Origin of the sequence: Streptomyces albus subsp. albus (assembly GCF_000719865.1) — a bacterium.
Taxonomy (GTDB): domain Bacteria; phylum Actinomycetota; class Actinomycetes; order Streptomycetales; family Streptomycetaceae; genus Streptomyces; species Streptomyces albus_E.
Window position 1 is genome coordinate 1 of the sequence record NZ_JOID01000013.1, and the last position, 113,701, is coordinate 113,701.

Consider the following 113,701-nt stretch of genomic DNA (forward strand, 5'->3'; position numbering starts at 1 on the left):
GCGTGCGATCGCAAGGCGGAGGAGGAGAGCGCAGCGTGCTGCGCCGACGATCGACAACGCGGCGAGCGTGCGTGCCAGACGCCGCGGAGCAGGCGGGATGTGCCAGACAGGGCCTAACGGCGGCGGACGAACCGAGCCCGCTCTCCGGGCTCCAGGCGCTCGGTCGCGTGGCGGACGGTGACCCGCGGCAGCTCGGGGGCGTGCCGGTCGAGGAAGCCGGCCATCACCCGCTCGTCGCGACGGCCGATCTCCCGGAGCATCCACCCCAGCGCCTTGTGAATGAGAGGCTCCGGATCCCGGCGGAGTGCCAGCACCAGCGAGAAGGTCGGCTCGTAACGGCCGGCGCGGATCAGCGCCAGCGTGGCCAGCACGGCGATCCGCCGCTCCCACAGGGAAGGTGACCCGGCCAGCCGGTCCAGGACCTCCAGCGACTCCTCCAGCAGCCACGGCCCCAGTACGACTGGTGCGGATCCGTCCACCAGATCCCAGTTGTCCACGCGGTCGGTGCGCGCCAGATAGAAGTCCACCAGCGTCTTGCGCTCCACGCCACGGGCGGTGCGCATCTGCTCCGCCAGCACCAGCAGCCCCGCGAACCGCTCGTCGTGGACCCGGCTGCGCAGCAGCGCGTCCACCTCGTCCAGCGTCAACTCGCGGTACACCCGGGCGAGTCCGCGCAGGACCGGGACCCGCACGCCGAGCAGCTCATCGTCGTCCGCGGGGCTGAGCACCCGCTCGTGCTGGGCACGCACCCGCGGATCGGCGAGATCCCGGAGCTCGGACCTCAACCGGTCGAGTGAGGACGTCGTCATGCACCCGGACGCTAGCGCAGCGCCCAGCGCCCCCGCCCGGCTCCCCTGCCGGGGGCGCGCCCGTCACGTACCCGCCGCGCGACCGTGAACGGGCGAGGACCGCTCGGACGAGCACACCCCGGGGAACGGCGCGGTGTCCGGCGGCGTCACCGCAGCACGTCGTGGGTGACCCAGGCGCTCCCTATGGTCTTCCAGCAGCGGGCCGTGAGTTCCGCCGTCTGCGCGGGCCCTATCTCGACGGGGCGCGTGTCCACGTCCAGGTCCCACCACTGCTCGCACTCCACGTGCAGCCGCACCCGGTCGACCACGGGGTACGGGTTGTGGCAGTACACCGTGGCCTGCGAGCCCTCGACCTCCGTACGGCACCCCGCCCGGTACGCGCGCTGCCGCTTGCCCTCCCCCGCGTCACCGGCCGGCCGGAGGAGCGCCGCGGACAGCCGCTCACGGCCGTCCGCGCCCGCCGGCCCCTTCCCGGCGGCGAGCGCCGCGGCGGCGGCCGCGGGAGAGACCAGAACGACCGCCGCGATCAGGACGGTCGCCAGCGGATGACGGCACGGAGCACACATTCCGGACCTCCTCGGCCGCGCCGGGGCGGCCGGGCCGGCCGTGACCGGACGCCCTTGCCGCACCTCCGTACGCCGCGCCCGGGGGCGCGTGCTCCCAGCGTGCGCGCCCTCGGTGGCCCGCCGCCCGGCCTGGTACTCCGAACGCATGACGCCGTCGCGCCCGGCCGTCGCCCCGGACCCGCACGCGCCCGGCCCGCGTCGGCCCGCACCCAAAGGACCGCGCCCCCGCCCGCCCGGGACCCGCGCCCGTCCGCCTGATCCGCTCCCGCTCGCCCGCGCCCGCCCGTGACGCATGACGCCCCGCCCCCCGCTTGTGGCGGGGTCCGGGGCGTCGGCGCGTGTGGTGGGCGCCGGATGCGGGGCGGCGAGCGCCGGGGACGGCGGCGCTCAGGCGCCCATCATGTGCACACCGCCGTCGACGTGCACGATCTCTCCCGTTGTCTTCGGGAAGAAGTCGGACAGCAGTCCGACGACCCCCCGGCCCGCGGGCTCCGGGTCGGCCAGGTCCCAGCCGATGGGCGCGCGGTGGTTCCAGACGTCCGCCAGCTCCTCGAAGCCGGGGATGGACTTGGCGGCCATGGACTTGATGGGCCCGGCCGAGATGAGGTTGCAGCGCACGTTCTTCGCGCCGAGGTCGCGGGCGAGGTAGCGGCTGGTCGACTCCAGGGCGGCCTTGGCGACACCCATCCAGTCGTACTTCGGCCAGGCGATCTGCGCGTCGAAGGTGAGGCCGACGACCGAGCCGCCGCGCGGCATCAGCGGGAGGCAGGCCATGGTCAGCGACTTCAGCGAGTACGCGGAGACGTGCACGGCCGTGCCGACGTCCTCCCAGTCCGCCTCCAGGAAGTTGAACGCGCCCTGGGGGCCGAAGGCGATCGAGTGCACGACGCCGTCGAGGGCGGCGTCCTCGCCGAGGTGTTCGCGGATCTTCTCCGCGAGCCCGTCGAGCTGCTCCTGGTTGGTCACGTCCAGTTCGATGACGGGCGCGGGCTTGGGAAGCCGCTTGGCGATCCGCTCGACGAGCGAGAGCCGGCCGAAGCCGGTCAGGATCACCTCGGCGCCCTCGTTCTGGGCGATCTTGGCGGCCTGGAAGGCGATCGAGGACTCGGTGAGGACACCCGTGACCAGGATGCGCTTGCCTGCGAGGATTCCACTCATGACGTTCAGTGACCCATGCCCAATCCGCCGTCGACGGGGATGACGGCTCCGGTGATGTATGCGGCCTCGTCCGAGGCGAGGAAGCGGACCGAGGCGGCGATCTCCTCGGGCCGGGCGTAACGCCCGAGCGGCACCTGCTTCACGATGCCCTGCCGCTGCTCGTCGCTGAGCACGCGGGTCATGTCGGTGTCGACGAACCCGGGCGCGACGACATTGCAGGTGATGTTGCGGGAGCCCAGTTCCCGGGCGATCGAGCGGGCGAATCCGACGAGTCCGGCCTTGGAGGCGGCGTAGTTGGCCTGCCCCGCGGAGCCCATCAGGCCGACCACCGAGGAGATCAGCACGATCCGGCCCTTGCGGGCCCGGAGCATGCCGCGGTTGGCGCGCTTCACGACGCGGAAGGTGCCGGTGAGGTTGGTCTCCACGACGGTGCCGAAGTCCTCCTCGGACATCCGCATCAGCAACTGGTCGCGCGTGACACCGGCGTTGGCGACGAGCACCTCCACCGGGCCGTGCCGTTCCTCGATCTCCTTGTACGCCTGCTCCACCTGCTCGGGGTCGGTGATGTCGCACTTCACCGCCAGGCAGCCCAGCTCGGCGAGTTCGGCCGGCGGCTCGCCCGACCGGTAGGTGTACGCGACGCTGTCCCCCGCGTCGGCGAAGGCACGGGCGATGGCGAGGCCGATGCCCCGGTTTCCTCCGGTGACAAGAACCGAGCGGCTCAACGGATCACCCTTTCGATAGCGGACTGGGTCTCCCCGAAACTATCGGCCCCGGCCGCGCGGAGGGGGTCCCGCCCCCGACAGGGGGTTCCGCCGCTCTCTGTTGGATCCCTACAGAACCCCGCGCCCGGGCCGCCTCTCCCCGGCCGGCCGGCCACCCGGGTCCGGGGCGCCCGCCGGGGCGTCCGGTCTGGACAGACGTCCGAAGGGCCCGGCCGGACCGCGCCCCGCACCCGGTCCGGCGCCGCCCGGCCTGTGATCCGCGTCATACAAGCGGGACGCCGGTGCGGGCCCCGTAATCCCCGCGCCTCGCACTCCACGCGCCACCGCGCCGCACACGGCGGCGGACGGACGCGGGCATGCCGCCTCTTGCCTGTTCTCCGGGGCGCACCATAAGTTACCCATTGGTAGTTTCCGTGACCGGGGTCGGAGGGTCCCGGACCCGGCGGTGGCGCGCGCCGATGACGTCACCCCTTCCCCGCTCGACCTCGCCCAGCCCAGCCCCAGCCCCAGCCCCAGCCCCAGCCCGAGGAGTCCCCATGCCCACGCTCGACCGCCAGGACGATGTCTTCATCCTCGACATCGGGGACACCGAGAACCGCTTCCACCCCGACTGGATCGCCTCCGTCAACGCCGCGCTGGACGAGGTCGAGAAGGCGGATGGCGCGCGCGCCCTGGTCACCGCCGCGACGGGCAAGTTCTTCTCCAACGGCCTCGATCTCGACTGGCTGTTCGCGCATCCCGAGCAGCACCAGGACTACGTCGTCTCCGTCCACGAACTCCTGGCGCGGATGCTGTCCCTGCCGGTGATCACCGTGGCCGCGCTCCAGGGCCACACCTTCGCCGCCGGCGCGATGCTCTCCCTGGCCCACGACTTCCGCGTGATGCGGGCCGACCGCGGCTTCTGGTGCCTGCCCGAGGCCGACATCAACATCCCGTTCACCCCGGGCATGTCCGCGCTGATCCAGGCCCGGCTGACCCCGCAGACCGCGCACGAGTCCATGACCACCGCCCGCCGCTACGGGGGCCGGGACGCCCTCGCCGCCGGCATCGTCGACCGCGCGGTGGACGAGGACGCGGTGCGAGCGACCGCGCTGGAGATCGCCGGAGCCCTGACGGCGAAGGCCGGCCCCACCCTCGACACCATCAAGTCCCGCATGTACGCGCCCGCCCTGGAGGCCCTGCGCGACAAGGAGAACCCGCTCGGCTGACCCTCCGCCCCGCCCTGCGGCGGACTGCCGCCGGGCGGGGCGCGTGTCCCGGTGAAGAGCCCTCCCGTTCCGCCGCGCTCGCCCCGCGGCCTTGAGCCCTCACCCGGCGGCAGCCGCGACGGACACGATTCGTGCGGCGGCCGGGTTGATCGATAAGGTGCCGGGTCACGACCGCACCCCGTTCGATCCGCGGGCCGGTCAGGGCTCTGCCGCGGCCGATGACACCTCCACGGCCGCCGTGCCGGTCTCTGCCTGCCCGTTCCGGGACCCGGGGGGCGATCCTCACGGCGGGGCACCGGGCTCCGGCCGACGGGTCAGGAGGAACAAGTGGCACAGATCATCGCCGAGGTCTCACGGACGTTCAACGAGTTCCTGCTGCTGCCCAACCGGACCCGGACCGACTGCTCGGCCGCGACGGTCGACCTGCGAACCCCCCTGGTCCGGCACGTCGCGGGCGAGGCGCCGGCAATCGAGCTGCGGTCCCCCTTCACCTCCGCGATCATGCAGGCCGTCAGCACACCCGAACTCGCGATCGCGCTCGCCCGCAACGGCGGCCTCAGCTTCCTGCACCACAACCAGCCGATCGAGGACCAGGCCGCGGCGGTCCGGCAGGTGAAGAACTTCAAGGCCGGGTTCGTCACCAGCGACACCAACGTCCGCCCCGACGACAGCCTGGGCCTCCTGACCGAGGTCATGCGCCGCACCGGTCACAGCACCGCCGCGGTCACCCACGACGGGACCGCGACCGGCCGCCTGCTCGGTCTGGTGACCTCCCGCGACTTCCACCCCCAGCGCCACGGCCTGGACGGGCCGGTCAGCAGCCGGATGACCACCATCGCCGACCTGGCCCACGCCGGCCCCGAGATCACGCTGTCCGAGGCCAACGCGCGGCTGTGGGACGAACGACTGGACTGCCTCCCCGTACTGGACGCCGGGGGCCACCTGCAGCACCTGGTGTTCCGTTCCGACTACGCGGACAACAAGCGCTTCCCGAACCAGCTCGTGGACGCCGACAAGCGCCTGCGCGTGGGCGCGGGCATCAACACCCACGACTACCGGGAGCGCGTCCCGGCCCTGCTGGAGGCGGGCGCGGACGCGCTGTGCTTCGACTCGTCCGACGGCTACAGCGACTGGCAGGCGCAGGCGCTGTCCTGGGTGAAGAAGCACTATCCGGAGATCCCGGCCGGCGGCGGCAACGTCGTCGACGGTGAGGCGTTCACCTTCCTCGCCGAGGCGGGAGCGGACTTCGTCAAGGTCGGGGTGGGCGGCGGCTCCATCTGCATCACCCGGGACCAGAAGGGCATCGGCCGCGGCCAGGCCAGCGCCGTGCTGGACGTCGCGGCCGCGCGGGACGCCTTCCGCGAACGCACCGGCGCGTACGTGCCGGTCTGCTCCGACGGCGGGCTGGTGCACGACTACCACGTGGCCCTGGCGCTCGCGATGGGCGCCGACTTCGTCATGATGGGCCGTTACTTCGCGCGCTTCGACCAGGCGGCCGGCGCGAAGCTGCCGACCCGTGACGGCTTCGTCAAGGAGTACTGGGGCGAGGGCTCCAACCGGGCGCGCAACTGGCAGCGTTACGGCCAGGGCGGCGGCCGGGGGCTGGTCTTCGAGGAAGGCGTGGACGGCTACGTCCCCTACGCGGGCGACCTCGACGAAGGGCTCGCCCTGACCGTCGCCAAGCTGAAGACCACGATGGTCTCCTGCGGCTCCGCCACCCTCCCGGAGTTCCGGTCCACGGCCCGGCTGACCCTCGTCTCGGACCAGAGCTTCCAGGAGAGCCACGCCAACGTCACCCTGCGGGAGACCCCGGGGACGGTGTCCTGACCGGCTCGCGGCGGGCGCGCAGGGCGCGGACCTTGTGGCGGTTGCCGCAGCGCTCCATGGAGCACCAGCGGCGGCGGCCGGAACGGGACAGGTCCACGAAGACGAGCGGGCAGTCACCGGCACCGCACTCGCGGACGCGGCCGGCGTCGGGGCCGGTCAGCAGGTCGACCGCGTCCCGGGCTATGGACGAGAGGGCCTGGGCGCCGGTGACCGGCGGGGCCCAGGCACGCGCCCCGTCCGGGGCGATGCGCGGGACGAGGGCCGGGTGCGCCGCCGCCCGGTTCACCTCGTCCGTATCTCCGGAGGGCAGTGGACCGCCCGCGATGACGGCGCGGGCCAGGCGCCACAGGGCGTCGCGGAGCCGACGGCCCGCGGCCGCGTCATCGGGACCGGTCCGGACCTCGCCGGGGTCGACGCCGAGACGGGAGACGGCCAGCCAGTCGGCCAGGTCCCTGGGACCGTGCAGCGCCTCGAAGCGGGAGAGCGGGCCCGGTCCGCCGGTGGTGAGGAATTCCAGGCAGAGGGCACCCGGGTCGAAGCGGAAACGGGCGCCGTCCCGCGCCTGAAGAACCAAACCGGTTGCCGCCTCGCTCATGTAACCAGTATATGTGGTTACGGCGAGACGGCCGGAGCCGGAGACAGCCGGAACGGAGCCCCGCCGGACCCGGGAGGACCGCATGGCCGTGCACTGGAAACTCGTCGTCGACTGCGCCGACCCCCTGCGCCTCGCCCGCTTCTGGGCCGAGGCCCTCGGCTACGAGCAGGAGGACAACAGCGCGCTCATCGAGCGGCTGATCGCCTCGGGCACGGGCATCGTCGGCGACGACGACTGGACCGTGGTCGACGGCCGCAAGGCATGGCGGACCCTCGCCGCCGTGCGCCACCCCGAGGACCCGGTGGACGAGAACACCGGCGCCGGGCTCGGCCGCCGCGTGCTCTTCCAGGCCGTCCCGGAGCCGAAGACGGTCAAGAACCGGCTCCACATCGATCTGCACTTCGCCCCGGGGCAGCGCGACGCGGAGGTGGCACGGCTGGAAGGACTGGGCGCCACCGTGCGGCACACCGTGGACGAGCCCTCGGGCAGCTGGGTCGTCATGGCCGACCCCGAGGGCAACGAGTTCTGCGTCAACTGAGGCGGCCGGTGTCCGGCTCGTACCCCCTCACCCTCAACGCGCGCACGCCCCAAACGGTTTGGGACACGGCGCGGCCGACCGGAAAGACAGCCATGGTGACTCTCGGAACCGTCGTGATGGGTGTGTCCGATGTCGAGCGCGCGGTGCGCTTCTGGGGCGAGGCGCTGGGGTACGTGCTGCGGGAGCCCGTCGAGGACGGGTGGGCCGTGCTGATCCCGGCCGGCCGCCCCGGCCCCGGCCTGGCGCTGACCGTCAGCGAGACTCCCGCGCGGGACCACCCGCGGACCCATCTCGACCTGTACGCCGCCGACGCGGCCGAGCAGGCCGCCGAGGTGGACCGGCTGCTGTCGCTCGGCGCCCAGCGGGTGGACTGGGACCGCTATCCCGAGGACCCGGACTTCATCGTGCTCGCCGACCCGGAGGGCAACCGCTTCTGCGTGATCGACACCAGCCACGGCTGAGGGCCGGCATCCCCTCGCCTCCGTGGCACCGGACGTGGCCGGCCCCGGGTCACCGGGCGCCGGCCCGCCCGCCGGCCGACCGGTCGCGGACCGCGACGACGACCAGGACGGCGGTCCCGGCCAGAACCGGGAGCAGCGCGGCCGGGAGAAGCAGCGGCGGCACGTCCGTCCGTTCCTCCGTGCGCCACATGACCGCGCCGGTCGCGGCGGTGGTGAGGCCGATGCAGAAGCCGAGGAACAGCGTGGCCTTGGCGACCCGGAGGGCGGAGGCGCGGCTGCCCGGCCGGTTCAGCAGGCGCACCCACGCGGATTCCGGCCCGGTGGCGGCTTCGTCGCGCGGCCTCATGCGGAGGGTGGCCACCGCCGTGCCCGCCATCAGCGCCATGACGCCGGCCTGGACGAAGACGGGGATGAAGGCGGTGGCGACGGATTTCTCCGCCCACCGGTCCACCCCGCCCGGCCCGAAGTGCTGCGGCAGCCGCTCGGGCAGCCCGGGGTAGGCGGCGATGCCCCAGACGGTCAGCCCGAGGAGCACGGCGAGGCCGGGAAGCAGCCACAACCGCGGGAAGGGCGGCCGGGGTTCGTCACTCATGCGGGGTTCCTTCCTGGTGACGGCCGTGAGGGCGGTCGCGGTGGCCGCGGTGGGTCCGGCGTCGACGGGGCAGCGTGTCCGGTGCGGGCCCCGTATGCGGTGCGGGGCTGTGCGCGTGGTCGTGCGGGGAAGGCGTGGGCGCCCTCAGCGGGCGGTGCCGTCCGCTCCTGCGGGGCCCGGGCGGTGCGGCCCGGTTCCGGCCAGGCCCTCGTGGACCAGGGAGAGCGTGCGTGCCAGCACCGCATCGGCCGGGGCGCCGCGGTCGACGGCCGTCAGGGCGCCGTGCAGCAGTCCGCCGAGGAGGTCGGCGGTGAGGCCGGGGTCGGGAACGCCCAGGTCCCGTACGGCGTCCCGGAGCGGGGCGGCCTGTTCGTGGTGGAGTTCCATCAGCCGTTCCCGGCAGGCGGGGTGCAGTTCCGAGGCCATCAGGGCGGCGGCGGGCCGGTGGGCGCCGTCCGCACCGAGCCGGACCATGGTGGCGATGTACGCGTCGATACGGGCCGCCGGGCCGTCCGCCGCCGCGAGGGCATCGGCCAGGGCCGCGTTGGCGCGCGGGAACGCCTCTTCGATGATGGTGGCCAGCAGGGCGGCGGCCGAGTCGAAGTACTGGTAGACGCTGGAACGGGCCAGCCCCGCCCGGGCGCCGACCGCCGCCGGGGTGACGGCGGTGGCGCCCTCCGCGACCAGGATGTCCACGGCCGCCTCGATCAGCGCCTCCCGCTGGCGGGCGCGGTGCTCGGCGACGGTGGCGGCGCTGATCTTCGGCATTCCGGGGTCTCCAGAGCCGGGCGCGGGCGGCACCGGCGGATCGGTGGGTCGGTTCAGGCGGTCGTCAGGCGGCCGTCCAGCATCTCGTACACACGGTCGGCGGCGTCCAGTATCGCCGAGTCGTGGGTGACCATGACCGTGGCCGTCCCCCGCTCGTGCGTCTGTTCGGCGAGCAGCCGTACGGCCTCGGTGGAGCGGACCCGGTCCAGCGCCGAGGTGGGCTCGTCCACCAGCAGGACCGCCGGGGAGGTCATCAGCGCCCGGGCGAGTCCGGCGCGTTGGCGCTCCCCGCCGGAGAGCTGGTGCGGCCGGGCGCCGGCCCGGAGGGTCAGGCCGACCGCCTTGATCAGCTCGTCGGCGCGGGCCCGCGCCGCCGCGTCGAGTCGGCCGTCGATGTGCAGTGGCAGCAGGAGCTGTTCGCGGACGGTCAGCGAGGCCAGCAGGTTGGCCTGCTGGAAGACGAAGCCGATGTGGCGGCGGCGGGCGGCGGTGCGCTCCTTGTCGCTCAGCGCGGTGAGTTCCGTGCCGGCGACCTCCACGGTGCCGGAGGCGGGCCGCTGGAGTCCCCCGGCGACGGCGAGCAGGCTGGACTTCCCGGAGCCGGAGGGGCCGACGACGGCGACGAACTCCCCCGGCTCGACGGTCAGCGAGACGCCGTCCAGGGCGGTGACCGCGGTGTCCCCGTCGCCGAGCGCGAGGGTGACGCCGGAGAGGCACAGGCCTGGCGTCCCGTCGTGCTCCCGGCGCTCCGGGGAGACGGCGGGGCCGGTGGCGTCGGCGGCGGTGGTGGCGTTGGCGGCGGGGCCGGTGGCGGAGGTGGTCATCGGTTGGCTCCCAGCGCGGTGAGGGGGTCGACGGCGGTGATGCGGCGGATGGCGACGACGGCGCCGAGGGTGCCGAGGCCGATGAGCAGCCCGGCGGCGGTGGCGACGGCCGGGGCGGAGAGGGTGAAGGGCGCCTTGCCGGTCATGGCGCTGCCGAGGGCCAGCCCGACGGCCGTACCGGCGGCGGTGGCGCCGAGCAGCACGGCGACGACCTGGGCGAGGGCGTCCCGCAGGATGTAGCCGGTGGAGGCGCCGAGGGCCTTGAGCAGGGCGATCTCGGCCTTGCGCTGGACGGTCCAGACGGTGAAGAAGGCGCCGACGACCAGGGCGGAGATGGCGTAGAGGAAGCCCTTGATGAGGGCCATGGTGCTGGACTCGGCGAGGTAGCCGGGCGAGGCGCCGTACGCCTGCTCCATGGTGTCGGCACGGGTGCCGGTGGCCCGCTCGACGGCGGCGGTGTCCGCGCCGGGCTCCAGTGTGAGGGCGACGGCGGTGGCCTGCTCGCGGGCGGAGACGGGGAGTTCGCCGGGGAGCCCGTAGTGCACGTGGCGCCAGGTGTCGAGGCTCGCGTAGACGACGCCGATGTGGCCGTAGGAGACCTTCTCGTCGACGGTGCCGGTGACGGTCAGCTCGATCCCGCTCTTGTCGACGGTGAGGACGTCGCCGACGCGGACGCCCTCGTCGGCGATCTCCTCGCTGATGACGATGGTGTTGCCGCCGTCCGCGAGCCCCTTGCCGGTGGCGGGTGCGGGGGCGAGCGCGGAGTCCGGCTCCATGCCGAAGACGGCGAGGTTGACGGAGGCGCCCTTGGCGGCGCCCTCGGTGACCTCGGCGTTGGCGAGGGCGTTGCCGAACGGCTCGGCGCGCTCGACGCCGGGCGCCTCCGCCCAGGCCCGCCAGTCCTCCTGCTCCACGGTGGAGCGCGAGAACTGCTCGCTGGTGGCCTTGGCGTCGAACGCCATGTGGGTGGTGGGCAGGGCGCGCAGGCCGGAGATGCCCGCGTCGGCCAGCCCGGAGGCGAGGCCGGAGAGCAGGACGCCGAGGACGGCGATGAGCGCGACCACGGCGCCCATCAGGGCGAAGCGGCCGCGGGCGAACCGCAGGTCGCGGAGGGCGAGGAACACGGAGGACTCCCGGTGGGGGACGCGGATGACGCGGCGGCCGCCGCCCGGCCCGCCCCGACGGACCCGGAGCCCCGCCGCCCCTCGCCCCGTTGCCGCTGGGCACGCGGACGCGGACGGAGACACGGGCACACCGGACACACCGGGCTCACCGGGCACGGACTTTGCCGAACTTTGACGACATGCCTGTCGGCATCATAGGCGCTCTTCCCGACACGACTGTCGGCACCCCCGCCGCACGGAGCCGCCGCAGGGCGGTGCACGAAACCCGGGCGAGGCCCAAGGGCACGGGGAGGCCCGGTCGACAGAGCCGTACCGCACCACCGCGCCCACGGCACACCGGGCGTCAGCCGGGTAATGGAGAAGCCCCACGCCTCCTCACCGTGATTCACTGCTGCCGGACGGTGACCCACGGCAGTGCGCCATGACACGAGACGAAGGGAAGACGCCCGTGCCCCATGAGGTCGATGAGTCGTTCTTGGCGCTGCCGTTGCGCGCGCTCGCCGATGCCGCGCTGGCGCGGGCCCGCGCGCTGGGTGCCACGCACGCGGACTTCCGGCTGGAGCGGGTGCGCAGCGCCGCGTGGCGGCTGCGGGACGCCCGGCCGGCCGGATCGTCCGACACCACGGACCTGGGCTACGCGGTCCGGGTCGTGCACGGCGGGGCCTGGGGCTTCGCCTCCGGGGTCGACCTGACGATGGACGCGGCGGCCCGGGTCGCGAGCCAGGCCGTGGAGATGGCCAAGCTGTCGGCCCGGGTGATCGCGGCCGCCGGTTCGGACGAGCGGGTGGAGCTGGCCATGGAGCCGGTGTACGCCGACCGCACCTGGGTGTCGTCCTACGAGACCGACCCCTTCACCGTGCCGGACGCCGAGAAGACCGGGCTGCTCGCCGAGTGGAGCTCCCGGCTGCTGGCCGCCGCCTCCGTCGCCCACGCGGACGCCTCGCTCCTCACCGTCCACGAGAACAAGTTCTACGCGGACACCGCGGGCACCACGACCACCCAGCAGCGCGTCCGGCTGCACCCGGAGCTGACCGCCGTCGCCGTGGACCCGGAGAGCGGCGCGTTCGAGTCGATGCGGACCGTCGCGCCGCCCGTCGGGCGCGGCTGGGAGTACCTCACCGGCGCGGGCGGCTGGGACTGGGACGCCGAGCTGGCCGAGATCCCGGAGCTGCTGGCCGAGAAGATGCGCGCGCCGAGCGTCGAGGCCGGCCGCTACGACCTGGTGGTGGATCCCACCAATCTCTGGCTCACCATCCATGAGTCGATCGGACATGCCACCGAGCTGGACCGCGCCCTCGGCTACGAGGCCGCGTACGCCGGCACCTCCTTCGCCACCTTCGACCAGCTCGGCAGGCTGGCTTACGGCTCGGAGCTGATGAACGTCACCGGCGACCGCACCGCCGAGCACGGCCTGGCGACCGTCGGCTACGACGACGAGGGCGTGGCGGCCCAGTCCTGGAACCTGGTGAAGGACGGCACGCTCGTCGGCTACCAGCTCGACCGCCGTATCGCGAAGCTCAGTGGTTTCGAACGCTCCAACGGCTGCGCCTACGCGGACTCCCCCGCCCATGTGCCCGTCCAGCGGATGGCCAATGTGTCGCTGCGGCCCGCGCCGGACGGCCCGTCGACCGAGGAGCTGATCTCGGGGGTGGAGCGCGGGATCTACGTCGTCGGGGACCGCTCCTGGTCCATCGACATGCAGCGCTACAACTTCCAGTTCACGGGGCAGCGCTTCTTCCGGATCGAGAACGGGCGGCTCGCCGGCCAGCTCCGCGATGTCGCGTACCAGGCGACGACCACCGACTTCTGGGGCTCGATGAAGGCCGTCGGCGGCCCGGAGACGTATCTCCTCTGCGGCGCGTTCAACTGCGGCAAGGCCCAGCCGGGGCAGGTCGCGGCCGTCTCGCACGGCTGCCCCTCGGCCCTCTTCGAGGGCGTCAACATTCTCAACACGACGCAGGAGGCCGGTCGATGAGCACGGGGAATCCGGCGAGCAACAAGCCGCACGAGATCGTCGAGCGCGCGCTGGAGCTGTCCCGCGCCGACGGCTGCGTCGTCATCGCCGACGAGCACTCGGGCGCCAATCTGCGCTGGGCGGGCAACGCCCTGACGACCAACGGCGTCACCCGGGGCCGCACCCTCACCGTCATCGCCACCGTCGGCGGGGCGGAGGGCACCGCCTCCGGCGTGGTCTCGCGCTCCGCCGTCACCGCGGACGACCTGGAGCCGCTGGTACGGGCCGCGGAGGCCGCGGCGCGGGAGGCCGGCCCGGCCGAGGACGCCCAGCCGCTGGTCGAAGGGGTGCCGGAGGCGCCGGAGTTCACCGAGCCACCGGCCGAGACGTCCTCCGGGGTCTTCGCGGCCTTCGCCCCGGCGCTCGGGGAGTCCTTCGCGCGGGCCCGCGCCGGCGGCCGGGAGCTGTACGGGTTCGCCGCCCACAACCTCACCTCCAGCTACCTGGGCACCTCCACCGGTCTCCGCCTCCGCCACGACCAGCCGACCGGCACGCTCGAACTCAACGCCAAGTCCCCGGACCGCACCCGCTCCGCCTGGGCGGGCCGCCCCACCCGCGACTTCCGCGACGTCGACCCGCTCGCCCTGGACGAGGAGCTGGCGCGCCGGCTGGCCTGGGCGGAGCGCCGCACGGAGCTGCCCCCCGGCCGTTACGAGACGCTGCTGCCGCCCACCGCCGTGGCCGATCTGCTGATCTACCAGCAGTGGTCCTCCGCGGCCCGGGACGCGGCCGAGGGCCGCACCGTGTTCTCCAGGCCCGGCGGCGGCACCCGCGTCGGCGAGAAGCTGTCGGAGCTGCCGCTCACCCTGCGCAGCGACCCGCGCGAACCCGGCCTGGAATCGGCCCCGTTCGTGCTGACGCACTCCTCCGGCGACGACGCCTCCGTCTTCGACAACGGCCTGCCGCTGGAGCCCACCGAGTGGCTGCGCAACGGCGAGCTGAACCGGCTGATCACCACCCGGCACAGCGCGGGCCTGACGGGTCTGCCGCTCGCCCCGGGCATGGACAACCTCATCCTGGACGCGGGCGGCAGCCGCTCGCTGGACGAGATGGTGGCGGCCTCCGGGCACGACGGGCCTTGCCTGCTGCTGACCTGCCTCTGGTACATCCGCGAGGTGGACCCGGCGACGCTGCTGCTCACCGGGCTGACCCGGGACGGCGTCTATCTCGTCGAGAAGGGCGAGGTGACCGCCGAGGTGAACAACTTCCGCTTCAACGAGTCGCCCGTCTCGCTGCTGGGCCGGGCGACCGAGGCGGGGATCACCGAGCGCACCCTGCCCCGGGAGTGGGGCGACTGGTTCACCCGTGCCGCCATGCCGGCGCTGCGCGTCCCGGACTTCCACATGAGCTCGGTCAGCCAGGGGGTGTGACAGCGGGCCCCTCTAGACTGACCCCCGACCTCTTCTCCCCTTCGATCCGCGGGAACGACACGATGACACGCCTCGGCGACTCCGTCACGCGCACCAGCGAACTGCTGGCGCAGGACCTCTCCTCCGACCAGGCCGTGGAGCGGCTGCTCACGGAGACGAAGGCCAGGCGCTATCTCGACCTGTCGGACCTCTCGGCGAAAGAGCAGGCGGAGCTGATCACCGCCCGCTCGGTCGAGGTGCTGCCGGGGGTGGAGCAGCTCGCCGCGCGGATCGAGGAGCGCCGCGCGGAGGGCCGGGGCCTCCACATCAAGCTGGGCATCGACCCGACGGCGGCCGATGTGCATCTGGGGCACGCCGTGCCGGTGATCGTCCTCAGCCGCTTCCAGCGGATGGGCCACGACGTCACCCTGCTCATCGGGGACTTCACCGCCAAGATCGGCGACCCCTCGGGCCGTACGGCGGAGCGCCCGCCGCTCACGGACGAGGAGATCGCCGCCAACCTCGCCGGGTACCGGCAGCAGGTGCGGCCGTTCTTCGACTTCGAGAAGGTCCGCTTCCGGCAGAACAGCGAGTGGCTGTCCCCGTACACCTTCCCGGAGCTGCTGGGGCTGCTCTCCCAGGTGCCGGTCTCCCAGCTGCTCCAGCGGGAGGACTTCCGCAACCGGCTGGCCGCCGGCTCCGGCCTCACCATGTCGGAGCTGCTCTACCCGATCGCGCAGGGCCTGGACTCCGTCGCGCTGGACTGCGATGTGGAGGTGGGCGGTTCGGACCAGCTGCTGAATCTGCAGATGGGCCGGAAGCTGATGGAGCTGCGCGGGCAGCGGCCGCAGCTCGTGCTGACGATGCCGCTGATCGAGGGCACGGACGGCACGGGCGCCAAGATGTCCAAGTCCAAGGGCAACTACGTGGGGCTGACCGCCGCGGCCGACGACGTCTTCGGCAAGATCATGTCGGTGCCGGACCGGCTGATGGAGCCGTACCTCAAGGCGTGGACGGAGTGGACGGACGAGGAGATCGAGCTCGCCCTCGGCCGGGTCGCGGACCGTTCGCTGCACCCGATGGACCTCAAGAAGGTGCTGGCGGGCGAAGTGGTCGCGGCGCTCCACGGGGTGGAGGCGGCGATGGCGGCGCGGGCCGGCTTCACCGCGCAGTTCTCGCGGCGGAGCTTCTCGGACGTCGGGGAGCTGCCGGGGGTGGACGTGGCCGAGCACGGCACCGAGACCGTGGCGGTGGTCCTGACGAAGGTGCTGGAGTTCACCCCCAGCGTCTCGGCCGCGCGGCGGATCGCCAAGCAGAACGGGCTGCGGCTGGTCGTGGAGACCGAGAACGGCCAGAAGGCCGTCGTCCTCTCCGAGGCCGCGGCCGCCCGCCCGCTGGGCGAGGTGCTGGCCGAGGCGCTGTCCGAGGCGGGGGCCATCGGCGCCGCGGAGATCTACCTCAAGGCGGGGCGGAAGCTCGCCCGGGTGACGGACGCGTGAACCCGCCTGGGTGACCGGCGCCCGGCGTGGGATCCGGAGAGACGCCGGCACGGTGTGAGTCCGGAGAAGTGACGGGCACGGCCCGAGTCCGGCGGCGGCCCGGTGCGCGAAGCGTGCACCGGGCCGTCGTCGGCTCTCTCCTCATGCCTCAGGCCCTTTCGCGGTAGTGCCTCCCGCGCATCTTGGCCCAGAGCGGGGCCACCAGGGCGACGACCACGATGGCGCCGGCCAGTTGGAAGGCGTGCCTCCACCAGTCGATGCCGCTGGTCGTCTCCACTCCGACCGCCCGGGCCAGGGCGTTGCCGCCCAGCGCGCCGAGCATGCCGCAGATGGCGGTGAGCCAAAGGGGGATGTTCTGCCTCCCGGGAAGAATGCCCCGGGCGAGCACGCCCAGGACCAGGCCCAGGACAATCGCCCACAACCAGCCCATGGTCTCCTCCTCGTACGACGGGATGAACCCATACCCCGCCAGTCTCCGCCCGGTTTCCCTACGCCGCATGTCGGACGGAGCGCTACGCCGTCCGGCGCAGTGCCGCACGGCGGGAGGAGCCGGCACCCGGTGGGTGATCCCGGGCCGTTCCGGCGTACCGTGGACAGAACGCCGGTCTCGGGGTGCCCGGCACGGACTCAGGTGGTGGAACGCGATGCGGAAGAAGAACGAGGCGCAGGTCTTCCGGATCACCGGTGCCCGCCAGGGGCTGGCCGAGGATGTGCGGGGGCGGCAGCGGCGCTATGTGATCTCGATGTCGGTGCGCACGGTCTCGGTGGTGCTCGCCGCGGTCCTGTGGAATGTGGAACGGCATGTCGCGGTGGTCGCGCTCGTGCTGGGCGTGCTGCTGCCGTACATCGCCGTGGTGATCGCCAACGGGGGCCGGGAGAACGCCGTTTCCTTGCCGTCCGCGTATCTGACGGAGCCGGTCCGGCCGGTGCTGGAGGGCAGGCCCGTGGGCGGCGGGGCGGAATCCGCGCCGGAATCCGGGCCGGGGCCGGCCGGTGCCCCGGAGGACCGGGGGCCGGGCGGGGCGGGCTGAGCGGGGCGGGCTGAGCGGGACCGCTCCGCCGCGGCCGGTGAAACGGTCCGCCAAGCTCAAGAAATGCTCAGATCAATCATGCGGTTCCAGTGCACCGGCGTGTGTCCGCCGTGCCATACTGCGTACGCGCTCCGCATCCCCCGTCGGGGCGACGGACCGACGCCGGGCGGCTCCCCCCGTGGCTGCCCGGCGTCGTCATGTCCGAACCGGCCGCTCCGCTTCCGTTCCGTGGGTCACGCTCGCGTTCCGCGGATCGCCGCTCGCGTTCCGCGGCCACCCCGCCCGGCGGCTTCCCGCACCCCCGCGCCTAGTCTTGGCCTGTGAACGCTCCCCAGGACCCCCCGCTCCTCCCGCGCGCCGAGCGCTCCGGCGACGGCCCTCCCCCGTGCTCCGCCAAGGGCTGCCGGGCCCCGGCCGTCTGGGTGCTGGCCTGGAACAACCCGAAGCTGCACACGCCGGAGCGGCGCAAGACCTGGCTGGCCTGCGAGGAGCACCGCGAGCATCTGTCGTCGTTCCTCGGGGTCCGCGGCTTCCTCAAGGACGTGGTGCCGTTCGCCGACTGGGAGAGCGCCCCGGCGGACGGGGAAACGGCAGGGGCCGGGGACGGCGGGGACGGCGGAGGCCGTGCGGGCAGGGGGGAAAACGGCCCCTCAGCCGCCGATCGCTGACATCGGGCGCTGCGGCTGGAGGAACGACGGATCGTCCAGGCCGGAACCGGCCTTCTTGCCCCACATCGCCGTGCGCCAGAGCCGGGCGATCTCCTCGTCCGGGGCCCCGGAGCGCAGGGCGCCGCGCAGATCGGACTCCTCCCGCGCGAACAGGCAGGTGCGCACCTGGCCGTCGGCGGTGAGCCGGGTGCGGTCGCAGGCCCGGCAGAAGGGGCGGGTCACGGAGGCGATGACGCCGACGCGGGCCGGGCCGCCGTCCACCAGCCAGCGTTCGGCGGGCGCGGAGCCGCGCTCGCCCTCGTCCTCGGCGGTGAGGTCGAAGCGGGTGCGGAGGCTCGCCAGGATCTCTCCGGCGGTGATCATGCCGTCCCGGGTCCAGCCGTGCTGGGCGTCGAGCGGCATCTGCTCGATGAAGCGCAGTTCGTAGCCCTGTTCGACGGCCCAGGCGAGCAGGTCGGGTGCCTCGCCGTCGTTGAGGCCCGGCATCAGGACGGCGTTGACCTTGACGGGGTCGAGGCCGGCGGCGCGGGCGGCCTCCAGGCCGCGCAGGACGTCCCGGTGGCGGTCGCGGCGGGTCATGGTGCGGAAGACCTCGGGGCGCAGGGTGTCGAGGGAGACGTTGACCCGGTCGAGGCCGGCCTCGCGCAGGGCGCCGGCGGTGCGTTCCAGCCCGATGCCGTTGGTCGTGAGGGACATCCGGGGGCGGGGCTCCAGGGCGGCGCAGCGCTCGACGATCCCGGCCAGCCCGGGGCGGAGCAGCGGCTCGCCGCCGGTGAAGCGGACCTCTTCGATCCCGAGCGCGGTGACGCCGATGCCGACCAGCCGGACGATCTCGTCGTCCGTGAGCAGCTCCGGCTTGGCGAGCCACTGGAGGCCCTCTTCGGGCATGCAGTAGGTGCAGCGGAGATTGCACCGGTCGGTGAGGGAGACGCGCAGGTCGGTGGCGACCCGTCCGAAGGTGTCGATGAGCATGAAGGCGGCCCCTCCCACGGAATCCTGCGGACGCGGAGGCCGGGCCGAGGCTCCGGGCTCCGTTCCGTGCAGGGTACGCGACTCCGGTGACAAACGAGCTGTCCACCGGTACCGCGCACCCCGCCACCGTGGTGGGGCCGCCCTCACCCTCGCGGGTGCGGTGCTATGCGATCACAGAGCGATCAGTGGGCGTGCGTACCGGTGAGGGAACGCACCTCCAGCTCCGCGTACTTGTCGATGTTCGGCTGCTCCTTGGAGACCAGGGTGCCGATCCAGCCGAGCAGGAAGCCCAGCGGGATGGAGACCAGGCCCGGGTTCGCCAGCGGGAACCAGTGGAAGTCGACGTCGGGGAACATCGCGCTGGGCGCACCGGACACGACCGGCGAGAAGAGCACCAGCAGCACCGAGGACGCCAGACCACCGTAGATCGACCACAGCGCGCCCTGGGTGGTGAAGCGCTTCCAGAAGAGGCTGTAGAGGATGGTCGGGAGGTTGGCCGAGGCGGCGACCGCGAAGGCGAGCGCGACCAGGAAGGCCACGTTCAGGTCACGGGCGAACACACCGAGGAAGATGGCCGCGCCACCGATACCGATGGTCGACAGACGGGCCGCGCGGACCTCCTCCTTCTCGGAGGCGTTGCCCTTGCGGATGACGTTGACGTACAGGTCGTGCGCGAAGGACGACGAGGACGCCAGGGTCAGGCCGGCGACCACCGCGAGGATGGTGGCGAAGGCGACCGCGGAGATGACGGCCAGCAGGATGGCGCCGCCCGCGGAGCCCGCGCCGCCACCGACCTCCTGCGCGAGGAGAGGTGCCGCCGTGTTGCCCGCCGCGTTCGACTCTATGATCGTTTCCTGCTTGAGCAGCGCCGCGGCACCGAAGCCCAGGGCGATGGTCATCAGGTAGAAGCCGCCGATGATGCCGATGGCCCAGTTGACGGACTTCCGCGCGACCTTGGCGGTCGGCACCGTGTAGAAGCGGATCAGGATGTGCGGCAGACCGGCGGTGCCGAGCACGAGGGCGAGACCGAGCGAGATGAAGTCGATCTTCGTCATCGAGCTGACGCCGTACTTGAGGCCGGGCTCCAGGAAGGCCGCGCCCTTGCCGCTGTTCTCCGCCGCCGCGCCGAGCAGCGAGGAGATGTTCCAGTTGAACTTGAACATGACCAGCGCCGTGATCAGGAGCGTACCCGCGATCAGCAGGACGGCCTTGATCATCTGGACCCAGGTGGTGCCCTTCATGCCGCCGATGGCGACATAGAGGATCATCATGATGCCGACCAGGATCACGATCGAGATCTTGCCGGCCTCGGAGGTGATGCCGAGGAGCAGCGCCACCAGGGCGCCCGCGCCGGCCATCTGGGCGAGCAGGTAGAAGATCGAGACCACGATGGTGGAGACACCGGCGGCGGTGCGCACCGGGCGCTGCCGCATCCGGAAGGCCAGCACGTCACCCATGGTGAACCGGCCGGAGTTGCGGAGCGGCTCGGCGACGAGCAGCAGCGCGATCAGCCAGGCGACGAGGAAGCCGATGGAGTAGAGGAAGCCGTCGTATCCGAAGAGGGCGATGGCGCCCGCGATGCCCAGGAAGGACGCCGCCGACATGTAGTCGCCGGAGATCGCCAGACCGTTCTGGAAACCGGTGAAGGAGCGGCCGCCGGCGTAGAAGTCGGTGGCGTCCTTCGTCTGCCGGCCGGCCCAGATGGTGATGCCCAGGGTGGCGAGGACGAAGGCCACGAAGAGGCTGATGATCAGGACGCGGTGCTCACCGGCGTCACCGGCGGCCAGCACCGTGGCCGTGTCGAGGGAGAGAGTTCTCATGCCTGACCCTCCAGACGGGCCTTGATCGCGTCGGCCTTCGGGTCAAGCTTCGACTCGGCGTGGCGGGAGTACCACCAGGCGATGAGGAAGGTGCTCACGAACTGCGCCACGCCGAGGACGAAGGCGACGTTGATGTTCCCGACGAGCTTGGTGCCCATGAAGCCGCCCGCGTAAATGGACAGCAGGACGTACAGCAGATACCAGGTGACGAAGGCAATGGTCAGCGGGAACGCGAAGGAGCGGTGTGCGTGGCGCAGGTCGGCGAACTCTGCGCTCTCCTGTGCTTCCCGGTACGCCACGGCGCCGAGCGCCGCTCTCTGCGTGTAGTCGTTCCCCTGGGGCGGGGGCGATGCGGTGTCCACGGGCTCTCCAGTGGGTGTAGCTGAGACGGAACGTTGGCACTGAGTGACAGATCACTTCGGCGCCGGACTCGGCATGTTAGGCGCGTTCTCAGCCATTCGAACAGAGGGTTGTCATTTCAATTTCGCATGATCTGCCGACGGGCGCTCCGACCAGCGGTGGATCACCTCATCGTTACCCGGCGAACACGCTGATCAGGGCCGTTTGCCCCTCTTGCGGCCGACGGCCGTACGGCGGCGCGGGGCCGCTTCGCCCTCCGGTTCCGGTCATTCTTCTGGCACGCGGGGTCACCAGCGCGAACGCGTCCGGCGGCTTCCGGGCGGGCTCGGCGGGGTGAAACCGAACACCGAGGGTTACCGCGCGTATACGGTGGTGAGGGGCGCGGGGCGGCGCCCGGCCGCGGTCCGGGGCCGGGGGCCCGGCGGCGGACCGGACGGGCAGCTCGCGTGGTCCGTGCGGCCCCATCGGCAGCGAAAGCCCCGACTTTCCGCCGGATTCAATTGATCAGATCGGTTGTTCGGCGCTAGCTTCCGCTGTCATGCACCCGTCCACGCGCGACCCGCGTGCGGACGGACTCACGGATGATGTGGAGAACCCATGGTTCATCTCCGCTCCAGACGCTCGCGCGCTCTGGCCCTGCCCCTCGGGCTCGCGCTGGCGGCGTCTGTCGGAATCCTGCCCGGTGCCGCCTCGGCCTCGCCGCACCAGGCGCCGCCGGAGACGGCGGCCGCGGAGGGCCCGCTGCTCTCGTACGTGGTGAACACCGCCCCCGGCCGGCGCGCGGTCGCCCGGGTGGAGCGGGCCGTCACCCGGGCCGGCGGCACGGTCGTCACCAGCCACGACCGGATCGGTGTGATCGTCGCCCACGCGGCGGACCCGGAGTTCGGCGCGGCCCTGCGCGCCGTCGACGGCGTCCACTCGGCCGGTGCCACCCGCACCGCGCCGCTGAAGTCCGCCGCCACGACCGAGGTCGGCCGGCCCGAGAAGGTCGGCGAGCCCGCGGCCGCGCTGCGCCGCGCGGCCGCCGCCGAGGGCGAGGAACCGCTGGAGTCCCTGCAGTGGGACCTCCCCGCCATCAAGGCGGACCGCGCGGCCGAGGTCAACCCGGGCAGCCGCGAGGTGACCGTCGCGGTCATCGACACCGGTGTGGACGACACCCACCCGGATCTGGCGCCCAACTTCTCCCGCGGCCAGTCGGCGAACTGCGTCGGGGGCGTCCCGGACACCCGCCCCGGCGCCTGGCGCCCGTACACCGCCGACGACTACCACGGCACGCACGTCGCCGGCTCCATCGCCGCCGCCCGCAACGGTGTTGGCGTCGCCGGGGTGGCGCCGAACGTGCGGGTCTCCTCGATCAAGGTGAGCGAGCCCGACACCAGCCTGTTCTTCGCCGAGGCGGTGGTCTGCGCGTTCGTCTTCGCCGCCGACCGCGGGGTCGAGGTCACCAACAACAGCTATTACGTGGACCCGTGGCTGTTCAACTGCGCCGACCAGCCGGACCAGAAGGCCATCCGCGAGGCGGTCGGCCGTGCGGCGGCCTACGCCCAGCGCAAGGGCGCGGTGAACGTCGCCTCGGCGGGCAATTCGAACATGGACCTCGCCGCGGACTCCCTCACCGACGACTCCAGCCCGAACGACAGCACCCCGGCCGAGCGGGAGATCGACCCGGGTGAGTGCTGGGACGTCCCCGCCCAGCTGCCCGGTGTCGTCACCGTCGCCGCGACGGGCGTGCGCTCCCTCAAGTCGTACTACTCCAACTACGGCCTCGGGCAGATCGACGTCGCGGCACCGGGCGGCGACAAGTACCAGGTGCCCGGGCTGCCCGCGAAGGACGGCCGGATCCTCTCCACCATGCCGGAGGGCGACTGGGCCTATCTCCAGGGGACGTCGATGGCCGGCCCGCACGTCGCCGGGGTCGCCGCGCTGGCGATGAGCGCGCGACCGGACGCGAGCCCCCAGGAGGTGCAGTGGCTGCTCAAGGCCGGTGCCGACAACCCGGGTTGCCCGTCGGAGCCGTACGATCCCGACGGTGACGGCAAGATCAACGCCGAGTGCGAGGGCACCGAGCACGTCAACAGTTTCTACGGCTTCGGCATCGTCGACGCCCTGGACGCGGTAAAGAAGTGATGCGGCGCACCGGTTGCCCTCCCCGCACCCGACGCACCGTCAGCATGACCGGCACGGGCGGCACCAGCAGCCCGTCGGCGCCGGCGGTCCCGACCGCCTTGAACCTTTCCGACGAAGTGGAGACCTCATGACCATGACGCCGCTATCCGCACGGTCGCGCCGTGCCGTGGCCATACCGGCGGGCATGGCCCTGGCCGCCGCACTCGCCGTGCTGCCCGGGTCGGCCAGCGCCGCCCCGGCCGACGGTGCGGAGACCACCGCGCGGACCGCCGCCGAGGGCGAGTCCCTCAGCTACGTCGTCAACGTCCGCCCGGGGAAGGGCGCGACCGCGAAGGCCGGCAAGGCGATCGCCCGGGCGGGCGGCAAGATCGTCCAGGCGTACGACAAGATCGGCGTGATCGTCGTGCACTCCTCGGACCCCGCCTTCGCGGAGAAGATCCGCGGCGTGAAGGGCGTCCAGTCGGCCGGTGCCACCCGCACCGCGCCGCTGCCCTCGGCCGCCACCACCGACGTGGGCGCCCCGCAGGAGCTGACGCCGAGCCAGATGAAGGCCGCGGAGGCCAAGGCCGAGGAGGACGAGGATCCGCTGCAGCCCCTGCAGTGGGACCTGCCCGCCATCAAGGCGGACCGGGCCCACGAGGTCTCCCTCGGCAGCGACAAGGTCACCGTCGCGGTGATCGACACCGGCGTGGACGACACCCACCCGGACCTGGCGCCCAACTTCGACCGCGAGGCCTCCGTCAACTGCGTGGCCGGCAAGCCCGACACCAGCGACGGCGCCTGGCGCCCGACCGAGGGCGAGAGCCCGCACGGGACGCACGTCGCCGGGGAGATCGCCGCCGCGAAGAACGGCGTCGGCGTGACCGGTGTCGCCCCCGGCGTCAAGGTCTCCGGCATCAAGGTGTCGACCGTGGACGGCTGGTTCTACACGGAGGCCGTGGTCTGCGGCTTCATGTGGGCGGCCGAACACGGCGTCGAGGTGACCAACAACAGCTACTACGTCGACCCGTGGATGTTCAACTGCACGGACGACCCGGACCAGAAGGCGCTGGTGGAGGCCCTCACCCGGGCCACCCGCTACGCGGAGCGCAAGGGCGCGGTCAACGTCGCCGCGGCCGGCAACTCCAACTTCGACCTGGCGTCCGACTCCATCATCGACAATTCCAGCCCGAACGACTCCACCCCGGTGGAGCGCGACGTCGACCCGAGCGTGTGCCCGGACATCCCGACCCAGCTCCCCGGCGTGGTCACCGTCTCCTCGACCGGGGCCAAGGGCCTCAAGTCCTCGTTCTCCAACTACGGAAAGGGAGTCATCGACATCGCGGCCCCGGGCGGTGACAGCACCGCCTACCAGCCGCCGGAGGCCCCGGCGACCAGCGGGCTGATCCTCGGCCCGCTGCCGGGCGGCCGCTACGGCTACATGGCCGGCACCTCCATGGCCTCCCCGCACGCCGCGGGTGTCGCCGCACTGATCAAGAGCACGCACCCGTGGGCGCCGCCGGCGGTGGTCAAGGCCCTGCTCAAGGCCCAGGCGGACCGGAAGTCCTGCACCGACCCGTACGACATCAACGGCGACGGCGAGGCCGACGCGGTCTGCGAGGGCGGCCGGTACGGCAACGGCTTCTACGGAGCCGGGCTCACCGACGCGCTGGACGCGGTGAAGCGCTGACCCCCTGAGGGGAGTTGAGCGACGGAGGGCCGGGCGGTGATGACCGCCCGGCCCTCCGGCCGTTCCCTCCCGCGCAGCTCCGCGGCTATTCGGCCGGCACGGCGCCCGGCGCGGCAGCCGCGGGCCCCGGGGCGGAGACGGCCACGGGCGCCGGCTGCCAGCCGGGCCCGCGCAGCACCCGGCCGGCGCGTTCGCGCCAGCTCCGGGCCGCGCGGAGGTCCCGGGCGATGGCCGCGTACTCGTGGGTGGCGACCCGCAGCGGGTTGTAAGTGCTGATGTTCTTGGTCAGCCCGTAGACGGGCCTCTCCACCTCGGCCGCGAAGGAGCCGAACAGCCGGTCCCAGACGATGAGGATGCCCCCGAAGTTCCGGTCCAGATAGCTGCCCTGCGAGGCGTGGTGCACCCGGTGGTGCGAGGGGGTGTTGAGGACGAACTCCAGCGGCCGGGGCAGCTTGCCGATCCGCTCGGTGTGGATCCAGAACTGGTAGACGAGGCTGACGGAGGAGAGGAAGGCCAGCACGGCCGGGTGCACACCGCAGGCGATCATCGGCAGGTAGAACGGCCACGAGGTGAGGCTCGTCCAGGGCTGGCGCAGCGCCGTGGAGAGGTTGAACTTCTGGCTGGAGTGGTGCACCACATGGCAGGCCCACAGGATCCGGATCACGTGGTGGCCGCGGTGGGACCAGTAGTAGAAGAAGTCCTGGACGACCACCAGGAGCAGCACCGTCCACCACACGGTGGGCACCCGCAGCGGCGTCAGCTCGTAGACGGCGGTGTAGATCGCGACAATCGGGATCTTCCACAGCAGATCGAACACCAGGCTGCCGAGGCCCATACCGATGCTGGTGGCGGCGTCCTTGGTCTCGTAGCCGGCGGCGTCCTCGTCGGGGTGCAGCCGGTAGCTCACCGCCTCGACGACGGTGAGCAGCACGAAGGCGGGTATCGACCACAGCACGACGTCGGGAAGGTTTGGCATGCACGCACGATAGGACTCGCCGCGCCGCGCCGCCAGGGGTAGTTACCGAGCAGTATTCCCGGCTGTCCCGGATCCCTTCCCCGGGCCCCTTCCCGGCCGGGCGGCCGGACGCCGGGAGGCGGGGGCCGGATCCCCGCCGGCCGGCCCGACGGCCCGGCGCGGTCCGACGCCGCGTCAGCGACGGGCCGGCCGCCGCGAACGTCCCCTCCCCGGCAGCCGGTTGACGTGAGCCGAGGGCCCGGACCCGTCCGGACGACCGGTGCCGGTCCGGCCGCGGGCGCGGGGCGCGCGGGCGATGTCGGCGGTGCCCCGTATTCTCAGTGACCATGCTCGAAGACCGCACGGCAGCCCCGCCCCTCATCGGGCGGCAGTCCGTCCCGACGCCCCCGACCGCCTGGCCCCCGGCGTATCCGCGGGGCTATGCCGTGGTCGACGTCGAGACCACCGGTCTCGCCCGGGACGACCGCATCGTGTCGGCCGCCGTCTACCGGCTCGACGCGCGGGGCGAGGTGGAGGACCACTGGTACACCCTGGTCAATCCGGAGCGCGACCCCGGGCCGGTGTGGATACACGGCCTGACGAGCGACGTCCTCGAAGGCGCCCCGCTCTTCCCGGAGATCGCCCGGGAGCTCGCCGCGCGGCTCGACGGCCGGGTGCTCGTCGCGCACAACGCCATGTTCGACTGGTCGATGCTGGCCCGGGAGTACGCCCGCGCGGGCAGCACGGCCCCGGTGCGGCAGCGGCTGTGCACCATCGCGCTCGCCAAGGAGCTGCGGCTGCCGCTGCCGAACCACAAGCTGGAGTCGCTCGCCGCGCACTACGGCGTCGAACAGCGCCGGGCCCACCACGCCCTGGACGACGCCCGGGTGCTCGCCGAGGCCTTCCGGCCCAGTCTGCACCTGGCGGCCGGCAGCGGGCTGGCCCTGCCGCTGCACACCTGCCGGCCGCTCACCGAGTGGCACGACAGCCCCTCCCCCTCCTCGGGGACGCGCAGCTCGTACCGTGCGGCGAGCTGGCGGCCCAGCCGCAAGCGCCCGCCCTGCCCCCATCCGAACCCGGGCCGGTACGAGCCGGGCAAGCCTCTCGTCCAGGGGATGCGGGTCGCCTTCTCCGGCGACACCTCCGTGGACCGCGAGCTGCTGGAGGACCGCGCCACCGAGGCCGGCCTGCATGTCGCCACGAGCGTGTCCCGGCTCACCAGCCTGCTGGTGACCAACGATCCGGACTCGGCCACGTCCAAGACCGTCAAGGCGCGGGCCGCCGGCACCCCCGTGGTCGACGAGGCCGCGTTCATGCAGTTGCTGGGCGATGTCGCCCCGGCAGCGGACACCGCCCCGCAATCAGGTGAATGAGGCGCGACGCGCCCGCCGCACGCCCCCCGTCCGCCACCCCGCGCCCGCAGTCTGTGGCGCATGGCCAGATGCGAGGTATGCGGAAACGACTACGGCATGAGTTTCGAAGTGCACGCGCAGGGCGATGTGCACGTCTTCGACTGTTTCTCCTGCGCCATCCACCGCATGGCGCCGATCTGCGAGCACTGCGACTCCCGGATCATCGGCCAGGGCACGGAGGCGGACGGGCACTTCTACTGCGGTGCCCACTGCGCCCGCGCCGAGGGGAAGGTGGGCCTCGTCGACCACGTCTGACCACCTCCACCGGCCCTCACCGGCCACCTGGCGTCCCGCACCCCGCGACCGAGTTGTACGGTCGTGGGGTGTACCGCTTCCTGTTGACCCGGCAGTGGGTGATCCTCACCCTCGTGGCACTGCTCCTCATCCCCGTGATGGTCGAGCTGGGATTCTGGCAGCTCCACCGCCATGAGAACCGGGTCGCGCACAACCGGCTGATCGAGCGCAACCTCGAAGCCCGTCCCGTGCCCGTGACCGAGCTGACCTCGCCGGGCCATGTGGTGCCGAAGGACGACTACTGGCGGAGCGTGACGGCCACCGGCACCTTCGACACCCGGAACGAGGCCGTGATCCGCCGGCGGACCGCCCCGGACGGCGACCGCATCGGCTACTTCGTGCTCACCCCGCTGCTCCTCGGCGACGGCCGCGCCGTCCTCGTCAACCGCGGCTGGATCCGGGCCGGCGCGGACCAGGCCGCGTTCCCGGAGATCCCCGCCCCGCCCGCCGGGAAGGTCACCGTCACCGGCCGCCTCATGGGCGACGAGACCACCGAGGCCAGCGGCATCAAGGACAAGCAGGGGCTGCCGGACCGGCAGTTCATGCTGATCAACAGCGTCCAGCAGGCCGAGCGGCTGGACCGCGAGGTGCTCGGCGGCTACATCGAGCTGGTGAAGCCCGCCGCCGGCAGCCCGCAGCCCGTGGCCGAACCCGACCACGACGGCATCGGCGTGAACATGGCCTACGCCGTGCAGTGGTGGATCTTCGCCGCCGGCGTCCCGGTCGGCTGGGTGATCCTCCTCCGCCGCGAGCTCGCCGACCGGCGCCGCGCGGACGGGAGCGCCGGGGACGGCGGCACCGGGGACGGCAGCGCCGGTGACGAGGAGAGCGGCCGGCCCGTACCCGTCCCGTCCTGACCCGCGGGCCCACGCGTCCGCGCGCCCGGCCCGGGTAGGCAGGAGGCAGGCCACGGGCGGCGGGAGCCCGGGCACCACCGGGGAAGGGACGACGTGCCGGGACTGATCGAGGACTACGCGCTCATCGGCGATCTGCAGACGGCCGCCCTCGTGGGCCGCGACGGCTCCATCGACTGGCTCTGCCTGCCCCGCTTCGACTCGGGCGCCTGCTTCGCCGCGCTGCTGGGCGGCGAGGAGAACGGCCACTGGCGGCTGGCCCCCCGCTCCGCCGCCCCCGGGGCCGTCTGCGCCCGCCGCTCGTACCGCGGGGACACCCTGGTGCTGGACACCGTCTGGGAGACCCCGGAGGGCAGTGTCCGGGTCACCGACTTCATGCCGCAGCGCGACCGCGCCCCCGACCTCGTGCGGATCGTCGAGGGCCTGTCCGGCCGGGTGGCGATGGCGGGCGAGATCCGGCCGCGCTTCGACTACGGCAGCATCGTCCCGTGGGAGCGCCGCGCCGACGGCCACCACATCGCCGTGGCGGGACCGGACTCGGTCTGGCTGCGTGGCGAGAAGGCCGTCTGGACCCGCGGCGAGGACGGCCGCACCCGCGCGGACTTCACCGTCGCCGCGGGCGAGCGGGTGGCCTCCGTGCTCACCTGGCACCCCTCGCACGAGGAGGTGCCGCGCGCCATCGACCCGTACGAGTCGCTGGCCCACGCGCTGCACGACTGGGAGGCGTGGTCCGCGCGGTGCACCTACCAAGGGCCCTGGCGGGAGGCCGTGCTGCGGTCGCTGATCACGCTCAAGGCCCTCACCTACGCCCCGACGGGCGGCATAGTGGCCGCGGCCACCACCTCGCTCCCCGAGGAGATCGGCGGCGTCCGCAACTGGGACTACCGCTACTGCTGGCTGCGGGACGCCGCCCTCACCCTCAACGCGCTGGTCGCCGGCGGCTATCTCACCGAGGCCTCCGCCTGGCGGGACTGGCTGCTGCGCGCCGTCGCCGGCTCCCCCGGGGACCTCCAGATCATGTACGGGATCGCGGGCGAACGGCGGCTGACGGAGTTCGAGGCGCCCTGGCTGGGGGGCTACGAGGGCTCGGCCCCGGTCCGGATCGGCAACGCCGCCGTGGAGCAGCACCAGCTCGACGTCTACGGTCAGGTCCTGGACTCCCTCCACCTCGCCCGGCTCAGCGGACTGGCCCCGGAGGAGAACAGCTGGAACCTCCAGCGGGCGCTGATGGACTTCCTGGAGGGCCACTGGCGCGAGCCGGACGAAGGGCTCTGGGAGGTGCGCGGGCCGCGCCGCCACTTCGTCCACTCCAAGGTCATGGCCTGGGTGGCCGCGGACCGCGCGATCCGCACCGCGGAGGCCCACCCGGGTCTGCGGGCCGACACCGGCCGCTGGCGGGCGATGCGGGAGACCGTGCACCGCGAGGTGTGCGAGAAGGGCTACGACACGGAGCGCAACACCTTCACCCAGTACTACGGCTCACGAGGGCTGGACGCGGCCACCCTCCTCATCCCCTCGGTGGGCTTCCTGCCGCCCTCCGACCCGCGCGTGCGGGGCACCGTGGACGCCGTCCGCCGCGAACTGGGACACGGCGGGCTCATCCGCCGCTACGACCCGGGGTACGGGGAGGACGGCCTGCCCGGCGGCGAGGGCGCCTTCCTCGTCTGCTCCTTCTGGCTGGCCGACGCGCTGCTGGCCACCGGCCGCCGCGCCGAGGCCCGGGAACTGTTCGAGCGGCTGCTGGGCCTCCGCAACGACGTGGGGCTGCTGGCCGAGCAGTGGGATCCGGTCGCCGGCCGCCAACTGGGCAACTACCCGCAGGCGTTCAGCCATGTGGGCCTGGTCAACACGGCCCGTGCGCTGGCTTCGGAGGAGGGTACGAGACCATGGGGCCATGGATCTTGGACTGAATGACCGTGTGTACGTCGTCACCGGCGGCTCCCGTGGCCTCGGCCTGGCCGCCGCCCGCGAGCTGGTCGCCGACGGCGCGAGGGTCGTGCTCGCCTCGCGCGATGGGCAGAGCGTCGCCGCCGCGGCGGACGGGCTGGGCCCGAACGCGATCGGCATCGCCGCCGACAACGCCGACCCCGCCACCCCCGGCCGGCTCATCGGCGCCGCCCGGGAGCACTTCGGGCGCCTCGACGGCGTGCTGGTCAGCGTCGGGGGCCCGCCGCCCGGCTCCGGCGCGGACAACACCGACGAGCAGTGGCGGTCCGCCTTCGAGTCCGTCTTCCTGGGCGCCGTCCGGATGGCCCGCGCGGCCGCGGGCGAACTGGCCGAGGGCGGCGTCATCGGCTTCGTGCTCTCCGGCTCCGTCCACGAGCCGATCCCCGGGCTGGCGATCTCCAACGGGCTCCGCCCGGGGCTGGCCGGCTTCGCCAAGTCGCTCTCCGTGGAGCTCGGTCCGCGCGGCATCCGCGTCGTCGGGCTGCTGCCGGCCCGCATCGACACCGACCGGGTCCGCGAGCTGGACGCGCTCTCCGGCGACGCGGCGGCGGCCCGCGCCCGCAACTCGGCCGCGATCCCGCTCGGCCGCTACGGCACCCCGGAGGAGTTCGGCCGGACCGCGGCCTTCTTCCTCTCCCCCGCCGCCTCGTACCTCACCGGGGTGATGCTCCCGGTGGACGGCGGCTTCCGGCACGGCTTCTGAGCCGGGCGGCCCGGCTTCCCGGGGCGGGTGAGGGGCCGCCCCGGGAAGCAGGGTGCCGGTCAGTCGGAGAGGCCCGCCAGATCGCGGAGGCGGCGGCTCTGGGACGCGCGCTCGGCGGCCCGCTGCTCGTCGAGGGTGCGGCCGGCCGCGCCCTTCAGCAGCGCCTTGGTCTCGATCACCGCGTCGCGCGGCGCCGCCAGGATCGCCGCCGCCAGATCGCGGGCCGCGGCGTCGAGCTCGGCGGCCGGCACCACGAGGTTGGCGAGGCCCGTGCGCTCGGCCTCGGCGGCCTGTACGAAGCGGCCGGTGACGCAGATCTCCAGCGCGCGGGCGTAGCCGACGAGGGCGACCAGCGGGTGGGTGCCGGTGAGGTCCGGCACGATGCCGAGGCTGGTCTCGCGCATCGCGAACTGGACGTCGTCGGCGCAGACCCGCAGATCACAGGCGAGGGCGAGCTGGAAGCCGGCTCCGATGGCGTGCCCCTGCACGGCGGCGACGGTGATGATGTCGTTCCGCCGGAGCCAGGTGAAGCCCTCCTGGAACTCGGCGATGGCGGACTCGCCGCCGTCCTCCCGGGCCGCCAGCTGCATCACCGAGGGCTCGCCGTCGAAGCCTTCGGGGGTGAAGGCGCGCCGGTCGAGGCCCGCGGAGAAAGACTGGCCCTCGGCCCGCACCACGACGACCCTGACGGTCCCCGGGAGGAGCCGCCCGGACTCGGCCAGGGCACGCCACAGGGCGAAGGTCTGGGCGTTGCGTTTGGCGGGGTTGGCCAGGGTCACCGTGGCGACGGAGCCGTCGTCGTCAAGGGTGAGCCGTACGCCGTCCCGGTCCAGCAGGGTCATGGGTGCCTCCGGAATGGGCCGCAGTGGATCAGCGCCGGTCGGGCGGCGGGACCGTGGCGGTACCGGTCCGCTCCCGGGCAACTGTATTACTGCACAGTAACCACCCGGGCGGCCGTGGGACCGACCGGGTGGTCACCACCCGTTCCATCGGGGCGCACCGCCCTTGCGGACGGGACGGACGTCAGGCCGAGGCGGCCTTCTTGCCGCGCGTGGCGCCGCCGCGGCCCCGCAGGGTCACCCCTGACTCGCTGAGCATCCGGTGGACGAATCCGTAGGAACGGCCGGTCTCCTCGGCCAGCGCCCGGATGCTCGCACCGGAGTCGTACTTCTTCTTCAGGTCAGCCGCGAGCTTTTCGCGCGCGGAGCCGGTTACCCGGCTGCCCTTCTTCAGAGTCTCGGCCACCCGTGCCTCCTCATGGGAAGTGCGCCTCTGGACTTCTCATGATCACCCCTATCCGCCGTCCTGGCCACCCATTCGACAAGGTCCGTACGGCCTCCTTGACCCTTGTATGGCGCACGGAAAGGCCCGGAATCCGGAAATCCGAATTCCGTTTCCGCCCGTCGCATTCCGCAATTCCCCGGGAAGGGCCAGGTCAGATGTGGTGGGCCGGCCGACGGGCCGGGCATGGCACAGCGCGGGCGCGAGGGCCCGGGGGCGCACCGGGGTACGACCCGGACTCACTCAGATGATGGATCACGCATGGGCCGAATGATCCAGCCGGAGCGGATCAAGCGGTGGGGTCGCCCCCGGTGACGGGGCGGGTCCCCGGGGCGGGCCGGGGGTCAGGCCAGGGCGACGAGATCCGCGTAGTCCTCGCCCCACAGGTCCTCCACGCCGTCCGGCAGCAGGATGATCCGCTCCGGCTGGAGGGCGTCCACGGCGCCCTCGTCGTGCGTCACCAGGACCACCGCGCCCGTGAAGGTGCGCAGCGCGCCGAGGATCTCCTCGCGGCTGGCCGGGTCGAGGTTGTTCGTCGGCTCGTCGAGCAGCAGCACATTGGCCGAGGAGACCACGAGGGTGGCCAGCGCCAGCCGGGTCTTCTCCCCGCCGGAGAGCACCCGCGCGGGCTTGTCCACGTCGTCGCCGGAGAAGAGGAACGAGCCGAGGGTCTTGCGGACCGCGACGAGATCGAGGTCCGGGGCGGCGGAGCGCATGTTCTCCAGGACCGTGCGGTCCGGGTCGAGGGTCTCGTGCTCCTGCGCGTAATAGCCGAGCTTGAGGCCGTGGCCCGGGGTCACCGCGCCGGTGTCGGGCTTCTCCACGCCCGCGAGCAGCCGCAGCAGCGTGGTCTTGCCCGCGCCGTTGAGACCGAGAATGACGACCCGGGAGCCCTTGTCGATGGCCAGGTCGACATCCGTGAAGATCTCCAGGGAGCCGTAGGACTTCGACAGGCCCTCGGCGGTGAGCGGGGTCCTGCCGCACGGCGCCGGGTCGGGGAAGCGCAGCTTGGCGACCTTGTCGGAGGCCCGCTGCTCCTCCAGTCCGGCGAGCAGCTTCTCCGCGCGCCGGGCCATGTTCTGGGCGGCGACGGTCTTGGTGGCCTTGGCCCGCATCTTGTCGGCCTGGCTGTTGAGTGCGGCGGCCTTCTTCTCGGCGTTCGCCCGCTCCCGCTTGCGGCGCCGCTCGTCGGCCTCGCGCTGGGCCTGGTACTGCTTCCAGCCCATGTTGTAGACGTCGATGCGGGAGCGGTTGGCGTCCAGGTAGAAGACCTTGTTGACGACCGTCTCGACGAGCTGGACGTCGTGGGAGATGACCACGAAACCGCCGCTGTAGGTCTTGAGGTAGTCCCGCAGCCAGACGATGGAGTCGGCGTCGAGGTGGTTCGTCGGCTCGTCGAGCAGCAGGATGTCGGAGTCCGAGAAGAGGATTCGGGCCAGCTCGACCCGGCGGCGCTGGCCGCCGGAGAGGGTGTGCAGCGGCTGTCCGAGGACGCGGTCGGGCAGTCCCAGGCTGGCGGCGATGGTGGCGGCCTCGGCCTCGGCGGCGTAACCGCCCTTGGTGAGGAACTCGGTCTCCAGGCGCTCGTACTTCCGCATCGCCTTGTCGCGGGTGGCGCCCTGGCCGGTGGACATCCGCTGCTCGTTCTCGCGCATCTTGCGGATGACGGCGTCCAGGCCGCGGGCGGAGAGGACGCGGTCGCGGGCGAGCACGTCCAGATCCCCGGTGCGCGGGTCCTGCGGCAGGTAGCCGACCTCGCCGGAGCGGGTGACGGTGCCTGCGGCGGGGATGCCCTCGCCGGCGAGGACCTTGGTCAGGGTGGTCTTGCCGGCGCCGTTCCGGCCGACGAGGCCGATGCGGTCGCCCTTCGCGATGCGGAAGGAGGCGGACTCGATGAGAAGACGGGCTCCGGCGCGCAGCTCAAGGCCGGTGGCGGTGATCACGGGAATACTCCAGGCGGAACGGACGGACGTCGGGCGGTCGGATCGACGGGCGGATCCAGGCGTATCCGGGGGTCCGGGCTGGTGCCGGACGGATCGCGGATCTCTCAGGGCCGCGTCACGGCGCGGGCGCGACGCCGTCTAATGAGCGAGGAGAATTGCCATACGGGCCAGTCTAACCGTGCGGCGCAAGCCGGTTTCCCGGGTGGTTCGCGGGCCGCGGCCCGGCGCCCGGCGGGCCCTGCCGAGGCGGGGCGGGGAGACTGGTGGCGGGGATCCGGATCCCGTGAGGAGTGACCGAGATGACGCACAGCCCGGGTCGAGCGGACCGTGCCGGTGGCCGTGGCGGCGGCGGAAGCGGCGGTGGCGGCGGTGGCGGCGCCGGGGACAGTGCCCACCCGAGCGTCTGCCCGACCCTGCGCTACGAGGACGCGCACGCCGCCCTGCGCCAGCTCACCGGGGCCTTCGGCTTCACCGAGGTCGCAGTGTACGAGGACGAGGGGACCGGCGCCGTCGTCCACGCCGAACTGTCGTACGGCAACGGCGTGGTGATGCTCGGCAGCAGGGCGGAGAAGGGCGCGCTCACCGACGCCCCGCCGGGCGGCGGCCCGGTCGGGGTCTACGTACGCGTGGCCGACGTGGACGCCCACCACCGCCGCGCCGTGGCCCACGGCGCGGAGATCCTCGCGGCCCCGGCCGACGAGCCCTACGGCGCGCGGACGTACACGGCCCGGGACGCCGAGGGCAACGTCTGGAGCTTCGGCGACTACGTCCCCAGCACGATGCCCCCGGCCTGAGGACCCCCGGGGGCTACGCGCCGCCCGTGTGGACCTGGAAGGCCGCCCGGCGGACGGCCTTGGCCAGGGCCGGGTCCGGGTGGGCCGCGGCCAGGGCGACCAGGACCTGGACCGTGCGCGGATGGCCGACCGAGCGCACTTCCCTGAGCAGGGCGGGCACCGTGTCCTGCACCGCGGACTCCAGGTGGTGCACCAGCAGCTGGCCCTCGCCGTGGTCGGCCACCGCGGCGGCGGTGTCGACCCAGAGCCAGGTCGCCTCCTCGCGGGTGAGCACGTCCGGGGAGTCCTCGGGGTCGCCGCCCTCCTGTTCGGCCAGCCACAGCAGCGCGTAGGGACGCAGATACGGCTCGCCGGTCACCGCCCGTACTGCCGGTTCGGCGGGGGCGCCGACGACGCGCAGCGCCTCGAAGGCGAGGCCGCGCAGCAGGGCGTCCTCGCCGCGGGCCGCCTCCAGCAGTTCCTCGACGGCGCTGCCGACGGGACGGGCCGCGAGCCAGGCGCGGTACTCCGCCCGGGCCGGGCCGGGGGTGAGGCCGGCGCAGCCGCGGAGCATGTCGGCGGCGGGCTGCTCGATGTTGCCGGCGGGGCTCTGCGCCGCCACGCAGATCTGTTCGAGCTTGACCCAGACCGCCCAGTTGCCGAGCGGGGTCAGCGTGGCCTGGCCGTCCTCCCGGGTCAGCGCTCCGACGGACACCAGGCCCTCCAGCGCCCAGTCCAGCAGGGGCGCGGGCGGCGGGCCGCCCGCGGGGCCGTCCCCGGCCGGTCTCTCCCCGGTCCCCTCCCCCGGGCCGGTGGCCGGAGTCCCGTTGCCGGAGTAGGGCACCTCGCAGCGTTCCGTGCGGAGCTCGGCGACCCGCTGTTCGAGGATGTCCCCGAGCGTGCCGAGGGGCACGAATCCGGCCGACAGCTGGAGTACGGAGAGCAACTGCGGTACGGCCTCCACGACTTCGGCCACGACGGTGGGCGCGAAGGCGGACGGGGCGGGGTGGGCTATCGACCAGGCGTCGAGCAGGGCGACCCAGCCGCGCAGCGCGGCGGTGTCGTCGCGGTCCCAGGCGTGGAGGCGCCAGCCGGGGCGGGCCACGTCGCCGTGGAACTCGACGAGTCCGGCGAGCCGTGCGCGGTCCCAGTCGGAACGGACCTGGTGCGGTGTCAGCCCGAGTGCGCCGGCGGCCCTTTCGGCGGCCTCGCCGGAGAGCGCTCCGGTGCCGCCGGGCCCGAGCCGGGCGCCGCGGCCGCGCTCGGCGTCGGCCCAGCGGGCGATCCGTACCGCTCCGGCGAGGATCTCCCGCGCGTGCCGCGCCAGTTCGGCGGGGGCGGGCGTGCCCGCGGGAGGACGGGGGGCCGTGGCCCCCCAGGCCGGGGGGCCCTGCCGTTTGCGACGGGTCGTCACCGCTCGCCGGGCGGCGGCGGTGGGTCGGTTCGGGACAAGATGAAGCCGGGAGTCGCGCGGAGTACGGGACGTCACCGCAGCAGTGTCGCGGGTGACGGCCCGAAAACCCAATCGGAGGGTACGGCACCCATGACACAGCGGGTTCGCGGCGGGCGCGGCGGGGTCCCCGGAACGGTCCGCGGTCCCGCCGCGGCCGGGGCTCGGGGTATGCGGGCGCGGCGGGCCCCCCGCCCGGGCGGGGGCGGGCGCGGGACGGCCGGGCGCCTCCGGGCGCGGGGCGGCTACAGCAAGGAGGTCAGGAAGCGGCGCAGGGCCTCCTCGTAGCCGGCCGGGTCGGCGTTCCACATCGCGGCGTGCGGGGCCTGCGGGACCGGATGGAGGGTGACGAGGTCGGGGCGGCGGTCGGCGAGGAGCTGTGAGCGGTCCCAGGGGGCCAGCCGGTCGTCCGGACCGTGCAGGATCAGCGTCGGCACGGACACCCGGGACGGCGCCGACGCCTCCGCGAGGCTCTCCGCGCCCAGCCCCGCCCGGCCCTCCGCGGCCCGTACCGCCAGCGGCAGCAGCGCCCTCGGGGTGCCGTGGGCGGCGGCGAGGGCGCGGACCGTGGAGTGCCAGTCGAGCACGGGTGAGTCGAGCACCAGGCCGCTGATCCGGTCCCGCAGTGCCGAGTTGGCCACGGTGTGCACGGCCATGCTGCCGCCCGTGGACCAGCCGTGCAGGACGACCCGCTCGGCGCCCCGGTGCACGGCGAAGCGGACGGCGGCGTCCAGGTCCCGCCATTCCGTGTCGCCGAGGTGGCCGGTGCCGTCCGGGTCGGGGGGCGCGCCCGGGTCGCCGCGGTGGGCGAGATCGAGCACGGGGACGCCGAGCCGGGACAGGAACGGCATGACGACCATGGGATGTTCCCGGGTGGTGCCGAGGCCGTGCACGGTGATGACCCAGGTCGAGCGGGTGCCGGGCACCAGCCAGGCGGGCAGCGGGCCCAGTTCGCCGGGGACCTCCACGTCCTCGTACTCCAGGCCGTGCGCCTCACCCGGGTTGCCGGTGTGGACCTGCGGGGTGAAGCGCACCTTGGCCCCGCGCCGGAGGCTGCCGCGCGCCACCCGCTCCAGGCGGCGGACCACCGAGTCGGGCGGGCAGTCGGCGTCCTCGTCCACGTCGCCGATGACGGCGTGGACGCCGCCGCCGGTCAGTCCGTAGGTGCCGGGCCGCAGGGAGGCCAGGCTGCGGGTGAGGGTCACCGTGTCCGCGGTGGTGGCGTGGACGGTGAGCCGGGGGTCGCTCGGCAGCGGCCGGGTCGGGGACAGGGCCGTGTCGCCGGCGTACCGCCCGGCGGCCACCGCGGCCGTACCGGCGCCGAGAACGGTTGTGGCGGCGAGGGCCGCCGCTGTACGAGGTCGCATCGGTCCCAGTGTGCTCGGGATACGGCCGGGCGGCCAGTGCCGGCCTGCCCGGAGGGTGATCCGGGGCGGGAGGAGGCGTCGGTTGTACGGGGGCGGACAGGCCCGGGCCGCGCTGACACCCCGGGGGCCCCGAGCGTCCCGGGCACGGGCGCGCGGAGGCGGCCGGGATGACGGGGGTGCCGGGGACCGTCAGGGGCGCGGGCCGTAGCCGCGGAGCTTTCCGGCGGCCTCGGCCAGGTCGGCCTCGGAGAGCAGCGTGGGGCTGAGGCCGGGCACGGACCGGGCGGTGAGCCAGACGCGGCACATCCACTCCAGTTGCGCTGTCCGGTCGTACGCCTGGTCGAGCGTGGCGCCGTAGGTGAGGGTGCCGTGGTTCCGCAGCAGGCATCCGGTGCGGTCGCGGAGCGCGGCCAGGGTGTGACGGGCCAGCTCCTCGCTGCCGTAGAGCGCGTACGGGGCGACGCGAACGGGGCCGCCGAGCGCCGCGGTCATGTAGTGGACCGGGGGGAGCTCGGTGACGAGCGTGGAGACGGCCGTGGCGTGCACGGCGTGGGTGTGCACGATCGCCCGGGCGCCGGTGGCCCGGTAGACCGCCAGGTGCATCGGCAGTTCGCTGGTGGGGCGCAGCTCGCCGAGCAGGCGCTGCCCGTCGAGGCCCACGCCGACCGCGTCCGCGGGGCCGAGCCGGTGGTACGGCACACCGCTGGGCGTGACGAGGACGGTGTCGCCGACGCGTACCGAGACATTGCCGGAGGTGCCGACGACCAGCCCCTCGTCGGTGGTGCGCCGGGCCGTGGCCACCAGTTCGGCCCAGGCGCCGGCGAGTTCCCGCGGGAGCGGTTCCGTCACTGCCCTCACCTCCGGGGGCGATCCTGGCAGAGACGGGGCGCCGGGCGCAGCGCGGCGGCGGGGAACGGCCGGGCGGGCGTCTCCGGCCGCTCGGGACAAGTGATCACTCTCCGTGCCGGCCGGCCCGGTCGCGGCCGTAACGGAAGTCCCCCTTCCACCGCTCCCACCGGTCCCGTTGTTCACCTTCGAGCCGGTGTGTCTTCAGTCACCAGACATCCAAGGGCGGACTTTCTGCCCGGTATGCCGCCCTTATGCGGAGAATTGAACCCTGTCGCCTGTCCCGGATGACGGTCCGCAAACGCACCTGGAAGCCCACTCCAATTCACCTTCCGTTCACCGAGCGTCCCTACCGTCGCTGTGTAACTGGCCCCCGAACGATTGCCTGGGTGAATGGAACACATCACGCTTCTCATCGGGATCGTGATCATCACGGCCTTGGTGTTCGACTTCACGAACGGCTTCCACGACACCGCCAACGCGATGGCCACGACCATCTCCACCGGGGCGCTCAAGCCCAAGACAGCGGTGGCGATGTCGGCGGTCCTCAATCTCGTCGGCGCCTTCCTGTCCGTGGAGGTCGCCAAGACCATCTCCGGCGGCATCGTCGACGAGAGCGGTATCCGTCCAGAAGTGATCTTCGCCGGCCTGGTCGGCGCGATCATGTGGAATCTGCTGACCTGGCTGGTGGGCCTCCCCTCCAGCTCGTCGCACGCTCTGTACGGCGGACTGATCGGCGCCACCCTGTTCTCCGCGGGCATCGGGGCCATCCACCTCGATGTGGTCCTGTCGAAGGTCCTGCTGCCGGCTCTGGCCGCGCCGATCGTCGCGGGCCTCGCGGCGATGGCCGCCACCCGGCTCACCTACCGGCTGGCCCGCGACCGCGACGAGCGGGACACCGCGAAGGGCTACCGCTCCGGGCAGATCGCCTCGGCGGCCCTGGTCTCGCTCGCCCACGGCACCAACGACGCCCAGAAGACCATGGGTGTGATGACCCTCGCGCTGATCACCGGTGGCGTGCTCGCGCCCAACGCCGGTCCGCCGTTCTGGGTCATCACCTCGGCCGGTGTCGCCATCGCCCTCGGCACGTACCTCGGCGGCTGGCGCATCATCCGCACCATGGGCAAGGGCCTGACCGACATCCAGCCGCCGCAGGGCTTCGCCGCCCAGACCGGCGCCGCGACCGTCATCCTCGCCTCCTCCCACCTGGGCTTCGGCCTCTCCACCACGCAGGTCTCCTCCGGCGCGATCATGGGCTCCGGCCTGGGCCGCAAGGGCGGTGTGGTGCGCTGGTCGACGGCGACCCGCATGTTCGTCGCCTGGGGCCTGACGCTGCCGGCGGCCGGTCTCGTCGCCGGGCTGGCGGCCCTGCTGGCCGGGCGGGGCACCTGGGGCGTCGCCGCGGTGGCCGTGTTCGCCGTCGCGGGCGGCGGCTGGATCTGGCTGAAGTCGCGCCACGAGAAGGTCGACCACAGCAATGTGAACGACGTCCCGGCCGAGGGCGCCGACCCGGAGCACGAGGACATCATCGCCGACGTCGTCGCGTCCCTCTCCCCGCCGCCGACCGACTCCGCGCTGGAGGCGGCCGCCCACGAGGGCGAGGCCGGTTCCCCGCAGGCCCGGTCCACGGCCTCCAAGACCACCGTCGCCTGACGGCTCAGGTAAGGAAAGAAACCGGATGAACATCGACTGGGCAGCACTCGGCCAGGTCTCCGTGGTCAGCCTCGTGGCGACCGTCGCCATCGTCGGCGTCTTCACCCTGGGCATCGTCGGCACCGCCGCCAAGCGGCACCCGCAGGCGGGCGGTGCGGAGGGCGCCACGGTCGCCGAGGCGCCGACCGCCCTGGCGCGCACCCTCGCCGTGGTCTGCTTCGCGCTCTCCGCGGCGGTCGTGGCGTACGGGATCTATCTGATCGTCGCCTGACGTCCGTGCCGGCCGGCCCACCGGGCCCGCCGGCACGGGCCGGCATTCCCCCGGTACTCCGTGGACAGGGCCCGCCGCCCGGACAGCACGCGTCACGCGCTGTCCGGGCGGCGGGCTCCGTGCTGTGCCCGGCGGGTGGCGTCGGGCGCGCCCCGGCCGACCCTCTCCTCCACCGCCTGCCGCGCCGCAGTCCCGCCGTCCCGCCGGCTCTCCCCTTCCGGCGCTCCCGCCCCGTACGCCTCCTGACGCCGCTGCCCCCCCCGTTCCCGTGCCGGGTGGTGTCCGCGCGGCGCCGGGGCCGGTGTGGGACTCGGCACACTGATCCCCCGCAGGTCAAGGGCGAGTTGACGGGCGTTCCCGGGCGTGGTGGACTGCCGGGGCCAAACGGCGGCAGGAGAGGAAGCCGGTGCGAATCCGGCGCGGTCCCGCCACTGTCACCGGGGAGCGCACCCCACCGATGTCACGGCCCGTTCCGACGGGCGGGAAGACCGGGGCCCGCGCCGATCCGGGAGCCAGGAGACTCTCACCGCCGGTCACGTCGAACCAGGGCGCGGACCCTGAGTGAGGACTTCACGCATGCCCGGCTCCCGCCGCAGTACGTCCTGCCACCGAACGCCCCGAGGCCGGGTGGCCCGCGGGCAGGCGCCCCTCTCTCCGCTGCCGGCGGCCCCGCCGCCCCCGTCGTACCCCCGAGGCGTGACGGCGGTCTGAGCCGATGCGTGCCGCAGACGCCGCCGGGCCCCCCGTGCCCCGGATTTCCGCCCGCCCGCGCTCCGCGGACGCCGTCCTCGCCGCCGGTACCGCGCTCGGGTTCCTCGGCGACCTCCTGTTCGCCGATCCCCGGCGCGGCCATCCCGTGGCGGCGTTCGGACGGGCCGCGACGGCCGCCGAGCAGCTGCTGTGGCGCGACCACCGGGGCGCCGGGGCCCTGTACACCGCCCTGTGCGCCGGCGGCACGGTGGCCGCGGCCGCCGGGCTCTCCCGCGCCGTACGCCGCTCCCCCGCCGCGTCCGGCGCCCTGACGGCCGCCGTCACCTGGACCGTGCTGGGCGGCACCTCGCTCGGCCGGGAGGCGCGCGCCATCGGCGCCGCCCTGGAGGCCGGGGATCTGGCACGGGCGCGGGAACGGCTGCCGGGGCTGTGCGGGCGGGACCCGCAGTCGCTGGACGCGCAGCAGATCGCCCGCGCGGTCGTGGAGTCCGTCGCGGAGAACACCTCCGACGCGGTCGTCGGGGCGCTGGTGTGGGGCGCCGTCGCCGGGGTGCCCGGGCTGGCCGGGTTCCGCGCGGTCAACACCCTCGACGCGATGGCCGGCCACAAGTCGCCGCGGCTGCGCCGCTTCGGCTGGGCCCCGGCCCGGTTGGACGATGTGGCGGGCTTCCCGGGCTCGCGGCTCACCGCCGCGCTGGCGGTGCTCGCCGGACCGGACCCGCGGGGCGCCCTGCGGGTGCTGCGCTCCGACGCCCGGAGCCATCCGAGCCCCAACGCCGGCCCCGTGGAGGCGGCGTTCGCGGGTGCGCTCGGCGTACGGCTGGGCGGGACGCTGGCGTACGGCGGCCGGGTCGAGCACCGGCCCGTGCTGGGCGCCGGCAACCGCCCGGTGGAACCGCGCGACATCGAGCGCGCGGTACGGCTCTCGCGCCGGGTGAACGCGCTGGCGCTGGTGGTGTGCGCCGGGGGGCGGCTGCTGTCCGGGGCGCTCCGCGGCGGGCGGCGGTCTGCCGGTACCGCCGGTGCCCTGGGGGCGGCCGGTGTCGTGGGTACGGCCGGTGTCGTGGGGGCGGCTGCCGGTTCGGCCCATTCGGCCCGGAACGCGGCGCCTCCGACGGGCGGCCCGCCGGCACCGCACGGCACGCGTGCCCCGGTGACCCCGCGCCCGCCGCGCTCCGGGCGTGCCCGGCGCACCGCGACAGCCGTATCGCGACGGTCCGTCGCCCCGCGCGGCGCGGGGCCGGCGAGCGGGCGGCCGGGGGCCGCCGGAGAGGAGCGGGGATGACCGGCACCGGCGGAGGCACCGCTGCCCGGCCCGGCGGAGACTCCGCCCGGCCCGGCGGCGGCCTGCTGGTCGCGGGGACCACCTCCGACGCGGGCAAGAGCGTCGTCACCGCCGGCATCTGCCGGTGGCTGGCCCGCAAGGGCGTCTCCGTGGCCCCGTTCAAGGCGCAGAACATGTCGCTGAACTCCTTCGTGACGCCCGAGGGGGCCGAGATCGGCCGCGCGCAGGCCATGCAGGCGCAGGCGGCGCGGGTGGAACCGTCGGCGCTGATGAACCCCGTGCTGCTCAAGCCCGGCGGCGACCGCAGCAGCCAGGTCGTGGTGCTCGGCAAGCCCACCGGCGAACTGAGCGCCCGGGGCTACTTCGCGGCCGGCCAGGGCCCCGGGTCCGGCCCCGGCTCCGCCCCGGGCGCGAACCGCCGGGAGGCGCTGCTGCCCGTCGTCCTCGACTGCTACGAGCAACTGCGCGCCCGGTACGACGCGGTGATCTGCGAGGGCGCGGGCAGCCCGGCGGAGATCAATCTGCGCCGCCACGACATCGTCAACATGGGGCTGGCGCGGGCGGCCGGGCTGCCGGCCGTGGTGGTCGGCGACATCGACCGGGGCGGGGTGTTCGCGTCCTTCTTCGGCACCACCGCCCTGCTGAGCCGCGCGGACCAGGCGCTGGTCGCGGGCTATGTGGTGAACAAGTTCCGCGGCGACGCCTCGCTGCTGGAGCCCGGTCTGGACATGCTGCGCGGGCTCACCGGGCGGCGGGTGCTGGGCGTCCTGCCGTACGCGCACGGCCTGGGCATCGACGAGGAGGACGGCCTGCGGCTCTCGCTGCGCGGCGCGGTGCGCGAGTCCGCCGCCGGGCCGCCGCACGGCGAGGAGGTGCTGCGGGTCGCCGTGGTGGCCGTGCCGCTGATGTCGAACTTCACGGACGTCGACGCGCTGGCCGCCGAGCCGGGCGTGCTGGTGCGCTTCGCCGACCGGCCGGAGGAGCTGGCCGACGCCGACCTCGTCGTCCTCCCGGGCACCCGCGGCACCGTGCGGGCGCTGGCCTGGCTCCGCGAACGGGGGCTCGCGGAGGCCGTGGCCCGCCGGGCCGCGGAGGGCCGGCCGGTGCTCGGCGTCTGCGGCGGCTACCAGATGCTCGGCGAGCGGATCGAGGACGAGGTCGAGTCGCGGGCCGGGACGGTCGACGGGCTGGGCCTGCTGCCGCTGCGGGTGCGCTTCGCGGTGGAGAAGACCCTGGCCCGGCCGGCGGGTGAGGCCCTGGGCGAGCCGGTGGCGGGCTACGAGATCCACCACGGGGTGGCCGATGTGGCCGACGCCGCCGAGCCGTTCATGACGGACGGCCGGGGCCGGGCACTGGACGGCTGCCGCGCGGGCTCCGTGTGGGGCACGCACTGGCACGGCTCGCTGGAGAGCGACGCCTTCCGGCGGGCCTTCCTGCGCCGGATCGCGCGGGACACCGGGCGCCGCTTCGTCCCGGCGCCGGACACCGCGTTCGGGGAGCTGCGCGAGGAGCAGCTCGACCGGCTGGGGGACCTGATCGAGGAGCACGCCGACACCGGGGCGCTGCTGCGGCTGATCGAGGAGGGGGCGCCGCCGGACCTGCCGTTCGTACCGCCGGGCGCGCCGTGAGCGCGACGGTCCGGGACGCCGGGCGTGCCGTGCGCACCGCCGGGCGTTCCGCCGCCGGCGCGTGGCCCGGCGCGCCGTCCCGCCGAGTACCGCCCCGGCCGTCCGGGCCGCGGCGGCGGACATCTGACCGATTCCCGAGGGTTCCACCGGAGGGCAGCACCGCATGAGCGACACCGTCACGGGCGACACCGCCACGACCGACGCGGCCGCGAGCGACAAGGCCGGCAGCGTCCCCCGCTCCCCCGACCCGCACTACCCGTTCACCGCGATCGTCGGCATGGACGATCTGCGGCTGGGCCTGCTGCTGAACGCGGTCTCCCCCGCCGTGGGCGGGGTGCTGGTGCGCGGTGAGAAGGGCACGGCCAAGTCGACCGCCGTGCGCGCCCTGTCGGCGCTGCTGCCGCCGGTCGCCGTGGTGCCGGGCTGCCGCTTCTCCTGCGATCCGCAGGCACCGGACGGCGCCTGCCCCGACGGCCCGCACGCCGCGGGGCCGGGGACGGAGCGGCCGGCCCGGATGGTCGAACTGCCGGTCGGCGCCTCGGAGGACCGTCTCGCCGGCGCGCTCGACATCGAACGCGCCCTGTCGGAGGGGAAGAAGGCGTTCGAGCCGGGGCTGCTCGCGGAGGCCCACCGCGGCGTGCTCTACGTCGACGAGGTCAATCTCCTCCACGACCACCTGGTGGACCTGCTGCTGGACGCCGCCGCCATGGGCGCCTCCTACGTGGAGCGCGAAGGGGTCTCCGTACGGCACGCCTCGCGCTTCCTGCTGGTCGGCACGATGAACCCGGAAGAGGGCGAGCTGCGGCCGCAGCTGCTCGACCGGTTCGGTCTGACGGTGGAGGTGTCCGCCTCGCGCGAGCCGGATCTGCGGGTGGAGGTCGTCCGGCGGCGGCTCGCCCACGACGACGACCCGGCCGGTTTCGCGGCCCGCTGGGCGGCCGAGGAGTCCGCGCTGCGGGAGCGGATCGCGGCGGCGCGCGCCCTGCTGCCGTCGGTGGTGCTGGACGACCGCTCGCTGCGCCGGATCGCGGCCGTCTGCGCCGCGTTCGAGGTGGACGGGATGCGCGCCGACATCGTCATGGCGCGTACGGCGACGGCGCTGGCGGCCTGGGCGGGCCGCACGGAGGTGCGCGAGGAGGACGTACGGCGGGCGGCGCTGCTGGCTCTTCCGCACCGCCGGCGGCGCAATCCGTTCGACGCGCCGGGGCTGGACGAGGAGTTGCTGGACCGGACGCTGGAGGAGTTCGGCGGCGACGACGATCCGACGGACCCGGGCCCCGGCGGGCCGGACGGCCCGGAAGGCGGCCCGGACGGTTCCGGGGGCGGCGATGGCGGAGACACCGGGAACGGCGGCGGCACGGACGACGGGCGTGCGGACGACGGGAACGCGCCGGGACGGGACGCCGCACCGGAGCAGTGCCCCGGCGGCCCGGAGGACGGGGGTGCCGGGGAGAGCCCGGGCAGCCGCCCGGACGGCGCCGGTGAGCCGGCGGGCGAGCCGTCCGCGACCGCCGGGGAGGAACCCGCCGGGGAGCCCCGGCCGGCGGTCGCCGGGGACGGCGGCCCGGAGCAGCGCGCGGTGGGGGCCGCCGAGCCGTTCCGCACCCGGGTCCTGAGCGTGCCGGGCCTCGGCGAGGGGGCGGCCGGGCGCCGGTCGCGCGCCCGCACCCGGCACGGGCGCACCACCGGTGCCCGGCTGCCGCGGGGCGCTCTGACGAAGCTCCACCTGGCGGCCACCGTGCGGGCCGCCGCTCCGTACCAGCGCGCCCGGGGCCGGGCCGGCAGCGGGCTCCTCGTGCGCCGCGACGATCTGCGGGAGGCGGTGCGCGAGGGGCGCGAGGGCAACCTCGTGCTGTTCCTCGTGGACGCCTCCGGGTCGATGGCGGCGCGGCGGCGGATGAGCGCCGTCAAGGGCGCCGTGCTGTCGCTGCTGCTGGACGCGTACCAGCGGCGCGACAAGGTCGGGCTGGTCACGTTCCGGGGCTCCGGCGCGGAGCTGGTGCTGCCGCCGACGTCCTCCGTGGACGCGGCCGCGGCGCGGCTGGAGTCGCTGCCGACGGGCGGCCGCACGCCGCTGGCCGCCGGGCTGCTGCGGGCCCGGGAGGTGCTGCGGGTGGAGCGGCTGCGGGACGCGTCCCGGCGGCCGCTGCTGGTGGTCGTCACGGACGGCCGGGCGACCGCCGCGCGGAGTGCCGGGGCCGGCTGGCGCGGCGGTACGGGCGACGGAGCGCGCGCGGGGCGCGCGGCCGATCCGCTCACGCCGGTGGCCCGGGCCGCGCGCCTGCTGGCCGCCGAGGGGACGGCGTCGGTGGTCGTGGACTGCGAGTCGGGACCGGTGCGGCTGGGGCTGGCCGGGGTGCTGGCCCGTCAACTGTGCGGCGAGGCCGTGACGTTGGAGGAGCTGCGCGCGGACAGCGTGGCCGGGCTCGTCCGCGGCGTCCGGGGCACGCGGCACGCACCGTATGCCCAGGGGGCGCCGGGCGCGCCGGGCGCGGGAGCGGGAGCCGGACAAGGGACCGGACAGAGGACGACGAAGACCACCGGGAGGGCCGCGTAATGCCGCAGGGACAGCCGAGCACGGTGCCGGACGATGGACTGACGACCCGTCAGCGTCGCAACCGCCCGCTGCTGATGGTGCACACGGGCCCCGGCAAGGGGAAGTCCACGGCCGCCTTCGGGATGGCGCTGCGGGCGTGGAACCAGGGCTGGCCCGTGGGGGTGTTCCAGTTCGTGAAGTCCGCGAAGTGGCGGGTCGGCGAGGAGCGCGCGCTGCGCGTCCTGGGCGCCTCGGGCGAGGGCGGCCCCGTCGTCTGGCACAAGATGGGCGAGGGCTGGTCCTGGACACAGCGGGACATGAGTTCGAGCGAGGAGGCGGCCCGGGAGGGCTGGGAGCAGGTCAAGCGGGACCTCGCGGCCGAGACCCACCGCCTGTACGTCCTGGACGAGTTCGCCTATCCGCTGCACTGGGGCTGGATCGACACCGCCGAGGTCGTCTCGGTGCTGCGCGGCCGGCCGGGCACCCAGCACGTCGTGATCACCGGCCGCAACGCGCCGCCGGAGGTGCTGGAAGCGGCCGACCTGGTCACCGAGATGACGAAGGTGAAGCACCCGATGGACGCGGGCCAGAAGGGCCAGCGGGGCATCGAGTGGTGAGCACCGCCGCCCCGCACCGGGTGCCGCGCCTGGTGATCGCCGCGCCCGCCTCGGGCAGCGGCAAGACGACCGTGGCCACCGGCCTGATGGCCGCCTACGCCGGCCGCGGACTCGCCGTCTCCCCGCACAAGGTCGGCCCCGACTACATCGACCCCGGCTACCACGCGCTCGCCGCCGGCCACCCCGGACGCAACCTGGACGCCTATCTGTGCGGCCCCGAGCGGATCGCCCCGCTCTTCCTGCACGGGGCGGCCGGCGCCGACCTGGCCGTCGTCGAGGGCGTGATGGGCCTCTACGACGGTGCCGCCGGGCAGGGCGAGCTGGCTTCGACGGCGCAGGTGGCCAAGGTGCTCCGGGCCCCCGTGGTGCTGGTCGTGGACGCGTCCTCGCAGTCGCGTTCGGTGGCGGCGCTGGTGCACGGCTTCGCCTCCTGGGACCCGGAGGTGCGGCTCGCCGGGGTGATCCTCAACAAGCTCGGCTCCGAGCGGCACGAGGAGCTGCTGCGGGAGGCCCTGGACGAGTCCGGGGTGCCGGTCCTGGGCGCGCTGCGCCGCTCCCCGGACGCCCGTACGCCCTCGCGCCATCTGGGGCTGGTGCCGGCCGCCGAGCGGCGGGCGGAGGCGGTCGCGTCCGTCGCGGCCCTGGCCGAGCGGGTGCGGGCAGGCTGCGATCTGGACGCGCTGTACGCCCTGGCGCGCAGCGCTCCGCCCCTGCCGGGACCCGCGTGGGACCCGGCGGCGGAAGCGGCGGCGGGGGCACCGTCGGCGGGGCGGGCCCCGGTGACGGGGGGCGCGGCCGGCGGGACTCCCCCGGCCCGCCCGGTGGTCGCCGTGGCGGGCGGTCCGGCCTTCACCTTCTCGTACACCGAGCACGCCGAACTGCTCACGGCGGCCGGCGCCGAGGTCGTCACCTTCGACCCTCTGCGCGACGAGAAGCTGCCGCCGGGCACCGCCGGGCTGGTCGTCGGCGGCGGCTTCCCCGAGATGTACGCGCCCGAGCTGTCGGCGAACGAGCCGCTGCGCGAGGCCGTCGCGGCGCTCGCCGCCCGGGGCGCCCCGGTGGCGGCGGAGTGCGCGGGCCTGCTGTATCTGGCCCGGTCGCTGGACGGCAGGCCGATGTGCGGGGTCCTGGACGCGGAGGCGCGGATGACGGAGCGGCTGACGCTCGGCTACCGCGAGGCCGTGGCACTCTCGGACAGCGCGCTGGCGCCGGTGGGCGCGAGGCTGCGGGGCCACGAGTTCCACCGCACGGTGATCGAGCCGGGCGCCGGCGCCGAACCGGCCTGGGGGCTGCACCGGCCGTCGCGCCGCGTCGAGGGCTTCGTCCGGCGCGGTGTGCACGCCTCCTACGTCCATCTGCACTGGGCGGGCGCCCCGGGCACCGCCCGCAGATTCGTCACACGGTGCGCGGGATGACCGGGCCCGCCGCCGGCCGCCCCGGCCGGGCCCTGGCGGTGGCTGAGCCGTTGCTCACGGCCGGGGTCGGTGCGCGGGCCGGAGTCACGGCGGACGAGGTGCTCGCGCTGCTGCGGGAGGCGCTGGAGGCGGCCGGAGCAGTCGACACGGCCGAGGAAGGCATGGCCGGAGCGACCGACGCGGCGGGGGCCGCCGGGCGGCCGGGCCCGGCGGTCGACGGGCCCGGCCCGGCGGTCCACGTACTGGCGACCGCCGAGGCCAAGGCCGGTGAGGCGGGCATCGCCGGGGCGGCGGCCCGGCTCGGCGTACCGCTGGTGACGTACCCGGCGGCGGAGCTGGCCGCCGTGGCCGTGCCGCACCCGTCCCGTACCGTGCTCGGCGCGACGGGCACGCCCAGTGTGGCCGAGGCGGCCGCCCTGCTCGCCGCGGGGCCCGGGGCCGAACTCCTCGTGCCCAAGTCCGCCTCACCCCGGGCGACGGTGGCCGTGGCCCACCGCCCGGCCGCCCCGGGGCCGCGCGCCACCGCCTCGTGGACTGCGGCCGCACGCGTCCGCCCGGCAGCCCCACATGCCGGAGATGTCCAACCAGCAGCAGACTTTCACGCCACAGCGCCACATCCCGCGGGCTCCCGCGCCACAGACCCTCACGCCACACCCCCACACCCCGTAGACCCCGGCCTCCGCCCGGCCACACCCCACGCCGAACCGCACCCCTCACCCGCCGACCCCCGCGCGGCCGGAACCGAAGCCGGCCCGCACTCGAAAGGCAGGACCCCGTGACCGCGCCGCCCGGACCCGATCTGGCCCACCACGGCGACGCCGAGGTGCGCGGCACCGATCTGACCGACCTGGCCGTCAACGTCCGCGCGGGTACGCCCCCGGACTGGCTCAGGGCCCGGATCGCCGCCTCCCTCGGCACGCTCGCCGCCTATCCCGACGGCGCCCCGGCCCGCGAGGCCGTCGCGCGCCGGCACGGGCTGCCCGCTTCCCGGGTGCTGCTGACGGCCGGGGCGGCGGAGGCGTTCGTCCTGGTCGCCCGGGCCTTCGCGGCCCGCCGCCCGGTGGTCGTGCACCCGCAGTTCACCGAGCCGGAGGCGGCCCTGCGGAACGCCGGCCACCCGGTGGAACGGGTGCTGCTGCGGCGCGAGGACGGCTTCCGGCTCCGCCCGGACTCCGTACCGGAGGACGCGGACCTGGTCGTGATCGGCAACCCCACCAACCCGACCTCCGTACTCCATCCCGCGGACGGCCCGGCCGGTCTGGCCGCACTGGCCCGGCCCGGACGGCTGCTGGTCGTCGACGAGGCCTTCATGGACGCGGTGCCGGGCGAGCACGCCTCACTGGCGTCGCGGACGGATCTGCCGGGCCTGGTCGTGCTGCGCAGCCTCACCAAGACCTGGGGACTGGCCGGGCTGCGCATCGGCTACGTCCTCGCGGAACCGGAGCGGATCGCGGCGCTGGAGCGCGCCCAGCCGCTGTGGCCGGTGTCCGCCCCGGCCCTCGCGGCGGCGGAGGCCTGCTGCGAGCCGGCGGCGCTCGCGGAGGCGGCGCGGGCCGCGGAGCGTGTGGCGGCGGACCGGGAGCATCTGCTGGCGCGGCTGGCGGAGTTCGGCGAGGTCGCGGTGTGCGGCCCGGCGGCCGGGCCGTTCGTGCTGCTCCGGCTGCCGGACGGCGCCGCCGTACGGGAACGGCTGCGCGAGCACGGCTTCGCGGTCCGCCGGGGCGACACCTTCCCCGGGCTCGGACCGGAGTGGCTGCGGCTGGCGGTGCGCGATCCCCGGACGACGGACCTGTTCGCCGACGCCCTGGCCAAGGCCCTCACCGACCGCTGACCGCTGACCGCTGACCTCCGGGATCGTCGTGCGGCGGCGGGTGCGGCCGGAAGGCCGACGGCGCGGCACCGCCCCACCCCCGGGGCGGGGCCGCGCCGTGTCCTTCCGTGACGCGTCCGGGACCGGCGGTCCCGGACGCGTCACGTCAGCCGGAGTCAGCCGCGGCGTGCGGCCGCCCGGCGCCGGGCGACGAAGACCGAGACCCCGCCGGCGGCGAGCAGGGCGCCGGCACCGGCCGCCAGGTACGGCGTGGTGGAGTTGCCGCCGGTCGCGGCGAGGTTGCCGTCACCGCTCTCGGCTCCGGTCTGGGTGCTGACGCCGTCGCCGCTCTCGTCACCCGAGCCGGAGCTGTCGTCCGAGCCGTCACCCGGGCCGCCCGTGGCGCCCTCGGTCGCTCCGCCGTCGCCGGATCCCGGCTTGTCGCCGCCCGGCGCCGGCTCGCCGTCACCGGACCCCCCGGCGGGGCTCTCGCAGGTGGCCTCGACCAAGGTGATCGTGCCGTCCACCGCCGCGACGTTGAGCTTCTCCGGGGTGACGTTCAGCCGGAGCTCCAGCGCCGTGGCCGCGGCGGTCGTCGCCGTGGTGTTGGTCTTGGCCAGGTCGAGCTCGACCGAGCCGACTCCCTCGATGTCCGCCTGCGCGGTACCGCTCGCGCTCAGCTCGATCCGCTTGCCGAGGACCGTCACGTGTCCCGGGATCTTCGAGTCGGCCGCCGGCTGCTGCCCGGCCGCGCACACGGCGGTGGACGTGATCTGCTCGAGCTCGATCAGCGGCTTGTTCTTCAGACCGGGCACGAAGACCTCGGCCTTGGCGAGGTTGGCCCGCCCTTCCGCCCTGCCGTCCCCGGTCTTCGCCTCCGCGGTGGCGATGTCGGCCTTCAGCATCGTGAAGGGACGGCCCTGGTGGACTCCGTCCACCCGCGCGGTGAGCAGGGTCTCACTGGCCGACTCCGGGGCCTGGACCTCGTTGAGCGTGACGTTCAGCGGCACCCGCGCCTGGTCGAGCAGGGAGACCCCGAGGTCGGCGCGGAGCACGACCGCTCCGGCCTTGCCGTCACCGCCGGACGCGTACGCGGGCGCGGCACCGGCGAGGAGCACCGGGGCGGCGGCCAGGGCGGCGGCCGTCAGCGCCGCGGCGGTACGGCGTGCGGGCGGGACGAAGGCGTTGCTGTTCAAGGTGTGGAACCCCCACAAGAGAAATGGAGTCGCCGACGCGGTCCGGCGGACTCGGCGCGGCGACCTCGACGCAACGCATACTTACGTACTGTCGGTGAACGGGCAGCAACATGGCGTGAGTTCACACCATCGGGTGGTTTCTGAAGTCGCGTTCGATCACAGGTCCGGACGATCAGAGGTCCAGGCCCGCAAACCGCCGGCCCCGGAGCGCGAGCGCTCCGGGGCCGGGGTGGGGCAGGACGGCGGGAAGGTCCGCCGGCCGGCGGCTCAGCCGATCACGCGGCCGCGCAGCACCACATGCCGGGGCGCCGCCAGCACGCGGATGTCCTCGCGCGGGTCGGCTTCGTAGACCACCAGGTCCGCCGGGGCGCCCTCGGTCAGGCCGGGGCGGCCGAGCCATTCCCGCGCGCCCCAGGCGGTGGCCGACAGCGCGGCCGCGGCCGGCAGACCGGCCTTCACCAGTTCGGCGACCTCCTGGGCGACCAGCCCGTGCGGGAGGGAGCCGCCGGCGTCGGTGCCGACGAAGACGGGGATGCCGGCCTCGTAGGCGGCGGCCACGGTCGCGTAGCGCCGCTCGTGGAGCCGCCGCATATGGTCCGACCAGCGGGGGAACTTCTCCTGGCCGCCGTCGGCGAGCCGGGGGAAGGTGGCGATGTTGACGAGGGTCGGGACGATGGCCACCCCACGCTCGGCGAAGAGCGGGATGGTCTCCTCGGTCAGCCCGGTGGCGTGCTCGACGCAGTCGATGCCCGCCTCCACCAGGTCGCGCAGGGAGTCCTCGGCGAAACAGTGGGCGGTGACGCGGGCGCCGAGCCGGTGGGCCTCGGCGATGGCCGCCTCCACCTCGCCCCGCGGCCAGCAGGGGGCGAGGTCGCCGACGGCGCGGTCTATCCAGTCGCCGACCAGCTTGACCCAGCCGTCGCCCCGGCGCGCCTCGCGCGCGACGTACGCGACGAGATCGCCCGGCTCGATCTCATGGGCGTAGTTGCGGATGTAGCGGCGGGTGCGGGCGATGTGCCGGCCGGCGCGGATGATCCGGGGCAGGTCCTCGCGGTCGTCGATCCACCGGGTGTCGGAGGGCGAGCCGGCGTCCCGGATCAGCAGGGTGCCGGCGTCGCGGTCGGTCACGGCCTGCTTCTCGCTGGTCGCGTCGTCGACCGGGCCGTGGGCGTCCAGGCCGACGTGGCAGTGGGCGTCCACGAGTCCGGGGAGGACCCAGCCGGTGAGGGTGGTCACCTCCCGCGCGGCGGCGGGCGCCTCGTAGGTGATGCGGCCGTCCCGCACCCACAGCTCGTCCCGGACGTCCTCCGGGCCGCGGAGCACCCGACCCTTGATGTGCAGCACCGTGCCTTCGCTCATGGCAGGCACTTTACGAGCGGCGCGGTGCGCCGCGGCGGCCCGCCCCCTCTCCGCGCGAGGCGCCGCGCGAGGGGCGGACGGGATCCGGGGCGGGAAGGTTCCGTGATTCCGGTGACAGTTCCGCGCATCCGCGCTATGTTCTCCTCAACGGAATTCCCTATTCTCCAATTGCGTAGGGTCCGGAACTCTTCTTCCCGGTTTCCCGCGACTCAAACACACGGATTCATCACAGCCCTCAGAGGCCTCTCCCGCGTCGGCGACCCGGGTTGTTATGGATATGTGACGCGATCCACAAGCTGCCCGGTTCACCCGGAAATGCCCCCATATATACGGGCAATCCGGCGGGGTTTCGCGCGCCCGTACGGCCGCGCCCGAATAACACACGCACCCCCCTCCGCGTAACCCCCTGCCCCGATGCATTTTCAGTTTTTGCTCGGTAAATTGAATACGCATGACCGCCGCGCAAGCAGACCCCGCAGGTCCCCGTACGGAATTCTTGGAAATGCCGGAAGGACTCAAGCTCGACACGCCCCGCGTCGACGACGGAGCCGCGATCTGGCGCATCGCCCGCGACTCCCAGGTGCTCGACCTCAACTCGTCGTACAGCTACCTCCTGTGGTGCCGCGACTTCGCCGCCACCTCCGTGGTGGCCCGCGGCGCCGAGGGCGAGCCGGTCGGCTTCGTCACCGGATACCTCCGTCCCGAGGCCCCGGACACGCTCGTCGTGTGGCAGGTGGCCGTCGACGCGAGCCAGCGCGGGCGCGGTCTCGCCGGCGCGCTGCTCGACGGGCTGACCGAGCGGGTCGCCCGCGAGAAGGGCATCCGCCGGATGGAGACCACGATCACCCCGGACAACGCGGCCTCGAACCGCCTGTTCACCTCGTTCGCCGAGCGGCACGGCGCGGACGTACGGCGCGAGGTCCTGTTCGACGCCGGGCTGTTCCCCGAGGAGGGGCACCTGCCCGAGGTGCTGTACCGGATAGGACCTCTGCCGTGGACGGCGCCCCCGCGCTGACCCGGGCCCCCTCACCCCCCGGGCCCCCGGACCCCTGACCGACGAGCCCTGCCCGCCCCCACCGACTTCCTTCACTCCCCAGACCACTCCCTGGAGTTCGCCGTGACCATCACCCCGCCCGCCCTGAGCGTCTTCGAGAGCCTGGAATCCGAGGTTCGCAGCTACTGCCGCGGCTGGCCGGCCGTGTTCGACCGGGCCAAGGGCAGCTACATGTACGACGAGGACGGCCACACCTACCTGGACTTCTTCTCCGGCGCCGGAGCCCTCAACTACGGCCACAACAATGAGGTGCTGAAACGCGCGCTGCTGGACTACCTGGAGCGTGACGGCGTCACGCACGGCCTGGACATGGGCACCACCGCCAAACGGGCCTTCCTGGAGTCCTTCCAGAACACGATCCTGCGGCCGCGCGACCTGCCGTACAAGGTCATGTTCCCCGGCCCGACGGGCACCAACGCCGTCGAGGCCGCGCTCAAGCTGGCCCGGAAGGTGAAGGGCCGCGAGGCGATCGTCTCCTTCACCAACGCCTTCCACGGCATGTCCCTCGGCTCGCTCGCCGTCACCGGCAACTCCATGAAGCGCGCCGGCGCCGGCATCCCGCTGGTGCACGGCACCCCGATGCCGTTCGACAACTACTTCGACGGCAAGGTCCCGGACTTCCTGTGGTTCGAGCGGCTGCTGGAGGACCAGGGCTCCGGGCTCAACCAGCCCGCCGCCGTGATCGTCGAGACGGTCCAGGGCGAGGGCGGCATCAACGTCGCCCGCGCCGACTGGCTGCGCGCGCTCGCCGACCTGTGCCGGCGCCGCGACATGCTGCTGATCGTCGACGACATCCAGATGGGCTGCGGCCGCACCGGTGCCTTCTTCTCCTTCGAGGAGGCGGGCATCACGCCGGACATCGTGACGCTGTCGAAGTCCATCAGCGGCTACGGGCTGCCGATGTCGCTGACGCTGTTCAAGCCGGAGCTGGACGTGTGGGAGCCGGGCGAGCACAACGGCACCTTCCGCGGCAACAACCCGGCCTTCGTGACGGCCGCGGCGGCCCTCGACACCTACTGGGCCGACGGCCAGATGGAGAAGCAGACCATCAGCCGCGGTGAGCAGGTGGAGCAGGCGCTCACGGCCATCACCGAGGAGCACCCGCGGCTCGGTGGCGTGGTGCGCGGCCGCGGCCTCGTCTGGGGCATGGAGTTCACCGACAAGTCCCGCGCGAACGCCGTCTGCAAGCGCGCCTTCGAGCTGGGGCTGCTGGTCGAGACGTCCGGGCCGCAGAGCGAGGTCGTCAAGCTGCTGCCCGCGCTGACCACCACCCCCGAAGAGCTGGACGAGGGTCTGCGGATCCTCGCCCGGGCGGTACGCGAGACGGTCTGAGCCGTCTCCCGGGGCAATCCGGCTGGTTCGCCGGGTTGCCCCGGGCCCGCGTATCGCCGACCGTAGAAACGAAAGGCAGAAGCACTGTGATCGTCCGATCCCTCAAGGACATCGAGGGCACCGACCGGCATGTCAAGTCGAAGTCGGGCACCTGGGAGAGCAAGCGCATCATCCTCGCCAAGGAGCGCGTGGGCTTCTCCCTCCACGAGACCACGCTCTACGCGGGGACCGAGACCAAGATGTGGTACGCCAACCACGTCGAGGCCGTGCTGTGCGTGGAGGGTGAGGCCGAGCTCACCGACGAGGAAACGGGCGAGAAGCACTGGATCGAGCCCGGCACGATGTATCTGCTGGACGGGCACGAGCGCCACACGATGCGGCCCAAGACGGACTTCCGTTGCGTCTGCGTCTTCAACCCGCCGGTCACCGGCCGTGAGGACCACGACGAGAACGGTGTCTACCCGCTGCTCACCGAGCCCGAAGAGGGCTGATCCACCCCAACGAGGGAAACGGATAGAAGCAGGGACGTAACCGAGAGGAGTAGGTGCAGCACCATGACCATCGCACCCGAGCGGACGACGACCGATCTCTACCCGACCCGCGGCGCCACGGAGGTGGCCACCCCGCGCGTTGACCCGGTCGTGTGGTCGGCTCCCGGGACCCCCGGCCCGATCTCCGAGAACGAACTCAGCTCCTTCGACCGCGACGGCTTCATGGCGATCGACCAGCTGATCACCCCCGACGAGGTCGCGGTCTACCGCGACGAGCTGAACCGTCTGGTCACCGACCCGAGGATGAAGGACGACGAGCGGTCGATCGTCGAGCCCAAGTCGCAGAAGGTCCGGTCGGTCTTCGAGGTGCACAAGATCAGCGAGGTCTTCGCCGGGCTGGTGCGCGACCCGCGCGTGCTGGACCGCGCCCGGCAGATCCTCGGCTCGGACGTCTACGTCCACCAGAGCCGGATCAACGTCAAGCCGGGGTTCGGTGCCTCCGGGTTCTACTGGCACTCCGACTTCGAGACCTGGCACGCCGAGGACGGCCTGCCCAACATGCGCACGGTGTCCGTCTCGATCGCGCTGACCGAGAACTACGACACCAACGGCGGTCTCATGATCATGCCGGGTTCGCACAAGACGTTCCTGGGCTGCGCCGGTGAGACCCCGAAGGACAACTACAAGCGGTCGCTGCAGATGCAGGACGCGGGCATCCCGTCCGACGAGGCGCTGTCCGGCTTCGCCGAGAAGCACGGCATCAAGCTGTTCACCGGCAAGGCCGGGTCGGCGACCTGGTTCGACTGCAACTGCATGCACGGCTCCGGGGACAACATCACCCCGTTCCCCCGCAGCAACGTCTTCATCGTCTTCAACAGCGTGGAGAACAAGGCGGTGGAGCCGTTCGCGGCCCCCATCCGCCGGCCCGAGTTCCTCGGTGCCCGCGACTTCACGCCGGTGAAGTGACGAGAGACGGAACGAGACGACCCAAGGCTCGCAGGGTGTGACCTGGGTCCGGGCCGTGGCCTCCTCGTGAGAGGGGGAGGGGCGCGTCCGGATCGGGCTCCCACTGGGTGAGTGACGGCGGCCGCCGCCGGGAGGTGTTCCCGGTGGTGGCCGCCGTCGCGCTGTCAGGTGCGGGCGGGCACGCGGGAGAGCACGTCGAGCAGCCGGTCCACGTCCGCGGCGGTGTTGTAGAGGTGGAAGGCCGCCCGCAGATTGCCGGCCCGGATCGCCACATGGACGTCCGCCGCCGTCAGCACCTCCTCGGCATGGCCGAGCCCGGGGACGGCGACGATCGCGGAGTCCGGCTCGGGCACCGGTTCGTACCCCAGCTCCGCCAGTCCGGCGCGGCAGCGCGCGGCGAGCGCGAGGTTGTGCGCGCGGATGGCCTCGGTGCCGGTCTCCTCGATGACCGCGAGCGCGTGCGGGGCCGCGAGATACGCCAGCAGCGCGTGGCTCTCGTCGAACCGGCGTGCGGAGCGGGCGAGACGGCGCACCGGTCCGTACGTGCTCTCCCAGGGGTCCTCCCCCGCGGTCCAGCCGGAGAAGACCGGGCGCAGGCCCCCGCCGTCCTCCGGGACGGTGAGGAAGGAGACACCGCGCGGGCAGAGCAGCCACTTGTAGGAGCCGGTGACGGTGTAGTCGAAGTCGCCGGCGTTCACCGGGAACCAGCCGGCGGCCTGGGTGGTGTCGACGAGCGTCCGGGCGCCGTGGGCGCGGGCGGCCTCCCGGATCGCGGCCAGGTCGGCGACGCGGCCGTCGGCCGACTGGACGGCGCTGACGGCGACGAGCGCCGTACCGGGCCGGACCGCGTCCGCCAGCGCGTCCAGCGGCACACTGCGCAGTTCGATGCCGGGACGGACGGCGAAGGGGTTGACCAGCGAGCTGAAGTCCCCGTCGGCGACGAGGACTTCGGCCCCCTCCGGCAGGGAGGTGGCGATCAGCCCGGTGTGCACGGCGACGGCGCCCGAGGTGGCCACCCGGCCGGGGTCCACCCCGACCAGCCGGGCGAAGGCCGCGCGGGCCCCGTCCACGGAGGGGAAGCCGAGGTCGGGTGTGGTGCGTCCGGTGACGGCGTTCTCGACTCCCTCCCGGAGGACGGCCGCGGCCTTCCGGGGCAGCAGCCCCATCGAGGCGGTGTTGAGATAGGTCGGTTCCGGTGCGAAGTGTGCTGCTCCCAGACTGGTCTCCATAGCGAGCCACTATGCGGGGGAGGCCGCCCGCCCGTCCACGGGAATCACGGCGGGGGCGGGCGCGGGGGCGGAGTTCCTCAGGCGTCCGCCGGGCGCGGCAGGGCCAGCTCGTCACCGACGCCGACGCGGCGCAGGATGGCGGAGACGTGCTCGTACACCAGCCGGCGGGCCCGGGCGCCCTCTCCGCGGGACAGGGCCTCGGCGATGGCCCGGTGCTCGACGGTGTTGCCGTGCCGGTTGTCCGCCCCGGCGGTGGAGGCGGCGGCCACGTGCAGGCTGCGGTCCCACAGCGTCTCGTGCATCCGGACGACCATGGCGTTGCCCGCCGCCGCGACCAGCTCGCAGTGGAACCGCCTGGCCTGGAGCAGGGTCGCCTCGGCCGTGTCCAGCTCCCGCAGCATGGGGGCGAGGTCCCGGCCCAGCCGGCGCGCGTGCTCCCGGCCGCGGGCGACCACGGAGTCGATCGCGAAGACCTCCAGGAGCAGCCGGGCCTCCATGATGTCGCGCGCTTCCTCCAGGTCCAGCGGGAGGATCAGCGCGCCCTGCGCCGGATAGAGGCGCAGGGCGTTCTCCTCGGCCAGGCGTCCGAAGGCGGCCTCGATGGCGGGGAGCGGCAGGCTCGTCTCCGTGGCGACCGCTTCCGGGGTGAGGATCTGCCCCTGGGCGTAGCGGCCGTCGGTCATGCGGGTCCGGACGGCGTCGTACGCCTCGTGCACCGCGGCATTCCCTTCCGGCATGCCCCCCATTGTCCCGGTTCCGCGGCGGGCGGCACCCCGCTCCCCGCGGGGAGCCGGCGTCCGGCGCGGCCGTGTCCTGCTCCCCCGCACCGCATGCGCGCCGTCCCTCCCGGGCCCGCTCGTTACGCCGAACAGGTTCCCCGGGCCGCCGGCCGGGGCCGCCGGCGGCCGGACGGTACGGCTCCGGTCAGTGCTCCGGACGGCCGTCGACGCGGCGCGGGAGGCCCAGCGGGTTGCCGTCCCGGAGTTCGGGGGGCAGCAGGGCCTGCGGTGTGTTCTGGTACGCCACCGGGCGGAGCCAGCGCTCGATCGCGGTGGAGCCGACCGAGGTGGAGGTGGAGGTCGTGGCCGGGTAGGGGCCGCCGTGGTGCTGCGCGGGTGCCACGGCGACGCCCGTGGGCCAGCCGTTCACCAGCAGCCGGCCGGCCAGCGGGGTCAGCTCGGCGAGCAGCCGCGCCGCGGCGCCGTCCTCCTCCGCCGCCTCCGCCTCGCCGAGGTGGACGGTGGCGGTGAGGTTGCCGGGCAGCCGCTCCAGGACCGCGGAGACCTCGGCGGCGTTCTCGTAGCGGACGACGACGGTGACCGGGCCGAAGCACTCCTCCAGCAGCAGTTCATGGGCGTCGCCCTCGGCGAGCCGGGCGGCCGGGACGGTGAGGTAGCCCGCGCCGACGGCCAGCTCGCCGCTCCCGCCCGGGGTCACCGGGCTGTCCACCCCGGGGAGCTCCAGCCGTTCGCGCACCCCGCGGACGAAGTTGTCGCGCATCCGGGAGTCGAGCAGCACCCCCGCCTCCGTCTTGCCGACGGCGTCGGTGAGGGCGGCCAGCAGCCGGTCGCCGGCGGTGCCGGAGGGAGCCAGCACCAGGCCGGGCTTGACGCAGAACTGCCCGGTGCCGAGGGTCATGGACCCGGCGAGGCCGGTGCCGATCTCCTCGGCGCGCTCGGCGGCCGCGGCCTCCGTGACGACGACCGGGTTGAGGCTGCCCAGCTCGCCGTGGAACGGGATGGGCACGGGGCGGGCGGCGGCCGCGTCGAAGAGCGCCCGGCCGCCGCGGACCGAGCCGGTGAACCCGGCGGCCGAGACCAGCGGGTGCTTGATCAGTTCGACGCCCGCCTCGAAGCCGTGCACCAGGCGGACGACATCGGCCGGCAGCCCGGCCCGCACGGCGGCGCGGCGCAGCACGGAGGCGCAGAGCTCGGAGGTCGCCGGGTGGTCGGGGTGCGCCTTGACGACGACGGGGCAGCCGGCGGCGAGCGCGCTGGCCGTGTCCCCGCCGGGGACGGAGAAGGCGAGCGGGAAGTTGCTCGCGGAGTAGACGGCGACGACGCCCAGCGGGACCTTGTAGCGGCGCAGGTCGGGGCGCGGCACGGGCTTGAGATCCGGGTCGGCGTGGTCGATCATCACGCCGAGGAAGGAGCCCTCGTCGACGAGGCCGGCGAACGCCCTGAGCTGGTACGTCGTCCGGGCCAGCTCGCCGGTGAGCCGGCCGGGGCCGAGCGCGGTCTCCGCGTCGGCGGCCTCGACGACATGACCGGCCGACTCGTCCAGGAGGTCGGCGGCCGTGCGCAGGAAGGCGGCGCGCACGGCGCGGTCGGCGAGGCTTCGGCGGACCGCGTGCGCGGCGCGCACGGCCTCGTCGACCTCCGCGGGCGTGGCCTCGACGGCCACTTCCTCCCGCCGCTTCCCGGTCCGGGGGTCGACGCTCCACACTGCTGCGGCCACTGCGGTTCCTCCAGCTCGTACCACGTCGGGCGGCGTTCGGGATACTGAACACCGTTCCTGATGCTGAATGCTCTTGGAGCCTATTTCCGCGGCGCGGAGAGGGTCAAGGCTCCCCGGGGCTCCGCCGGACCGGCCGTTTCCCGCGGGAGGGCCGGCCGGCCCGGACGGTCCCGGACCCCCGCCCGGGGCCGGGACCGTGCCCCGGTCAGCGCCGTCCGGCGCCGGCGTGCCGGGCCACCAGGTGCGGGACGGCGCGCGGGTGGTCGACGCGGGGCCGGAGCTCGGGGGTCCAGCCCGCGTCGTCGCCGAGGCGTTCCTCCGGGGCGTCGGCGTTGTGGGCGGCGAGCAGGTCCACGGCCTCCCCGTTCACCAGGTTGTTCCGCTCGGTGAGGGCCGTGCCCTTCCAGCTCTTGATCACCTTCGCGGGGTCCACCGCGTCCGGCAGGGTAAAGGCGTTGGCCTCGGCGACGAGCCGGGACTCGAAGCCGACCCCCCAGCTGTAGCCGTAGCGGTCGCCGGCCGTCAGATAGTGGTTGTTGTAGACGTCGACCTGCCCGAAGCGCACCCGGGGCGCCCGTTCGACCACATCGCGGAAGAGGTTGTGGTGGAGGGTCACCCGCAGCCGGCCCCGGTCGGTGTCGCCCGCGCTGTCGCTGTTGCCGATCATCAGGGTCTTGTCGTGGTCGGCGAAGACGTTCCAGGAGGCGGTGACCAGGTCGGCTCCGCGCACGATGTCCAGCTCGCCGTCGTGCTGCTGGAACAGCACGCCGAAATGGCGCGGCTGTTCGCTGTCGGGGCGGCGGCCGTCGGTGAAGGTGTTGTGGTCGATCCACACGTGGCGGGAGCCGTACACGACGAGGTTGTCGTACTCGGAGTTCCAGTTGCCGTCGGCGCCGTCGGTGGGGTCCCACTGCGGGAAGCAGTCGTACGCGTCCTCGAAGGTGACGCCGCGGATGACGACGTTCTCGGCGGCCTTCACCTGCAGACTGGCCCCGAGCAGGCGGGCGCCGGGGCCCGCTCCGACGATGGTGGTGTTTGAGCCGACGGCCAGCCGCACCCGCTCCGCCTGCCGGGCGGCGGAGGCGGCGCGGGCGTCCTCCATCGGCCCGGAGGGGTCGGCCTCGCCCCAGGTGTCCGGGTCGTAGGCGGCGAGATAGCCGTCGAGGGTGTAGCCGTCGGTGGCGTAGTCGGCGCAGGAGAGCGGGCGGCCGGTGTCGTCGGTGTTGGCGTCGATCGTGCCGGCGATCCGGATGACCTTGGGGGTGGGGTCACCGCCGTTCAGCGCCGCGGCGAGTTCGGCGCGGGTGCGGACGGTGAAGACGTGGTCCGCGTCGGCGGCCGCGCCGCCGGTCGTGCCGCCCTCCGCCGAGGCCCAGCCGTCACCGGCGGGCAGCACCGGACGGTCGCCGGGACGGGCGGGGACGGGAGCGGACGGTGCCGCCGCCCCGGCGGGGGCGGGGGCCAGGGCGAGCGCGGCGCCGCAGAGCAGGACCGCGATGGCACGTGCGTGACACGACTCTCTCGGCATGTCGGACTCCTGGGGGTGAGGGGGAAAGGTGCGGACGGGACGGGAGTTCGGGCGGGAGCGGGAGCCCGGGCGCCGGGCCGGGACGACCCCGCGCCGGGGCCCCGGACGTCGGCCGTCCCGCCGCCGCGGCCGTGGCGGCGGCGGTCACGGCGGCGAGAGCCGGTCGCCGGCCGGCGGCAGGGCGGCGGGAGCGGCCGCCGGGCGCCTGGGGAGGGCTCACTTCTCCCGCTGTTCGTTCCACTCGGCCCGGGCCTCGTTGAGGAGCCCCGCGAGCTTGTCGGCGAACTCCTGGGCGGTCATCTCGCCCAGCAGCAGCTTCTGGAAGTCCGGCTCGGTGCCGGCCTTGCTGATGTGGTTCCAGTCCGGCAGCTCGTACGGCAGCTGGACGATCTTCGTCTCGGGGTCGTTGAGGGACTCCATGGCGGCCTTCACCGGCGCCGCGTCCTCGACCCAGGCGTCCCCGGCGGCGTCCGTGCGGGCCGGGATGGCGCCCGCCTCCTCGTTCCAGAGGCTGTTCATCTCGTGGGAGGCGGCGAACGCGATGAACTTCCAGGCCGCGGCCTTGTTGTCGCTGCTCCGGAACAGCCCCAGCCCGTCGACCGGGTTGGACGGGATGGTGCGCGGCGCGCCGTCCGCCGAGGGCGGCAGCGGGATGCCGGCGATCCGGTCCTTCCCGAACGCCTTCACATGGTCCGGGTACGAACCGAGGTTGTGCAGCAGCATCCCGATGTCGCCGCTGCCGAACTGGGCCACCATCTTGGTGAAGTCGTTGTTGAGGTCGGCGGCGGGCGTGGCCTTCTTGTACAGGCCCGCGTACTTCTCCAGCGCCTCGACGTTCTCCGGGGCGTTGACCGTGGTCTTCCCGCCCTTCCAGAAGGTCCCGACCCCCGACTGGGCGTACATCATGTCGAGCGCCTGGGCGACGGATCCGGCGCCGCCGCGGAGGGTGAAGCCGAACTTGTTGTCCCCCGCGTCGGTCAGCTTCTCCGCCGCCTCGTAGAACGTCTCCCAGTCGTCGGGCGCGTCCAGCCCCGCCTTCTCGAAGAGATCCGTGCGGTACCACAGGACGCTCTGGTTGGCCGAGGTCGGGACGGAGAACATCTCGTCGCCCTCGCCGCCCGCGGCGCGGACGCTCGCCACCATGCCGGGCGACAGCCTGCCCTTCAGCGGGCCGTCCTCGATGCGGTCGCCGACCGGTTCCAGGGCGCCCTGCGCCACCATGTTCGCCAGATCCGCGGTCTTGACGCCGCCGACGTCCGGCAGCCCGCCGCCGGCGATCGCCGTGTCGTACTTCGACTGGACCTCGGTGATCGGCACCGGCACGTACTTCACGTCGATGTCCGGGTGCTTCTTCTCGAAGGCCGCGATGATCTTCTTCCAGACGGGGGTGCGGACCCCGCCGTTGTTGTCCCAGAACTCGACCGTGCCCTTGCCGTCGCCCTCTCCCCCGGCCGCGTCGCCGGAGTTGCCGCAGGCGCTCGCGGTCAGGGCGAGGACGGCGGTGAGGGCCACGGCCGCCGCGGGCCGTATCGCTCTCCGGGGGCGCGGTTCCGGGCGCCGGGATCGGTGTGCTGTCGTCATGTCGGTTCTCCTCGGTTCTCGGTTCGGTGAACGCGGGGGTCCCGGTCCCGCGCCGTGCTGCCGTGCTGGTGTGCCGCTGTGCTGACGTACCGCCGTGCTGCCGTACTGCCGTGTGCCGCCGGACCCGTGGCCGGTGTGCCGTGCCGCGCCGGCCGTCCCGTGGTGCCGTGGCCGTCCCCGGCGGTCCGGGGCTACGGCCGCCGCTCCTCCCCTCCTCCGCGCTCCCCCGCCGCCCGGCCCGGCCGCGCCCCGGCCGGTACGGCCCAGTCCGCGCCGAGTTCGGAGAAGAGGGAGAGGGTCTCGGCGCTCGCCGCGACCAGCGCGTCGACGCCGGTGATCACCCGCCGCGGCGCCGTGCCGTCACGGCGCCAGGCCGGGCCGTCGGCGCGGTGCCAGACCGGCTCCGCCAGCCGCACCGGCGGCGGCGCGGTCCGGACCGCCTCGACGACGCGGGTGAACGCGCCCGTGCGGTCCGCGGGGACGAGCAGGGGCGAGCCGGTGCCCAGATGCGCGAGCAGGTCCTCCAGCAGATCCGTCCGCCCGTACAGGCGTTCCTCCGGCGGGTGCCCGGCGCGCCGCAGCAGCACCCGGTCCCGCGTGTACCAGAAGGTGATCCGGCCCCGGTCGCCGTGGACGAGCAGATAGGGATCGGCCGTGCGTTCGGCGCAGAGGGTGACGGCCACGGTGACCGGGGTGCCGCGCGCCGTGGTCAGCCGCAGGCAGGAGGTGTCGTCCGCCTCGATGTCGTGGGCCCGGTACTGCTCCAGTTCGATCCCGGCCAGGTCCCCGGCCCGGTCACTGCCGTCGATACGCAGCGCGGTGGCGACGGCGTGCGCCAGGGGATTGGTCAGGACTCCGTCGACGACGTCCCGGCCGCCGAGGGTCCGCCGCCCGGCCCAGGGGGCGCGGGTGTAGTAGTCCTCGCCGCGCACCCAGGCCCCCGCGCCGCCGATGCCGCGCACCCGGCCGACGGCCCCGCCGTCGATCAGTTCCGCGATGGCGTCCAGGGCGTGCGAGCCCAGCGACTGGAAGCCGATCTGGCAGGCGGCGCCGGCGGCCGCCAAGCCCTCGGTGAGCCGCAGGAACTCCTCGTACGAGGGCGTCGGCGGCTTCTCCAGCAGCAGGTGCGAGCCCGCGCGGGCGGCCGTGAGCGCCAGCTCGGTGTGGGTGTGGATCGGCGTGCAGACGACGGTGATCCGCGCGCCGGTGCGCTCCAGCAGCCCGGCGAGGTCCGGCGACTGCTCGACCCCGTCGAAGCCGGCCAGTTCCTCCGCGGCGAGGGGCTGGAGTTCGCACACCCCGGCGAGCCGGACCCGGCCGGCCACCGCGAGCCGCCGCAGGTTCTCCAGGTGCCAGGAGCCGTGGCCGCGCCCGCCGGCGAGCACCACGGGCACCGGCCCGTCGGGGCCGCCCCCGGCGCCGGGCCCGGTGTCCGGCCCGGCGCGGCGCGCCGCGTCCGGTACGGTGCCCGGTCCGGCGGGCCCGGCTTCCCTTCCGTCAACTGCCGTCATGTCACTCCCCGATGTGCTGTTCCTGGCCGCCCCCGGGGGCGGCTCAGCCCTTGACCGCCCCGGCGCTGAAACCGGCGATGAGCCACTTCTGGATGAAGGCGAAGACGATCACCACGGGCACGGCGGCCACGACGCCGCCCGCGGCCAGCGCGCCCAGGTCGACGCTCTCCGCGCCGATCGTGTAGTTGAGTCCGACGGGGATCGTGTACTTCTCCTGCGAGCTGAGGAACATCAGCGCGAAGAGGAAGTGGTTCCAGCTGTGCACGAAGGCGAAGGAACCGACCGCGATCAGCCCCGGCCGCAGCAGCGGCAGCACCACCGCGCAGAAGGCGCGGAAGCGCCCGCAGCCGTCGACCCAGGCGGCCTCCTCCAGCTCGGCCGGCACATTGCGGATGAAGCCGCTGATGAGGATGAGCGAGAGCGGCAGCTGGAAGACCGTCTCGGCGATGACCACGCTCCACAGCGAGTTGACGAGGGCCAGCTCGCGGAAGATCTCGAAGAGCGGTACGAGCATCAGCGCGCCCGGGATGAACTGCGAGCACAGCAGCGCCAGCATGAAGCCGTTCCGCCCCCGGAACCGGAAGCGGGCCAGGGCGTAGCCGCCGGCCAGCGCGACGGCCGTCGTCATCAGCAGGGACGCGACGCCGACGAGCAGGCTGTTGCGGAAGAAGACCGCGAAGCCCAGGTCGTTCCACACCTTGTCGAAGTGCGCGGCCGTGGCCGGCCAGGGCACCAGCGAGGTGGAGCCCGCCGGGCGCACGGCGAACAGCAGCATCCAGTAGAACGGCACCAGGGTGAACAGGAGATACAGCCCGAGCGGCAGATAGATCTGCCAGCGCGGCGTGCGGTCCCCCGCCGGCCCGCCGCCGGTGCCGGGGCCGCGCCGGAAGCGGCGCGCGGGCGGCGCGCTCCCGGTGTGCGCTCCGGCGCGCGTCCCGGCGGCCGCGCCCTGGTCGGTGATGGCGGTGGTGGTCATGAGCGGTCGCCCCCGAACTTGCTGAGCCGCAAATAGAGGATCGAGCAGAAGAGGAGGATCACGAACGCGACGGTGGTGAGCGCGGAGGCGTAGCCGAAGTCGTGGCCGTGGATACCGGTGTTGGCGACGTAGAGCGGCAGCGTGGTGGTCGCGCCGGCCGGGCCGCCGCCGGTGAGGGTGTAGAGCAGGTCGACGTTGTTGAACTCCCACACCGCCCGCAGCAGCGTGGAGAGGACGATCGCGTCCTTGAGGTGCGGCAGGGTGATGTGCAGGAACTGCCGCAGCCGCCCGGCGCCGTCGACGGAGGCCGCCTCGTAGAGATCGCGGGGGATGGACTGGAGGTCGGCCAGGATGAGGATGGCGAAGAAGGGGACGCCGCGCCAGAGTTCGGCGAGCACGGCGGCCCAGAAGACCGTCCCGGGGTCGGAGAGCACCGAGGTGCCGTACGAGCCGATGCCGGCGTCCGCCAGATAGCGGCTGACGCCGGTGGACGGGTTGTAGAGCAGCATCCAGATCGTGGTGGTCAGCACCCCGGAGACGGCCCAGGGCGAGAAGACCAGGGCGCGGGAGATGCCGCGGCCCACGAACGTCTGGTTGACGATGAGCGCCAGCGCCAGGCCCAGGGCGAGCTGGAGCGCGACCTCGGTACCGACCCACTGGGCGCTGAAGACCAGGCTCTGCCAGAACAGGTCGTCCGCGAGGAGGGCGGAGAAGTTGTCGAGGCCGGCGAAGCCGTTCCGCCAGGGCTTGGTGACGTTGTAGTGCCGGAGGCTGTAGTAGAGGACGCTGATCATGGGATAGGCCAGGAAGCCCAGCATGAGCAGCACGGCCGGTGAGATCAGCAGATACGGGAGACGGGCCGGGCCGCCCGCCCGGCGGCGGCCGGTCCCGCGGGGTTCCTTCGCCACGGCGAGGGCCATGACTGCTCCTTCACGTCGAGCGGGGCGAGCGGTGCGGGTGTCGGATGGTGGTACGGGGGTGGGTGGTTAAGCGCTTACTACGCGGGGTGCGGTGGTTCCGTTCGGAAGGACGGGGACGGGGATGACAGGGACGGGACGGGGTGGGCGGGCGGGAGGGAGGGCGCGGAGCCCGGGGCCCGGGCGGCCGCGGCGCCGCCCGCTAGCCCGCGTGCGGTTCGGGGACCTCGCCCGGCCGGGCCAGGAAGTCGAAGTCGCAGCCGGTGTCGGCCTGCGTGATGTGCCGCTGGTAGAGCGCGCCGTAGCCGCGCCCGTACCGGGCGGGCGGCGGCCGCCACTCCTCCCGGCGGCGGGCGAGTTCGGCCTCGTCCACCTCCAGGCGCAGCAGCCGCGCCGGCACGTCGAGGGTGATGAGGTCGCCGGTGCGGACCAGGGCCAGCGGCCCGCCGGCGTGCGACTCGGGGGCGATGTGCAGCACGCAGGCGCCGTAACTGGTACCGCTCATCCGGGCGTCGGAGAGCCGCACCATGTCCTGCACCCCCTCCTTGAGCAGATACGCGGGGATCGGCAGCATCCCGTACTCGGGCATCCCGGGGCCGCCGAGCGGGCCGGAGCCGCGGAGTACGAGCACGCTGCCGGCGGTGATGCCGAGCGCCGGGTCGTCGATCCGGTCCTGCAGCTCCCGGTAGTTCTCGAACACGACGGCGGGGCCGGTGTGCCGCAGCAGCCGGGGATCGGCGGCGATGTGCTTGATCACGGCCCCGTCGGGGGCGAGATTGCCGCGCAGTACGGCGATGCCGCCCTCCGCCGCGAGCGGGCGGTCCGGCGGACGGATGACGTCGTCGTCGTGGACCAGCGCTCCGGCGATCTGCTCCCGCAGGGTGGGGTGGGCGGCGGTGGGCCGGTCGAGGTGGAGGTGCCCGGCCTCCGCGAGCCGCGCCAGCAGGCCCGGCAGCCCGCCCGCGTAGTGGAAGTCCTCCATCAGATACGCCCCGCCGGGGCGGAGGTTGGCGAGGACGGGCACCCGCTGGGCGATGGTGTCGAAATCGTCCGGGGTGAGCCGAACGCCCGAGCGGCCGGCCATCGCGATCAGATGGATCACCGCGTTGGTCGAGCCGCCGAGCGCCACGGCCGTCGCGATGCCGTCCTCGTACGCCTCGCGGGTCAGGATCTCCGGCAACCGCAGGTCCTGCCACACCAGTTCGACGGCGAGGCGGCCGGCGGCGGCGGCCATCCGGCTGTGCCCGGAGTCCACGGCGGGGATCGAGGAGGCACCGGGCACGGTGACCCCGAGGGCCTCGGCGACGGCCGTCATGGTGGAGGCCGTGCCCATGGTCATGCAGTGGCCGGGAGAGCGGGCCAGTCCGCACTCCAGTTCGCGTAGTTCGCGGTCGCCGATGAGCCCGGCGCGCTTGTCGTCCCAGTACTTCCACATGTCGGTGCCGGAGCCGAGGGTCTCGCCGCGCCAGTGGCCGCGCAGCATCGGCCCGGCCGGGACGAAGACGGCGGGCAGCCCGGCGGAGGCGGCGCCCATCAGCAGCGCCGGGGTGGTCTTGTCGCAGCCGCCCATGAGCACGGCGCCGTCCACCGGATAGGAGCGGAGCAGCTCCTCGGTCTCCATCGCCAGCAGATTCCGGTAGAGCATGGGCGTCGGCTTCTGGAAGGTCTCCGACAGCGTGGCCACCGGGAACTCCAGCGGGAAGCCGCCCGCCTGCCAGACGCCCCGCTTCACGGCCTCGGCCCGTTCGCGCAGATGCTGATGGCAGGGGTTGATGTCGCTCCAGGTGTTGAGGACCGCGACGACGGGCTTGCCCAGGTGCTCCTCGGGGAGGTAGCCGAGCTGCCGGGTGCGGGCCCGGTGGCTGAAGGCCCGCAGCCCGTCGGTGCCGTACCAGGCGTGGCTGCGCAACTCCTCCGGGGCGCGCACCCGTTCGCGCCGTGCGGCGCCGTCCGCGGCCGCGCCGGTGTTCCCGGGCCCGCTCGTCACAGGTCCCACCCCTTCAGCAGCGAGGCGACCCGGCCGCGTTCCGGCTCGGGCAGCGGCCGGCTGGGCGGCCGCACCTCGCGCCGGCACAGGCCGAGAACGGCCATCGCCTCCTTGACGACACTGACGTTGTTCGCCGACTGCCGCTCCGCGCGCAGCGCCTCGAACTCCCGTACCCGCTCCCAGACCGCCATGGCGGCCGCGTAGTCCCCGGCGCGCAGCGCCACCAGCATGGCCAGCGACAGCCGGGGCGCGACGTTGACCAGACCGGAGGTGAAACCGGTGGCCCCCACCGCCCAGTACGCAGGCGCGTACAGCTCGGCCAGCCCGGCGACCCAGGTGAACCGGTCCAGGCCCGCGTCCCGGGCGACCGCCGCGAACCGGGCCGCGTCCGGCACCGCGTACTTCACGCCCACCACATTGGGGCAGAGCTCGCCCAGCCGCGCGATGCGCTCCCCGTCCAGCCGCTCGCTGCGGATGTACGGGACGACGCCCAGCTCGGGCACCGCCTCCGCGATGGCGCGGTGGTAGTCGACCCAGCCGTCCTGCGAGACGTAGGGGTGCACCGGCTGATGGATCATCACCATCTCGGCCCCGCAGTCCCGGGCGTGCCGGGCGGCGCCGACGGCGGTGGGCACGTCGTGGCCGACCCCGGCCACGACGGTGGCCTGCCCTGCGGTCTCCGCCAGGGTCTCCTCGACGACGGTGCGCCGCTCCTCGGGCGTGAGGGCGTAGAACTCACCGGTGTTGCCGTTCGGGGTGACGGTGACGACTCCCCCGTCGAGCAGCCGGCGCAGCAGCGCGCGGTACGTGGCGCGTTCGACGCCGCCGTGCGCGTCGAACGGCGTCACCGGGATCGCCACGACCTCGGCGAGAGCCGTTTTCAGCCGTGCCTGGTCCATGCTGTCCGCCCTTTCCGTGCGCGGCGCGGGCCGCGGTCTGTGCTCCGGGCCGCCGGTTCGCGGGCGGCCGTCGCCTTGGATGGCGGCCCGCCGGGTGTCCTGCGCGGGGCCGTCGGTGCGGTGCTGTGCGGGGTGGTGCGGTGTTGTGCGGGTGCCGTCGCCCGGGCGCCGGAGCGGAGCAACCGGGTTCCGGTGCCATGCCGTTGGCCGGTACGGCCTTGGGTGCGGTGCTGCCGTGGTGCGGTGGTGCCGTGGTGCGGTGGTGCCGTGGTGCGTGCCGGAGTGGTGCGGTGCGCGGTCAGGGGGCGGTGGGCCGCTCCTGCGCCGCCGGGTCCGGTACGGCCCGGTCCGGTGCGGCCAGGTCCGGTGCGGCGTCCGGAAAGGCCCGCCGCACGAAGGAGCCGATGTGCTCGTGGAGCAGCCGGGCCGCGCCGTCCGCGTCCCCCGCGAGCGCCGTCCGCAGGATCTCCCGGTGCTCGCGCGCCTCCCGTTCCCAGGACGGCACCGACGCCCAGGCGACCGCCGAGACCAGGGCCGCCTGGTCGCGCAGGTCGTCGAGCATCCGGGCCAGCAGCGGATTGCCGCACGGAAGGTACAGCGCCCGGTGGAAGTCCCGGTTGGCCAGGCTCCGGTCGGCCCGGTCGGAGGAGTGGTCGGCCCGCTCCAGCGCCTCCCGGGCCGCTTCCAGCGACGCCTCCCGGGCGACCGAGCGGCGCAGCGCCTCCGGCTCCAGCAGCAGCCGGACGTCGTACACCTCACGGGCCATGGCGGCGTCCACGGTCCGCACGGTGACGCCCTTGTACTGGTTCATGACGACGAGCCCGGAGCCCGCGAGCGTCTTCAGGGCCTCCCGGACCGGGGTCTTGGAGACCCCGAACCGCTGCGCCAGCTCCGTCTCCACCAGCGGCTGGCCGGGACTCAGTCGGCCGGTGAGGATGCCGTGCTTGATCGCTTCCAGCACCACCTGGGTGCGGGAGGGGATCGGGGCCGGGGTGGCGGGGAGCGGACCGGGCACAGTGACCATGAAAGGCTCTCAGATCTCGCGTATCGCGTCTGATATATGACGTACGAGGGGCGACGCGATGAAGCTAGGGCCGCGCCGCCGTCCCGTCAATGCCCCGCACACGAAGAGATGTCCGCGAGGGCGGGGGTACGGGGGCGACCACGGCGGCGAGACGGCGGGAAGACGATGCCGCGCCAACCGGCCCGTCCCGCCCTCCCGTTCAGCCGAGGACCGCCCGGACCTGCGCGAGGTCGGCGTCGGAGGCCAGCCCGGCGTGGTAGAGCCGGAGTTCGTCCGCGCCCAGCTCCGCCGCGTGGGCCGCGTCCGCCGCCAGCGTCGCCGGGCTGCCGCCCATGCCGGAGACGACCGTGAAGTTCGCCGCCAGGACGGCCCCTTCGGGACGCACCAGGGCGAACGGCTCCAGAACGGCGGCCCGTTCCGCCCCTCCCCCCGCACCGCCCGGGCAGGGCAGCACGGCGCCGTCCGCCACGTCCAGCAGTTCCTCCGGGTCGGCGCCGGCGTTGGCCCCGCACCGGTGCCAGGCCGGGTCGGCGTGCAGCAGCACCCGGAAGCCCGGCCGCGCGACCCGCCGCACGGCCGCGACCGCCGCCCGCCGGAGCCCGTCCGCGACACCCCGGCGCCAGCGGCGCGTCCCGTCCGCCAGCTCCTCGCCGAGCAGCTTCTCCACCGCCGCCCACTCCGCTCCCCGGTCCCCCGCCGGTCCCGTCTCCGGTGCGGGCTGCCCGCGCCACAGCGGCTCCAGGGCCGTCACCACCGCGGCCCGCAGCCGCTCCGGATCGGCGCCCGTCGCGGCGTACCCCTCCTCGCACACCTCGCAGAAGCAGAGCGACATCAGGTACTGCCCGGCGCCGCCGAGCGCGACCCCGGCCGTCTTGTCGTGCGCGTGCAGATGGGCCAGGCCGTACCAGCCGCAGGACTCCAGTTCGGTGCCGCGCGCGCCCGGCCGTGCGGCGGCCTCGGCGGCCAGCGCCACGGCGTACTCCCGCACCTCGGGCCGGGCGATACAGGGCGCCCACGGGTACCGGTCGCCGTAGGCGTTGCGCACGGAGGTCTCCGGATGCTCCTCGCCCAGCCGGGAGTTGTGCGCCAGGACCACCCAGCTGTGCACCTCCAGCCCCGCCCCCGCCAGCGCCTCCGCCGCCTCCCCGAACGGATCGCGGCCCTCCGTCCACCGCTGCTCGTACGGCCGCAGCGCGCTCCCCGCCCAGCGGGCCGGGTCGGGCGGGTAGAGCACCGCCGCGTGCCGGGCCGTGACGACGCGGTGCCGGGGGTGGCGCGGCGTCAGGGCGCGGGTGGAGTGGTACGCCGAGGCCAGCGTCACCTGACGCACCCCCAGCCGGGCCACCCGGACCGGGGCGTACGGATCACCCACCACGTCCCAGGGGTAGAGAAAGGCCGAGGCTCGCATGTCGTCTCCTCACCGGCCCGCCGGCCGCCGGCCGGTGGACCCCTCCGCGGAAGCGGTCACGCTAGGACGGCCCCCGGAAGCGGTCAAGAGAGCCACCACAGGGGGATGACAGCGCTTACTACCCGATGGCAGAGTCTTCCCCGGAGATCGTGAACAGGCTCCGCCGCGCACGGCTGCGCACCGCGTCCGCCCCGAACCGGCCCCCGGCCCACCGGCCGCCGCCCTCCCGAGGAGACACCGCCATGCCCGCAGACCGCACCATCCTGCTCACCGGCGCCGCCGGCGGCCTCGGCACCCTGATGCGCGAACTGCTGCCCCCGTACGGCTACACCCTCCGGCTGCTCGACCGCGTCCCCGTGCCGGACGCCCCCGAGGGCACCGTCTCGGTCACGGCCGACCTCGCCGACCGCGAGGCCCTGCGGGAAGCCGTCCGCGGTGTCGACGCGATCGTCCATCTCGCCGGGATCTCCCTCGAATCGACCTTCGAGAAGATCCTCGACTCCAACATCCGCGGCACCTACCACCTCTACGAGGCCGCCCGCGAGGAGGGCGTGCGCCGCGTGGTCTTCGCCTCCAGCAACCACGCCGTCGGCTTCCTCCCCCGCCCCGCCGGCGAGGGCGCCCCGCCGCTGCCCGTGGGGGCGCCGCACCGGCCCGACACCTTCTACGGCCTCTCCAAGTGCTTCGGCGAGGACCTGGCCTCCCTCTACTGGGACAAGCACGGCATCGAGACCGTCTCCGTCCGCATCGGCTCCTGCTTCCCCGAGCCCACCACGGTGCGGATGCTCTCGGTCTGGCTGAGCCCGCCCGACGCCGCCCGGCTGCTGCACGCGGCGCTCACCGCCGAGGGCGTCGGCCACACCGTCGTCTACGGCAGCTCCGCCAACACCCGCCTGTGGTGGGACCTCTCCTCGGCCCGGGCGCTGGGCTACGAACCGCGGGACGACTCCGAGCCGTTCGCGGCGAAGCTCATCGCCGAGCAGGGCGAACTCGACCCGGCCAATCCCGACCACGCCCACCTGGGCGGCCACTTCTGCACCAACCCGCCCCTCTGGCCGCACTGACCGCCCGGCCCCGGGGCGGGCGGGGCCCCGGGGCGGGGGCCCCGGGCCGGGGACCTCAGGCCAGGGGGCCGGAACCCGCGTTCCGCGAGGCGGCGCAGACGGCCGCGAGATATTCGTCCACGGGCTGGACGCGGCCGGAGAGGGCTTCCCCGGCGGCGCGCCAGTGGATCGCGGAGATCTCCTCGTTCGGGGTGAACGGGCGGGGCACCGCGGTCAGTCCGGTGTAGACGGCCCCGTACACCAGGCGCCGGCGGCGCCCCAGGGTGTAGAGCCCGTAGCCGGTGAAGCGGAGCTCGTCGGCGATCTGGCCGGACTCCTCGGCCAGTTCGCGGACCGCCGCCTCGCGCGGGCTCTCCCCGGGGTCGATGCCGCCGCCGGGCAGCTCCCAGGTGGCGCGGTCCCGCTCGTAGACCATCAGCAGCCGGTCCCCGTGCCACAGCGCCACGAGGGACAGGCCGATGTCGGCATCGCGGAAGCGGGTGTCCTCGGGGACCCGGTGGAAGGAGTGCAGGATCAGGCCGCGGCCATCGCTGACCAGGCGTTCCTTCGGTGTTCGTCTCATCCCTGGACTCTACGGCCGGAATCGTTCCGTCCACAGGCCGATCCGGACCGGGCCGCCGGGACGGGCGGGCGGGCACGGCCGGACGGGGAGCACTCTCCCGCCGGACGGGTAGGTAATGGAACCGTAAAGCCGGGCCGCTCGTTACCCCGGCATGACCGCTATGACCCCCGGCTCGAACATCCCTCTCTCCGTCCCCCGTGTGGCGGTGGACGTCACCGCACCGGCGCGGCTCGACGTATCGGGACTGCTCCTGACCGCCGACGGCAAAGTCCGCTCCGACGACGACTTCGTCTTCTACAACCAGCCCAGCGGCCCCGGTGTCACCCACCGCGGCGGTGGCGGCGCCGCGCCCGACACGATCACCGTGGACACCGGCGCCGTACCGGCCGGCATCGACAAGGTGGTGGTGACGGCGAGTCTCGACGCCCCGGGGGCGACGTTCGCCGGCACGGAGCCGACGGCCACGGTCCGCAACGCCGACGACGGCGCGGTGCTCGCCACGTTCACGCCGCCGCGCCTCGGCGCGGAGACGGCCCTCGTGGTGGTCGAGGTGTACCGCAGGGGCGGTGCCTGGAAGGTGCGGGCGGTCGGGCAGGGATACGCCAACGGCCTGGCGGGCATCGCCACCGACTTCGGCGTGAGCGTGGAGGAGCCCGCCGCCCCGGCCGCACAGCCGGCTCCCCCGCCGGCCGCCGCCACGACTCCCTCGGCCCCGGCGGCGCCCGCGCAGCCCGCGCCCGCGATGCCGGCCGCACCCCCGGCCCCGGCGCCCGCCGCTCCCGGGGCCGGGAAGATCAACCTGGACAAGGGCCGGGTCAGCCTGCGGAAGAACGAGACCGTCTCCCTCGTGAAGGGCGGGCGCCCGCTGCTGACCTCCGTGCGCATGGGCCTCGGCTGGGAGCCGGCCTACCGGGGCAAGGACATCGACCTCGACGCCTCCGTGATCGCCTACGGCCCGGACCGCAAGAAGATCGACGCCTGCTACTTCGGCAAGCTCACCATCCTGAACGGCGTCATCCAGCACTCCGGCGACAACCTCACCGGCGAGGGCGGCGGTGACGACGAAGTGATCACCGTGCACCTGGGCGATGTGCCCCCGCAGGTCACGGGGCTGGTGTTCACGGTCAACTCCTTCTCCGGGCAGAAGTTCACCGAGGTCTCCAAGGCGTACTGCCGGCTGCTGGACGGGGCGGGCCAGGAACTGGTGCGCTTCGACCTGACCGGGGCCGAGCCGCGCACGGGCGTGATGATGTGCAAGCTCATCCGGCAGTTCTCGGGCGAGTGGGAGATGACGGCGATGGGCGAGTACGTCGACTCCCGCACGGTCCGCGGCATGGTCAAGCCGGGCGGCAAGGCGCTGTGAACCCCCGTGCGGCGGGCGGCTGTTGACGCCGCCCGCCGTCCGGACGGTCGGCGGGTGACCGGACGCCCGGCCCGTGCCCGGAGCGGGCGCGGGACCGCAGCGAAGCCCCGGGCGGGGCCGGACGTCCGGGGCTCGGGGCCCGGACACCGGGACGGACCCGGACCGCAGCGGCCGGCCCGGCCGGCATCGGCCCGGAGGCAGAGCCGGGCCGCGCCCCCCGAGGGCATGGGCCGGGTGCCCAGGCGTCCCCGGCCCAGGGGTTGACCGAGGCGGAGGCCCCGATCCCGCGGGACGGCGGCGGTCCCGGTGCTGCCCGCACCAGTCCGCGGCGGAGCCGGGCAGTACCGGGGTCGGAGGCCTCGGGCCGGGCATGCATCGCCCCGGGCCCGGGGCGTCACCCTAGGCCGAAGGCCACAGGCGTCAGCGGGGCTGGCGGCGCCAGGGGCCCGTGATGGCGAGCATGATGCCGGGCTCCTGGATGTTGGCGTACAGCGTCCTGCCGTCGGGCGAGAAGACGACGCCCGTGAACTCGCTGAACTCCGGCTCCTCCGCGGTGCCGATGTTCACCTCATTGCGGGCGATCGGGTAGGTCCGGCCGCTCTCCGTGGCGCCGAAGAGGTGCTGGATTCCCTCGCCGTCCTCCGCGATGATCAGCCCGCCGTACGGGGAGACGGTGATGTTGTCGGGCCCGTCGAAGGCGCCGTCCTCGAAGGGCCGGTCGTTGACGCCGAGGATCACCTTGAGGGTCAGGGTGCGGCGCCGGGGGTCGTAGAACCAGACCTGGCCGTCGTGCGGCCGGCCCGGGCTCTCCTCGCGCGCGTAGGAGGAGACGAAGTACGCCCCGCCATCGGCCCACCACATGCCTTCCAGCTTGCGGCCCCGGGTGACGCTCCCGTCCGTGAACTGCTTGCGCACCGGGACCTTCCGGGCGTCGCGGTCGGGCACGTCCACCCAGTCGACGCCGTAGACGGTGCCGGCCCGGGTGGCCCGGGAGAGGTCGTCGACGAAACGGCCGCCGGAGTCGAAGCACTTGGGGGCCTGTAGGACGCCCGCGTCGTCGGCGAGCGTGCGGAGCCGGCCGCGGCCGTGCTCGAAGCCCTTCGGGGGGACCCAGCGGTAGAAGAGGCCGTTCGGCTCGTCGTCGTCCTCCGTCAGGTACATGTGCCCGCGCCGGGGGTCGACGACGACGGCCTCGTGGTCGTAGCGGCCCAGGGCCTTGATCGGCTTCGGGTCCCGGTTGGCGCGCCGGTCGAGGGGATCGACCTCGAAGACATAGCCGTGGTCCTTGGTCATCCCGTTCTCACCGGCCCGGTCGGAGCTCTCCTCGCAGGTCAGCCAGGTGTTCCAAGGGGTGCGCCCGCCGGAGCAGTTGTCGGAGGTGCCGGCGATACCGACCCACTGGGCCACCTCGCCGCCGCGGCGGACCTCGACGACGGTGCAGCCGCCCGGGGCCGCGGGGTCGTAGACCAGCCCGTCGGCGAGCGGAACGGGGTGCTCGGTCTCCTCGCGCGGGCCGTCGATCTCGTGGTTGACGACGAGCAGGGTCGCGCCGCGCGGGCCGGCGAAGGCGGCGGTGCCGTCGTGGTTCGCGGGGGTGGGCTCGCCGGACTCCAACTCGGTGACGCCGGTGCGGGAGATGACGCGGTACGAGAAGCCCTCGGGCAGCGCGACGATGCCCTCGGAGTCGTCCCGGAGCGGCCCATAGCCGACGGCGTGCGGGGAGTGCCGGTCCGCGCCGGCGGCCCCGTCCGCCCCGGACTCCTCGCCCCGGCCGCCGATACCGATGGCGTCGGGCGCGCCGGCCAGCACGCCGACACTGCCGGCGAGCACCACGCCCGCACCGGTGTAGGCGGACCCTCTCGCGAAATCCCTGCGGGTGAGCGGCATCTTCATCTCCTGCGTCGCCGGACGATCCCCTGCGCTACGCCCACCACGGTGCCCGGCGCCGCCGAACGGCGGTTGAACACCGCCCGACGGCCGTTCGTCCATTGGGCGATCCGGCGATCCGGCGGCCCGGAGTCCGGAAGACGGGGCTGCGCCGTTTCCCCGCGGGTCTCCCGCGCCCTGGGCGCGCACCGGACCCTGCCCGAGAACGGCCTCCCGGACCGGTCGAGCCACGGGCCGTTCCATCGGGGGCCGAGGGCGAAGGCCCCGCACGTCGGCGGCGGGGGCGGGACCCACCTCCGCTGCTCCGGAGGCAACGCCCGGACGGGGAGCGGAACTTACCCCGTGCGCTCGCCCGGTGCCGGCCGCGGCGGCCCACCGGCCCCGCCGCTCGCCGCGCATCAGGGCCCGGCCGTCACCGCCCCGGGGACCGGCGATCCCCAGGCCTCCCCGACCGGGTGCGAGGTGGCAGCGGGGAGCATCCCCGACACGGCGGGCTGACGTCCACGGCTCCCCCGGTACGGGAAGCCGGCTCAACGCCCCCGCGAGCGCGCCTTGTACGCCGCCTGGCGGGCCGCCTTCGCCACCGCGCGGTCGGGGTGCAGCCGCCCCATCGCCTCCAGGACCTCCCCGGTCGCCGGGTGGTCCACCCGCCAGGCCGTGTCGAAGAAGGCGCCGTGCCGCCCGACCAGCCCGAGGACCAGATCCTCCAGCTCGGCGGAGTCGCCGTCCGCGCCGAGCTGTGCGGCGAGGGTGTCGACGGTCAGCCAGAAGACCATCTCCTCCGAGGGTTCCGGCACTCCGGTCGCCCCGTGCTCCGCCAGCCAGACCCGGGCGAGGCCGCCGAGGTGCCGGTCGTCCAGCACCTCGCGCAGCGCGGGCTCGGCCTCCCGGCCGATCAGGGCCAGCGCCTGCTGGCAGCCGAGCCGGCGCAGCGGCGCGGCCGGGTCGTCGCCCCGGCCCGCGGCGAGGAGTTCGCGAGCGGCGGCGACGGGGTCGCGCCGGAGCAGCCACTCCTCGACCTCGGCCCGGGCCGCGGGCTCCGGGTACCCGGTGACCGTGTCCAGCAGGGTTGCCGCGTCCTTCCCGGCGAGGTCCCCGGTGAGCGGCGCGGCGATGCCCGCGTCGAGGAGACGGGCCCGCACCCCGTGGGCGCCGAGTGCGGTCAGCCGGACCATGCCGTAGCGGGCGGCGGCATCGTCCGCCACGGCGGGCGCGGGGTGCTCCACGCCGGGCGCACCGGCGGCGTCCGTCGCGGCCGCGGTGCCCGTGCCGTCTGCTGCGCCCGTCCCGGTCGCGGTGCCCGTGCCGTCCGCCGGTTCGCCGGCCCCGGCCCCCGCCCCGTTCCCGTCCAGCTCGTCGATGAGGCGGGCGTCGACGGGCCGGTACTCGACGAGCCCGAGGGGTTCCAGCAGCCCGAAGCGGTGGTCCAGCCGCATGACCTCCTCCGACACCTCCTCCAGTACGGCGTCGGTGGGTTCCGTCATGCCCTCGGGCACGACGACCGTGGCGGCGAGCGCGGGCAGCGGTACGAAGCTCCGCCCGGGATCGCCGAGGCCGCCGCCTTCCAGGGCGGTGAGGGCGTAGAGGGCGGCGAGGACGCGGTCGAGGGTGTCGGCGGTCCCGCCGGAGGGGTGGCCGGGTCCGACACCGGCGCCGGCCTCGGACCCGTTCGGGGCGGCCGCGCCCGCGGATGCGGATGCCCCCGCCCCGGCGGTCGCGGTGCCGGTCCCGGTGCCGTTCGCGGCGGGCGCGGGGTGACCGGCGCCTGTGGGCGTCGCCGCCTCGGCGGGCCCGGTTCCGCTCCACGTCGCGCGCTCCGCCCCGTTCCCCGTTCCGCCCTCCGCCTCCGCGAGGACGGTCTCCAGTCCGCTCCGCCAGAGCTCCAGGATCTCGCGCGGGCTGCCGCCGGTGACCCGGGCGGCCTTCTCGCCGGGGACGGCCTGACGGCCCGCCGGGCCCGTCCGCCCCGCGCCGGCCGGTGTCCCGGCTTCCGCGCCGCCCTCCCCGGTGGTCCGCAGCAGGCCGGTGGCGGCCGCGAGCCGCCATGCCGCCCGGGTGGCCGCGAGCCCGTCCGGATCACCGTCGAGTCCCAACCCCCCGGTCAACCGCAGCAGTTCGGCGCGCTCCGGCTGCCCGTCCGCTTCCGTCGGCACCCCGTCCCCCAGCCGGCGGGCGAGCCGTACGGCGCGCGCGAGGAGGGGTGCCGTCAGTGCCTGGCGCGCGAGTTCGGCCTCGGAGGGCAGCCGGAGCGGCGGCATGACGGAACGGTCTCCGGGCATGGGCGACTTCTCCTCGAAATGCTGGGGTCCGCACCGCCCGCGTCGGGCGCGCCGCACAAAGCCTAGACCGATATGAGCGCTTCCGGTCCGGTTCACCGCGGCGTCCGCCCGTGTACACCGGCGGTCCCTTGACAACGGGGGTCCGCACGCCGGAGATTGACGCGCGTAGAAACAGTGCGGGTGCCGAACTCTCGTTCCCCGCCTCCCATCAGGCGGCGCGGATCCCGCCCGTCCCGCGCACGACCGCCGGGCGGCGGGCCCCTGCCCGTCCGACCTCACCCTCCGGAGAACCGATGGACCCGATAGCCCCGTCCGCCGCCGCCCGCCCGCTCCGCAGAACCGCCGCCCTGGGCACGGTGGCCGCCACCGCGCTCGCGGCCGGGCTGCTGGCCGCGCCGCAGCAGGCCGAGGCGGCGCAGCCGCGCATCCACGACATCCAGGGGAGCACCCGGCTCTCCCCGTACGACGGCGAGCGGGTCACCGACGTCCCCGGCGTCGTCACCGCGGTCCGCGCCTTCGGCTCCGCGCGCGGCTTCTGGGTGCAGGACCCGCGGCCGGACCGCGATCCGGCCACCAGCGAGGGCGTCTTCGTCTTCACCGGCTCGAAGACCCCTGCCGTCGCGGTGGGCGACGCGGTGCTGCTCTCCGGCACCGTCGGCGAGTACTACCCGGGCGGGAAGGACCGTGGGCTCCAGTCCGTCACCCAGATATCCGGTGCCAGCTGGACGGTGGAATCGTCCGGCAACGACCTCCCGGCCGCCTTCCGGCTCAACGGCGCCTCGGTGCCGAACCGTTACGCCCCCGAGGCGCCCGGCGGCGGCAGCATCGAGCAGCTCCCGCTCCGTCCGCACCGCTACGCGCTGGACCGCTACGAGGCGCTGGAGGGCATGCGCGTCCAGGTCTCCGACGCCGGGGTGGTCGGCCCGTCCAGCCGCCACAACGAGCTGTGGGTGACGGCCGATCCGCGCGAGAACCCCACCGCACGCGGCGGCACGCTCTACGCCTCGTACCGCGACCAGAACGGCGCCCGCGTGAAGGTCGCCTCCCTCATCCCGTTCGCCGAACGGCCGTTCCCCCAGGCCGATGTCGGCGACCGCCTCACCGGCACCACCGCCGGACCGCTGGACTACGACCAGTTCGGCGGCTACGAGCTCCAGGCCACCGAGCTCGGCGCGCTGGAGGACAACGGCCCGGAGCGGGAGCGGACCCGGCCGCAGCGGGCGGACGAGCTGTCCGTCGCCACGTACAACGTGGAGAACCTCTCCCCGAAGAACCCGGACGAGAAGTTCACCCGGCTCGCCGAGGCCCTGGTGGACCACCTCGCCTCCCCCGACATCGTCGCCCTGGAGGAGGTCCAGGACGACAACGGCCCGACGAACGACGCGGTGGTGAGTGCCGACGCGACGCTGCGGAAGCTGACCGAGGCCATCGCCGCCGCGGGCGGGCCCGCCTACGAGTGGCGCCAGATCAACCCGGCCGACGACGAGGACGGCGGCCAGCCGGGCGGCAACATCCGGGTGGCCTTCCTCTACAACCCCGAGCGGGTCTCCTTCCCCGACGTCCCGGGCGGCGACGCGGCCACGTCCGCCGTCCCGCTGCGCGGCGCGGACGGCGAGGTCGGCCTCTCCGCCAACCCGGGCCGGATCCGCCCGGAGAACGCCGCCTGGGAGGACAGCCGCAAGCCCCTCGCGGCCGAGTTCCGCTTCCGCGGCGAGCCGGTCTTCGTCGTCGCCAACCACTTCGCCAGCAAGGGCGGCGACCAGGCGCTCGACGGCCGCTTCCAGCCCCCGGTCCGCTCCTCGGAGACCCAGCGCATCGCCCAGGCGAAACTGGTCGGCGGCTGGGTCAAGTCGCTGCTGGAGCTGGACCGCAAGGCGAAGGTCGTGGTCGCCGGCGACATCAACGACTTCAACTTCTCGCCGACCGTGGAAGCCCTCACCGACCGGGGCCGGACGCTCACCGACCTGGTGGACCGCCTGCCCCGCGACGAGCGCTACGGCTACGTCTACAACGGCAACTCCCAGGTGCTGGACCACATGCTCACCAGCCGCGCGGTCCGCCACGCGGACTACGACATCGTCCACATCAACGCGGAGTTCGCCGACCAGGCGAGCGACCACGACCCCCAGGTCCTCCGCTTCCGCCCCTGACACAACGGCGCTCCGGGTCACCGCCCTTCGGCGGCGGTGACCCGGGGCGGCGCCGCGGTGCGGGGTCTTGCCGACGGCGGTCGCAGCGATCAACGTACGATCCCGTCTCATGGCCATGGACACGGAGCAGAACGGCAGACAGGACACGGTCGAGCTGGTCTACCGGCCGACGCGGGCCGACATCCTCGCGGGCATCCGGCTCCGGGAGCGGCGCCGCCACCTCCACCTCCTTCGCTGGGGTCTCACCGGACTGTTCGGGGCCGCCGCCGTGCAGGCGGTGGCCGCACGGGACGGCTCCGCGGTGTCGTTCGTGACCGCCGCCTTCTGCGCCGCCCTGATCTGGTCGATCCCCCGCCTCCAGGCACACCACGTGTTCCGCCTCGTGTCCTGGCAGGGCGAGTACCGCACGTCCGTGAGCGAGACGTCGATCAGGACCGGGACCGCGCACGCGACGCTCGAACAGCGCTGGTCGGTCTTCCGCGGTTACCGCGAGATCCGTGATCACGTGGTGCTGCTCAGCCGCGACCCCAACATCCTGCTCGTCGAGGTACTGCCCAAGCGCGGGCTGTCCCCGGAGGACGCGGAGCGGTTGCGCGCTCTCCTGAGCCGCCATCTGCCCCGCGTCTGAGGACCGCCGCCCTCAGCCGCCGCGTCCGCCGAGCACACGAGCGCCCTCCGGGGCGGCCCTTCTCGGCCGCCGGAGGGCGCTCGGCGACAACCCACACCGTCAACTGCCGGTCGCCGCAGCGGCAATCGGGGACTGAGGCGGCCGTCGCTCAGTCGTTGCTGTGCAGGGCCGCGTTGAGGCCGCCCCAGGAGCCGGTGCGCTGGAGGGCCTCGACCTTGCCGGTGGTGGAGTTGCGGCGGAAGAGGAGGTTGTGGGCGCCGGAGAGCTCCACGGCCTTGACGACGCCGCCGTCGGGGAGGCTGACGCGGGTGCCCGCGGTGACGTAGAGGCCGGCCTCCACGACGCAGTCGTCGCCGAGGGCGATGCCGATACCGGCCTCGGCGCCGAGCAGGCAGCGCTCGCCGATGGAGATGACCTGCTTGCCGCCGCCGGAGAGCGTGCCCATGATCGAGGCGCCGCCGCCGATGTCGGAGCCGTCGCCGACGACCACACCGGCGCTGATGCGGCCCTCGACCATGGAGTGGCCCAGCGTGCCGGCGTTGAAGTTGACGAAGCCCTCGTGCATCACGGTGGTACCGGTGGCGAGGTGGGCGCCGAGCCGCACGCGGTCGGCGTCGGCGATCCGGACGCCCGCCGGGGCCACGTAGTCGGTCATGCGGGGGAACTTGTCGACGCTGGTGACGGCGAGGTGCAGCCCTTCGGCGCGGGCCGCGAGGCGGACCTTCTCGACCTGGTCGACGGGGACCGGGCCGAGGCTCGTCCAGGCGACGTTGGCCAGCAGGCCGAAGATGCCGTCGAGGTTCTGGCCGTGCGGCTTCACCAGACGGTGGCTGAGCAGGTGCAGCCGGAGGTAGGCGTCGTGGGCGTCGGCCGGCTTGTCGTCCAGCGAGGCGATGACGGTGCGGACGGCGATGACCTCCACGCCGCGGCGGGGGTCGGGGCCCAGCGCCTGGGGCGCGGACTCGCCGAGCAGTTCGGCGGCGCGCTCGGGGCTCAGCCGCTCCGTCCCGGCCGGGCCGGGCTCGGCAATGAGCTCGGGGGCGGGGAACCAGGTGTCGAGGACGGTGCCGTCGGCGGCGAGGGTGGCGAGCCCGGCGGCGGCCGCGCCGGTCTTACGGGTGGTGGCTGCATCGGTCATGGCCAAACGCTAACCGGTCCCGCTCCGCCCCCGCGAACCGGTCTCAGCGCCCGGTCACCGCGCCGGTGTGCGGTGACCCGGTGCCCGGGTGTCCGGGTGTCCCTGCGGAACCCGCCCGGTCCCGGACCGTGGACAGCAAGGCGGTCCCGCCCCGCCCGGGCGGGAGTCCGGCCGGACACGCCTCCGCCCCGCGCCGGAAACCCGGGCGGGGCGGAGGACGGTGCCGGGGGCGCGGCCGGGCGGCCCGGGCGGGACGGGGCCCGCGCCGGGCCGGGGCCGGGCCCCGCCGGAGGTCAGACGTTGAAGCCCAGGGCGCGGAGCTGCTCGCGGCCCTCGTCGGTGATCTTGTCGGGACCCCACGGCGGCATCCAGACCCAGTTGATCCGCAGCTCGTTGACGATCCCGTCGGTGGCCGACTTCGCCTGGTCCTCGATGACGTCGGTCAGCGGGCAGGCCGCGGACGTCAGCGTCATGTCGATGGTGGCGATGTTGGAGTCGTCGACGTGGATGCCGTAGATCAGGCCGAGGTTGACGACGTCGATGCCCAGCTCGGGGTCGACGACGTCGTAGAGGGCCTCGCGGACCTCCTCCTCGCTCGCGGGCTTGGTGGTCTGTGCGGTCTCGGTCATGCCGACTCCTTCGCTGAATCGTCGCCCAGTGCCTGCGCCGTGGCGTCCTTCCAGGCCATCCAGGACAGCAGGGCGCACTTCACGCGCGCCGGGTACTTCGAGACGCCGGCGAACGCGACCGCGTCCTCCAGCACCTCCTCCATCGCGTCGTCGGGCTCCAGCCTGCCCTTGGACTGCATCAGCTCCAGGAAGGTCTCCTGGATCCTCCGCGCCTCGGCGAGCTCCTTGCCGACCAGCAGTTCGTTGAGCACCGAGGCGCTGGCCTGGCTGATGGAGCAGCCCTGGCCGTCGTAGCTGACGTCCTCGATGGTCTCGCCGTCGAGCCGTACGCGCAGGGTGATCTCGTCCCCGCACGTCGGGTTGACGTGGTGCACCTCGGCGTCACCCTCGCGCAGACCACGCCCGTGGGGGTGCTTGTAGTGGTCCAGGATGACGTCCTGGTACATGGAATCCAGCTTCACAGCAGTCAGCCCTCGTCGTCCGTCAGTCCGTCAGCCGAAGAAGTTCCGTACGTGCTCCAGGCCGTCGACCAGGGCGTCGACCTCGGCCGGGGTGGAGTACAGATAGAACGATGCTCGCGTGGTCGCGGGAATTCCGTACCGCAGGCAGACGGGCCGCGCGCAGTGGTGGCCGACCCGGACGGCGATGCCCTGCTCGTCCAGGACCTGGCCCACGTCGTGCGGGTGGATGTCACCGAGCGTGAAGGAGATCGCCGCGCCGCGGTCCTCGGCCGTCACCGGGCCGATGATCCGCAGGTCCGGGACCTCCCGGAGCCGGCGGACGGCGTACTCGGTGATGGTGTGCTCATGGGCCGCGATCTTGTCCATGCCGATCGAGGTGAGGTAGTCCACGGCCGCGCCGAGGCCGACGGCCTGCGCGATCGGGGGCGTGCCCGCCTCGAACTTGTGCGGCGCGGGAGCATAGGTCGAGTGGTGCATCGACACCGTCTCGATCATTTCCCCGCCGCCCAGGAACGGCGGCAGGTCCTCCAGCAGCTCCTGCCGGCCCCAGAGGACGCCGATGCCGGTCGGGCCGCACATCTTGTGGCCGGTGAAGGCCACGAAGTCGGCCTGGAGCGCCTGCACGTCCAGCGGCATGTGCGGGGCGGCCTGGGAGGCGTCGATGACGGTGAGCGCGCCGACGTCCTGGGCCCGGCGGATGATCTGCTCCACCGGGTTGACGGTGCCCATGATGTTGGAGACCAGGGTGAACGAGACGACCTTGGTCTTCTCGGTGATGATCCGGTCGATCTCCGACAGGTCGAGCCGGCCGTCGTCGGTGAGGCCGAACCACTTCAGCTTCGCGCCGGTGCGCTGCGCGAGCAGCTGCCACGGAACGATGTTGGAGTGGTGCTCCATCTCCGTTATGACGATCTCGGTGTCGCTGTCCACGCGGTAGGGCTCGTCGGCCCAGCCCAGCATGTTGGCGACGAGGTTGAGCGACTCCGAGGCGTTCTTGGTGAAGATCACTTCGTCGCGGCTCGGGGCGTTGACGAACGCGGCGACCTTGTCACGGGCGCCCTCGTACAGCGCCGTGGCCTCCTCCGCGAGCACGTGCACACCGCGGTGCACGTTGGCGTTGTGGCGCTCGTAGTACGCGTTCAGCGCGTCGAGGACCTGGCGCGGCTTCTGCGAGGTGGCCGCGTTGTCCAGGTACACGATCTTCTTCCCGTCGTGGACCGTGCGGTCCAGGAGGGGGAAGTCCTTGCGGATCGCCTCCACGTCGTACGACGACGCCGTGAGGAGGCCCGGCAGCTGTGTCACTCGGCTCAGGCCTCCTTCGTGTAGGCCTCGTAGCCCTCGGCCTCGAGCTTGTCGGCCAGCTCGGGACCGCCGGACTCGACGATCCTGCCCTTGGCGAAGACGTGCACGTGGTCGGGCTTGATGTACCGCAGGATGCGGGTGTAATGCGTGATCAGCAGGGTGCCGGTCTCGCCGCTCTCGCGGACGCGGTTGACGCCCTCGGAGACGGTGCGCAGCGCGTCCACGTCCAGACCGGAGTCGGTCTCGTCGAGGATCGCGACCTTCGGCTTGAGCAGCTCCAGCTGGAGGATCTCGTGGCGCTTCTTCTCACCGCCGGAGAAGCCCTCGTTGACGTTGCGCTCGGCGAAGGCCGGGTCCATGTTCAGCCGCTCCATGGCTCCCTTGACCTCCTTCACCCAGGTGCGCAGCTTGGGGGCCTCGCCGCGGATGGCGGTGGCGGAGGTGCGGAGGAAGTTGGAGACGGAGACGCCGGGGACCTCGACCGGGTACTGCATGGCGAGGAAGAGGCCGGCGCGGGCCCGCTCGTCGACGGACATCTCCAGGACGTTCTCGCCGTCGAGGGTGACGGTGCCGCCGGTGACGGTGTACTTGGGGTGACCCGCGAGGGAGTAGGCGAGGGTGGACTTGCCGGAGCCGTTCGGGCCCATGATGGCGTGCGTCTCGCCCTGCTTCACGGTCAGATCGACCCCGGACAGGATCTCCTTCGTGCCGTTCTCGACCTCGACGGAGACGTGCAGGTCGTGGATTTCAAGCGTTGCCATGGATGCCTCAGGACTCCTGGGTGACGGAGACGAGCACAGCCGCTTCGGGGCCGTCTCCTTCGATCTTTACGGGGTATACGGGGACGGGGCGGGTGGCGGGCGGGCCGGAGGGCTTGCCGGTGCGCAGGTCGAACCGCGAGCCGTGCAGCCAGCACTCGATCTGGCAGTCCTCGACCTCGCCCTCGGAGAGCGAGACGTTCGCGTGCGAGCAGATGTCGTGGATCGCGTACACCTCTCCCTCGGTCCGGACGACCGAGACGGGGGTGCCGCCGATCTCCACCCGCCTGGGGGTGTCCTCCTCCAGCTCGGACAGCCCGCAGACCCGGACGAACTCGGTACCGGTGCCGGCGGCCATCAGACGGACGCCTCCAGCTCCGCGTCGATCTTCTCCAGCAGCCGTTCCTGCAGCTCGGGGAGGTTGATCTGCTGGACCAGCTCGGCGAAGAAGCCGCGGACGACCAGCCGGCGGGCCTCGTCGGCGGGGATGCCGCGGGCCATCAGGTAGAACAGCTGCTCGTCCTCGAAGCGGCCGGTGGCCGAGGCGTGGCCGGCGCCGACGATCTCACCGGTCTCGATCTCCAGGTTGGGGACCGAGTCCACCCGGGCGCCGTCGGTGAGGACGAGGTTCCGGTTGAGTTCGTAGGTGTCGGTGCCCTCGGCGGCCGCGCGGATGAGGACGTCGCCGATCCAGACGGCGTGCGCGTTCTCGCCCTGCAGCGCGCCCTTGTAGACGACGTTGCTGCGGCAGTGCGGGATGGCGTGGTCGACGAAGAGCCGGTGCTCCTGGTGCTGGCCGTTGTCCGTGAAGTACAGGCCGTAGAGCTCCGCCTCGCCGCCCGGGGCCGCGTAGTTGATCCGCGGGTGGAGCCGGACCAGGTCGCCGCCGAAGGTGACGATCACGGACTTGAAGGTGGCGTCGCGGCCGACCAGCGCGGTGTGCTGGCCGGCGTGGACGGCCTTGCCGCCCCAGTCCTGGACGGACACGGCGGTGAGCTTGGCGCCGTCCCCGAGGATGTACTCGACGTTGCCGCCGAAGGTGGCGTCACCGGTGTGGTCAAGGACGACGACCGCCTCGGCGAAGGCGCCGACCTCGATCACGTGGTGGGCGTAGGCGGTGCCGCCCTGCCCGTGCACGGAGATCCGCACCGGCTCGGAGAGCACGGTCTCCTTCGGGATGGTGACGACCGTGGCCTTCTCGAAGGAGCTGTACGCCTGGGCGGCGACCCGGTCGACGGGCTTGCCGGCCCGGCCGAGCCGGGAGTCGTCCCGCCCCACCCGTTCCTGGGTGGCCTCGGCGGGGGTGAAGACCTCGTAGCGGACGCCGCCGTCGTCCACGGCCGTGCCGTCGTGCAGTCCGCGGAGGCGCTCCAGCGGGGTGAACCGCCACTCCTCCTCGCGGCCGTGCGGCACGGGGAAGTCCGCCACGTCATAGGAGGCGGGCGCGCTCACCCGGGCGTCGGCGGGATGGTCACCGCCCACCTGAATGGCACCTTCCGTGGTGCTGCCCACCGGGATGTTGTCAGCCATGGCTAGTCGTACTGCTCGCTTTCTGCCTGATTGTGATCGCTCAAGGTCTGTGGGGCGGCCGCCGCCCCGTGTCGGACGGACACGGGGGCGGCGGGCCCGGGGAGGCGCCGGCCCGTCAGCCGACGGAGCCCTCCATCTGCAGTTCGATCAGCCGGTTCAGCTCCAGCGCGTACTCCATGGGCAGCTCGCGCGCGATCGGCTCGACGAAGCCGCGCACGATCATCGCCATGGCCTCGTCCTCGGAGAGACCGCGGCTCATCAGGTAGAAGAGCTGGTCCTCGCTGACCTTGGAGACCGTCGCCTCGTGGCCCATGGACACGTCGTCCTCGCGGACGTCCACGTAGGGGTAGGTGTCCGAGCGGGAGATGGTGTCCACCAGCAGGGCGTCGCAGAGCACGTTGGACTTGGAGCCCGCGGCGCCCTCGCCGATCTCGATCAGGCCGCGGTAGGAGGTCCGGCCGCCGCCCCGCGCCACCGACTTGGAGACGATGTTCGAGGAGGTGTTGGGGGCCATGTGGACCATCTTGGCGCCCGCGTCCTGGTGCTGGCCCTCGCCGGAGAAGGCGATGGACAGCGTCTCGCCCTTGGCGTGCTCGCCCATGAGGTAGACGGCCGGGTACTTCATCGTGACCTTGGAGCCGATGTTGCCGTCGACCCACTCCATGGTCGCGCCCTCGTAGGCCACGGCGCGCTTGGTGACCAGGTTGTAGACGTTGTTCGACCAGTTCTGGATCGTCGTGTAGCGGCAGCGGGCGCCCTTCTTCACGATGATCTCGACGACGGCGCTGTGCAGCGAGTCCGACTTGTAGATCGGCGCGGTGCAGCCCTCGACGTAGTGGACGTAGGCGTCCTCGTCGACGATGATCAGCGTCCGCTCGAACTGGCCCATGTTCTCGGTGTTGATCCGGAAGTAGGCCTGGAGCGGGATCTCCACGTGCACGCCCTTCGGCACGTAGATGAAGGAGCCGCCGGACCACACGGCCGTGTTGAGCGCGGCGAACTTGTTGTCACCGGCCGGGATGACCGTGCCGAAGTACTCCTGGAAGAGCTCCGGGTGCTCCTTGAGCGCCGTGTCGGTGTCCAGGAAGAGGACGCCCTGCTCCTCCAGGTCCTCGCGGATCTGGTGGTACACGACCTCGGACTCGTACTGGGCGGCGACACCGGCGACGAGGCGCTGCTTCTCGGCCTCCGGGATGCCCAGCCGGTCGTAGGTGTTCTTGATGTCCTCGGGCAGGTCCTCCCAGCTGGTGGCCTGCTTCTCGGTGGAGCGGACGAAGTACTTGATGTTGTCGAAGTCGATGCCGCTGAGGTCGGAGCCCCAGGTGGGCATGGGCTTCTTGCCGAACAGCCGCAGGCCCTTGAGCCGCAGCTTCAGCATCCACTCCGGCTCGTTCTTCTTCGCCGAGATGTCGCGGACGACCTCCTCGGACAGTCCGCGCTTGGCCGCCGCGCCGGCGGCGTCGGGGTCGGACCAGCCGTATTCGTAGGTGCCCAGACCCTCGAGTTCGGGGTGGGCGGTCTCCGTGGGGAGCGTCATGCGGGGTTCCTCCCGGCCGTGCTTGCGGATGCTGTGGTGGTCCTGGTGGTGGTGCGGTGCGGGCGGCCCGGGCCGCCGGCGGCCGTTCGGGCGCGCGGGGCGCCGCCCTTGCCGCGGCCGCTCTCCGCCCCGTCCGCGGCGCCGCCCGGGGGAGCGCCGCCCTTGGGTACGAAGGTGGTGCAGACCCCGTCGCCGTGGGCGATCGTGGCCAGCCGCTGCACATGTGTGCCGAGCAGATCCGAGAAGACCTCGGTCTCCACCTCGCAGAGCTGCGGGAACCGCTCGGCGACATGGGCGACCGGGCAGTGGTGCTGGCAGAGCTGCTCGCCGACCGGTGCGCTGCGCGCAGCGGCAGCGTACCCGTCCGCGGTCAGCGCCCTGGCCAGGGCCTCGGTGCGCTGCTCGGGCGCCACGCCCTCGATGGCCTTGCGGTACCCGGCGGCCTGTGCGGCCAGCCGGGCGCGGGCGAAGGCCGTGACCGCGGCCTCGCCCTTCTCGCCTCCGCCCGCCTGCTGCGCGATCCAGCGGAGCGCGTCGGCGGCGAGGGAGTCGTAGGCCTGGTCGAAGGCGTCCCGGCCGTCGTCGGTGAGCGCGAAGGCCTTCGCGGGCCGGCCGCGGCCGCGCGAGCCGTAGACCCGCCGGTCGCGGGGCTCGACGAGGCCCTCGGCGAGGAGGGTGTCGAGATGCCGCCGGACGGCCGCCTGGGTCAGTGCCAGCCGCCCGGCGAGTTCGGCGGCGGTCGAGGGGCCGTGGTCGAGGATGGAGCGCGCGACCCGGTTGCGGGTGGAGCGCGGCTCGTCGTGCGCGGGCAGGGGCGACGGGGCGGTCGCCGGGACCGCCGCTGCCTTCCGCTCTTCGCTCACGTTTTTCACAACGCCATTGTTGCGTAATTCCTCCGCCTGCGACAACCGGCGCCGGACGGCGGCCACGTGGGCTCGATCACTAAGGGTTACCTAAGATCCCCGGCCGGCCGGGCGGTCCGGGAACGGACCGCCGGGGCCCGGGCCCCCCGCCGGTCCCTGGTCACCGGACGCCGCGCGGGGCTCCGTAGACTGCCGCCATGCGTGAAGAGCCCGTCGTCCAGGTGCGGAACCTGGTCAAGCGGTACGGAGCCAAGACCGCGGTGGACGGGCTCGATCTGTCCGTGGCGGCGGGCACCGTCACCGCCGTCCTCGGCCCCAACGGTGCCGGGAAGACCACCACCGTGGAGATCTGCGAGGGCTACCGCCGCCCCGACGCGGGCACCGTCCGGATCCTGGGTCTCGACCCGGTGGCGGAGGCGGCGGCCCTGCGGCCCCGGATCGGGGTGATGCTCCAGTCCGGCGGCGTCTACCCCGGGGCGCGGGCGGCGGAGATGCTGCGGCACACCGCGAAGCTGCACGCCCACCCGCTCGATGTGGACATGCTGACCGAGCGGCTGGGCCTGGGCGGCTGCGGCCGCACCCCCTACCGGCGGCTCTCCGGCGGCCAGCAGCAGCGGCTCGCGCTGGCCATGGCGGTCGTCGGCCGCCCCGAGCTGGTCTTCCTCGACGAGCCGACGGCCGGTCTGGACCCGCAGGCCCGGCGCGCCACCTGGGATCTGGTGCGGGAGCTCCGCGCGGACGGGGTGACGGCCGTCCTCACCACGCACTTCATGGACGAGGCCGAGCAGCTCGCCGACGACGTGGCGATCATCGACGGCGGCCGGGTCGTCGCCGCCGGCAGCCCCGAGGAGCTGTGCCGGGGCGGCGCCGAGGACACCCTGCGCTTCACCGGCCGCTCCGGACTCGACCTCACCACCCTGCTCACGGCCCTGCCGGACGGCGCGGCCGCCGCGGAGACCGCGCCCGGCTCGTACCGGGTCACCGGGAAGGTCGATCCGCAGCTGCTGGCCACCGTCGCCTCCTGGTGCGCCCAGCACGGCGTGCTGCCGGACCGGATAGCGGTCGAGCGGCGCACCCTGGAGGACGTCTTCCTGGAACTGACCGGCAAGGAGCTGCGCGCGTGACCACGGAAGCGGACCGGACCGCCGGCACCTTCGCCCCCCGCCCGGGGGCCGCGCCGCTGGGCCGGATGATCGCGGCGCAGACCGCCTTGGAGACCCGGATGCTGCTGCGCAACGGCGAACAGCTGCTGCTGACGGTGGTGATCCCGACCCTGCTGCTGGCCCTCTTCGCCACCGTCGACATCGTCGACACGGGCGCCGGCCGGGCCGTGGACTTCCTCGCTCCGGGCGTGCTGGCGCTGGCCGTGATGTCCACGGCCTTCACCGGGCAGGCCATCGCCACCGGCTTCGAACGCCGCTACGGGGTACTGAAGAGGCTCGGCGCCTCCCCGCTGCCGCGCTGGGCGCTGATGACCGCCAAGACGGGCTCCGTGCTCGTCACCGAGCTGCTGCAGATCGCGCTGCTGACGGCGGTCGCCCTCATGCTGGGCTGGTCGCCGCGGGGCAATCCGCTGACCGTGGTGGCCCTGCTGCTCCTGGGGACCGCGGCCTTCTCGGGGCTCGGGCTGCTGATGGCCGGCACCCTGCGCGCGGAGGCGACGCTGGCCGCCGCGAACCTGGTGTTCGTCCTGCTGCTGGCCGGCGGCGGGGTGGTCGTCCCGCTGGAGAGGTTCCCCGAGGCGGCGCAGTCCGTGCTGCAACTGCTGCCGATCGCGGCCCTGTCGGACGGGCTCCGCGATGTGCTGCGGGACGGCGCCGCGGTGCCCTGGGGCGATCTGGGCCTGCTGGCCGGCTGGTCGGTCCTGGGCCTCGGCCTCGCGGGGCGCTTCTTCCGCTGGGAGTGAGGGCGGCGGTCCGCCCCCGTCCCGCCCGCCGTCGGCCCGGCTCTCACCCCGGTTCTTCCGTGTCCGCCGTGCGGGCGGCGTCCACGACGTCGGCGGAGACCGGCGCGGGGCCGGCGGCGAGCCCCTCCCCGGCCCGGTCCAGCATCCGACGGGTGCGGGGATACTCCCCGAGGTGCTCGCCGAGGACGTCCAGAGCCGCCGGCAGGTGGTGCGGGTCGGCGTCCCGTGCCGCCAGCACTCCTGCCGTCCACAGGACGTAGCCGGCGAACAGGCCGGCGTCGTCCGTGTAGAGGGCGGCGGCCAGGTAGTCGACGAGGTGGGCGACGTCCTCGGCGGTCTGCCGGCGCTGGTCGGTGGTGAAGCCGGCCGGCTCCGGATGGCGCCGTTCCAGACCGGTCAGCACCACCTCGACGAGGCGCGGGGCCGTGCCGGAGACCCGGGTGTACTCGTGGTCCGCCAGATGAGGCAGGTCGTCGATGGCCCGGCGGTCGGCGCGGGGCGGGGGCAGCGGGCCGCCGGCGAGCCGGTCGGCGGCGGAGCGGGCGTCGGGCGCCCAGGCGTCCGCGTGGAAGAGGCGCGCGTAACGCCCGTCCGGGCCGAAGGCGGCGCCTCCGACCAGCACCGGCACTCCGGCTCCCTGGCAGGCCATGATCGTGGCGTGCGCGGTGGGCAGCCGGGTGGCGAGCGAACCGGACAGGGCGGCCGCCTCCGGCCCCGTACGGTGCAGATGCGCGATGAGGTGCGGGGCGGGGACCTGGGCGCCGAGGTAGTCCACGCGCCAGCCGCGCAGCTTCAGCACCTCGGCGAGCAGCCGGGCGGGCAGCGCGTGCCACTCCCCGTCCACGCAGGCCACGGTGACCCGTCCGCGCGGGGACTTTGGCGGTGCCGTCCCACCGCGCTGGGAGATGACGGCGATCACGCGGTCGTTGATGGCGGTGGCCGCGTGCTCGCCGGCCACGCTCATGCGGTTCGCGGCCCACTCCACGCCGACCTTGCGCTGGACGGCGCCGATGACGTCGAGGAGCACGCTCTCGGCGTCGAGGCCCGCGTCGAGGGCGCCGAGGGCCGTCCGGGTGGCGGCGTACTCGTCCCCGTCCACGACGGCCTCCCACAGGTGCCGCGCGTACGCGGCACGGGCGGTGTGCCGGTCCTCCGGCTCTTCCGCGGTCATGAGGTGCCCCTCTCCAGTCGGTGTCCGCCGGCCCCGGCGCGGCCGGCGTGCGGTCCTCCCCCGTGCGGGCCTCCGCCCGGGGGCGCGATGGCGACCACGGCCATGTCGTCCGAGGGGCCGGGCCCCGCCCACTCGGCGGCGAGCATCAGGACGCGTTCCACGACGGCCTCGGGCGGCAGCTCCGCGCACTCCGAGAGCGTCTGCCGCAGCCGCTCGTCACCGAACATCTCCCGGCCCAGCGGCCCGCCCCGCGCCTCGGTGATGCCGTCGGTGAACAGCACGCAGGTCTCCCCGGGCGCCAGGGTGGTCCGCGCCGTGACCGTCTCGACCTCCGGCAGCGCGCCGACCAGCGTGCCGGAGGTCGCGGCCTCCTCCACCCGCCCGCCGGCCCGTACGATCAGCGGCGCCGGATGGCCCGCGCTCGTCATCCGCAGCTCCAGCCCGCCGCCGCGGCGGACGGCCGTCGTCAGCACCAGGGTCGCGAACCGGGTGTGCTGCGGGGAGTTCAGCAGCGCGCCGTTGAGCAGGCTCAGCACCTCCTGGTGGTCCCCGGCCAGCGGAAGCAGGGCCTCCAGCGTGATGCGGATCTTGCCGGCCAGCACGGCGGCCTCCAGCCCCTTGCCGCACACATCGCCGAGGGCCACCAGGAACCCCTCGCCCCCGGCGCCGTCCGGCAGCGGATGGACGTCGTAGAAGTCACCCCCGACCTGCTCGCTGTCCGAGGACGCGCGGTAGCCGCCGGCGAACTCGACGCCGCCGGTGCGGTGCAGGACCGGCGGCAGGAGTTCGCGCATCAGCGTCTCGGTGATCGCGGCCTGATCGGCGTAGAGCCGCGCCGCGGAGATCGCCGCCCCGGCGCGCGAGGAGAACAGCCGGAGGAAGAGCTCCTCGCGCTCCGTGAAGCGCTCCCGGCCGGGGCGCAGCAGGAGGACCAGCGCCCCGGCCGGCTTCTCCAGGGGCCCCGGCAGCGTTTTGACGACGGTGGATCCCACCGGTCCGAACCCCGGCGGGACCGCCCACGCCGGCGTGTCCTGGGGAGCGACCCAGCGCGGTGGCGGCAGCGGTGCGCCGCGCAGCGCCTCGGTCAGCCCCGGCATCCCGGCGGGATCCGCGAGCGCCGGATGGCGCACCGGCCGCCCCCCGTGTTCGCAGGCAACCACCGGCAGCAGGCGCCCGGGGCCGGGCACCAGGACCAGCGCGGCATCCGCGAAGTGCTCGGCCGCCAGGCGGGCGGTCACCTCCACGCAGCGTTCGGGGTTCAGCGAGGCCAGCAGCATGGTGGCGGCCTCCGCCATGGACTCCGTGTGCTCCCGCTCCTCGCGCAGCGCCTCGTCCGCGGCGCGGCGGCCGGTGTCGTCCACGAGCCACCACAGGACGGTGCCGCCGGGGTGCGCGCTGGGGTGGGCCGTGACGATGCGCTCCCCGATCCGGCCGGCGGCCCCACCGCCGGCCGCGCCCTCCCGTCGCCGGGCCTGCTGCCGGCCGGTCCCGGGCCCGTTCTCCCGGAGGCCGCCGCCGGTGAACCGGTCGTGCGCCTCGGCCAGCCAGGCCGGTGCGGCCTCCCGCAGCCGCGCGCCCGGCCGGATGGCGGGACACAGCTCCGCCGCCACGTCGCTCACCGAACGCACCACGCCGTCCGCGCCGACCGCGATCACCGGATACGGCGCGGCACGCCAGGCGGCGCCGAGCCCGGCACCGCCGGCCGCGGCGGCGGACTCTACGAAACGTTCCACGACGGCAGGGCACACACCGCGGGCCCCTCACCTCGCAACGCTGGACGACGGTCGGCCCCCTCCCCCGACGATCTCCCGCGCCCGGCCACGCGGCAACCGCTCCGCCGTCGCGCCCGTACGGAACGGCGCGGCGGCCGCGGTCACTGCCGCACGCCAGGGGGCGTCGGCGCGGGGCCCGGTCACCCCGCGGACGGGTTGCTCCCCCGCGCGGTCCGCCCACCGTCGCCGTCCGCCCCGGCCGGCGGCCCGTCCCGTCAGCTCTGCGGCCGGCCCGTTCCCGGACCGCTCTCCTCCGGCGGTTCCTGCGCGGCCGGGCAGAGACCGGCACGGACGGCCGCCAGGGCGTCGTCGGCGCTGGCGTGGACGGGGATCAGCCGGCCGACGCCCGTGAGGTCGAGCAGCCGGCTCAGGGAGTGGGGTGGTGCGGCCAGGGTCAGTGAGCCGTTGTGCTCACCCGTATGGCGCAGCAGATTGATGAAGGCGTTGAGGCCGGAGGAGTCACAGAACGGCACGGGTGCCAGGTCCAGGACGAGATGACGCCGGCCGGCGTCCACCAGTTCGAGGCCGCGGGACCGCAGGGCGGGAGCCGTTTCGAGATCGAGTTCCCCCTCGACCCGGAGCAGCGCCAAGGGGCCTTCGGCGTGGTGGACGCTGAGACTGAAGGGCCTGTTCATGAGGGCACGGGCTCCTGCCGGACGGGACGACGGGCGCCGGCGGCGGCCACGGGGACGCCCTGGGCCCGGGGCGTCGTGCTGCCGGCCGCGGCGACCGGACGGGGCGGGGGGACGGGGCCGGTGTGAGGCGCCCGCCGGGTGGCCCCCGGCGCACGGCGCCTCCCGGGCGCCGGTATCGCTGGTCCGCCTCTTGGCATGCGCCACCCCTCTCCTTCGCCCGCCGTCCCCGGTGGCCGGCCGCTCGGTGTTCAGCGTAGAGCCGGTACAGACCCTTTCGAAAATACACACGACGGACGCAACGCCCCGACAGGACGCGGAGCGCGGCCGGCCACCGCCGTCGCGCCGCCCGTCGGATCGAACAGCCCCCGGGGAACGGGTCGTTGATGGGAAGCGTACTCTCCGCTTCCGTTTTCCGCCGGGCCCGCGAATCCGGCGAGCGGGGCATCGGCGGCCGGAGCCGGCGGCCCGGAGACCGCTCACCGGGCCGCCGTTCCCGGCCACTCCCCGGCGCCCGGCAGTCCCGCCCCGGCCGTCCGGGACCTCAGGGCAGGATCCGCCCCGGAACGGCCCCGGCGGCCAGAAAGGCCAGCCGGCTCGGCTCGTGGTCCCCGTCCCAGTCCTCGCTCCAGCCGACGGCTCCCGCGACGACGTGATCGCGGCGGCCCTCGGGGGTCTCCAGGATCAGCACCCGGTCGTCGCGGCGGGCGTGCCCGGTCTCGGCCAGGATCAGCTTCCGCTCCTCCTCCGTCGCGCAGCGGATCACGAGCCCGCTGTAGTTGATCCCGGTCTTGACCGCCCGCACCGGCTTGAACAGCACGTCGATCCGGGACCGCCGCGTACCGTCCCGGCCGATGGAGCGGGCCCGCAGCAGCAGCTGGCCGTGGCTGACCGTGTAGGCCCAGACGGAGAACGCGCGATCGGAACGGAAGAGTTCTCTGCCGGGGGCGAAGTGGCCGTCGGTGGTGAGCCACACCTCTGAGGTCTCCATGACGGAATCCTGTCAAAGATCGCCCCGTCGGGTGAACGGGAAACCATCGTGTCGCGGCACCCCGGACGCCTGGCCCGCCCGGCCCCCCGAAGGCCCCAACACCCCCTGCCTGAAGGCTTACTGACGCCACGTCGGCTCGACCGGCCCGGTCCCCGCTCCCACCCCGCGCCCCGCTCCCGGCCGCCGGCGGATCAACCAAGCATCCGCGCCCCCGTCCGGGGCCCTCATAATCAGCGCCCGCGCCAGCCGGGCCCCTCGTGAAAAGATGCACAAGGGCATGTTTACGATGGACCCGTGTCCAAGCTGACCGCAATCGTGCCCAATCCCCTCGCCGCCATCGCCGCCCGCTGGACCCCGTCCCCGCGGACGGTCCGGCTGGCCGCGCTCTCCGCGCTGCTGATGAGCATCGTCATCATCGTGACCGGGGGTGCCGTCCGGCTGACCGGCTCCGGACTCGGCTGCGATACCTGGCCCAAGTGTTCGGGCGACAGTCTCATCGCCACCCGGGAGATGGGTCTGCACGGCGCCATCGAGTTCGGCAACCGCATGCTCACCTACGTGCTGACCGCCGCGGTCGGCTGGACGATCATCGCGGCCCGTGCCGCCAAGCCACGCCGCCGGAGCCTCAGCCGGCTGGGCTGGCTGCAGTTCTTCGTCGTCCTGTTCAACGCGGTGCTGGGCGGGATCACGGTGCTCCTGGAGCTCAACCCGTACATCGTCGCCGGGCACTTCCTCGCGGCCACCGCGCTGCTCACGGTGACGGCGGTGACCTGGCAGCGGACACAGGAGGGCGACGGCGCCCCCCGGCCGCTCGCCGGCCCCCGGGTGCGCGGGCTGGCGTGGGCGCTGGCCGCCGTCACCGCCGTCCTGGTGATCGTTGGGACCGTGGTGACGGGCGCGGGCCCGCACGCGGGCGACAGCAGCGAGGTGCCCCGGATGGGCGTGGACTGGGAGACCGTCACCCGGGTGCACGCGCTGCTCGCCTGGGCGGTGGTCCTGCTGACGGCCGCACTCTGGCTGGTGCTGCGCGCGGTGGACGCCCCGGCCGCGCCGCGCAAGCGCACCGCTCTGCTGATGGCGGTGCTGCTCGCGCAGGGCGCCATCGGGTACGCGCAGTACCTCACCGAGCTGCCGGAGGTCCTGGTGGGCCTGCACATGCTCGGCTCCTGCCTGGTCTGGGTGGGCGTGATCCGGGTCCTGCTCTCCCTGCGGGAGCGGCCCGCCGTCCCGGCCGAGCCGCCCGTACCGCCGGCGCCCCGGCAGGAGGGCCCGGCGGTCGCCGCCGCGCTCTGAGCCCGGCTCCGGGAGCCTGCCGCGGACGGCCCGGAGCCTGCCGCGGTCGCGGCCCGTCCGGTCTCGGCCTGTCCCGTCTCAGCCCCGGTCGCGACCCCGTCCGGACACGGCACGGCCCCCCTCCCGGCACGGTCGGACAAGCCGTGACCGTGCCGGGAGGGGGGCCGTTCTGCCGCCACCGGGCCGGCTGCCCACCGGCCGCCCCGCCCCGCGGCGGACGGGCGGACGCGTCGAAGCGCCCGTACCGGTCAGGCGGCGTTGCGCGGGCCGCCCACCTGGATCCCGGCCATGCGCGACCACTCGTACGGGCCGGTGCGGACCCGGGCCGCCATCTCCCCGTCGAAGTCCTCGTGCACGGTGATGCCGGCCTTCTCCACGGCGCGCTCCGCGATCGCGTACGACGGCGCCACCAAGTCGCCCCAGCCGCCGTCGGCACCGACGAGGACGATCCGGGCGCCCATCTGGCCGAGGTGCGCGATCTGGCCCTCGGCGGAGCCGCCGTTCCGCTTGGCGAAGGCGTTGATCTCCCGGGCCAGCTTGGCCATCCGCCGTTCGGCCCTCTTGTCCGCCCCGGTCGCCTTCCCGGCCGCCGCGGCGGTGTCTCCGGCGGCCTGGGTGCCGCCCGCGTCCTGGTCCTGCTTGCTGTCTGCCATGAGCAGGATGCTACCCACGGGTAGATCAACTGGCGACGGGCCGGGTGCGTGGCCTTGACCACGCACCCGGCCCGCACGGAAACCGAACCGGGGGCTCAGGGGCCCTAACGGAGGAAGGGGTCCACCGCGACGGCCAGGAAGAGCAGCGAGACGTAGGTGATGGACCAGTGGAACAGCCGCATCTCCTTCAGCTTGGCGCCGGTGATCCCGGCCCGGGCCCGCGCCTGCAGCCCGTGCGCCTCCTTCAGCCAGAACGCGCCGAGGACCACGGCCACCACCGGGTAGAACCAGCCGGTGTAGCCCAGCGGCCACAGCAGCAGCGAGACCCCGACCATCACCCAGCTGTAGAGGACGATCTGCCGGGCGACCGCCTTGTTGCCGGCGACCACCGGCAGCATCGGCACGCCCACCCGCGCGTAGTCGTCCTTGACCTTCATCGACAGCGGCCAGTAGTGCGGCGGCGTCCAGAAGAAGATGACGAGGAAGAGGACGAGCGCCGCCCAGGAGACCTCGTTCCGCACCGCGGACCAGCCGATGAAGACCGGCATGCAGCCCGCGATGCCGCCCCAGACGATGTTCTGCGCGGTACGCCGCTTGAGCCACATCGTGTAGACGACGACGTAGAAGAGGAGCGCCCCCAGCGAGAGCATCGCGGACAGCGGGTTGACCAGGACCCAGAACCAGACGGTGGAGCCGACGGCGAGCACGGTGGCGAACACCAGGCACTCGCGCGGCGAGACCATGCCCGTCACCAGCGGACGCTGCGACGTGCGGTCCATCAGCGCGTCGATGTCCCGGTCGATGTACATGTTGTACGCACCGGCGCCGCCGGCCGACATGAAGCCGCCGATACAGGTGGCCAGCACCAGCCAGAGGTCCGGCACGCCCTGCGCGGCCAGGAACATCACCGGGACGGTCGTCATCAGCAGCAGCTCGATGACGCGCGGCTTCGTCAGCGCGAAGAACGCCTTGGCCCGGGCATCGAATGGCCGGTAGCCGGGGCCCATCACGGGCACCCGCACTGGATGGGAATCGACGGCCGTCACGCGCACCCCTGTGGTGAATGACATCGGCGGCTCGGTGCCGCGGGGAGATCCAGCAAGCCCGCCCGGAACCGACGGTCCGGATGACGGCTTGCGCGTACCACGCCACTGTAGACGCCCCGGGTACCGCGCCCGCCGCCGGGGGTGCCGGACGTGTTGGGCGGGCCCGGCGCACATCCGTTTGAGCGGTTGGGGCCCATGGCCCGTATGGATGCCCGACAGGTCTGATCACGCGGCTGACCGGGCACCCGGAGAGGGTCCGGCCGGCCGCACCGTACGGCCCCGGCGGCGGGAGTACGCCATGTGGACAGAAGCCTCCGTGAGGTGCGGTTCCGACAGTTGGACGGTCGAAAGCACGCACACGGGTGCGAGATAGGCTCGACACCGCCCGGTGAGCCAAGTCACCGGCACTGCGACCTTGTGGAGAGGAGCCCTGACCCAGGGTGAGCATCAAGCCGACGACCACAGAGCTCGAGTGGACAGAGCTGGACCAGCGGGCCGTTGACACCGCCCGAGTCCTGGCCATGGATTCCGTACAGAAGGTCGGGAACGGCCACCCCGGCACGGCCATGAGCCTGGCGCCCGCCGCCTACCTCCTGTTCCAGAAACTGATGCGGCACGACCCCTCCGACGCGGGGTGGACCGGACGGGACCGCTTCGTCCTCTCCCCCGGCCACTCCAGCCTGACCCTCTACATCCAGCTCTACCTGGCCGGCTACGGCCTGGAGCTGGACGACCTCAAGGCCTTCCGCACCTGGGGCAGCAAGACCCCGGGCCACCCGGAGTTCGGCCACACCACGGGCGTCGAGACCACCACCGGCCCGCTCGGCCAGGGCATCGCGAACGCCGTGGGCATGGCGATGGCCGCGCGCTACGAGCGCGGGCTGTTCGACCCGGAGGCGCCCGAGGGCGGCTCCCCGTTCGACCACACCGTCTGGGCGATCGTCTCCGACGGCGACCTGGAGGAGGGCATCTCCGCCGAGGCGTCCTCGCTGGCCGGGCACCAGAAGCTCGGCAATCTCATCGCGCTCTACGACGACAACCACATCTCGATCGAGGGCGACACCGCCACGGCCCTCTCCGAGGACGTCCTGAAGCGCTACGAGGCCTACGGCTGGCACGTCCAGCGCGTCGACCAGGCGCCGAACGGCGACTTCGACGTCCAGGCGCTGTACGCGGCGTTCCAGGCCGCGAAGGCCGAGACCGGGCGGCCCTCCATGATCGCCGCCCGCACCATCATCGCCTGGCCGGCCCCGAACGCGCAGAACACCGAGGCCTCGCACGGCTCGGCACTCGGCGCCGAGGAGGTCGCCGCCACCAAGCGGGTGCTGGGCTTCGACCCCGAGGTCCACTTCCCGGAGGACGCGGAGGTCCTGGCGCACGCCCGCGCCGCCGCCGACCGTGGCCGCGAGGCCCGCGCCGCGTGGGACAAGCGGATGCAGGACTGGCGGAACGCCAACCCGGAGCGCGCCGCCGAGTTCGACCGCATCAGCGCGGGCGAGCTGCCCGAGGGCTGGGAGCGGAAGCTGCCCGTCTTCGAGCCCGGCAAGGACGTCGCCACCCGCAAGGCCTCCGGTGAGGTCCTCAAGGAGCTCGGCCAGATCATCCCCGAGCTGTGGGGCGGCTCCGCCGACCTCGCCGGCTCGAACAACACGACGATCGACGCCACCTCCTCCTTCCTCCCGGCGGACAACCCGCTGCCGGAGGCGAACCCCTACGGCCGCACGGTGCACTTCGGCATCCGCGAGCACGCCATGGGCTCGACCATGAACGGCATCGCGCTGCACGGCAACACCCGCATCTACGGCGGCACCTTCCTGGTGTTCTCCGACTACATGCGTCCCGCCGTCCGGCTCGCCGCCCTGATGGAGCTGCCGGTCACCTACGTCTGGACGCACGACTCGATCGGCCTCGGCGAGGACGGCCCCACCCACCAGCCGGTGGAGCACCTGGCCGCGCTGCGCGCCATCCCGGGCCTCAACATGGTCCGCCCGGCCGACGCCAACGAGACCTCCGTGGTCTGGGGCGAGATCATCCGCCGGCACACCGCCAAGCCCGCCCCGCACGGCCTGGCCCTCACCCGGCAGAACGTGCCGACGTACGCCGCGAACGGCGGGGCCGCCAAGGGCGGTTACGTGCTGTTCGAGGCCGAGGACGCCGACGGGAAGGCCGCCGACCCGCAGGTGGTGCTCATCGCCACCGGCTCCGAGGTGCAGCTGGCCGTCGAGGCCCGGGAGCGCCTGCAGGCGTCCGGGGTCCCCGCCCGCGTGGTGTCGATGCCCTGTGTCGAGTGGTTCGAGGAGCAGGACCGGGGGTACCGGGACAGCGTGCTGCCCCCGGCCGTCCGGGCCCGGGTGGCGGTGGAGGCGGGCATCGGCCTGTCCTGGCACCGGTACACCGGCGAGGCGGGCCGGATCGTCTCGCTGGAGCACTTCGGTGCCTCCGCCGACTACAAGGTGCTGTACCGCGAGTTCGGTCTCACCGCCGAGGCCGTCGAGGCCGCGGCCCGGGAATCCCTCGAAGCCGCGGGTCGCTGACGCCCGTATCCGTACAAGGAGGAGTTGCAACTCTTATGGCAGACGCACTCAAGCGCCTCTCCGACGAGGGCGTGGCGATCTGGCTGGACGATCTGTCCCGCAAGCTGATCTCGTCCGGTGATCTCGCGGAGCTGATGGACACCAGCCACCTCGTGGGGATCACCACCAACCCGACCATCTTCCAGAAGGCCATCTCCGGCGGCGAGGGGTACGAGCGGCAGCTCTCCGACCTCGCCGTGCGGCGAGTGACCGTCGAAGAGGCCGTGCGCATGATCACCACGGCGGACGTCCGGGACGCGGCCGACGTGCTGCGGCCGGTCTTCGACGCCACGGACGGCCGGGACGGCCGGGTCTCCATCGAGGTCGACCCGCGGCTGGCGCACAACACGCACGCCACCGTCGCCGAGGCGAAGCAGCTCGCCTGGCTGGTGGACCGGCCGAACACGCTCATCAAGATCCCGGCCACGGAGGCGGGCCTTCCGGCGATCACCGAGGTCATCGGCCTGGGGATCAGCGTCAACGTCACGCTGATCTTCTCGCTGGAGCGCTACCGCGCGGTCATGGACGCCTACCTGACCGGCCTGGAGAAGGCGAAGGCCGCCGGCCTGGACCTCTCCCGGATCCAGTCGGTCGCCTCCTTCTTCGTGTCCCGCGTGGACACCGAGATCGACAAGCGGCTGGACGGCATGGGCACCGAGGAGGCGGCCGCCCTGCGCGGCAAGGCGGCCCTGGCCAACGCCCGGCTCGCCTACCAGGCCTACGAGGAGGTCTTCGCCTCCGACCGCTGGGCCGCCCTGGAGCGCGAGGGCGCCAACCGGCAGCGGCCGCTGTGGGCCTCCACCGGCGTCAAGGACAAGGCGTACAAGGACACCCTGTACGTCGACGAACTGGTCGCCCCCGGCACGGTCAACACCATGCCGCACCCGACCCTGGAGGCCGTCGCCGACCACGGCGAGATCACCGGTGACACGGTGACCGGCGGCTACGAGCAGGCCCGCGCCGACCTCGACGCGCTGGAGAAGCTCGGCATCTCCTACGACGAGGTCGTCCAGCTCCTGGAGGACGAGGGCGTGGAGAAGTTCGAGAAGTCCTGGACCGACCTCCTCGCATCCACCGAGGCCGAGCTGAAGCGACTCGCTCCGGAGGCGTGAACATTGAGCAGCAGCAATCCGCTGCGTGACGTGTCGGACCGGCGGCTCCCGCGCATCGCGGGGCCGTCCGGTCTGGTCATCTTCGGCGTCACGGGGGATCTGTCCCGCAAGAAGCTGATGCCCGCCGTCTACGATCTGGCCAATCGCGGACTGCTGCCGCCGGGGTTCTCCCTGGTCGGGTTCGCCCGCCGGGAGTGGGAGGACCAGGACTTCTGCCAGGTCGTCCACGACGCGATCAAGGAGAACGCCCGGACCCCGTTCCGCGAGGAGGTCTGGCAGCAGCTGAGCCAGGGCTTCCGGTTCGTCCCGGGCACCTTCGACGACGACGACGCCTTCCGCAAGCTGAAGGCGACCATCAACGAGCTCGACAAGGCCCGCGGCACCGGCGGCAACTTCGCCTTCTACCTCTCCGTGCCGCCGAAGTTCTTCCCCACCGTCGTCCAGCAGCTCAAGGAACACGGGCTGTCGGAGGGCCAGGGCGACTCCTGGCGGCGTGCCGTCATCGAGAAGCCGTTCGGCCACGACCTGGAGAGCGCCCGGGAGCTCAACCACATCATCCACCAGGTGTTCAAGCCCGGTGACGTCTTCCGGATCGACCACTATCTGGGCAAGGAGACGGTCCAGAACATCCTGGCGCTGCGCTTCGCCAACACGATGTTCGAGCCGATCTGGAACCGCAGTTACGTCGACCACGTGCAGATCACGATGGCCGAGGACATCGGGATCGGCGGCCGGGCCGGCTACTACGACGGCATCGGCGCCGCCCGGGACGTCATCCAGAACCACCTGCTCCAGCTGCTCGCGCTGACCGCGATGGAGGAGCCCTCCTCCTTCGACGCCAAGGCCCTGGTGACCGAGAAGCTGAAGGTCCTCAAGGCCGTCCAGCTCCCGGGGGACCTGGGCGCCCACACCGTGCGCGGCCAGTACACGCACGGCTGGCAGGGCGGCGAGGAAGTGCTCGGCTACTGCGAGGAGGAGGGCATCAGCAGCGACTCGCGCACCGACACCTACGCCGCCATCAAGCTCTCCATCGACAACCGCCGCTGGGCCGGGGTGCCGTTCTATCTGCGCACCGGCAAGCGGCTGGGCCGCCGCGTCACCGAGATCGCGGTCGTCTTCCAGCGCGCGCCGTACTCGCCCTTCGACACCACCGACACCCATGAGCTGGGGCAGAACGCCCTGGTCATCCGGGTGCAGCCGGACGAGGGCGTCACCATCCGGTTCGGCTCCAAGGTGCCGGGCACGTCCATGGAGATCCGCGATGTGACGATGGACTTCGCGTACGGCGAGTCCTTCACCACCTCCAGCCCCGAGGCGTACGAACGGCTGCTGCTGGACGTGCTGCTGGGCGACGCCAACCTCTTCCCGCGGCACCAGGAGGTGGAGGAGTCCTGGCGCATCCTCGACCCCGTCGAGGAGTACTGGGACACCCACGGCAAGCCGGAGGGGTACACCGCCGGCACCTGGGGCCCCAGGGCGGCGGACGAGATGCTCGCACGAGACGGACGGAGCTGGCGCCGGCCATGAACATCGACCTCACGGACACCACCTCCAGCCAGATCAACTCCAGTCTGGTGAAGGCGCGCCGGGCCGCCGGCTCACCGGCCGTCGGCATGGTGCTGACCCTCATCATCGTCACCGACGAAGGCAACCACTACGACGCGCTGAAGTCGGCCAGTCAGGCCTCCCAGGAGCATCCCTCCCGCATCCTCGTGGTCATCAAGCGGCCGGGGCGCTCGCCGCGGGACCGCAAGCTGGCCCGGCTGGACGCGGAGGTGCGGGTCGGCGGGGAGACCGGCACCAGCGAGACCGTGCTGCTGCGGCTCCACGGCGAACTGGCCCACCACGCCCACTCGGTCGTCCTGCCGCTGCTGCTGCCGGACACCCCCGTGGTCGTGTGGTGGCCGGAGGACGCGCCGGCGCACCCCAACGAGGACCTCCTCGGCAAGCTGGCGGCCCGGCGCATCACCGACGCCTCGGCCACCGAGGACCCGGTCTCCACGCTCGCCCTGCGGGCCGAGACGTACACGCCCGGCGACACCGACCTGGCCTGGACCCGCATCACCCCGTGGCGCAGCGTCCTGGCGGCCGCCCTGGACCAGCGGCACGCGCCGGTCGAGTCGGCCGTGGTCGAGGGCGAGGCGTACAACCCCAGCAGCGAGCTGCTGGCGCTGTGGCTGGCCGACCGGCTGAAGGTGCCGGTGGCCCGCAAGGTCTCGGCGGGGCCGGGCCTGACGGCCGTACGGCTGACGACCGGTGAGGGCGAGATCTGCCTGCACCGGGCGGACGGATCCCTGGCGGCGCTCAAGATGCCGGGGCAGCCGGACCGGCATGTCGCGCTCCAGCGGCGGGAGACCTCCGAACTGATCGCGGAGGAGCTGCGGCGGCTCGACCCGGACGAGGCGTTCGCCGCCACGGTCAGGTTCGGCGCCGGGCGGCTCGGCAAGCAGACGATCCAGCCGGACACGCCGAACGGGGCGCGGACGGCGCCGGCCCCCGGGGCACCGGCGGCCGGGCGTACGGCGCCGCGGCCCGAGCCGAAGCAGGAGTCGAAGCGGGAGCCGGAGAAGCCGCCGGCCCCGGCCCCCCGGGCGCTGGAGTCCGCGCGGCCCGCGCCGCAGGGTCCGTCCGGCTCACCGGGCCCCTCGGGCTCGAAGCAGTCTTCCGGCGGGCCCGGCTCCCCGGGTACCGCCGGTGCGCCGACGCCGCCGCCTCCCCCGCCGGGGGCGCGGCCGCTGGGCGGCACCCAGCCGCCGGGGACGGATCCGGGCGGCCCGGGCCCGGCCGGGAGGCCGGCCCCGTGAGCGCTCCGCAGATCGTTGTCCACCGCGACAAGGAACTGATGGCCGGCGCGGCCGCCGCCCGGCTGATCACGAAGATCGTGGACGCCCAGTCGGCGCGCGGCTCCGCCTCGGTGGTGCTCACCGGCGGCCGGAACGGCAACGGGCTGCTGGCCGCGCTCGCCGCGTCACCGGCGCGGGACGCCGTGGACTGGTCGCGGATCGACCTGTGGTGGGGGGACGAGCGCTTCCTGCCCGCGAACGATCCGGAGCGCAACGAGGTCCAGGCCCGCGAGGCCCTGCTGGACGCGCTGCCGCTCGATCCGGCCCGGATCCATCCGATGGCCGCCTCCGACGGCCCGCACGGCTCGGACGTGGAGGCCGCGGCCGAGGCGTACGCCGCCGAGCTGGAGCGGGCGGCCGCCCCGGAGGACCACGGTCCGGTGCCCGCCTTCGACGTGCTGATGCTGGGGGTCGGCCCGGACACCCATGTGGCCTCGCTCTTCCCCGAGTTGTCGGCCGTACGGGAGACGGAGCGGACGGTGGTCGGGGTGCACGGCGCCCCCAAGCCGCCGCCGACCCGGATCACCCTGACGCTGCCCGCGATCCGCGCGGCCCGTGAGGTGTGGCTGCTGGCGGCGGGCGAGGACAAGGCCAAGGCGGTGGCGCTCACCCTCTCCGGCGCCGGGGAGATCCAGGTGCCGGCGGCGGGCGCGTACGGGACCCGGCGCACCCTGTGGCTGCTCGACCGGGCCGCCGCGGCCGGACTGCCGCGCGAGATGTACCCGCCCGCGTCGCCCTGACCCCCTCACGCGCGGCCCGACCGCTCGTACCCCGGAACGGCCCGGGACCGTCCACCACGGTCCCGGGCCGTTCTCACGCTTACCGCTCACCCGGTTCTAGCGGCCGCGCAGGCCGCGGTAGCGGGAGACGAGGGCGGCCGTGGAGGCGTCCAGGCCGGGCACGTCGGCCCCCTCGGTGAGAGCGGGCTCGATCCGCTTGGCCAGCACCTTGCCCAGCTCGACGCCCCACTGGTCGAAGGAGTCGATGTTCCACACCGCGCCCTGCACGAACACCTTGTGTTCGTAGAGCGCGACCAGCTGGCCGAGGACGGAGGGGTTCAGCTCCGGGGCCAGGATGGTGGTGGTGGGGTGGTTGCCGTGGAAGGTGCGGTGCGGCACCTGCTCGGCCGGCACGCCCTCCGCCTCGACCTCCTCGGCGGTCTTGCCGAAGGCCAGCGCCTGGCCCTGCGCGAAGAGATTGGCCATCAGCAGGTCGTGCTGGGCGGCCGTCCGCTCGTCGAGTTCGCCGGCCGGGCGGGCGAAGCCGATCAGGTCGGCCGGGATCATCTTGGTGCCCTGGTGCAGCAACTGGTAGTACGCGTGCTGCCCGTTGGTGCCGGGTGTGCCCCAGACGACCGGCCCGGTCTGCCAGCTCACCGGGCGGCCCTCGCGGTCCACGGACTTGCCGTTGGACTCCATGTCGAGCTGCTGGAGGTAGGCGGTGAACCGGGAGAGGTAGTGGCTGTACGGGAGCACGGCGTGCGACTGGGCGTCGTGGAAGTTGCCGTACCAGATCCCCAGCAGGCCGAGCAGCAGCGGGGCGTTCCCCTCCGGCGGGGCGCAGCGGAAGTGCTCGTCCATGAGGTGGAAGCCGGCCAGCATCTCGCGGAAGTGGTCCGGGCCGATGGCGATCATCAGCGACAGCCCGATGGCCGAGTCGTAGGAGTACCGGCCGCCGACCCAGTCCCAGAACTCGAACATGTTGGCCGGGTCGATGCCGAACTTCGCGACCTCCGAGGCGTTGGTCGACACCGCCACGAAGTGCCGGGCGACCGCCGCCTCGTCGCCGCCGAGTCCGTCCAGCAGCCAACCGCGGGCGCTGGTGGCGTTGGTGATGGTCTCGATGGTGGTGAAGGTCTTGGAGGAGATGACGAACAGCGTCGTCTCCGGGTCCAGGTCGCGCAGCGCCTCGTGCAGATCGGCGCCGTCGATGTTGGAGACGAAACGGAACGTCAGGTCCCGGTCCGTGTACGGGCGCAGCACCTCGTAGGCCATGGCCGGGCCGAGGTCTGAGCCGCCGATGCCGATGTTGACGACGGCCCGGACCGGTTTGCCGGTGTGCCCCTTCCACTGACTGGCGCGGACCTTGTTGGCGAAGACGCACATCTTGCCCAGCACGGAGTGGACGGCGGGGACCACGTTCTCCCCGTCCACCTCGATGACGGTGTCGTGCGGGGCGCGCAGCGCGGTGTGGAGCACCGCCCGGCCCTCGGTGTTGTTGATCTTCTCGCCGCGGAACATCGCGTCCCGCAGACCGGCGACCCCGGTCGCCGCCGCGAGTTCGCGCAGCAGAGCGAGCGTCTCGTCGGTCACCAGGTGCTTGGAGTAGTCCAGATGGAGGTCACCGACCTGCAGGGAGTAACGTCCGGCGCGCTCCGGGTCGTTCGCGAAGAGCTCCCGCAGCCCCACCTCCCCCAGTTTCTCCCGGTGCTGAGCCAACGCGGTCCACTCCGGCATGCGGTCCAGCCTGCCGCGGCCTTCTGCGTTCATCTCGGACATCGACCCATTTCTTCTCGTACGAGCCCCCACTGCGTCTCCCAACCTAAGGGATCACACGGCGGCAGGAGGCGTCTCCCCGCTGTCCGGGGCGCGGAGCGCCGGTATCAAGGCCAGTACGCCGAGCGCGAAGAGACCCGCGGTCAGCAGCGCGGGCGCGTTCAGCCCCCACACCCCGGCGGCCGCGCCGCCCAGCACGGCGCCGAGCGGGGCGCTGCCGGTGGACAGGGTGCGGCCGGCGGCGCTCACCCGTCCGAGCATCCCGGCCGGGCTGCGCTGCTGCAGCATCGTCACCTCGGTGACGTTCCAGATCATGCCGAGGAGGCCGAAGACGCCCAGGGCTGCCAGGGCCGCGGGCAGACCGCGGACCGTTCCGAGCACGACCAGACAGCCGATCTGCAGGACGAGGCCGTGGAACAGGGCACGGGCCTGCCCGATGCGGCGGGTGACCCACCCGGCGACCAGTCCGCCCACGACGCTGCCGACGCCGTAGGCCGTCAGGACGGCGGCGTAACCGGCCTCGCCCGCGTCCAGCCAGCCCGTCACATGGAGCACCAGTGTCGCGATCAGGGCGCCCATGCCCACGCTGGACAGCGCGTTCGCGAGGCACAGCGACCGCAGCACCCGGTCCCGCCACAGGGCCCGCACGCCCTCAGCGATGTCCCGGCGGAGGGTCTGCCCCCGGGACCTCGGTGCCCGTTCGGGCGCGGTGACGCGCAGGGAGGCGATGAGCGCCGCGGCCGCCAGATACGTCGCGGCGTCGGTGGCATAGGGCACGGCCGCCCCGAGCGCCAGGGCCGCCGGCACCAGGGGTGCGGCGACGAAGGAGCCCGCGATCTGCTGGCCGGTCATCAGCCGGGCGTTGGCCGAGGAGAGCGCGGAGCCGGGGACGACGGAGGGCAGCAGGGCCGTGGCCGCGTTGTCGAAGAGGGTCTGGAGGGTGGCGAGCGCGAAGGCCAGCGCGATCAGCAGCGCGATCGTCGCGAGGCCGAGGGCGACGGCCACCGCGAAGGCGCCCATCAGCACGCCCCGGAGGACGTCCACGGACCACATGGCGCGGCGCTGGTCCACCCTGTCCGCGACGGCCCCGCCGAGCAGCCCGAAGAGCAGCCAGGGGAGGAATCCGGCGGCGGTCACCAGGGAGACGAGCACGGGATCGTCCGTGAGCCGCACGGCGAGCAGCGGCAGCGCCGCCCCGCGCAGGGCGTCTCCGAAGCGGGACAGCACCGCGGCCGTCCACAGCCGCCCGTACCCGCCCCGCCAGGCGGGCACCGCCGGGGCGGCCTCACCCGCCGCCCCCGTCGTCACGGCTCCGGCTCCCGCGGCCGTGCCCCCGTCCGCATCCCCGCCCGTGCCCCGGCCCGTGTCCGTGCCCGTGTCCGTGCCCGTGTGCGCCGTCATCGCACGCCCCCGCCGTCCGCCCGCCGTCACCGGCCCCGTGGTGTCTTCCGTACGCCGGAGAACCTAGCCGCGGGCACTGACAACGACATCGGGAGCATGCCTCATCCGGTGTCCCGGGATGCCGGAGACCCGGGCCTCAGACGCATTCGGAAGGTTCCGCGGGGCGACGGGCGGCAAACGGCCCGGCCGCCAGGGGTCGCCTGGCGGCCGGGCCGTGGAAGGTCGTGCTGCCGGTGTTCGCGCGGGGGTTTTCAGATCTCGCCGCGGAGCTTGGCCAGCGCCTCGGCGAGGATCGCCTCGCCGTCGGCGTCGCTGCGCCGTTCCCGCACATACGCGAGATGGGTCTTGTACGGCTCGGTGCGCGGCGGGTCCGGCGGGTTCTCCCGGTCCTGACCGGCGGGGAAGCCACAGCGCGGGCAGTCCCAGGTGTCGGGGACCTGCGCGTCGCTGGCGAAGCTCGGCTGCGTCTCGTGCCCGTTCGAGCACCAGAAGGAGATGCGGAGGCGCGGGGCGGACTCGCCCCGCTCGGCCTCCCCCATCGGCCCCGCGCCGACCCGGCTTCCACGGATCGCGTTGCCACTTGCCACGGTCGTAACTCCCTGCGTGATGGTGCTGCGAAGCATCGGTAGGCAGTTCAGCTACCGGGCGCCCCAGTCTATGCAAGGCCCAACGCGCGTCCAGTGGCCGGAGTTACAAAATCCGCCCCGCGGACGCAAGCCCATGATAGGCCGCGAACACGACGATCTGTCAGCTGTCCAGCTTCATCAGGATGCCCAGAGCGACGATGCAGACGAACCAGAGAAGCCCGATCACCACGGTGATGCGGTCGAGGTTGCGCTCGGCCACCGAGGATCCGCCGACGGAGGACTGCATGCCGCCGCCGAACATGTCGGACAGACCGCCGCCCTTCCCCTTGTGCATGAGCACCAGCATCATCAGCAGACCGCTGAAGATGATCAGGGCGATCGAGAACCCCATAACCACGACTGGACCAACTCTCTCGGGCTTGACGGCTGACTGCGACAGTTCGGGGGCCGGCGGCTCGCGCCGTCCCGGCCCCCGACAGAGTACGCCGGACTGTGCTGTCCGGCCTACTTCCCGGTCTCTTTACTGGTCGCGGAACCGGACGATCTTGACGAACTCGTCGGCGTCCAGCGCCGCACCGCCGACCAGCGCACCGTCCACATCGGGCTGCGCCATGATCGCCGAGACATTGCCGGACTTCACGGAGCCGCCGTACTGGATCCGGACGCCGTCGGCCAGCTCCCGGCTGTAGAGCTCGGCCAGACGGCCGCGGATCGCGCCGCACACCTCCTGGGCGTCCTCGGGGGTGGCCACCTCACCGGTGCCGATGGCCCACACCGGCTCGTAGGCGATCACGATGGACGCGGCCTGCTCGGCCGGGATGTCCTTGAGGGCGCCGTCGACCTGGGCGAGCGTGTGCGCGACCTGGTTGCCGGCCTTCCGGACGTCCAGGCCCTCGCCGACGCAGAGGATCGGGGTCAGGCCGTGCTTGTACGCGGCCTTGACCTTGGCGCCCACGATCTCCTCGTCCTCACCGTGGTACTGCCGGCGCTCGGAGTGGCCGATCGCGACATAGGTGCACTTCAGCTTGGCGAGCATGGAGCCCGAGATCTCGCCGGTGTAGGCCCCGTTGTCGTGGGCGGAGACGTCCTGGGCGCCGTAGGCGATCCTCAGCTTGTCGCCGTCGACCAGGGTCTGCACCGAGCGCAGATCGGTGAAGGGCACCAGAACGGCGACCTCGACGGCGTCGTAGTCCTTGTCGGCCAGGGCGAAGGCGAGCTTCTGGACGTGCGCGATGGCCTCGAGGTGGTTGAGGTTCATCTTCCAGTTGCCCGCCATCAGCGGGGTCCGGCCGTGGGCGGGAGCGGTCATGCGGGGTCAGTCCTCCAGTGCGGCGAGGCCGGGGAGCGTCTTGCCCTCGAGGTACTCGAGGCTCGCGCCACCGCCGGTCGAAATGTGGCCGAAAGCGTTCTCGTCGAAGCCCAGTTGCCGGACGGCGGCGGCGGAGTCGCCACCGCCGACGACGGAGAAGGCCGGGCTGTCGATGAGCGCCTGGGCGACCGCGCGGGTGCCCTCGGCGTAATCCGGGTGCTCGAAGACGCCCATCGGGCCGTTCCAGAAGACGGTGGCCGCGTCGGCGAGCTTCGAGGCGAAGAGCTTACGGGTCTCCGGGCCGATGTCCAGGCCCTGCAGATCGGCCGGGATGGCGTCCCCGGAGACCGTGACCGGGTTGGCCGGGGCCTTCGCGTGCAGGTCCGGGAACTCCGCGGCCGCCAGCACGTCGACGGGGAGCACGAACTCCACGCCCTGCTCCTTCGCCCGCGAGAGGTACTCCCGGACGGCCGGGATCTGGTCCTCCTGCAGCAGCGAGCCGCCGATCTCGTACCCCTGGGCCTTGAGGAAGGTGTACGCCATGCCGCCGCCGATCAGGATGCGGTCGGCCTTGCCCAGCAGGTGGTCGATCACGCCGAGCTTGTCGGAGACCTTGGCCCCGCCGAGCACGACGGCGTACGGCCGCTTGACGTCCTCGGTGAGCTTCTTGAGGACGCCGACCTCGGTGGCGATGAGGCCGCCCGCGGCGTGCGGGAGGCGCGCCGGGAGGTCGTAGACGGAGGCGTGCTTGCGGTGCACCGCGCCGAAGCCGTCACCGACGTAGAGGTCGGCGAGGGCGGCGAGCCGGTCGGCGAAGGCGCCGCGCTCGGCGTCGTCCTTGCTGGTCTCCCCCGGGTTGAAGCGCAGGTTCTCCAGGACGGCGACCTGGCCGCCGGCGAGGCCCTCCACGGTGGAGCGTGCGCCGTCGTCCACGGTGTCGGACGCGAACGCCACGTCCCGGCCCAGCAGTTCACCGAGGCGCGCGGCCGCGGGGGCGAGGGAGAACTTCGGGTCCGGGGCGCCCTTGGGACGACCCAGATGGGAGGCGACGATCACCTTGGCGCCCGCTTCGGCGAGCCGGGCGATCGTCGGGAGGACGGCGCGGATGCGGCCGTCATCGGTGATGGTGGTGCCGTCGAGCGGCACGTTGAGGTCGGCGCGGACGAAGACCCGCTTGCCCGCCACCTGGAGGTCGTCGATCGTCTTCATGAGGGGACTCCTTGTGAACCCGTGAGCCGGGTGCCTGATCAGGCAGCAGGGCCCGCGCGTTACGGCCGCGGGCCCTGCTGCCTCATGTCGAGCTGTCCGGTGCGGCGGTGATCAGAGCTTGCCGCCGACGAACGTGGTCAGGTCCACCAGACGGTTGGAGTAGCCCCACTCGTTGTCGTACCAGCCG

The 113,701-nt window shown here is 73.6% G+C and carries 99 protein-coding genes, 2 pseudogenes and 1 riboswitch (1 of these 102 cut by a window edge); of the genes and pseudogenes, 42 read left to right on the forward strand and 59 right to left on the reverse strand.

The window, feature by feature from the left end; genetic code table 11:
• Positions 1–113: 113 nt before the first annotated feature.
• The 4 genes from IF83_RS0114340 to fabG all read right to left on the reverse strand — a co-directional run bounded on the left by IF83_RS0114340 (position 114) and on the right by fabG (position 3,258).
• Positions 114–809: a DNA alkylation repair protein gene (locus tag IF83_RS0114340; RefSeq protein WP_030544544.1), complete on the reverse strand. Its 696-nt coding sequence runs from the start codon at positions 807–809 to the stop codon at positions 114–116.
• A gap of 146 nt (positions 810–955) precedes the next feature.
• Positions 956–1,375 carry a hypothetical protein gene (locus tag IF83_RS0114345; RefSeq protein WP_037680012.1) on the reverse strand — a complete coding sequence of 140 codons (420 nt, stop codon included), beginning with the start codon at positions 1,373–1,375 and terminating at the stop codon, positions 956–958.
• Positions 1,376–1,762: 387 nt separating this feature from the next.
• Complete coding sequence (gene fabI / locus IF83_RS0114350; protein WP_030544546.1) at positions 1,763–2,533, reverse strand: enoyl-ACP reductase FabI; 771 nt, start codon at positions 2,531–2,533, stop codon at positions 1,763–1,765.
• Positions 2,534–2,538: 5 nt separating this feature from the next.
• Complete coding sequence (gene fabG / locus IF83_RS0114355) at positions 2,539–3,258, reverse strand: 3-oxoacyl-[acyl-carrier-protein] reductase (protein WP_030544547.1); 720 nt, start codon at positions 3,256–3,258, stop codon at positions 2,539–2,541.
• A gap of 536 nt (positions 3,259–3,794) precedes the next feature.
• On the opposite strand from fabG, the gene IF83_RS0114360 reads away from it, so the two are divergent.
• Both IF83_RS0114360 and IF83_RS0114365 read left to right on the forward strand, forming a co-directional pair.
• Positions 3,795–4,466 carry an enoyl-CoA hydratase-related protein gene (locus IF83_RS0114360; protein ID WP_030544548.1) on the forward strand — a complete coding sequence of 224 codons (672 nt, stop codon included), beginning with the start codon at positions 3,795–3,797 and terminating at the stop codon, positions 4,464–4,466.
• A gap of 327 nt (positions 4,467–4,793) precedes the next feature.
• Positions 4,794–6,293: an IMP dehydrogenase gene (locus IF83_RS0114365; protein WP_030544549.1), complete on the forward strand. Its 1,500-nt coding sequence runs from the start codon at positions 4,794–4,796 to the stop codon at positions 6,291–6,293.
• Here IF83_RS0114365 and IF83_RS0114370 read toward each other — a convergent pair.
• Complete coding sequence (locus IF83_RS0114370) at positions 6,259–6,888, reverse strand: CGNR zinc finger domain-containing protein (RefSeq protein WP_030544550.1); 630 nt, start codon at positions 6,886–6,888, stop codon at positions 6,259–6,261. The two genes, IF83_RS0114365 and IF83_RS0114370, sit on opposite strands and share 35 nt — an antisense overlap.
• Before the next feature lie 82 nt (positions 6,889–6,970).
• Here IF83_RS0114370 and IF83_RS0114375 point away from each other — a divergent pair, with 82 nt between their 5' ends.
• Together IF83_RS0114375 and IF83_RS0114380 are read left to right on the forward strand one after the other, a co-directional pair.
• A complete protein-coding gene (locus IF83_RS0114375; RefSeq protein WP_030544551.1) occupies positions 6,971–7,426 on the forward strand; it encodes a VOC family protein in 456 nt (151 codons plus the stop codon).
• A 92-nt stretch (positions 7,427–7,518) separates the two neighbouring features.
• Entirely contained in the window at positions 7,519–7,887 is a 369-nt protein-coding gene (locus tag IF83_RS0114380; RefSeq protein WP_030544552.1) for a VOC family protein, read from the forward strand.
• Between the two features lie 49 nt (positions 7,888–7,936).
• On the opposite strand, the gene IF83_RS0114385 is transcribed toward IF83_RS0114380, so the two are convergent.
• From IF83_RS0114385 to IF83_RS0114400, 4 genes are all read right to left on the reverse strand, one after another.
• Positions 7,937–8,479: a DUF1648 domain-containing protein gene (locus IF83_RS0114385; protein WP_030544553.1), complete on the reverse strand. Its 543-nt coding sequence runs from the start codon at positions 8,477–8,479 to the stop codon at positions 7,937–7,939.
• Between the two features lie 144 nt (positions 8,480–8,623).
• A complete protein-coding gene (locus IF83_RS0114390) occupies positions 8,624–9,247 on the reverse strand; it encodes a TetR/AcrR family transcriptional regulator (protein WP_051722772.1) in 624 nt (207 codons plus the stop codon).
• Positions 9,248–9,300: 53 nt separating this feature from the next.
• The gene (locus IF83_RS0114395) at positions 9,301–10,071 is read right to left on the reverse strand and encodes an ABC transporter ATP-binding protein (protein WP_030544555.1); all 771 of its coding nucleotides are present in this window, start codon (positions 10,069–10,071) and stop codon (positions 9,301–9,303) included.
• Positions 10,068–11,195, reverse strand: coding sequence for an ABC transporter permease (locus tag IF83_RS0114400; RefSeq protein WP_030544556.1), 1,128 nt, complete (start codon positions 11,193–11,195; stop codon positions 10,068–10,070). The genes IF83_RS0114395 and IF83_RS0114400 overlap by 4 nt, the downstream gene beginning before the upstream one ends.
• Positions 11,196–11,643: 448 nt before the next feature.
• Between IF83_RS0114400 and IF83_RS0114405 the strand changes: the two genes are divergently transcribed.
• The 3 genes from IF83_RS0114405 to tyrS all read left to right on the forward strand — a co-directional run bounded on the left by IF83_RS0114405 (position 11,644) and on the right by tyrS (position 16,057).
• On the forward strand, positions 11,644–13,170 hold the full coding sequence (locus IF83_RS0114405) for a TldD/PmbA family protein (protein ID WP_030544557.1): 1,527 nt from the start codon (positions 11,644–11,646) through the stop codon (positions 13,168–13,170).
• Positions 13,167–14,579, forward strand: coding sequence for a metallopeptidase TldD-related protein (locus tag IF83_RS0114410; RefSeq protein ID WP_030544558.1), 1,413 nt, complete (start codon positions 13,167–13,169; stop codon positions 14,577–14,579). The genes IF83_RS0114405 and IF83_RS0114410 overlap by 4 nt, the downstream gene beginning before the upstream one ends.
• A gap of 62 nt (positions 14,580–14,641) precedes the next feature.
• Positions 14,642–16,057 (forward strand): tyrosine--tRNA ligase, encoded by a 1,416-nt coding sequence (gene tyrS / locus IF83_RS0114415; protein ID WP_030544559.1) that lies wholly within the window; start codon positions 14,642–14,644, stop codon positions 16,055–16,057.
• A gap of 148 nt (positions 16,058–16,205) precedes the next feature.
• On the opposite strand, the gene IF83_RS0114420 is transcribed toward tyrS, so the two are convergent.
• Positions 16,206–16,487: a GlsB/YeaQ/YmgE family stress response membrane protein gene (locus IF83_RS0114420; protein WP_030544560.1), complete on the reverse strand. Its 282-nt coding sequence runs from the start codon at positions 16,485–16,487 to the stop codon at positions 16,206–16,208.
• Positions 16,488–16,701: 214 nt separating this feature from the next.
• On the opposite strand from IF83_RS0114420, the gene IF83_RS0114425 reads away from it, so the two are divergent.
• Both IF83_RS0114425 and IF83_RS35640 read left to right on the forward strand, forming a co-directional pair.
• Complete coding sequence (locus tag IF83_RS0114425; protein ID WP_030544561.1) at positions 16,702–17,088, forward strand: DUF3099 domain-containing protein; 387 nt, start codon at positions 16,702–16,704, stop codon at positions 17,086–17,088.
• 320 nt (positions 17,089–17,408) lie between these two features.
• Positions 17,409–17,669: pseudogene (locus tag IF83_RS35640) on the forward strand (hypothetical protein); the annotation flags it as partial.
• Between the two features lie 69 nt (positions 17,670–17,738).
• Here the strand turns inward: IF83_RS35640 and moaA are convergent.
• The 3 genes from moaA to IF83_RS0114445 all read right to left on the reverse strand — a co-directional run bounded on the left by moaA (position 17,739) and on the right by IF83_RS0114445 (position 20,910).
• Positions 17,739–18,728: a GTP 3',8-cyclase MoaA gene (gene moaA, locus IF83_RS0114435; protein ID WP_030544563.1), complete on the reverse strand. Its 990-nt coding sequence runs from the start codon at positions 18,726–18,728 to the stop codon at positions 17,739–17,741.
• Between the two features lie 182 nt (positions 18,729–18,910).
• Complete coding sequence (locus tag IF83_RS0114440; RefSeq protein ID WP_030544564.1) at positions 18,911–20,548, reverse strand: solute symporter family protein; 1,638 nt, start codon at positions 20,546–20,548, stop codon at positions 18,911–18,913.
• Complete coding sequence (locus tag IF83_RS0114445) at positions 20,545–20,910, reverse strand: DUF485 domain-containing protein (protein ID WP_030544565.1); 366 nt, start codon at positions 20,908–20,910, stop codon at positions 20,545–20,547. The genes IF83_RS0114440 and IF83_RS0114445 overlap by 4 nt, the downstream gene beginning before the upstream one ends.
• Before the next feature lie 595 nt (positions 20,911–21,505).
• Between IF83_RS0114445 and IF83_RS0114450 the strand changes: the two genes are divergently transcribed.
• Positions 21,506–23,035 carry a S8 family serine peptidase gene (locus IF83_RS0114450; protein WP_030544566.1) on the forward strand — a complete coding sequence of 510 codons (1,530 nt, stop codon included), beginning with the start codon at positions 21,506–21,508 and terminating at the stop codon, positions 23,033–23,035.
• Positions 23,036–23,168: 133 nt separating this feature from the next.
• The gene (locus IF83_RS0114455) at positions 23,169–24,704 is read left to right on the forward strand and encodes a S8 family peptidase (protein ID WP_030544567.1); all 1,536 of its coding nucleotides are present in this window, start codon (positions 23,169–23,171) and stop codon (positions 24,702–24,704) included.
• 85 nt (positions 24,705–24,789) lie between these two features.
• On the opposite strand, the gene IF83_RS0114460 is transcribed toward IF83_RS0114455, so the two are convergent.
• Positions 24,790–25,680, reverse strand: a complete 891-nt coding sequence (locus IF83_RS0114460; RefSeq protein WP_030544568.1) for a sterol desaturase family protein — start codon at positions 25,678–25,680, stop codon at positions 24,790–24,792.
• A gap of 326 nt (positions 25,681–26,006) precedes the next feature.
• Between IF83_RS0114460 and IF83_RS0114465 the strand changes: the two genes are divergently transcribed.
• The 5 genes from IF83_RS0114465 (at position 26,007) to IF83_RS0114485 (ending at position 30,869) form a co-directional block, all read left to right on the forward strand.
• Entirely contained in the window at positions 26,007–27,032 is a 1,026-nt protein-coding gene (locus IF83_RS0114465; protein ID WP_030544569.1) for a DEDDh family exonuclease, read from the forward strand.
• A gap of 60 nt (positions 27,033–27,092) precedes the next feature.
• The gene (locus IF83_RS0114470; protein ID WP_078650077.1) at positions 27,093–27,326 is read left to right on the forward strand and encodes a hypothetical protein; all 234 of its coding nucleotides are present in this window, start codon (positions 27,093–27,095) and stop codon (positions 27,324–27,326) included.
• Between the two features lie 68 nt (positions 27,327–27,394).
• Complete coding sequence (locus IF83_RS0114475; RefSeq protein WP_030544571.1) at positions 27,395–28,222, forward strand: SURF1 family cytochrome oxidase biogenesis protein; 828 nt, start codon at positions 27,395–27,397, stop codon at positions 28,220–28,222.
• 93 nt (positions 28,223–28,315) lie between these two features.
• Positions 28,316–30,133: a glycoside hydrolase family 15 protein gene (locus IF83_RS0114480; protein WP_037680016.1), complete on the forward strand. Its 1,818-nt coding sequence runs from the start codon at positions 28,316–28,318 to the stop codon at positions 30,131–30,133.
• Complete coding sequence (locus IF83_RS0114485; protein ID WP_030544675.1) at positions 30,114–30,869, forward strand: SDR family oxidoreductase; 756 nt, start codon at positions 30,114–30,116, stop codon at positions 30,867–30,869. Before IF83_RS0114480 ends, IF83_RS0114485 begins: the two co-directional genes overlap by 20 nt.
• A gap of 59 nt (positions 30,870–30,928) precedes the next feature.
• Here IF83_RS0114485 and IF83_RS0114490 read toward each other — a convergent pair whose 3' ends face one another.
• The 3 genes from IF83_RS0114490 to abc-f form a co-directional block, all read right to left on the reverse strand.
• Positions 30,929–31,711: an enoyl-CoA hydratase/isomerase family protein gene (locus tag IF83_RS0114490; protein ID WP_030544573.1), complete on the reverse strand. Its 783-nt coding sequence runs from the start codon at positions 31,709–31,711 to the stop codon at positions 30,929–30,931.
• A 181-nt stretch (positions 31,712–31,892) separates the two neighbouring features.
• Positions 31,893–32,114 (reverse strand): helix-turn-helix domain-containing protein, encoded by a 222-nt coding sequence (locus IF83_RS0114495; RefSeq protein WP_030544574.1) that lies wholly within the window; start codon positions 32,112–32,114, stop codon positions 31,893–31,895.
• Between the two features lie 380 nt (positions 32,115–32,494).
• Complete coding sequence (abc-f, locus tag IF83_RS0114500) at positions 32,495–34,093, reverse strand: ribosomal protection-like ABC-F family protein (protein WP_030544575.1); 1,599 nt, start codon at positions 34,091–34,093, stop codon at positions 32,495–32,497.
• Positions 34,094–34,392: 299 nt separating this feature from the next.
• On the opposite strand from abc-f, the gene IF83_RS0114505 reads away from it, so the two are divergent.
• Positions 34,393–34,887, forward strand: a complete 495-nt coding sequence (locus tag IF83_RS0114505) for a VOC family protein (RefSeq protein ID WP_078843480.1) — start codon at positions 34,393–34,395, stop codon at positions 34,885–34,887.
• Between the two features lie 13 nt (positions 34,888–34,900).
• Here the strand turns inward: IF83_RS0114505 and IF83_RS33725 are convergent, their stop codons facing one another.
• The 3 genes from IF83_RS33725 to IF83_RS0114520 all read right to left on the reverse strand — a co-directional run bounded on the left by IF83_RS33725 (position 34,901) and on the right by IF83_RS0114520 (position 38,532).
• Entirely contained in the window at positions 34,901–36,355 is a 1,455-nt protein-coding gene (locus tag IF83_RS33725) for a hypothetical protein (protein WP_030544577.1), read from the reverse strand.
• Positions 36,356–36,561: 206 nt separating this feature from the next.
• Complete coding sequence (locus tag IF83_RS0114515) at positions 36,562–37,683, reverse strand: alpha/beta hydrolase (protein WP_030544578.1); 1,122 nt, start codon at positions 37,681–37,683, stop codon at positions 36,562–36,564.
• 189 nt (positions 37,684–37,872) lie between these two features.
• Entirely contained in the window at positions 37,873–38,532 is a 660-nt protein-coding gene (locus IF83_RS0114520) for a class II aldolase/adducin family protein (RefSeq protein WP_030544579.1), read from the reverse strand.
• 390 nt (positions 38,533–38,922) lie between these two features.
• Here IF83_RS0114520 and IF83_RS0114525 point away from each other — a divergent pair, with 390 nt between their 5' ends.
• The 9 genes and pseudogenes from IF83_RS0114525 (at position 38,923) to cobC (ending at position 50,476) form a co-directional block, all read left to right on the forward strand.
• On the forward strand, positions 38,923–40,182 hold the full coding sequence (locus IF83_RS0114525) for an inorganic phosphate transporter (RefSeq protein WP_030544580.1): 1,260 nt from the start codon (positions 38,923–38,925) through the stop codon (positions 40,180–40,182).
• A gap of 25 nt (positions 40,183–40,207) precedes the next feature.
• Positions 40,208–40,453 carry a hypothetical protein gene (locus IF83_RS0114530; RefSeq protein ID WP_030544581.1) on the forward strand — a complete coding sequence of 82 codons (246 nt, stop codon included), beginning with the start codon at positions 40,208–40,210 and terminating at the stop codon, positions 40,451–40,453.
• Positions 40,454–40,850: 397 nt separating this feature from the next.
• Positions 40,851–40,975: riboswitch (cobalamin riboswitch) on the forward strand.
• Positions 40,976–41,168: 193 nt separating this feature from the next.
• Positions 41,169–42,188: pseudogene (locus IF83_RS0114535) on the forward strand (cobalamin biosynthesis protein); the annotation flags it as partial.
• Between the two features lie 257 nt (positions 42,189–42,445).
• Positions 42,446–44,077: a cobyric acid synthase gene (locus tag IF83_RS0114540; RefSeq protein WP_051722773.1), complete on the forward strand. Its 1,632-nt coding sequence runs from the start codon at positions 42,446–42,448 to the stop codon at positions 44,075–44,077.
• A gap of 277 nt (positions 44,078–44,354) precedes the next feature.
• Positions 44,355–46,634, forward strand: a complete 2,280-nt coding sequence (locus IF83_RS0114545; protein WP_244177082.1) for a putative cobaltochelatase — start codon at positions 44,355–44,357, stop codon at positions 46,632–46,634.
• On the forward strand, positions 46,634–47,230 hold the full coding sequence (gene cobO, locus IF83_RS0114550) for a cob(I)yrinic acid a,c-diamide adenosyltransferase (protein ID WP_030544585.1): 597 nt from the start codon (positions 46,634–46,636) through the stop codon (positions 47,228–47,230). Before IF83_RS0114545 ends, cobO begins: the two co-directional genes overlap by 1 nt.
• Entirely contained in the window at positions 47,227–48,645 is a 1,419-nt protein-coding gene (locus tag IF83_RS0114555; RefSeq protein WP_244177074.1) for a cobyrinate a,c-diamide synthase, read from the forward strand. The genes cobO and IF83_RS0114555 overlap by 4 nt, the downstream gene beginning before the upstream one ends.
• A complete protein-coding gene (locus IF83_RS35645; protein WP_078843483.1) occupies positions 48,642–49,424 on the forward strand; it encodes a cobalamin biosynthesis protein in 783 nt (260 codons plus the stop codon). The genes IF83_RS0114555 and IF83_RS35645 overlap by 4 nt, the downstream gene beginning before the upstream one ends.
• Positions 49,421–50,476 (forward strand): Rv2231c family pyridoxal phosphate-dependent protein CobC, encoded by a 1,056-nt coding sequence (gene cobC, locus IF83_RS0114565; protein WP_030544588.1) that lies wholly within the window; start codon positions 49,421–49,423, stop codon positions 50,474–50,476. The genes IF83_RS35645 and cobC overlap by 4 nt, the downstream gene beginning before the upstream one ends.
• A gap of 155 nt (positions 50,477–50,631) precedes the next feature.
• Here cobC and IF83_RS0114570 read toward each other — a convergent pair whose 3' ends face one another.
• A complete protein-coding gene (locus IF83_RS0114570) occupies positions 50,632–51,651 on the reverse strand; it encodes an SCO1860 family LAETG-anchored protein (protein ID WP_030544589.1) in 1,020 nt (339 codons plus the stop codon).
• Between the two features lie 267 nt (positions 51,652–51,918).
• Positions 51,919–53,010 carry an amidohydrolase family protein gene (locus IF83_RS0114575; protein ID WP_030544590.1) on the reverse strand — a complete coding sequence of 364 codons (1,092 nt, stop codon included), beginning with the start codon at positions 53,008–53,010 and terminating at the stop codon, positions 51,919–51,921.
• Between the two features lie 451 nt (positions 53,011–53,461).
• Between IF83_RS0114575 and ectA the strand changes: the two genes are divergently transcribed.
• The 4 genes from ectA to thpD all read left to right on the forward strand — a co-directional run bounded on the left by ectA (position 53,462) and on the right by thpD (position 56,853).
• A complete protein-coding gene (ectA, locus tag IF83_RS0114580) occupies positions 53,462–54,025 on the forward strand; it encodes a diaminobutyrate acetyltransferase (protein ID WP_030544591.1) in 564 nt (187 codons plus the stop codon).
• Between the two features lie 102 nt (positions 54,026–54,127).
• On the forward strand, positions 54,128–55,396 hold the full coding sequence (gene ectB, locus IF83_RS0114585) for a diaminobutyrate--2-oxoglutarate transaminase (RefSeq protein ID WP_030544592.1): 1,269 nt from the start codon (positions 54,128–54,130) through the stop codon (positions 55,394–55,396).
• Between the two features lie 86 nt (positions 55,397–55,482).
• Entirely contained in the window at positions 55,483–55,887 is a 405-nt protein-coding gene (locus tag IF83_RS0114590; RefSeq protein WP_030544593.1) for an ectoine synthase, read from the forward strand.
• A gap of 63 nt (positions 55,888–55,950) precedes the next feature.
• A complete protein-coding gene (thpD, locus tag IF83_RS0114595) occupies positions 55,951–56,853 on the forward strand; it encodes an ectoine hydroxylase (RefSeq protein ID WP_030544594.1) in 903 nt (300 codons plus the stop codon).
• 164 nt (positions 56,854–57,017) lie between these two features.
• Here the strand turns inward: thpD and IF83_RS0114600 are convergent, their stop codons facing one another.
• The 12 genes from IF83_RS0114600 to IF83_RS0114655 all read right to left on the reverse strand — a co-directional run bounded on the left by IF83_RS0114600 (position 57,018) and on the right by IF83_RS0114655 (position 72,370).
• Positions 57,018–58,082, reverse strand: a complete 1,065-nt coding sequence (locus IF83_RS0114600; RefSeq protein WP_030544595.1) for an aminotransferase class V-fold PLP-dependent enzyme — start codon at positions 58,080–58,082, stop codon at positions 57,018–57,020.
• Positions 58,083–58,159: 77 nt separating this feature from the next.
• Positions 58,160–58,819 (reverse strand): GntR family transcriptional regulator, encoded by a 660-nt coding sequence (locus IF83_RS0114605; protein WP_030544596.1) that lies wholly within the window; start codon positions 58,817–58,819, stop codon positions 58,160–58,162.
• A 187-nt stretch (positions 58,820–59,006) separates the two neighbouring features.
• A complete protein-coding gene (locus IF83_RS0114610; protein WP_030544597.1) occupies positions 59,007–60,539 on the reverse strand; it encodes an aldehyde dehydrogenase (NADP(+)) in 1,533 nt (510 codons plus the stop codon).
• A 205-nt stretch (positions 60,540–60,744) separates the two neighbouring features.
• Positions 60,745–62,067, reverse strand: coding sequence for a pectate lyase family protein (locus IF83_RS0114615; RefSeq protein WP_030544598.1), 1,323 nt, complete (start codon positions 62,065–62,067; stop codon positions 60,745–60,747).
• Between the two features lie 216 nt (positions 62,068–62,283).
• A complete protein-coding gene (locus tag IF83_RS0114620; RefSeq protein ID WP_051722775.1) occupies positions 62,284–63,648 on the reverse strand; it encodes an ABC transporter substrate-binding protein in 1,365 nt (454 codons plus the stop codon).
• Positions 63,649–63,839: 191 nt separating this feature from the next.
• On the reverse strand, positions 63,840–65,159 hold the full coding sequence (locus IF83_RS0114625; protein WP_078843484.1) for a Gfo/Idh/MocA family protein: 1,320 nt from the start codon (positions 65,157–65,159) through the stop codon (positions 63,840–63,842).
• Between the two features lie 43 nt (positions 65,160–65,202).
• The gene (locus IF83_RS0114630) at positions 65,203–66,135 is read right to left on the reverse strand and encodes a carbohydrate ABC transporter permease (RefSeq protein WP_030544601.1); all 933 of its coding nucleotides are present in this window, start codon (positions 66,133–66,135) and stop codon (positions 65,203–65,205) included.
• A complete protein-coding gene (locus IF83_RS0114635) occupies positions 66,132–67,055 on the reverse strand; it encodes a carbohydrate ABC transporter permease (protein WP_030544602.1) in 924 nt (307 codons plus the stop codon). Before IF83_RS0114635 ends, IF83_RS0114630 begins: the two co-directional genes overlap by 4 nt.
• A 199-nt stretch (positions 67,056–67,254) precedes the next feature.
• Positions 67,255–68,979 carry an L-arabinonate dehydratase gene (araD, locus tag IF83_RS0114640; protein WP_030544603.1) on the reverse strand — a complete coding sequence of 575 codons (1,725 nt, stop codon included), beginning with the start codon at positions 68,977–68,979 and terminating at the stop codon, positions 67,255–67,257.
• Between the two features lie 56 nt (positions 68,980–69,035).
• The gene (locus tag IF83_RS0114645; protein WP_030544604.1) at positions 69,036–69,938 is read right to left on the reverse strand and encodes a dihydrodipicolinate synthase family protein; all 903 of its coding nucleotides are present in this window, start codon (positions 69,936–69,938) and stop codon (positions 69,036–69,038) included.
• A gap of 298 nt (positions 69,939–70,236) precedes the next feature.
• Positions 70,237–70,962, reverse strand: coding sequence for a GntR family transcriptional regulator (locus tag IF83_RS0114650; protein ID WP_078843486.1), 726 nt, complete (start codon positions 70,960–70,962; stop codon positions 70,237–70,239).
• A 199-nt stretch (positions 70,963–71,161) separates the two neighbouring features.
• Positions 71,162–72,370: a hypothetical protein gene (locus tag IF83_RS0114655; RefSeq protein ID WP_030544606.1), complete on the reverse strand. Its 1,209-nt coding sequence runs from the start codon at positions 72,368–72,370 to the stop codon at positions 71,162–71,164.
• 242 nt (positions 72,371–72,612) lie between these two features.
• Between IF83_RS0114655 and IF83_RS0114660 the strand changes: the two genes are divergently transcribed.
• The gene (locus IF83_RS0114660; protein WP_030544607.1) at positions 72,613–73,434 is read left to right on the forward strand and encodes an NAD-dependent epimerase/dehydratase family protein; all 822 of its coding nucleotides are present in this window, start codon (positions 72,613–72,615) and stop codon (positions 73,432–73,434) included.
• 55 nt (positions 73,435–73,489) lie between these two features.
• Here the strand turns inward: IF83_RS0114660 and IF83_RS31215 are convergent, their stop codons facing one another.
• Positions 73,490–73,996: an NUDIX hydrolase gene (locus tag IF83_RS31215; RefSeq protein ID WP_051722776.1), complete on the reverse strand. Its 507-nt coding sequence runs from the start codon at positions 73,994–73,996 to the stop codon at positions 73,490–73,492.
• Positions 73,997–74,147: 151 nt separating this feature from the next.
• Here IF83_RS31215 and IF83_RS0114670 point away from each other — a divergent pair, with 151 nt between their 5' ends.
• Positions 74,148–75,359: a TerD family protein gene (locus IF83_RS0114670; RefSeq protein WP_208605880.1), complete on the forward strand. Its 1,212-nt coding sequence runs from the start codon at positions 74,148–74,150 to the stop codon at positions 75,357–75,359.
• 420 nt (positions 75,360–75,779) lie between these two features.
• Here the strand turns inward: IF83_RS0114670 and IF83_RS0114675 are convergent, their stop codons facing one another.
• Together IF83_RS0114675 and IF83_RS0114685 are read right to left on the reverse strand one after the other, a co-directional pair.
• A complete protein-coding gene (locus tag IF83_RS0114675) occupies positions 75,780–77,246 on the reverse strand; it encodes an alkaline phosphatase PhoX (protein ID WP_030544610.1) in 1,467 nt (488 codons plus the stop codon).
• A 530-nt stretch (positions 77,247–77,776) separates the two neighbouring features.
• Positions 77,777–79,525 (reverse strand): hypothetical protein, encoded by a 1,749-nt coding sequence (locus IF83_RS0114685; RefSeq protein ID WP_030544611.1) that lies wholly within the window; start codon positions 79,523–79,525, stop codon positions 77,777–77,779.
• Positions 79,526–79,818: 293 nt separating this feature from the next.
• Between IF83_RS0114685 and IF83_RS0114690 the strand changes: the two genes are divergently transcribed.
• Positions 79,819–81,675: an endonuclease/exonuclease/phosphatase family protein gene (locus tag IF83_RS0114690; protein WP_030544612.1), complete on the forward strand. Its 1,857-nt coding sequence runs from the start codon at positions 79,819–79,821 to the stop codon at positions 81,673–81,675.
• Between the two features lie 109 nt (positions 81,676–81,784).
• On the forward strand, positions 81,785–82,303 hold the full coding sequence (locus IF83_RS0114695; protein ID WP_030544613.1) for a YcxB family protein: 519 nt from the start codon (positions 81,785–81,787) through the stop codon (positions 82,301–82,303).
• A gap of 148 nt (positions 82,304–82,451) precedes the next feature.
• Here the strand turns inward: IF83_RS0114695 and dapD are convergent, their stop codons facing one another.
• From dapD to IF83_RS0114740, 9 genes are all read right to left on the reverse strand, one after another.
• The gene (gene dapD, locus IF83_RS0114700; protein ID WP_030544614.1) at positions 82,452–83,441 is read right to left on the reverse strand and encodes a 2,3,4,5-tetrahydropyridine-2,6-dicarboxylate N-succinyltransferase; all 990 of its coding nucleotides are present in this window, start codon (positions 83,439–83,441) and stop codon (positions 82,452–82,454) included.
• Between the two features lie 293 nt (positions 83,442–83,734).
• Entirely contained in the window at positions 83,735–84,070 is a 336-nt protein-coding gene (locus IF83_RS0114705) for a metal-sulfur cluster assembly factor (RefSeq protein WP_019709591.1), read from the reverse strand.
• Positions 84,067–84,531 (reverse strand): Fe-S cluster assembly sulfur transfer protein SufU, encoded by a 465-nt coding sequence (sufU, locus tag IF83_RS0114710; RefSeq protein ID WP_030544615.1) that lies wholly within the window; start codon positions 84,529–84,531, stop codon positions 84,067–84,069. The genes IF83_RS0114705 and sufU overlap by 4 nt, the downstream gene beginning before the upstream one ends.
• A 30-nt stretch (positions 84,532–84,561) precedes the next feature.
• On the reverse strand, positions 84,562–85,833 hold the full coding sequence (locus IF83_RS0114715) for a cysteine desulfurase (protein WP_030544616.1): 1,272 nt from the start codon (positions 85,831–85,833) through the stop codon (positions 84,562–84,564).
• Between the two features lie 5 nt (positions 85,834–85,838).
• A complete protein-coding gene (gene sufC, locus IF83_RS0114720; protein WP_030544617.1) occupies positions 85,839–86,594 on the reverse strand; it encodes a Fe-S cluster assembly ATPase SufC in 756 nt (251 codons plus the stop codon).
• 7 nt (positions 86,595–86,601) lie between these two features.
• Positions 86,602–86,949, reverse strand: a complete 348-nt coding sequence (locus IF83_RS0114725) for a non-heme iron oxygenase ferredoxin subunit (RefSeq protein WP_030544618.1) — start codon at positions 86,947–86,949, stop codon at positions 86,602–86,604.
• Complete coding sequence (gene sufD, locus IF83_RS0114730; RefSeq protein WP_030544619.1) at positions 86,949–88,121, reverse strand: Fe-S cluster assembly protein SufD; 1,173 nt, start codon at positions 88,119–88,121, stop codon at positions 86,949–86,951. The genes IF83_RS0114725 and sufD overlap by 1 nt, the downstream gene beginning before the upstream one ends.
• Before the next feature lie 115 nt (positions 88,122–88,236).
• On the reverse strand, positions 88,237–89,658 hold the full coding sequence (gene sufB / locus IF83_RS0114735) for a Fe-S cluster assembly protein SufB (protein ID WP_030544620.1): 1,422 nt from the start codon (positions 89,656–89,658) through the stop codon (positions 88,237–88,239).
• Positions 89,655–90,530 carry a helix-turn-helix transcriptional regulator gene (locus IF83_RS0114740; RefSeq protein ID WP_030544621.1) on the reverse strand — a complete coding sequence of 292 codons (876 nt, stop codon included), beginning with the start codon at positions 90,528–90,530 and terminating at the stop codon, positions 89,655–89,657. Before IF83_RS0114740 ends, sufB begins: the two co-directional genes overlap by 4 nt.
• 188 nt (positions 90,531–90,718) lie before the next feature.
• Between IF83_RS0114740 and IF83_RS0114745 the strand changes: the two genes are divergently transcribed.
• Positions 90,719–91,645 carry an ABC transporter ATP-binding protein gene (locus tag IF83_RS0114745; protein ID WP_030544622.1) on the forward strand — a complete coding sequence of 309 codons (927 nt, stop codon included), beginning with the start codon at positions 90,719–90,721 and terminating at the stop codon, positions 91,643–91,645.
• A gap of 65 nt (positions 91,646–91,710) precedes the next feature.
• Positions 91,711–92,427, forward strand: a complete 717-nt coding sequence (locus IF83_RS0114750; protein WP_051722791.1) for an ABC transporter permease — start codon at positions 91,711–91,713, stop codon at positions 92,425–92,427.
• A 43-nt stretch (positions 92,428–92,470) separates the two neighbouring features.
• Here the strand turns inward: IF83_RS0114750 and IF83_RS0114755 are convergent, their stop codons facing one another.
• The 4 genes from IF83_RS0114755 to IF83_RS31220 form a co-directional block, all read right to left on the reverse strand.
• Complete coding sequence (locus IF83_RS0114755) at positions 92,471–93,598, reverse strand: cobalamin B12-binding domain-containing protein (protein WP_051722777.1); 1,128 nt, start codon at positions 93,596–93,598, stop codon at positions 92,471–92,473.
• Complete coding sequence (locus IF83_RS0114760) at positions 93,595–95,331, reverse strand: PP2C family protein-serine/threonine phosphatase (RefSeq protein WP_244177076.1); 1,737 nt, start codon at positions 95,329–95,331, stop codon at positions 93,595–93,597. The genes IF83_RS0114755 and IF83_RS0114760 overlap by 4 nt, the downstream gene beginning before the upstream one ends.
• A gap of 254 nt (positions 95,332–95,585) precedes the next feature.
• Complete coding sequence (locus tag IF83_RS0114765; RefSeq protein WP_078843488.1) at positions 95,586–96,005, reverse strand: STAS domain-containing protein; 420 nt, start codon at positions 96,003–96,005, stop codon at positions 95,586–95,588.
• 541 nt (positions 96,006–96,546) lie between these two features.
• Complete coding sequence (locus IF83_RS31220) at positions 96,547–96,993, reverse strand: hypothetical protein (RefSeq protein WP_051722778.1); 447 nt, start codon at positions 96,991–96,993, stop codon at positions 96,547–96,549.
• A 294-nt stretch (positions 96,994–97,287) separates the two neighbouring features.
• Here IF83_RS31220 and IF83_RS0114775 point away from each other — a divergent pair, with 294 nt between their 5' ends.
• Positions 97,288–98,286, forward strand: a complete 999-nt coding sequence (locus IF83_RS0114775) for a COX15/CtaA family protein (RefSeq protein ID WP_051722779.1) — start codon at positions 97,288–97,290, stop codon at positions 98,284–98,286.
• Between the two features lie 248 nt (positions 98,287–98,534).
• On the opposite strand, the gene IF83_RS34775 is transcribed toward IF83_RS0114775, so the two are convergent.
• Both IF83_RS34775 and IF83_RS0114785 read right to left on the reverse strand, forming a co-directional pair.
• The gene (locus tag IF83_RS34775) at positions 98,535–98,939 is read right to left on the reverse strand and encodes a hypothetical protein (protein ID WP_030544629.1); all 405 of its coding nucleotides are present in this window, start codon (positions 98,937–98,939) and stop codon (positions 98,535–98,537) included.
• 104 nt (positions 98,940–99,043) lie between these two features.
• Positions 99,044–99,985 (reverse strand): heme o synthase, encoded by a 942-nt coding sequence (locus IF83_RS0114785; protein WP_030544630.1) that lies wholly within the window; start codon positions 99,983–99,985, stop codon positions 99,044–99,046.
• 440 nt (positions 99,986–100,425) lie between these two features.
• On the opposite strand from IF83_RS0114785, the gene tkt reads away from it, so the two are divergent.
• Genes tkt through pgl form a run of 5 tightly spaced genes read left to right on the forward strand, consistent with a single transcriptional unit; the run spans position 100,426 to position 107,253 of the window.
• Positions 100,426–102,519 (forward strand): transketolase, encoded by a 2,094-nt coding sequence (tkt, locus tag IF83_RS0114790; protein ID WP_030544631.1) that lies wholly within the window; start codon positions 100,426–100,428, stop codon positions 102,517–102,519.
• A 35-nt stretch (positions 102,520–102,554) separates the two neighbouring features.
• On the forward strand, positions 102,555–103,670 hold the full coding sequence (tal, locus tag IF83_RS0114795) for a transaldolase (protein WP_030544632.1): 1,116 nt from the start codon (positions 102,555–102,557) through the stop codon (positions 103,668–103,670).
• Positions 103,671–103,673: 3 nt separating this feature from the next.
• Positions 103,674–105,197, forward strand: coding sequence for a glucose-6-phosphate dehydrogenase (gene zwf / locus IF83_RS0114800; RefSeq protein WP_030544633.1), 1,524 nt, complete (start codon positions 103,674–103,676; stop codon positions 105,195–105,197).
• Entirely contained in the window at positions 105,194–106,474 is a 1,281-nt protein-coding gene (gene opcA / locus IF83_RS0114805) for a glucose-6-phosphate dehydrogenase assembly protein OpcA (RefSeq protein WP_078843489.1), read from the forward strand. Before zwf ends, opcA begins: the two co-directional genes overlap by 4 nt.
• Complete coding sequence (gene pgl / locus IF83_RS0114810) at positions 106,471–107,253, forward strand: 6-phosphogluconolactonase (RefSeq protein ID WP_030544635.1); 783 nt, start codon at positions 106,471–106,473, stop codon at positions 107,251–107,253. The genes opcA and pgl overlap by 4 nt, the downstream gene beginning before the upstream one ends.
• 96 nt (positions 107,254–107,349) lie before the next feature.
• Here pgl and pgi read toward each other — a convergent pair whose 3' ends face one another.
• From pgi to gap, 7 genes are all read right to left on the reverse strand, one after another.
• Positions 107,350–109,002, reverse strand: a complete 1,653-nt coding sequence (gene pgi / locus IF83_RS0114815; protein WP_030544636.1) for a glucose-6-phosphate isomerase — start codon at positions 109,000–109,002, stop codon at positions 107,350–107,352.
• Positions 109,003–109,062: 60 nt separating this feature from the next.
• Complete coding sequence (locus IF83_RS0114820) at positions 109,063–110,316, reverse strand: MFS transporter (RefSeq protein WP_030544637.1); 1,254 nt, start codon at positions 110,314–110,316, stop codon at positions 109,063–109,065.
• A 344-nt stretch (positions 110,317–110,660) separates the two neighbouring features.
• Positions 110,661–110,996, reverse strand: a complete 336-nt coding sequence (locus tag IF83_RS0114825) for an RNA polymerase-binding protein RbpA (protein ID WP_078649359.1) — start codon at positions 110,994–110,996, stop codon at positions 110,661–110,663.
• Positions 110,997–111,156: 160 nt separating this feature from the next.
• Positions 111,157–111,387 (reverse strand): preprotein translocase subunit SecG, encoded by a 231-nt coding sequence (gene secG, locus IF83_RS0114830; RefSeq protein ID WP_019709568.1) that lies wholly within the window; start codon positions 111,385–111,387, stop codon positions 111,157–111,159.
• 129 nt (positions 111,388–111,516) lie between these two features.
• On the reverse strand, positions 111,517–112,305 hold the full coding sequence (tpiA, locus tag IF83_RS0114835) for a triose-phosphate isomerase (RefSeq protein ID WP_030544638.1): 789 nt from the start codon (positions 112,303–112,305) through the stop codon (positions 111,517–111,519).
• Between the two features lie 6 nt (positions 112,306–112,311).
• Positions 112,312–113,514, reverse strand: coding sequence for a phosphoglycerate kinase (locus tag IF83_RS0114840; RefSeq protein WP_030544639.1), 1,203 nt, complete (start codon positions 113,512–113,514; stop codon positions 112,312–112,314).
• 111 nt (positions 113,515–113,625) lie between these two features.
• Positions 113,626–113,701 carry the 3' portion of a type I glyceraldehyde-3-phosphate dehydrogenase gene (gene gap / locus IF83_RS0114845; protein ID WP_030544640.1) on the reverse strand. The gene runs 929 nt beyond the window's last position, so only the last 76 of its 1,005 coding nucleotides appear in the window; its start codon lies off the right edge, out of view; its stop codon occupies positions 113,626–113,628.

Excerpts from the sequence above, each read along its gene's own strand:
- IF83_RS0114340 (WP_030544544.1), bottom strand. The coding sequence starts at position 809 with ATGACGACGTCCTCACTCGACCGGTTGAGGTCCGAGCTCCGGGATCTC.
- IF83_RS0114345 (WP_037680012.1), bottom strand. The coding sequence starts at position 1,375 with ATGTGTGCTCCGTGCCGTCATCCGCTGGCGACCGTCCTGATCGCGGCG.
- fabI (WP_030544546.1), bottom strand. The coding sequence starts at position 2,533 with ATGAGTGGAATCCTCGCAGGCAAGCGCATCCTGGTCACGGGTGTCCTC.
- IF83_RS0114360 (WP_030544548.1), top strand. The coding sequence starts at position 3,795 with ATGCCCACGCTCGACCGCCAGGACGATGTCTTCATCCTCGACATCGGG.
- IF83_RS0114370 (WP_030544550.1), bottom strand. The coding sequence starts at position 6,888 with ATGAGCGAGGCGGCAACCGGTTTGGTTCTTCAGGCGCGGGACGGCGCC.
- IF83_RS0114375 (WP_030544551.1), top strand. The coding sequence starts at position 6,971 with ATGGCCGTGCACTGGAAACTCGTCGTCGACTGCGCCGACCCCCTGCGC.
- IF83_RS0114380 (WP_030544552.1), top strand. The coding sequence starts at position 7,519 with ATGGTGACTCTCGGAACCGTCGTGATGGGTGTGTCCGATGTCGAGCGC.
- IF83_RS0114385 (WP_030544553.1), bottom strand. The coding sequence starts at position 8,479 with ATGAGTGACGAACCCCGGCCGCCCTTCCCGCGGTTGTGGCTGCTTCCC.
- IF83_RS0114390 (WP_051722772.1), bottom strand. The coding sequence starts at position 9,247 with ATGCCGAAGATCAGCGCCGCCACCGTCGCCGAGCACCGCGCCCGCCAG.
- IF83_RS0114395 (WP_030544555.1), bottom strand. The coding sequence starts at position 10,071 with ATGACCACCTCCGCCACCGGCCCCGCCGCCAACGCCACCACCGCCGCC.
- IF83_RS0114410 (WP_030544558.1), top strand. The coding sequence starts at position 13,167 with ATGAGCACGGGGAATCCGGCGAGCAACAAGCCGCACGAGATCGTCGAG.
- tyrS (WP_030544559.1), top strand. The coding sequence starts at position 14,642 with ATGACACGCCTCGGCGACTCCGTCACGCGCACCAGCGAACTGCTGGCG.
- IF83_RS0114420 (WP_030544560.1), bottom strand. The coding sequence starts at position 16,487 with ATGGGCTGGTTGTGGGCGATTGTCCTGGGCCTGGTCCTGGGCGTGCTC.
- IF83_RS0114425 (WP_030544561.1), top strand. The coding sequence starts at position 16,702 with ATGCGGAAGAAGAACGAGGCGCAGGTCTTCCGGATCACCGGTGCCCGC.
- moaA (WP_030544563.1), bottom strand. The coding sequence starts at position 18,728 with ATGCTCATCGACACCTTCGGACGGGTCGCCACCGACCTGCGCGTCTCC.
- IF83_RS0114440 (WP_030544564.1), bottom strand. The coding sequence starts at position 20,548 with ATGAGAACTCTCTCCCTCGACACGGCCACGGTGCTGGCCGCCGGTGAC.
- IF83_RS0114450 (WP_030544566.1), top strand. The coding sequence starts at position 21,506 with ATGGTTCATCTCCGCTCCAGACGCTCGCGCGCTCTGGCCCTGCCCCTC.
- IF83_RS0114455 (WP_030544567.1), top strand. The coding sequence starts at position 23,169 with ATGACGCCGCTATCCGCACGGTCGCGCCGTGCCGTGGCCATACCGGCG.
- IF83_RS0114460 (WP_030544568.1), bottom strand. The coding sequence starts at position 25,680 with ATGCCAAACCTTCCCGACGTCGTGCTGTGGTCGATACCCGCCTTCGTG.
- IF83_RS0114465 (WP_030544569.1), top strand. The coding sequence starts at position 26,007 with ATGCTCGAAGACCGCACGGCAGCCCCGCCCCTCATCGGGCGGCAGTCC.
- IF83_RS0114470 (WP_078650077.1), top strand. The coding sequence starts at position 27,093 with ATGGCCAGATGCGAGGTATGCGGAAACGACTACGGCATGAGTTTCGAA.
- IF83_RS0114485 (WP_030544675.1), top strand. The coding sequence starts at position 30,114 with ATGGATCTTGGACTGAATGACCGTGTGTACGTCGTCACCGGCGGCTCC.
- IF83_RS0114490 (WP_030544573.1), bottom strand. The coding sequence starts at position 31,711 with ATGACCCTGCTGGACCGGGACGGCGTACGGCTCACCCTTGACGACGAC.
- IF83_RS0114505 (WP_078843480.1), top strand. The coding sequence starts at position 34,393 with ATGACGCACAGCCCGGGTCGAGCGGACCGTGCCGGTGGCCGTGGCGGC.
- IF83_RS0114515 (WP_030544578.1), bottom strand. The coding sequence starts at position 37,683 with ATGCGACCTCGTACAGCGGCGGCCCTCGCCGCCACAACCGTTCTCGGC.
- IF83_RS0114525 (WP_030544580.1), top strand. The coding sequence starts at position 38,923 with ATGGAACACATCACGCTTCTCATCGGGATCGTGATCATCACGGCCTTG.
- IF83_RS0114530 (WP_030544581.1), top strand. The coding sequence starts at position 40,208 with ATGAACATCGACTGGGCAGCACTCGGCCAGGTCTCCGTGGTCAGCCTC.
- IF83_RS0114540 (WP_051722773.1), top strand. The coding sequence starts at position 42,446 with ATGACCGGCACCGGCGGAGGCACCGCTGCCCGGCCCGGCGGAGACTCC.
- IF83_RS0114545 (WP_244177082.1), top strand. The coding sequence starts at position 44,355 with ATGGACGATCTGCGGCTGGGCCTGCTGCTGAACGCGGTCTCCCCCGCC.
- cobO (WP_030544585.1), top strand. The coding sequence starts at position 46,634 with ATGCCGCAGGGACAGCCGAGCACGGTGCCGGACGATGGACTGACGACC.
- IF83_RS35645 (WP_078843483.1), top strand. The coding sequence starts at position 48,642 with ATGACCGGGCCCGCCGCCGGCCGCCCCGGCCGGGCCCTGGCGGTGGCT.
- IF83_RS0114575 (WP_030544590.1), bottom strand. The coding sequence starts at position 53,010 with ATGAGCGAAGGCACGGTGCTGCACATCAAGGGTCGGGTGCTCCGCGGC.
- ectA (WP_030544591.1), top strand. The coding sequence starts at position 53,462 with ATGACCGCCGCGCAAGCAGACCCCGCAGGTCCCCGTACGGAATTCTTG.
- thpD (WP_030544594.1), top strand. The coding sequence starts at position 55,951 with ATGACCATCGCACCCGAGCGGACGACGACCGATCTCTACCCGACCCGC.
- IF83_RS0114600 (WP_030544595.1), bottom strand. The coding sequence starts at position 58,082 with ATGGAGACCAGTCTGGGAGCAGCACACTTCGCACCGGAACCGACCTAT.
- IF83_RS0114605 (WP_030544596.1), bottom strand. The coding sequence starts at position 58,819 with ATGCCGGAAGGGAATGCCGCGGTGCACGAGGCGTACGACGCCGTCCGG.
- IF83_RS0114615 (WP_030544598.1), bottom strand. The coding sequence starts at position 62,067 with ATGCCGAGAGAGTCGTGTCACGCACGTGCCATCGCGGTCCTGCTCTGC.
- IF83_RS0114620 (WP_051722775.1), bottom strand. The coding sequence starts at position 63,648 with ATGACGACAGCACACCGATCCCGGCGCCCGGAACCGCGCCCCCGGAGA.
- IF83_RS0114625 (WP_078843484.1), bottom strand. The coding sequence starts at position 65,159 with ATGACGGCAGTTGACGGAAGGGAAGCCGGGCCCGCCGGACCGGGCACC.
- IF83_RS0114630 (WP_030544601.1), bottom strand. The coding sequence starts at position 66,135 with ATGACCACCACCGCCATCACCGACCAGGGCGCGGCCGCCGGGACGCGC.
- IF83_RS0114635 (WP_030544602.1), bottom strand. The coding sequence starts at position 67,055 with ATGGCCCTCGCCGTGGCGAAGGAACCCCGCGGGACCGGCCGCCGCCGG.
- IF83_RS0114645 (WP_030544604.1), bottom strand. The coding sequence starts at position 69,938 with ATGGACCAGGCACGGCTGAAAACGGCTCTCGCCGAGGTCGTGGCGATC.
- IF83_RS0114650 (WP_078843486.1), bottom strand. The coding sequence starts at position 70,962 with ATGGTCACTGTGCCCGGTCCGCTCCCCGCCACCCCGGCCCCGATCCCC.
- IF83_RS0114655 (WP_030544606.1), bottom strand. The coding sequence starts at position 72,370 with ATGCGAGCCTCGGCCTTTCTCTACCCCTGGGACGTGGTGGGTGATCCG.
- IF83_RS0114660 (WP_030544607.1), top strand. The coding sequence starts at position 72,613 with ATGCCCGCAGACCGCACCATCCTGCTCACCGGCGCCGCCGGCGGCCTC.
- IF83_RS31215 (WP_051722776.1), bottom strand. The coding sequence starts at position 73,996 with ATGAGACGAACACCGAAGGAACGCCTGGTCAGCGATGGCCGCGGCCTG.
- IF83_RS0114670 (WP_208605880.1), top strand. The coding sequence starts at position 74,148 with ATGACCGCTATGACCCCCGGCTCGAACATCCCTCTCTCCGTCCCCCGT.
- IF83_RS0114675 (WP_030544610.1), bottom strand. The coding sequence starts at position 77,246 with ATGCCGCTCACCCGCAGGGATTTCGCGAGAGGGTCCGCCTACACCGGT.
- IF83_RS0114685 (WP_030544611.1), bottom strand. The coding sequence starts at position 79,525 with ATGCCCGGAGACCGTTCCGTCATGCCGCCGCTCCGGCTGCCCTCCGAG.
- IF83_RS0114690 (WP_030544612.1), top strand. The coding sequence starts at position 79,819 with ATGGACCCGATAGCCCCGTCCGCCGCCGCCCGCCCGCTCCGCAGAACC.
- IF83_RS0114695 (WP_030544613.1), top strand. The coding sequence starts at position 81,785 with ATGGCCATGGACACGGAGCAGAACGGCAGACAGGACACGGTCGAGCTG.
- dapD (WP_030544614.1), bottom strand. The coding sequence starts at position 83,441 with ATGACCGATGCAGCCACCACCCGTAAGACCGGCGCGGCCGCCGCCGGG.
- IF83_RS0114705 (WP_019709591.1), bottom strand. The coding sequence starts at position 84,070 with ATGACCGAGACCGCACAGACCACCAAGCCCGCGAGCGAGGAGGAGGTC.
- sufC (WP_030544617.1), bottom strand. The coding sequence starts at position 86,594 with ATGGCAACGCTTGAAATCCACGACCTGCACGTCTCCGTCGAGGTCGAG.
- IF83_RS0114725 (WP_030544618.1), bottom strand. The coding sequence starts at position 86,949 with ATGGCCGCCGGCACCGGTACCGAGTTCGTCCGGGTCTGCGGGCTGTCC.
- sufD (WP_030544619.1), bottom strand. The coding sequence starts at position 88,121 with ATGGCTGACAACATCCCGGTGGGCAGCACCACGGAAGGTGCCATTCAG.
- sufB (WP_030544620.1), bottom strand. The coding sequence starts at position 89,658 with ATGACGCTCCCCACGGAGACCGCCCACCCCGAACTCGAGGGTCTGGGC.
- IF83_RS0114745 (WP_030544622.1), top strand. The coding sequence starts at position 90,719 with ATGCGTGAAGAGCCCGTCGTCCAGGTGCGGAACCTGGTCAAGCGGTAC.
- IF83_RS0114750 (WP_051722791.1), top strand. The coding sequence starts at position 91,711 with ATGATCGCGGCGCAGACCGCCTTGGAGACCCGGATGCTGCTGCGCAAC.
- IF83_RS0114755 (WP_051722777.1), bottom strand. The coding sequence starts at position 93,598 with ATGACCGCGGAAGAGCCGGAGGACCGGCACACCGCCCGTGCCGCGTAC.
- IF83_RS0114765 (WP_078843488.1), bottom strand. The coding sequence starts at position 96,005 with ATGAACAGGCCCTTCAGTCTCAGCGTCCACCACGCCGAAGGCCCCTTG.
- IF83_RS31220 (WP_051722778.1), bottom strand. The coding sequence starts at position 96,993 with ATGGAGACCTCAGAGGTGTGGCTCACCACCGACGGCCACTTCGCCCCC.
- IF83_RS34775 (WP_030544629.1), bottom strand. The coding sequence starts at position 98,939 with ATGGCAGACAGCAAGCAGGACCAGGACGCGGGCGGCACCCAGGCCGCC.
- tal (WP_030544632.1), top strand. The coding sequence starts at position 102,555 with ATGGCAGACGCACTCAAGCGCCTCTCCGACGAGGGCGTGGCGATCTGG.
- opcA (WP_078843489.1), top strand. The coding sequence starts at position 105,194 with ATGAACATCGACCTCACGGACACCACCTCCAGCCAGATCAACTCCAGT.
- pgi (WP_030544636.1), bottom strand. The coding sequence starts at position 109,002 with ATGAACGCAGAAGGCCGCGGCAGGCTGGACCGCATGCCGGAGTGGACC.
- secG (WP_019709568.1), bottom strand. The coding sequence starts at position 111,387 with ATGGGGTTCTCGATCGCCCTGATCATCTTCAGCGGTCTGCTGATGATG.
- tpiA (WP_030544638.1), bottom strand. The coding sequence starts at position 112,305 with ATGACCGCTCCCGCCCACGGCCGGACCCCGCTGATGGCGGGCAACTGG.
- IF83_RS0114840 (WP_030544639.1), bottom strand. The coding sequence starts at position 113,514 with ATGAAGACGATCGACGACCTCCAGGTGGCGGGCAAGCGGGTCTTCGTC.